Annotated in this window: 103 protein-coding genes and 2 tRNA genes (2 of these 105 running past the window's edge); 61 read left to right on the top strand and 44 right to left on the bottom strand. The window is 62.2% G+C overall.

All coding sequences use genetic code 11. From position 1 onward, the window contains the following. The 9 genes from KF794_07245 to KF794_07205 all read left to right on the top strand — a co-directional run. On the top strand, positions 1–410 hold the final stretch of the coding sequence (locus KF794_07245; GenBank protein ID QYK46457.1) for a 1-deoxy-D-xylulose-5-phosphate reductoisomerase. 772 nt of this gene lie to the left of the window's left edge; only the last 410 of its 1,182 coding nucleotides appear in the window; its start codon lies off the left edge, out of view; its stop codon occupies positions 408–410. A 31-nt stretch (positions 411–441) separates the two neighbouring features. Further along, positions 442–1,842, top strand: coding sequence for an RIP metalloprotease RseP (rseP, locus tag KF794_07240; GenBank protein ID QYK46456.1), 1,401 nt, complete (start codon positions 442–444; stop codon positions 1,840–1,842). Positions 1,843–2,154: 312 nt separating this feature from the next. After that, positions 2,155–4,647: an outer membrane protein assembly factor BamA gene (gene bamA / locus KF794_07235; GenBank protein QYK46455.1), complete on the top strand. Its 2,493-nt coding sequence runs from the start codon at positions 2,155–2,157 to the stop codon at positions 4,645–4,647. 51 nt (positions 4,648–4,698) lie between these two features. Next, a complete protein-coding gene (lpxD, locus tag KF794_07230; GenBank protein QYK46454.1) occupies positions 4,699–5,736 on the top strand; it encodes a UDP-3-O-(3-hydroxymyristoyl)glucosamine N-acyltransferase in 1,038 nt (345 codons plus the stop codon). Positions 5,737–5,789: 53 nt separating this feature from the next. Beyond that, entirely contained in the window at positions 5,790–6,248 is a 459-nt protein-coding gene (fabZ, locus tag KF794_07225) for a 3-hydroxyacyl-ACP dehydratase FabZ (protein QYK46453.1), read from the top strand. A 5-nt stretch (positions 6,249–6,253) separates the two neighbouring features. Next, positions 6,254–7,057 (top strand): acyl-ACP--UDP-N-acetylglucosamine O-acyltransferase, encoded by an 804-nt coding sequence (lpxA, locus tag KF794_07220; protein ID QYK46452.1) that lies wholly within the window; start codon positions 6,254–6,256, stop codon positions 7,055–7,057. A 2-nt stretch (positions 7,058–7,059) separates the two neighbouring features. Next, positions 7,060–7,932, top strand: coding sequence for a UDP-2,3-diacylglucosamine diphosphatase LpxI (gene lpxI / locus KF794_07215; protein QYK46451.1), 873 nt, complete (start codon positions 7,060–7,062; stop codon positions 7,930–7,932). Continuing rightward, complete coding sequence (gene lpxB / locus KF794_07210; GenBank protein QYK46630.1) at positions 7,911–9,092, top strand: lipid-A-disaccharide synthase; 1,182 nt, start codon at positions 7,911–7,913, stop codon at positions 9,090–9,092. The genes lpxI and lpxB overlap by 22 nt, the downstream gene beginning before the upstream one ends. Before the next feature lie 88 nt (positions 9,093–9,180). Next, positions 9,181–10,194: a ketoacyl-ACP synthase III gene (locus KF794_07205; protein ID QYK46450.1), complete on the top strand. Its 1,014-nt coding sequence runs from the start codon at positions 9,181–9,183 to the stop codon at positions 10,192–10,194. 33 nt (positions 10,195–10,227) lie between these two features. Here KF794_07205 and gltA read toward each other — a convergent pair whose 3' ends face one another. Both gltA and KF794_07195 read right to left on the bottom strand, forming a co-directional pair. Then, a complete protein-coding gene (gltA, locus tag KF794_07200) occupies positions 10,228–11,532 on the bottom strand; it encodes a citrate (Si)-synthase (GenBank protein QYK46449.1) in 1,305 nt (434 codons plus the stop codon). Positions 11,533–11,691: 159 nt separating this feature from the next. Further along, the gene (locus KF794_07195) at positions 11,692–13,125 is read right to left on the bottom strand and encodes a glutamate--tRNA ligase (protein ID QYK46448.1); all 1,434 of its coding nucleotides are present in this window, start codon (positions 13,123–13,125) and stop codon (positions 11,692–11,694) included. Between the two features lie 76 nt (positions 13,126–13,201). Here KF794_07195 and KF794_07190 point away from each other — a divergent pair, with 76 nt between their 5' ends. Next, positions 13,202–15,529: a ComEC family competence protein gene (locus tag KF794_07190; protein QYK46447.1), complete on the top strand. Its 2,328-nt coding sequence runs from the start codon at positions 13,202–13,204 to the stop codon at positions 15,527–15,529. On the opposite strand, the gene lexA is transcribed toward KF794_07190, so the two are convergent. Then, complete coding sequence (lexA, locus tag KF794_07185) at positions 15,523–16,242, bottom strand: transcriptional repressor LexA (protein QYK46446.1); 720 nt, start codon at positions 16,240–16,242, stop codon at positions 15,523–15,525. The genes KF794_07190 and lexA overlap by 7 nt on opposite strands. A 461-nt stretch (positions 16,243–16,703) precedes the next feature. Between lexA and KF794_07180 the strand changes: the two genes are divergently transcribed. Beyond that, positions 16,704–17,714, top strand: coding sequence for a hypothetical protein (locus KF794_07180; protein QYK46445.1), 1,011 nt, complete (start codon positions 16,704–16,706; stop codon positions 17,712–17,714). 142 nt (positions 17,715–17,856) lie between these two features. Here the strand turns inward: KF794_07180 and KF794_07175 are convergent, their stop codons facing one another. The 7 genes from KF794_07175 to KF794_07145 all read right to left on the bottom strand — a co-directional run bounded on the left by KF794_07175 (position 17,857) and on the right by KF794_07145 (position 25,499). Beyond that, entirely contained in the window at positions 17,857–19,056 is a 1,200-nt protein-coding gene (locus KF794_07175; protein QYK46629.1) for a molybdopterin molybdotransferase MoeA, read from the bottom strand. 7 nt (positions 19,057–19,063) lie between these two features. Further along, the gene (moaC, locus tag KF794_07170) at positions 19,064–19,588 is read right to left on the bottom strand and encodes a cyclic pyranopterin monophosphate synthase MoaC (protein QYK46444.1); all 525 of its coding nucleotides are present in this window, start codon (positions 19,586–19,588) and stop codon (positions 19,064–19,066) included. A 1-nt stretch (position 19,589) separates the two neighbouring features. Beyond that, positions 19,590–20,402 (bottom strand): indole-3-glycerol phosphate synthase TrpC, encoded by an 813-nt coding sequence (gene trpC / locus KF794_07165; protein QYK46443.1) that lies wholly within the window; start codon positions 20,400–20,402, stop codon positions 19,590–19,592. Beyond that, positions 20,402–21,418 (bottom strand): anthranilate phosphoribosyltransferase, encoded by a 1,017-nt coding sequence (trpD, locus tag KF794_07160; GenBank protein QYK46442.1) that lies wholly within the window; start codon positions 21,416–21,418, stop codon positions 20,402–20,404. The genes trpC and trpD overlap by 1 nt, the downstream gene beginning before the upstream one ends. A gap of 4 nt (positions 21,419–21,422) precedes the next feature. Then, entirely contained in the window at positions 21,423–22,022 is a 600-nt protein-coding gene (locus KF794_07155) for an aminodeoxychorismate/anthranilate synthase component II (GenBank protein ID QYK46441.1), read from the bottom strand. Between the two features lie 69 nt (positions 22,023–22,091). After that, positions 22,092–23,609, bottom strand: a complete 1,518-nt coding sequence (locus KF794_07150) for an anthranilate synthase component I (protein QYK46440.1) — start codon at positions 23,607–23,609, stop codon at positions 22,092–22,094. Positions 23,610–23,612: 3 nt separating this feature from the next. Further along, the gene (locus KF794_07145; GenBank protein ID QYK46439.1) at positions 23,613–25,499 is read right to left on the bottom strand and encodes a SurA N-terminal domain-containing protein; all 1,887 of its coding nucleotides are present in this window, start codon (positions 25,497–25,499) and stop codon (positions 23,613–23,615) included. Positions 25,500–25,652: 153 nt separating this feature from the next. Between KF794_07145 and tpiA the strand changes: the two genes are divergently transcribed. The 7 genes from tpiA (at position 25,653) to KF794_07110 (ending at position 32,075) form a co-directional block, all read left to right on the top strand. Beyond that, complete coding sequence (gene tpiA, locus KF794_07140; GenBank protein ID QYK46438.1) at positions 25,653–26,411, top strand: triose-phosphate isomerase; 759 nt, start codon at positions 25,653–25,655, stop codon at positions 26,409–26,411. Positions 26,412–26,570: 159 nt separating this feature from the next. Next, positions 26,571–26,933 (top strand): preprotein translocase subunit SecG, encoded by a 363-nt coding sequence (gene secG / locus KF794_07135; protein QYK46437.1) that lies wholly within the window; start codon positions 26,571–26,573, stop codon positions 26,931–26,933. Positions 26,934–27,054: 121 nt separating this feature from the next. Then, positions 27,055–28,683 carry a CTP synthase gene (locus KF794_07130; GenBank protein QYK46436.1) on the top strand — a complete coding sequence of 543 codons (1,629 nt, stop codon included), beginning with the start codon at positions 27,055–27,057 and terminating at the stop codon, positions 28,681–28,683. Positions 28,684–28,697: 14 nt separating this feature from the next. Further along, a complete protein-coding gene (locus KF794_07125; GenBank protein QYK46435.1) occupies positions 28,698–29,123 on the top strand; it encodes a hypothetical protein in 426 nt (141 codons plus the stop codon). Continuing rightward, positions 29,124–29,993: a VOC family protein gene (locus KF794_07120; GenBank protein ID QYK46434.1), complete on the top strand. Its 870-nt coding sequence runs from the start codon at positions 29,124–29,126 to the stop codon at positions 29,991–29,993. Positions 29,994–30,026: 33 nt separating this feature from the next. Then, positions 30,027–30,881 (top strand): 3-deoxy-8-phosphooctulonate synthase, encoded by an 855-nt coding sequence (gene kdsA, locus KF794_07115; protein QYK46433.1) that lies wholly within the window; start codon positions 30,027–30,029, stop codon positions 30,879–30,881. 24 nt (positions 30,882–30,905) lie between these two features. Continuing rightward, a complete protein-coding gene (locus KF794_07110; GenBank protein QYK46432.1) occupies positions 30,906–32,075 on the top strand; it encodes an MFS transporter in 1,170 nt (389 codons plus the stop codon). Here the strand turns inward: KF794_07110 and KF794_07105 are convergent. Together KF794_07105 and queF are read right to left on the bottom strand one after the other, a co-directional pair. Next, complete coding sequence (locus KF794_07105; protein ID QYK46431.1) at positions 32,072–32,998, bottom strand: DUF1835 domain-containing protein; 927 nt, start codon at positions 32,996–32,998, stop codon at positions 32,072–32,074. The two genes, KF794_07110 and KF794_07105, sit on opposite strands and share 4 nt — an antisense overlap. A gap of 13 nt (positions 32,999–33,011) precedes the next feature. Then, positions 33,012–33,464, bottom strand: coding sequence for a preQ(1) synthase (queF, locus tag KF794_07100; protein QYK46430.1), 453 nt, complete (start codon positions 33,462–33,464; stop codon positions 33,012–33,014). Positions 33,465–33,470: 6 nt separating this feature from the next. Here queF and KF794_07095 point away from each other — a divergent pair, with 6 nt between their 5' ends. The 9 genes from KF794_07095 to KF794_07055 all read left to right on the top strand — a co-directional run bounded on the left by KF794_07095 (position 33,471) and on the right by KF794_07055 (position 40,965). Then, on the top strand, positions 33,471–33,887 hold the full coding sequence (locus tag KF794_07095) for a hypothetical protein (GenBank protein ID QYK46429.1): 417 nt from the start codon (positions 33,471–33,473) through the stop codon (positions 33,885–33,887). A 51-nt stretch (positions 33,888–33,938) separates the two neighbouring features. Then, complete coding sequence (eno, locus tag KF794_07090) at positions 33,939–35,216, top strand: phosphopyruvate hydratase (protein ID QYK46428.1); 1,278 nt, start codon at positions 33,939–33,941, stop codon at positions 35,214–35,216. 64 nt (positions 35,217–35,280) lie between these two features. Continuing rightward, positions 35,281–35,856 (top strand): hypothetical protein, encoded by a 576-nt coding sequence (locus tag KF794_07085; GenBank protein ID QYK46427.1) that lies wholly within the window; start codon positions 35,281–35,283, stop codon positions 35,854–35,856. Between the two features lie 34 nt (positions 35,857–35,890). Next, positions 35,891–36,208 (top strand): septum formation initiator family protein, encoded by a 318-nt coding sequence (locus tag KF794_07080; protein QYK46426.1) that lies wholly within the window; start codon positions 35,891–35,893, stop codon positions 36,206–36,208. 149 nt (positions 36,209–36,357) lie between these two features. Then, a complete protein-coding gene (pdhA, locus tag KF794_07075) occupies positions 36,358–37,386 on the top strand; it encodes a pyruvate dehydrogenase (acetyl-transferring) E1 component subunit alpha (GenBank protein QYK46425.1) in 1,029 nt (342 codons plus the stop codon). Positions 37,387–37,394: 8 nt separating this feature from the next. Next, positions 37,395–37,685: a hypothetical protein gene (locus KF794_07070; GenBank protein QYK46424.1), complete on the top strand. Its 291-nt coding sequence runs from the start codon at positions 37,395–37,397 to the stop codon at positions 37,683–37,685. Positions 37,686–37,697: 12 nt separating this feature from the next. Next, positions 37,698–39,071: a pyruvate dehydrogenase complex E1 component subunit beta gene (locus KF794_07065; protein QYK46423.1), complete on the top strand. Its 1,374-nt coding sequence runs from the start codon at positions 37,698–37,700 to the stop codon at positions 39,069–39,071. A gap of 9 nt (positions 39,072–39,080) precedes the next feature. Further along, positions 39,081–40,415 carry a pyruvate dehydrogenase complex dihydrolipoamide acetyltransferase gene (locus tag KF794_07060; GenBank protein QYK46422.1) on the top strand — a complete coding sequence of 445 codons (1,335 nt, stop codon included), beginning with the start codon at positions 39,081–39,083 and terminating at the stop codon, positions 40,413–40,415. Between the two features lie 31 nt (positions 40,416–40,446). Then, positions 40,447–40,965, top strand: coding sequence for a hypothetical protein (locus KF794_07055; GenBank protein QYK46421.1), 519 nt, complete (start codon positions 40,447–40,449; stop codon positions 40,963–40,965). A 4-nt stretch (positions 40,966–40,969) separates the two neighbouring features. On the opposite strand, the gene KF794_07050 is transcribed toward KF794_07055, so the two are convergent. Both KF794_07050 and KF794_07045 read right to left on the bottom strand, forming a co-directional pair. Further along, complete coding sequence (locus tag KF794_07050; GenBank protein ID QYK46420.1) at positions 40,970–43,090, bottom strand: TRAP transporter fused permease subunit; 2,121 nt, start codon at positions 43,088–43,090, stop codon at positions 40,970–40,972. 55 nt (positions 43,091–43,145) lie between these two features. After that, on the bottom strand, positions 43,146–44,093 hold the full coding sequence (locus KF794_07045) for a TAXI family TRAP transporter solute-binding subunit (GenBank protein QYK46628.1): 948 nt from the start codon (positions 44,091–44,093) through the stop codon (positions 43,146–43,148). 216 nt (positions 44,094–44,309) lie between these two features. Between KF794_07045 and lpdA the strand changes: the two genes are divergently transcribed. The 5 genes from lpdA (at position 44,310) to KF794_07020 (ending at position 49,767) form a co-directional block, all read left to right on the top strand. Then, positions 44,310–45,704, top strand: coding sequence for a dihydrolipoyl dehydrogenase (lpdA, locus tag KF794_07040; GenBank protein ID QYK46419.1), 1,395 nt, complete (start codon positions 44,310–44,312; stop codon positions 45,702–45,704). Positions 45,705–45,740: 36 nt separating this feature from the next. Beyond that, entirely contained in the window at positions 45,741–46,028 is a 288-nt protein-coding gene (locus KF794_07035) for a GlsB/YeaQ/YmgE family stress response membrane protein (GenBank protein ID QYK46418.1), read from the top strand. Between the two features lie 14 nt (positions 46,029–46,042). Then, positions 46,043–47,002, top strand: coding sequence for a lipoyl synthase (gene lipA / locus KF794_07030; GenBank protein QYK46417.1), 960 nt, complete (start codon positions 46,043–46,045; stop codon positions 47,000–47,002). Between the two features lie 5 nt (positions 47,003–47,007). After that, complete coding sequence (locus KF794_07025) at positions 47,008–47,469, top strand: type II toxin-antitoxin system RatA family toxin (protein QYK46416.1); 462 nt, start codon at positions 47,008–47,010, stop codon at positions 47,467–47,469. Between the two features lie 63 nt (positions 47,470–47,532). Further along, on the top strand, positions 47,533–49,767 hold the full coding sequence (locus tag KF794_07020) for a fused MFS/spermidine synthase (GenBank protein QYK46415.1): 2,235 nt from the start codon (positions 47,533–47,535) through the stop codon (positions 49,765–49,767). On the opposite strand, the gene KF794_07015 is transcribed toward KF794_07020, so the two are convergent. Further along, a complete protein-coding gene (locus KF794_07015; GenBank protein ID QYK46414.1) occupies positions 49,764–50,270 on the bottom strand; it encodes a CinA family protein in 507 nt (168 codons plus the stop codon). The two genes, KF794_07020 and KF794_07015, sit on opposite strands and share 4 nt — an antisense overlap. Position 50,271: 1 nt before the next feature. Beyond that, positions 50,272–51,447 carry a bifunctional 2-C-methyl-D-erythritol 4-phosphate cytidylyltransferase/2-C-methyl-D-erythritol 2,4-cyclodiphosphate synthase gene (locus KF794_07010; GenBank protein ID QYK46413.1) on the bottom strand — a complete coding sequence of 392 codons (1,176 nt, stop codon included), beginning with the start codon at positions 51,445–51,447 and terminating at the stop codon, positions 50,272–50,274. Positions 51,448–51,607: 160 nt separating this feature from the next. Here KF794_07010 and dusB point away from each other — a divergent pair, with 160 nt between their 5' ends. From dusB to hflX, 8 genes are all read left to right on the top strand, one after another. Beyond that, a complete protein-coding gene (gene dusB / locus KF794_07005; GenBank protein ID QYK46412.1) occupies positions 51,608–52,636 on the top strand; it encodes a tRNA dihydrouridine synthase DusB in 1,029 nt (342 codons plus the stop codon). After that, on the top strand, positions 52,633–53,766 hold the full coding sequence (locus tag KF794_07000; GenBank protein QYK46411.1) for a nitrogen regulation protein NR(II): 1,134 nt from the start codon (positions 52,633–52,635) through the stop codon (positions 53,764–53,766). Before dusB ends, KF794_07000 begins: the two co-directional genes overlap by 4 nt. A gap of 11 nt (positions 53,767–53,777) precedes the next feature. Continuing rightward, positions 53,778–55,220 carry a nitrogen regulation protein NR(I) gene (ntrC, locus tag KF794_06995; protein ID QYK46410.1) on the top strand — a complete coding sequence of 481 codons (1,443 nt, stop codon included), beginning with the start codon at positions 53,778–53,780 and terminating at the stop codon, positions 55,218–55,220. A 116-nt stretch (positions 55,221–55,336) separates the two neighbouring features. Continuing rightward, the gene (locus KF794_06990) at positions 55,337–57,616 is read left to right on the top strand and encodes a PAS domain-containing sensor histidine kinase (protein QYK46409.1); all 2,280 of its coding nucleotides are present in this window, start codon (positions 55,337–55,339) and stop codon (positions 57,614–57,616) included. 2 nt (positions 57,617–57,618) lie between these two features. Further along, positions 57,619–58,998 carry a sigma-54-dependent Fis family transcriptional regulator gene (locus tag KF794_06985; protein ID QYK46408.1) on the top strand — a complete coding sequence of 460 codons (1,380 nt, stop codon included), beginning with the start codon at positions 57,619–57,621 and terminating at the stop codon, positions 58,996–58,998. Between the two features lie 22 nt (positions 58,999–59,020). Next, entirely contained in the window at positions 59,021–59,890 is an 870-nt protein-coding gene (locus tag KF794_06980) for a D-amino-acid transaminase (GenBank protein QYK46407.1), read from the top strand. A 164-nt stretch (positions 59,891–60,054) separates the two neighbouring features. Then, the gene (gene hfq / locus KF794_06975; protein ID QYK46406.1) at positions 60,055–60,318 is read left to right on the top strand and encodes an RNA chaperone Hfq; all 264 of its coding nucleotides are present in this window, start codon (positions 60,055–60,057) and stop codon (positions 60,316–60,318) included. A gap of 126 nt (positions 60,319–60,444) precedes the next feature. Continuing rightward, positions 60,445–61,695 carry a GTPase HflX gene (hflX, locus tag KF794_06970; protein ID QYK46405.1) on the top strand — a complete coding sequence of 417 codons (1,251 nt, stop codon included), beginning with the start codon at positions 60,445–60,447 and terminating at the stop codon, positions 61,693–61,695. Between the two features lie 2 nt (positions 61,696–61,697). Here hflX and KF794_06965 read toward each other — a convergent pair whose 3' ends face one another. Then, a complete protein-coding gene (locus KF794_06965; protein ID QYK46404.1) occupies positions 61,698–62,519 on the bottom strand; it encodes a hypothetical protein in 822 nt (273 codons plus the stop codon). Positions 62,520–62,630: 111 nt separating this feature from the next. Further along, complete coding sequence (gene mazG / locus KF794_06960; protein QYK46403.1) at positions 62,631–63,494, bottom strand: nucleoside triphosphate pyrophosphohydrolase; 864 nt, start codon at positions 63,492–63,494, stop codon at positions 62,631–62,633. Between the two features lie 139 nt (positions 63,495–63,633). Between mazG and KF794_06955 the strand changes: the two genes are divergently transcribed. Then, positions 63,634–65,301, top strand: coding sequence for a diguanylate cyclase (locus KF794_06955; GenBank protein ID QYK46402.1), 1,668 nt, complete (start codon positions 63,634–63,636; stop codon positions 65,299–65,301). A 90-nt stretch (positions 65,302–65,391) separates the two neighbouring features. Here the strand turns inward: KF794_06955 and KF794_06950 are convergent, their stop codons facing one another. The 9 genes from KF794_06950 to KF794_06910 form a co-directional block, all read right to left on the bottom strand. Then, positions 65,392–66,183 (bottom strand): MBL fold metallo-hydrolase, encoded by a 792-nt coding sequence (locus tag KF794_06950; protein QYK46401.1) that lies wholly within the window; start codon positions 66,181–66,183, stop codon positions 65,392–65,394. Between the two features lie 9 nt (positions 66,184–66,192). Then, entirely contained in the window at positions 66,193–66,975 is a 783-nt protein-coding gene (locus tag KF794_06945; protein ID QYK46400.1) for a TatD family hydrolase, read from the bottom strand. After that, positions 66,975–68,531: a methionine--tRNA ligase gene (metG, locus tag KF794_06940; GenBank protein QYK46399.1), complete on the bottom strand. Its 1,557-nt coding sequence runs from the start codon at positions 68,529–68,531 to the stop codon at positions 66,975–66,977. Before metG ends, KF794_06945 begins: the two co-directional genes overlap by 1 nt. A 29-nt stretch (positions 68,532–68,560) precedes the next feature. Then, complete coding sequence (locus KF794_06935) at positions 68,561–69,589, bottom strand: DNA polymerase III subunit delta' (protein QYK46398.1); 1,029 nt, start codon at positions 69,587–69,589, stop codon at positions 68,561–68,563. Continuing rightward, complete coding sequence (locus tag KF794_06930; GenBank protein QYK46397.1) at positions 69,586–70,248, bottom strand: dTMP kinase; 663 nt, start codon at positions 70,246–70,248, stop codon at positions 69,586–69,588. The genes KF794_06935 and KF794_06930 overlap by 4 nt, the downstream gene beginning before the upstream one ends. Beyond that, entirely contained in the window at positions 70,248–71,441 is a 1,194-nt protein-coding gene (locus KF794_06925; GenBank protein ID QYK46396.1) for a D-alanyl-D-alanine carboxypeptidase, read from the bottom strand. Before KF794_06925 ends, KF794_06930 begins: the two co-directional genes overlap by 1 nt. Positions 71,442–71,527: 86 nt before the next feature. After that, on the bottom strand, positions 71,528–72,457 hold the full coding sequence (locus KF794_06920; GenBank protein QYK46395.1) for a septal ring lytic transglycosylase RlpA family protein: 930 nt from the start codon (positions 72,455–72,457) through the stop codon (positions 71,528–71,530). 215 nt (positions 72,458–72,672) lie between these two features. After that, positions 72,673–73,476 carry a DUF4145 domain-containing protein gene (locus KF794_06915; protein ID QYK46394.1) on the bottom strand — a complete coding sequence of 268 codons (804 nt, stop codon included), beginning with the start codon at positions 73,474–73,476 and terminating at the stop codon, positions 72,673–72,675. Between the two features lie 19 nt (positions 73,477–73,495). Beyond that, entirely contained in the window at positions 73,496–73,732 is a 237-nt protein-coding gene (locus KF794_06910) for a helix-turn-helix transcriptional regulator (GenBank protein QYK46627.1), read from the bottom strand. Between the two features lie 80 nt (positions 73,733–73,812). Between KF794_06910 and KF794_06905 the strand changes: the two genes are divergently transcribed. The 3 genes from KF794_06905 to KF794_06895 all read left to right on the top strand — a co-directional run bounded on the left by KF794_06905 (position 73,813) and on the right by KF794_06895 (position 74,868). After that, on the top strand, positions 73,813–74,136 hold the full coding sequence (locus tag KF794_06905; GenBank protein QYK46393.1) for a hypothetical protein: 324 nt from the start codon (positions 73,813–73,815) through the stop codon (positions 74,134–74,136). 118 nt (positions 74,137–74,254) lie between these two features. Then, positions 74,255–74,344 (top strand) — tRNA-Ser (locus KF794_06900). Between the two features lie 38 nt (positions 74,345–74,382). Further along, positions 74,383–74,868, top strand: a complete 486-nt coding sequence (locus tag KF794_06895) for a hypothetical protein (protein QYK46392.1) — start codon at positions 74,383–74,385, stop codon at positions 74,866–74,868. Here KF794_06895 and KF794_06890 read toward each other — a convergent pair. Next, positions 74,837–76,453, bottom strand: coding sequence for an NAD(P)/FAD-dependent oxidoreductase (locus tag KF794_06890; GenBank protein ID QYK46391.1), 1,617 nt, complete (start codon positions 76,451–76,453; stop codon positions 74,837–74,839). The two genes, KF794_06895 and KF794_06890, sit on opposite strands and share 32 nt — an antisense overlap. A gap of 75 nt (positions 76,454–76,528) precedes the next feature. On the opposite strand from KF794_06890, the gene rimO reads away from it, so the two are divergent. After that, positions 76,529–77,854: a 30S ribosomal protein S12 methylthiotransferase RimO gene (rimO, locus tag KF794_06885; GenBank protein QYK46390.1), complete on the top strand. Its 1,326-nt coding sequence runs from the start codon at positions 76,529–76,531 to the stop codon at positions 77,852–77,854. On the opposite strand, the gene KF794_06880 is transcribed toward rimO, so the two are convergent. The 5 genes from KF794_06880 to KF794_06860 all read right to left on the bottom strand — a co-directional run bounded on the left by KF794_06880 (position 77,855) and on the right by KF794_06860 (position 82,994). Continuing rightward, positions 77,855–79,594, bottom strand: coding sequence for a PilZ domain-containing protein (locus KF794_06880; protein ID QYK46389.1), 1,740 nt, complete (start codon positions 79,592–79,594; stop codon positions 77,855–77,857). Positions 79,595–79,703: 109 nt separating this feature from the next. Further along, on the bottom strand, positions 79,704–80,678 hold the full coding sequence (locus tag KF794_06875) for a quinone oxidoreductase (protein QYK46388.1): 975 nt from the start codon (positions 80,676–80,678) through the stop codon (positions 79,704–79,706). 80 nt (positions 80,679–80,758) lie between these two features. Beyond that, positions 80,759–81,511: an SDR family oxidoreductase gene (locus tag KF794_06870; GenBank protein ID QYK46387.1), complete on the bottom strand. Its 753-nt coding sequence runs from the start codon at positions 81,509–81,511 to the stop codon at positions 80,759–80,761. Beyond that, a complete protein-coding gene (locus tag KF794_06865) occupies positions 81,508–82,272 on the bottom strand; it encodes a TerC family protein (protein QYK46626.1) in 765 nt (254 codons plus the stop codon). The genes KF794_06870 and KF794_06865 overlap by 4 nt, the downstream gene beginning before the upstream one ends. Positions 82,273–82,280: 8 nt before the next feature. Continuing rightward, positions 82,281–82,994, bottom strand: a complete 714-nt coding sequence (locus KF794_06860) for a phosphatidylcholine synthase (protein ID QYK46386.1) — start codon at positions 82,992–82,994, stop codon at positions 82,281–82,283. Positions 82,995–83,080: 86 nt separating this feature from the next. On the opposite strand from KF794_06860, the gene KF794_06855 reads away from it, so the two are divergent. The 3 genes from KF794_06855 to egtD all read left to right on the top strand — a co-directional run bounded on the left by KF794_06855 (position 83,081) and on the right by egtD (position 86,631). Beyond that, on the top strand, positions 83,081–84,277 hold the full coding sequence (locus KF794_06855) for a UbiH/UbiF family hydroxylase (protein QYK46385.1): 1,197 nt from the start codon (positions 83,081–83,083) through the stop codon (positions 84,275–84,277). Positions 84,278–84,416: 139 nt separating this feature from the next. Further along, complete coding sequence (gene egtB, locus KF794_06850) at positions 84,417–85,691, top strand: ergothioneine biosynthesis protein EgtB (GenBank protein QYK46384.1); 1,275 nt, start codon at positions 84,417–84,419, stop codon at positions 85,689–85,691. A 4-nt stretch (positions 85,692–85,695) separates the two neighbouring features. Further along, positions 85,696–86,631, top strand: coding sequence for an L-histidine N(alpha)-methyltransferase (egtD, locus tag KF794_06845; GenBank protein ID QYK46383.1), 936 nt, complete (start codon positions 85,696–85,698; stop codon positions 86,629–86,631). Here egtD and KF794_06840 read toward each other — a convergent pair whose 3' ends face one another. Together KF794_06840 and KF794_06835 are read right to left on the bottom strand one after the other, a co-directional pair. Next, on the bottom strand, positions 86,632–87,732 hold the full coding sequence (locus KF794_06840) for a CoA transferase (protein QYK46382.1): 1,101 nt from the start codon (positions 87,730–87,732) through the stop codon (positions 86,632–86,634). It abuts the gene before it with no gap. Positions 87,733–87,739: 7 nt separating this feature from the next. After that, positions 87,740–88,699 (bottom strand): AEC family transporter, encoded by a 960-nt coding sequence (locus tag KF794_06835; protein QYK46381.1) that lies wholly within the window; start codon positions 88,697–88,699, stop codon positions 87,740–87,742. A gap of 128 nt (positions 88,700–88,827) precedes the next feature. Between KF794_06835 and KF794_06830 the strand changes: the two genes are divergently transcribed. The 3 genes from KF794_06830 to hspQ all read left to right on the top strand — a co-directional run bounded on the left by KF794_06830 (position 88,828) and on the right by hspQ (position 91,283). Then, complete coding sequence (locus KF794_06830) at positions 88,828–89,880, top strand: CoA ester lyase (GenBank protein ID QYK46380.1); 1,053 nt, start codon at positions 88,828–88,830, stop codon at positions 89,878–89,880. Positions 89,881–89,921: 41 nt separating this feature from the next. Continuing rightward, the gene (locus KF794_06825) at positions 89,922–90,845 is read left to right on the top strand and encodes a diacylglycerol kinase family lipid kinase (GenBank protein QYK46379.1); all 924 of its coding nucleotides are present in this window, start codon (positions 89,922–89,924) and stop codon (positions 90,843–90,845) included. Between the two features lie 93 nt (positions 90,846–90,938). After that, complete coding sequence (hspQ, locus tag KF794_06820; GenBank protein QYK46378.1) at positions 90,939–91,283, top strand: heat shock protein HspQ; 345 nt, start codon at positions 90,939–90,941, stop codon at positions 91,281–91,283. Between the two features lie 72 nt (positions 91,284–91,355). Here the strand turns inward: hspQ and KF794_06815 are convergent, their stop codons facing one another. Next, positions 91,356–92,036 carry an invasion associated locus B family protein gene (locus KF794_06815; protein QYK46377.1) on the bottom strand — a complete coding sequence of 227 codons (681 nt, stop codon included), beginning with the start codon at positions 92,034–92,036 and terminating at the stop codon, positions 91,356–91,358. 329 nt (positions 92,037–92,365) lie between these two features. On the opposite strand from KF794_06815, the gene KF794_06810 reads away from it, so the two are divergent. Genes KF794_06810 through KF794_06800 form a run of 3 tightly spaced genes read left to right on the top strand, consistent with a single transcriptional unit; the run spans position 92,366 to position 96,140 of the window. Continuing rightward, complete coding sequence (locus KF794_06810; protein QYK46625.1) at positions 92,366–94,075, top strand: ABC transporter substrate-binding protein; 1,710 nt, start codon at positions 92,366–92,368, stop codon at positions 94,073–94,075. After that, positions 94,072–95,487, top strand: coding sequence for an acyl--CoA ligase (locus KF794_06805; GenBank protein ID QYK46376.1), 1,416 nt, complete (start codon positions 94,072–94,074; stop codon positions 95,485–95,487). The genes KF794_06810 and KF794_06805 overlap by 4 nt, the downstream gene beginning before the upstream one ends. A gap of 2 nt (positions 95,488–95,489) precedes the next feature. After that, on the top strand, positions 95,490–96,140 hold the full coding sequence (locus KF794_06800; protein ID QYK46375.1) for a DsbA family oxidoreductase: 651 nt from the start codon (positions 95,490–95,492) through the stop codon (positions 96,138–96,140). Here the strand turns inward: KF794_06800 and mfd are convergent, their stop codons facing one another. Together mfd and KF794_06790 are read right to left on the bottom strand one after the other, a co-directional pair. After that, positions 96,141–99,650 (bottom strand): transcription-repair coupling factor, encoded by a 3,510-nt coding sequence (mfd, locus tag KF794_06795; protein ID QYK46374.1) that lies wholly within the window; start codon positions 99,648–99,650, stop codon positions 96,141–96,143. After that, a complete protein-coding gene (locus KF794_06790; GenBank protein ID QYK46373.1) occupies positions 99,647–99,919 on the bottom strand; it encodes a succinate dehydrogenase assembly factor 2 in 273 nt (90 codons plus the stop codon). The genes mfd and KF794_06790 overlap by 4 nt, the downstream gene beginning before the upstream one ends. A 124-nt stretch (positions 99,920–100,043) precedes the next feature. Between KF794_06790 and recG the strand changes: the two genes are divergently transcribed. After that, complete coding sequence (gene recG / locus KF794_06785) at positions 100,044–102,137, top strand: ATP-dependent DNA helicase RecG (GenBank protein QYK46372.1); 2,094 nt, start codon at positions 100,044–100,046, stop codon at positions 102,135–102,137. 3 nt (positions 102,138–102,140) lie between these two features. Here recG and KF794_06780 read toward each other — a convergent pair whose 3' ends face one another. From KF794_06780 to glmU, 3 genes are all read right to left on the bottom strand, one after another. After that, positions 102,141–102,716 (bottom strand): DUF805 domain-containing protein, encoded by a 576-nt coding sequence (locus KF794_06780; protein QYK46371.1) that lies wholly within the window; start codon positions 102,714–102,716, stop codon positions 102,141–102,143. Between the two features lie 137 nt (positions 102,717–102,853). Continuing rightward, positions 102,854–104,677: a glutamine--fructose-6-phosphate transaminase (isomerizing) gene (gene glmS / locus KF794_06775; protein ID QYK46370.1), complete on the bottom strand. Its 1,824-nt coding sequence runs from the start codon at positions 104,675–104,677 to the stop codon at positions 102,854–102,856. A 114-nt stretch (positions 104,678–104,791) separates the two neighbouring features. Continuing rightward, the gene (gene glmU / locus KF794_06770; protein QYK46369.1) at positions 104,792–106,126 is read right to left on the bottom strand and encodes a bifunctional UDP-N-acetylglucosamine diphosphorylase/glucosamine-1-phosphate N-acetyltransferase GlmU; all 1,335 of its coding nucleotides are present in this window, start codon (positions 106,124–106,126) and stop codon (positions 104,792–104,794) included. Positions 106,127–106,258: 132 nt separating this feature from the next. On the opposite strand from glmU, the gene KF794_06765 reads away from it, so the two are divergent. Both KF794_06765 and KF794_06760 read left to right on the top strand, forming a co-directional pair. Continuing rightward, positions 106,259–107,107: a hypothetical protein gene (locus KF794_06765; protein QYK46368.1), complete on the top strand. Its 849-nt coding sequence runs from the start codon at positions 106,259–106,261 to the stop codon at positions 107,105–107,107. A 24-nt stretch (positions 107,108–107,131) separates the two neighbouring features. Next, on the top strand, positions 107,132–108,046 hold the full coding sequence (locus tag KF794_06760) for a DMT family transporter (GenBank protein ID QYK46367.1): 915 nt from the start codon (positions 107,132–107,134) through the stop codon (positions 108,044–108,046). Here the strand turns inward: KF794_06760 and KF794_06755 are convergent. Continuing rightward, positions 108,043–109,206 carry an amidohydrolase gene (locus tag KF794_06755; protein QYK46366.1) on the bottom strand — a complete coding sequence of 388 codons (1,164 nt, stop codon included), beginning with the start codon at positions 109,204–109,206 and terminating at the stop codon, positions 108,043–108,045. The two genes, KF794_06760 and KF794_06755, sit on opposite strands and share 4 nt — an antisense overlap. Positions 109,207–109,412: 206 nt before the next feature. Between KF794_06755 and KF794_06750 the strand changes: the two genes are divergently transcribed. After that, entirely contained in the window at positions 109,413–110,066 is a 654-nt protein-coding gene (locus KF794_06750) for an HPP family protein (GenBank protein QYK46365.1), read from the top strand. 13 nt (positions 110,067–110,079) lie between these two features. Here the strand turns inward: KF794_06750 and KF794_06745 are convergent. Continuing rightward, positions 110,080–110,154, bottom strand: a tRNA-Lys gene (locus KF794_06745). A 191-nt stretch (positions 110,155–110,345) separates the two neighbouring features. Here KF794_06745 and gmd point away from each other — a divergent pair. From gmd to KF794_06730, 3 genes are read left to right on the top strand one after another with little or no spacing between them, the layout of a single operon-like run. Continuing rightward, positions 110,346–111,404, top strand: coding sequence for a GDP-mannose 4,6-dehydratase (gene gmd, locus KF794_06740; GenBank protein QYK46364.1), 1,059 nt, complete (start codon positions 110,346–110,348; stop codon positions 111,402–111,404). Between the two features lie 17 nt (positions 111,405–111,421). Then, the gene (locus KF794_06735) at positions 111,422–112,357 is read left to right on the top strand and encodes a GDP-L-fucose synthase (GenBank protein ID QYK46624.1); all 936 of its coding nucleotides are present in this window, start codon (positions 111,422–111,424) and stop codon (positions 112,355–112,357) included. 15 nt (positions 112,358–112,372) lie between these two features. Then, positions 112,373–113,317, top strand: a complete 945-nt coding sequence (locus KF794_06730) for a hypothetical protein (GenBank protein ID QYK46363.1) — start codon at positions 112,373–112,375, stop codon at positions 113,315–113,317. Here KF794_06730 and KF794_06725 read toward each other — a convergent pair. After that, positions 113,298–113,984, bottom strand: the 3' portion of a protein-coding gene (locus tag KF794_06725; protein ID QYK46362.1) for a heme ABC transporter ATP-binding protein. It continues 102 nt past the right edge of the window; only the last 687 of its 789 coding nucleotides appear in the window; the start codon falls outside the window, past its right edge; its stop codon occupies positions 113,298–113,300. The two genes, KF794_06730 and KF794_06725, sit on opposite strands and share 20 nt — an antisense overlap.

Raw genomic sequence — 113,984 nt, 5'->3', positions numbered from 1 at the left:
AGCTTGCCGAACCGGACATGCGCATCCCGATTGCGTTCTGCCTCGACTGGCCGGAGCGGAAAGCGCGAACCGCGCCGCGCCTCGATCTGGCGAAGGCTGGCGCACTCCATTTCGAGGCACCTGACCTGCGCAGGTTTCCGGCGCTCGGACTGGCAAAAGCGGCGATGGGGACCGGCGGCGGCGCGCCCACCGTCCTTAACGCGGCGAACGAGATTGCAATCGAGGCCTTCCGCGAGGGGCGACTGTCGTTTACAGGCATCCCGGCGCTGATCGAGGCGGTGCTCGAGCGCGCGCAGCAGGATGGCCTGTTTACCGAGCCTGCTTCGGTTAACGCGGCGCTCGGCGTTGACCATACGGCGAGAAGTTTAGCCCGGACCCTCTTGCCTCAATTCGCCGCAAAGGCATCCTAACGCGATAACGGATCAGAAAGGCTCAGGCGCGATGGAACTCGTACAGGCGTTACTTGCCAAGGGCGGATGGCTGCTTGGCTACCTGCTGCCGTTTCTGTTTGCGCTGACGGTCGTCGTCTTCTTCCACGAACTCGGCCACTTCTGGGTGGCGCGCCGCTGCGGCGTGAAGATCGATGCCTTCTCGGTCGGGTTCGGCCCTGAACTGTTCGGCTTCAACGACCGCCACGGCACGCGCTGGCGCTTCGCCGCGATCCCGCTCGGCGGCTATGTGCGCTTTCACGGCGACGACTCTGCAGCGAGCACGCCGAACATCGAGGCGCTCGAAAAAATGAGCGAAGCCGACAAGAAGGTTTCGTTCTTCCATCAGCCGGTGCGTAACCGCGCGGCCATCGTCGCCGCGGGTCCGATTGCGAACTTCATCCTTGCCATCGTGATTTTCGCCGGTTCGCTCTACATCTACGGCCGCACGCTCTCGACGCCGGTCGCGGAAGTCGTCCGTGCCGACGGTGCGGCTTATGCCGCCGGTATCCGCCACGGCGACAAGTTCGTATCGGTCGATGGCAAGCGCGTTGACGGCTACGAGGACGTGATGCGCGCGGTCGTGCCGAACTCCGGCCGTCCGCTGGAATTCGTGGTCGAGCGCAAAAACCAGCTTCTCACCTTCACGGTTACGCCCGGCACGCGCGAAGTGATCGAGCGCGGCGTCGTGCACAAGCTTGGCGACATCGGCATCGTGCGCTGGCCCTCGCGGGTAGGCGACGTGATCGCCGGCGGCGCTGCCGAAAAGGCCGGCCTCAAGCGCGGCGACCGCATCGTTGCAATCGACGGCGCGCAGGTCGCAGCCTTCGACGACGTGGTGCGCGTGATTTCCGCGAATCCCGGCAAACAATTGCTGCTCACCATCGAGCGCGACGGCAAGCAACTGAAGGTCAACGCGACTCCGCAGCCGCGCAAGGAAGATCCGAAGATCGGGATGCTCGGCTTTTCGACCTATGTCGAGCCGGCCGACACGTTCCGGAAATATTACGGCCTGATTTCGCCGCTCCAGATGGGCGTGAGCGAGACCTGGTTCGTGGTCGAGCAGACCATGATCTACATCGGCAAGATTTTCGTCGGGAAGGAATCCATCGATCAGCTTGGCGGGCCGCTCCGCATCGCGCAGGTGGCAGGCGACGTCACCGCTCGCGGCGGGCTTGAGCACCTGATCCGGCTGACCGCGGTTCTTTCGGTCAGCATCGGGCTTCTGAACCTGTTCCCGATCCCGCTGCTGGACGGCGGTCACCTTTTGTTCTATCTCATCGAGGCAGTCCGGGGCCGTCCGCTGAGCGAGCGGGCGCAGGAATATGGCTTCCGGATCGGGTTTGCGATGGTCATGCTGCTGATGATCGTCGCCACCTGGAACGACATCTTCCAGATTTTCATCCGCACCTGAGATTTGCCGGCCCTTTTGGGCCGGTAATCCCCCGGTAACAGGCGCTTGCCATACTCCCGGCCATCTTGGGGGTGAAGCAGGGCGCTTGTTTCGACGGGGGATTCGTCAGTGGTATTTGAGTACGGTTCCGGTAGGGCATTGCGCCGCGTGGCATGGGCGCAACGGACCCCGGAAAAGGCCGGCAAAAACTGCCCGCTTCGTTTGCAAGCCACTGGAAAGTCTGTAAAACCGGTCGAGTTCTGAAGAGATTCCGTGCGGGTTCCCGCGCGGATGGGGGAGCGGTCTTGTCGGCCGCTTTTGGAATTGGCGGCAATGAAATTCGGCGTACGGGTAGGGGTCGTTCGTAAGCTGGGGGTAGCGTTCTCGCTCGCCCTTGCTCTCGTTTGTTGCGTTGCGGCGAGCGCGTTCGTTACCGCGACGCCGGCCGCCGCGCAGACCGTTAGTGCAGTCGTGGTCGAAGGCAACTCGCGCGTCGACGCCGACACCATCCGCAGCTACGTCAAAATCCGTCCGGGTGAGCGCGCCGATCCGGTTCGCATCGACGAAGCGCTGAAAGCGCTGTACGCCATCGGCATCTTCGAAGACGTTCAGATCCGTTATGTCGGCACGCGACTCGTCGTCAGCGTGCGCGAGGCGAAGGTCATCAATCGCGTCGTGTTCGAAGGCAATCGCCGGGTCAAGGACGACGCGCTGAACGCCGAAGTGCAGTCGAAGGCGCGCGGTTCGCTCTCTCTTCCGACCGTGCAGGCAGACGTGCAGCGCATCGTCGAAGTCTATCGCCGCGGTGGCCGCTACGCCGTCAAGGTCGAACCGCAGATCATTGATCGCGCGAACAACCGCGTCGACCTGATCTTCAAGATCGACGAAGGCAAGGTCACGAATATCTCGACGATCAACTTTGTCGGTAACAACGTATTTTCGTCGGTTCGCCTGCGCGACGTGATCAACACGACGCAGACCAACTGGCTCAGCTTCCTGCGCAACACCAACATCTATGATCCGGACCGCGTGAACGCGGATCAGGAGCTGCTGCGTCGCTGGTATCTGAAGCACGGCTATGCCGACTTCCGCGTGCTGTCGGCCAATGTCGATCTCGACCGCAATAACAACGCGTTCGTCCTCACCTTTACCGTCGACGAAGGCCAGCAGTACCGCTTCGGCGAAGTGGAAGTGATCTCGAACGTGCGCGACTTCGACGCCGCGTCGGTGCGCAGCCTCGTCCGCACGACGAGCGGCGACGTCTATAACGCCGAACTGGTCGAGAAGACGATCGAGCTGATCACCATCGAGCTTTCCAAGCGCGGTTACGCGTTCTCGCAGGTGCGCCCGCGCGGCGACCGCGACTTCCAGAACCGCCGCATCAACGTGGTTTATGTCGTCGAGGAAGGCCCGCGCGTTTACGTCGAGCGCATCAACGTACGCGGCAACACCCGTACGCGCGAACAGGTCGTTCGGCGCGAGTTCGAATTGCAGGAAGGCGATCCGTATAACCGCGTGCTGATCGACCGCGCGGAGCGCCGCCTGAAGAACCTCGGTTACTTCAAGGCCGTTCGTGTTTCCAACGAGCCGGGTTCGGCTGCGGATCGCGTCATCATCAACGTGGACGTGGAAGAACAGCTTACCGGCGAGTTCTCCATCTCCGGCGGCTATTCGACCTCGGACGGCGCACTCGGCGAGTTGACGATCGGCGAACGCAACTTCCTCGGTCGCGGCCAGTTCGTGCGCCTGACGCTGACCTACGGCCAGCGCGTGAAGGGCATCGAATTCTCGTTCACCGAGCCGTACTTCATGGACTACCGGCTCGCGGCGGGCTTCGACGTCTTCTACAAGGAAACCAAGCCGAACAATTACGTTCAGTACGGCATTGACCAGGTTGGCGGCACGCTGCGCCTCGGCATGCAACTGAACGAAGAAGTCACGCTGGCGCTGCGCTACACCGGCATGCAGCGCGAGATCAAGGTTGCCGACGGCCTGAGGGACGGTTGCGCATTCAACTACAACACCAACCTCGGCGTCAGTAACGATCCGAACTGTAACGGTCAGACGCTCGCCACGCTGCAGGCAAACGGTTTCGACTCGCGCGAAGTTTCGAACGCGATCCGCCAGGTGCTCGGTCAGGTCGTGATCTCGCAGGTCGGCTACACGCTCTCCTACAACTCGCTCGACAATAACCGCGATCCGAGCAGCGGCCTGTACGCGACCTTCGCGCAGGATTTTGCGGGCGTCGGTGGCGACGTGCAGTTCGTAAAGACGACCGGCGAAGTGCGCTATTACAGGCCGATCACGGGCGATTTCGTCGGCATGGTGCGCGCGCAAGGTGGCCACGTGTTCTCGTGGGGCAGCGATCAGCTTCGCATCCTCGACCACTTCAATAACTCACATAACCTTGTGCGCGGTTTCGCGACCCAGGGCTTCGGCCCGCGCGATCTCAACACCAACCTGTCCTATCCGGACGCGCTCGGCGGCACGACGTACTGGGGCCTGACCGGCGAAGTTCAATTCCCGCTCTGGTTCATGCCGAAGGAAGCCGGCGTGAAAACCGCGCTGTTCGTGGATGTCGGTTCGCTGTTCAACTACGACGGTGCGACTTCGGTCACGGGCGGCGTTCCTGCGATGTGCGACGGCGTGACGGTTGCAGGCGGCGTTTGCGCCTACGACTCGCGCTCGATCCGTGCATCGACCGGCGTCAGCTTCATCTGGACTTCGCCGTTCGGTCCGCTGCGTTTCGACCTGGCGGTGCCGATCCTCAAGGATCCGTACGACCGGACGCAGTTCTTCCGCTTCGGCGGCGGCACCAAGTTCTGATGGGATAACGTCCTGCGGATTTCGCGGACGGGTAAGGCCGGACGATTCCGCATGACCGAGCCATCATTCTTTCGTCCGCGCAGCCCGCTTGAACTCGGCGAAATCCTCGCATTAACCGGCATTGCCGAAGCCGAACGCGACGGCGCAATCCACATCGCTGGTGCACGTCCGCTGGACATTGCCGGTCCCGAAGACATCACCTTCTGCGATAACGCCGACTATCTCGACGATCTGCGCAACACCGATGCCGCGGCCTGCTTCGTGACCGCGAAACTCGCTTCGGAAATGCCGCCGGATGTGGTCGCGCTGATCACACCGCATCCCTACGCGGCGTTCGTGAAAGTAGCGCGCGCGCTCTATCCCGACGACCTGCGACCGCTGTCCGTGTTCGGCGTGCGCGGAATCGATCCGGGCGCTTCCGTGCATGAAGACGCCCGCCTCGAAGACGGCGTGACCGTCGATCCTTGCGCGGTGGTGGGACCGGATGCCGAGATCGGCGCGGGTACCGTGGTCTGTGCGAACGCGGTGATCGGCCCCGGCTGCCGCATTGGCCGAGATTGCAGCATCGGCCCCGGCGCCAGCATTTCGCATGCACTGATCGGAGACCGGGTGATCATTCATGCGGGGGCGCGGATCGGGCAGGACGGTTTCGGCTACATTCCGGGGCGCTCGCATTTGAAGGTGCCGCAAGTCGGCCGCGTGATCATTCAGGACGACGTCGAAATCGGCGCAGGCACGACCGTGGATCGTGGCGGCGGACGCGATACCACCATCGGCGAGGGCACCAAGATCGACAATCTAGTGCAGGTCGCGCACAACGTCGCCATCGGCCGTTATTGCCTGATCGCGGGCCATGTCGGTCTGTCCGGTAGCGTAACCATCGGCGACCGCGTGATGCTCGGCGGCAAGGTCGGCATCGCCGATCACCGGACTATCGGCGACGGCGCGCAACTGGCCGCGCTGAGCGGCGTGATGCACGATGTTCCCGCAGGGGAAAAGTGGTGCGGCGCGCCGGCCAAGCCGATCCGCGAGTTTTTCCGCGAGCAGGTCGCATTGCAGCGTCTCGCCGCGAAGAACGGCAACAAGTAAGATACCGGTACTAAGAATACGCGAAGCACCGGCAAAATGGCGACGGAATAGAGATGAGCATAATTTCCAAAGACAATACGATCGAACCCGCCGATCTGTTGCGGATTCTTCCGCACCGTTATCCGTTTCTGCTGATCGACCGCATTATCGAAGTGAACGGCGACGAGTCCTGCATCGGCATCAAGAATGTCACCTTCAACGAGCCGTTCTTTCAGGGGCATTTTCCCGGACGGCCGGTGATGCCGGGCGTACTGCTGATCGAGGCGATGGCACAGACTGCCGGTGCGATCTGCTCGCTCAGTTCAGGTTACGTCGATACGCTGCCGAACGTTTTCTTCCTCACCGTGGACAAGGCGAAGTTTCGCAAACCCGTGATTCCCGGCGACACCATCCACTTTCACATGAAGAAGAAATCGCAGCGCCGGAAGATGTGGTGGTTCAATGGCGATGCGAAAGTGCGCGGCGAAACCGTCTGCGAAGCCGAAGTCGGCGCAATGATCGTTGAGAGCTAGGTCGCGTGGCAAAGATCGATTCAAGCGCGCGTGTGGCTGACGGCGCCAGGCTCGGGGCGGATGTTGAAGTAGGACCGTACTGCGTAATCGGTCCGGACGTAACGCTTGGAGACGGATGCCGGTTGCTCTCCCATGTTTCCATCCAGGGGCATACCAGCATCGGCCCGCGCGCGAAAATCCAACCGTTCGCTTCCCTCGGAAGCCCGCCGCAATCGGTACACTATAAGGGCGAGGCCGCGCGTCTGATTGTAGGTGCGGATTGCGACATCCGCGAAGGCGTGACGATGAATATCGGTACCGCCGGCGGCCGCATGGAAACGCGGGTCGGCGACAAGGTGATGCTGATGACCGGCGCGCATGTCGGCCACGACTGTATCGTCGGCAATAATGTAATCTTCGCGAACAACGCGACGCTCGGCGGTCATGCCGAGATCGGCGACAACGTCTTCATCGGCGGCCTTGGCGCCGTGCATCAGAACACGCGCGTCGGAGAGCAGGCAATTGTCGGTGGCTGTGCCGGCGTTCGCCACGACATCATTCCGTTCGGTGCGTCCGATGCGCAGGGCGATCTGGGCGGGCTGAATCTGATCGGCCTGAAGCGCCGCGGCTTCAGCCGCGAGACGATCCATAAACTGCGTGCGGCTTACCGCGAGATATTCTTCGGTCCCGGCAGCCTGAAGGAACGCGTCGACGAGGTTGCCGCGAAATACGCGGACGTGCCGCCCATCGTTCGCATTGCCGATTTCATCCGTACCGCCGGCAAGCGGCGCATCAGTACGCCGCGCGCAGCCGCCACTGGAGAAGACTAGGCTTGGCCACACCCGAAACCGCAAGCGCGCCGCCGATCGCGATTGCCTGCGGAGGCGGCAAGTTTCCGGAAGCCGTGATCGCTTCCGTGCTGCGGCAGGGTCGCACAGTATTCCTGTTCCTGCTTGAAGGCTTCGCCGACCCCGCGCTGGAACGTTATCCGCATGTGTGGGCGAAGCTGGGTTCACTCTCGAAGCTGGCAAACGCACAACGCGAGCATGGTTTCAAGGAACTGGTGCTGATCGGCGACGTGATCCGGCCGCGCATCTCCCAGATCGGATTCGACTGGCGCTCGCTGCTGTTGTTGCCGCGCGCAGCTGGCATTTTTCTTGGCGGCGACGACAGGCTGCTCAAGGGTGCTGGCGAGATTTTCGAGTCCTATGGCGTGAAACTTCGCGGCGCGCATGAAGTCGCGCCCGATATTCTCATGCCGGAAGGCTTGCTCACGCGGACGAAGCCTTCGGCAGATGAAATGGAAGACATCCGTTTCGGTTTCCGCCTGTTGCACGCAACCGGACCTTTCGATGTCGGCCAGGCTGCGGTCATCGCCAAGCGCCGCGCAGTTGCGATTGAGGCCTCGGAAGGAACGTCGGCCATGCTGGCGCGCGTGGCGGATATGCGTGCGAACGGACGCCTGCGGCTGGGAAGCCGCGAAGGGGTGCTGGTGAAAGCGCCGAAACGCAATCAGGACCGCCGCTTCGATTTGCCTGCCATTGGCCTCAACTCCATCGCCGAGGCGAAGACGGCAGGGCTTGCCGGAATTGCGCTCGAAGCGGGAGGATCCATCGTAACAGACGTGGAGGAATTCGCCGCGGCGGCCAATCATGCAGGCTTGTTCGTGATCGCACTCCCGGCATCGGAAACGGGTGTGCCGTGAGCGACTACTTCCTGATCGCTGCGGAGATATCCGGCGATCATCTCGGCGGCAGCCTGATGCAGGCGCTGAAGAGGAAAGACCCTGAAGCGCGGTTTTTCGGTGTCGGCGGTCCTGCGATGAAAGCCGAAGGACTGGATAGCCTGTTTCCGATTTCCGATCTGGCGGTGATGGGCTTCAGCAACGTGATCCGCAACCTCTCCCGGATTCGTGCGCGTATTCGCGAAACGGCTGAAGCGATTGTCCGCAACCCGCCCGACGCAATCGTGATGATCGACAGTTACGGCTTTAGCGCGCAGGTGGGCAAGCGCGTGCGCAAGCTGCTGCCGCGCGTTCCGATCATCAAATACGTCTCACCGCAGGTCTGGGCATGGCGGCAGGGCCGCGCGAAGAAGATGCGCGGTTACTTCGATCATGTACTCACACTGTTTCCATTCGAGCCGAAGGTGTTGCGCGAGCTTGGCGGTCCGCCGAGCACGTATGTCGGCCATCCGTTGATGGAGCGCCTGCACGAATTGCGGCCCTCGGGTCAGGAACAGGCGCGGCGTGATGCGAAGCCGCCGCTTCTGCTGGTCATGCCGGGAAGCCGCCGCGCGGAAATCGCTTCCCTGAGCGATGTCTTTGGTGACGCGCTTGGCATGATCGCGAAGCAGTATGGCGAGGTCGAAGTCGTGCTGCCGACCCTGCCGCATGTACTGGGGCAGGTTGAGGCGGCAAGCGCAAACTGGCCTATTAAACCGCGTATCGTGATCATGGAAGCGGAGAAACTCGCCGCAATCCGGAACGCGCATGCGGCTATTGCCGCCTCCGGTACGGCTTCTTTGGAGCTTGCGCTTGCTCATGTCCCTCATGTCGGTGCGTACAAAGTACGTGCGTGGGAAGCGTTCATCGTCCGGCGGCTGGTGCGGGTTTCGAATGTGCTGCTGCCGAATCTGCTGCTTGGAGAAACGGTGGTGCCGGAGTTTCTTCAGGAGGATTGCACGGCCGGAAATATCGCGGACGCAGCCATTCGGCTGCTACGTGGCGGCGAGGAGCGCGAACGTCAGGCGGCTGCGTTCGGCCGCATGGATGCCATACTGGAAACGGGCACATCGCTACCGAGCGAACGGGCGGCGGCTATGGTCATGGAATTATTGGATAAATCGTCTCGTGCGGGCCGGTGAGGCGTTCGCAAGGAGGGGTTAACCATCGGTTTCTAGACTGCACTGCGGGGACTATAATTCGACTCGAACGGTGCGGGATCACTCAGCGATGACCGACGGCAAGGCCGCCATTGTAGGCGTTCACGGTTATGTGCCGCCGGACGTACTGACCAACGCCGACCTCGCGCGCATGGTCGATACCACCGACGAGTGGATCACCGAACGTACCGGCATAAAGCAACGGCACATCCTGAAAGGCGAAGGACTCGGCACGTCACACATGGGTGCTGAGGCCGTCCGTGGGTTGCTGGCAAAGACCGGTGCGAAAGCCGGTGAGATTGATCTCCTGATTTGCGCGACCACGACGCCGGACATGGTGTTTCCGTCCACCGCCAATTTGATTTGCGACATGGTCGGGATACGCGGCATTCCCAGCTTCGACGTACAGGCCGCGTGCTCCGGCTTCGTCTATGCGCTGACCGTCGCGAAACAGTTCGTCGAGAACGGCGCAGCGCGGAAAGCTATCGTGGTCGGGTCGGACAAGATGTCCGCGATCATCGACTACACCAATCGCGCGACCTGCGTGCTGTTCGGCGACGGCGCAGGGGCGGTGCTGGTAGAGCGCAGCAACAACGGAACCGGTATCGTCGATGCAATGCTCGGCTCGGACGGTGCCGGCTGGGTGCATCTGCACCAGAAGGCGGGCGGCAGCCGAATGCCGCCGACCAAGGAAACGGTCGAGAAGCGCCTGCATTACGTGCATCAGGAAGGTGCGCAGGTTTACAAGTTCGCCGTGCAGCACATGGCGGAAGTCGTGCGGCAACTGATGGAACGCAATGCGCTTACGGGCGCTGACATCGACTGGCTGGTGCCGCACCAGGCCAACCGGCGTATCATCGAGGCGACCGCCGAACGCATGCAGATGCCGATGGACCGCGTCATGATGACGATTCACAAGTTCGGCAATACCACCGCCGCAACGATTCCGCTTTCGCTCTGGGATTACGAAAGCAAACTGAAGGAAGGCGACCGGTTGATGCTGGCGGCTTTCGGTGGCGGGTTCACATGGGCAGGGGCCTATGTGAAGTGGGCCTATGACGGCGCAACAAAAAAGGCGGCGTGAACGCCGCCTTTCCTATTCGTAGAGATCGGGAAGTTATTTCCGGCGCGAGATCGGCAGATAGTCGCGGCGCGCGGCCCCCGTGTAGAGCTGGCGCGGACGGCCGATCTTCTGGCCCGGATCCTCGATCATTTCCTTCCACTGCGCGATCCAGCCGACGGTACGTGCGAGCGCGAACAGAACGGTGAACATCGCGGTCGGGAAGCCCATCGCCTTGAGCGTAATGCCCGAATAGAAGTCGATGTTCGGGTAGAGCTTCTTCTCGACGAAGTATTCGTCCTTCAGCGCGACCTTTTCCAGCTCCATCGCGACATCGAGCAGCGGATCGTCCTTGATGCCGAGTTCGGTGAGAACCTCGTGGCAAGTCTTCTGCATGATCTTCGCGCGCGGATCGTAGTTCTTGTAGACGCGATGACCGAAGCCCATCAGGCGGAATGGATCGTTCTTGTCTTTCGCCTTGCGGACATATTCCGGAATCTTGTCGACGTGACCGATCTCGGTCAGCATCTTCAGCGCGGCTTCGTTCGCGCCGCCATGTGCCGGACCCCAGAGGCAGGCGATGCCAGCGGCGATGCATGCGAACGGGTTCGCACCAGACGAGCCAGCGAGACGCACGGTCGAGGTCGAGGCGTTCTGTTCGTGATCAGCATGCAGGATGAAGATGCGGTCCATCGCGCGCGAGAGCACGCGGTTCACCTTGTACTCTTCAGCTGGCACGGCAAAGCACATGCGCAGGAAGTTCGACGACAGGTCGAGGTCGTTGCGCGGATACACGAAAGGCTGGCCGATCGAATATTTGTAGGCCATCGCGGCGAGCGTCGGCATTTTCGCGATCATGCGGATCGACGCGATCATGCGCTGCTGCGGGTCCGAGATGTCGGTGGAGTCGTGATAGAAGGCGGAGAGCGCGCCGACCGAACCGACCATTACCGCCATCGGATGCGCGTCGCGGCGGAAGCCCTGAAGGAAGCGGGCCATCTGCTCATGCACCATCGTGTGACGGTTCACGCGATAGTCGAAATCGGCTTTCTGCGCGGCGGTCGGCAGTTCGCCGTAAAGCAGCAGGTAACAGGTTTCGAGGAAGTCGCCGTGCTCGGCGATTTGTTCGATCGGGTAACCGCGATAAAGGAGAACGCCTTCGTCGCCGTCGATATAGGTGATTTTGCTTTCGCAGCTTGCGGTCGAAGTGAAGCCCGGGTCGTAGGTGAACATCCCGGTCTGGCCGTAGAGCTTGCCGATGTCGACGACCGAAGGACCGATGGTCCCGGCCTTTACCGGCATGTCGAGCTTCTTATCGCCTACGGCGAGCGCAGCGGATTTGGCCGTGTTTTTGGCGTCCATCCGTATCTCCTGATTTATTGCGGACCGGCTCTGGGCCGTTCGGCCGGAAGCCATGCCGGGAATGTGGGCGCCGGGAACAAAGGGTCCGGCAGATGGGCAAAACTAAACCCTTCGCTGCGTCGCGACAAGGTGACAAGCGCCCGTAAAAACGGTGTGACTTCAGGCCGTGGCGGTACCAGGTACCTGATCCCGGAGCCGGGCTAGACTTTCGTCTTTCCCCAGCACCGCCAGCACGTCGAAAATTCCGGGCGAGGTGGATTTTCCGGTGAGGGCGGCGCGTAGCGGCTGGGCAATCGCGCCGAGTTTCATGGAAAGCGTTTCAGCCAGTTCACGAATCGAGGCTTCAACCGCTTCCGCGGTCCACGGCTCCACTTTTTCGAGCGCCGCGACGGATTTTTTCACCGTCTCGCGGCCTTCAGGAGTCAGCAGGCTTGCAGCTTTCTCGTCCATGTGAAGTGGGCGCTCGGCAAACAGGAAGCCGGCACCCTCGATCAGTTCGATCAGAGTCTTCGCGCGCTCTTTCAGGCCGGGCATGGCGGCAATCAACTGCGTGCGGCGCGATTTCAGGAGCGCCGCGGTGCGGCCGCCGCCCGGCAGGTCCGGAAGCAGGGCTTCGATCTGGCGGACGATCTCTTCATCGGGCATCGAGCGAAGGTAGTGACCGTTGACATTCTCGAGCTTGGCGAAGTCGAACCGGGCTGCGCCGCGGCCGACCTTCGCGATGTCGAACAGGCGGATCATTTCCTCGGTCGAGAAAAATTCCTGATCACCGTGGCCCCAGCCGAGCCGTACCAGATAGTTGCGGAGCGCTTCGGGCGTATAGCCCATCGCGCGATAGGCTTCGACGCCGAGTGCGCCATGACGCTTTGAGAGTTTCGCCCCGTCCGGCCCATGGATGAGCGGGATATGACCCATGCGCGGGATTTTCCAGCCCAGCGCTTCGTAGATCTGGGACTGGCGCGCGGCATTGGTGAGGTGATCGTCGCCGCGGATGATGTGGGTGACGTTCATATCGTGGTCGTCCACCACCACGGAGAGCATGTAGGTCGGCGTGCCGTCGGAGCGGAGCAGGACAAGGTCGTCGAGATCCTTGTTCGGCCAGACCACGCGGCCCTGCACCATGTCCTCGACGACGGTTTCGCCTTCCTGCGGTGCTTTCAGACGGATGACGGGCTGTACGCCGGCGGGCGCTTCCGAGGGGTCGCGGTCGCGCCAGCGGCCATCGTAGCGCGGCGGCTTGCCTTCGCGGCGGGCCTTTTCGCGCATCTCTTCGAGTTCCTGCGGACTGGCGTAGCACTTGTACGCACGGCCCAGCGTGAGCAAGGCTTCCGCCGCCTCGCGGTGGCGCGTCGCGCGGGCGAACTGGAAAACGATGTCGCCGTCCCAGTCGAGGCCGAGCCATTTCAGTCCGGCGATGATGGCGTCGATGGCTTCCTGCGTGGAACGCTGGCGATCGGTGTCCTCGATCCGCAGCAGCATCTTGCCGCCCATGTTGCGGGCGAACAGCCAGTTGAACAGCGCGGTGCGCGCCCCGCCGATATGGAGGAAGCCGGTCGGCGAGGGAGCGAAGCGGGTAACGACGGGTTCGGTCATGATTTGCGATGCATAGCGCGGAACGGCGGCCCGTGTAGCATAGGGAATTGGCTGCGAGTAGGGCGGGGAAAGCCCGATGACGGAGCGGGAGCGGCAACGGCCGAGCGCAGGGCGGCGCGCGGCGGTGCTCGGCGGCACGGGTGCGGGCATATCGCTCGGCCTCGGCGCGCGTCTGCGCGCGGTTCCGGAAGCTTTGCGCGTGGCCATTGCCGCCGAAGCCGAAGCGGGCCGCTTCGCGCCGTGGTTGGCGGTGGCGTTCGGCTCCGGTGTCCTCCTTTATTTCACCGCTCCCGCTGAGCCGCTGTGGCAACTGGCGGCGGGGTTGGCCGTTTCGCTCGCGGCACTCGCATTTCTGATGCGGGAGAGACCGGTGCCGTTTGCGCTGGCGCTTTTGCTTGCCTTTCTGACGGCGGGGTTCGCGGTCGCTTCCGTCCGTGCGGCGATGATCCACCATTCCGTGCTTACCCGCCCGCTTGCCGCCGTCACACTGAGCGGCTTTGTCGAGTCGAAGGACTCTACCGAGCGTTCCGAACGGATCGTGTTGCGGGTCACGAAAAGCGATCCCAAGGCGAAGACGGCCATTCCGGAGCGCGTGCGTCTCGCATTCCGGAAGGGTGCGGCACCGAAGGTCGGCGAGCACATCGAACTGCGCGCGCGGTTGCGGCCGCTGCTCGGACCGGTGCGGCCCGGCGGCTACGATTTTGCGCTCGGTGCATATTTTAATGGCCTGGGCGCGACCGGGTTCATTCTCGGCAGGCATAAGACAATAGCGACCGACCGCGAGCCGCCGTTCTGGATCAGGGCGAATGCCGAAGTAGAGAAGGTGCGGCGCGGATTGACGGCGCGCATCCGGGCGTCCGTGCCGGGCGATGCAGGCGCGGTCGCGGCGGCGCTGGTGACAGGTATTCGCGACGACATTTCGCGCGAGACCAACGAAGCGCTGCGGGTCTCCGGTCTCTACCACGTCATTTCCATCTCCGGCCTGCACATGGCGCTGATCGCGGGCGCGCTATTCGCGCTGGCGCGGGGCACGCTGGCGCTGATCCCCGGGCTCGCGCTGCGGCGGCCCATCAAGAAATGGGCGGCGGTGCTGGCGCTGCTCGGCGTCACCGCGTATCTCGTTCTTTCAGGCGCGGAGGTCGCGACCCAGCGCTCTTACGTGATGATCGCGGTGGTGCTCGTCGGCGTGCTGTTCGACCGGCCCGCACTAACATTGCGCACGCTCGCCGCGGCCGTCGTGGTGACGCTGATCGTTTCGCCGGAAGCGGGGATGAATCCCGGCTTCCAGATGTCGTTCGCGGCGACGCTGGCGCTGGTCAGCTTTTACGAACGCTGGTCGCCTGCCATCGCGCAGCCGCCTGCGCCCGGTGCATCGCTGCTGCGGGAAACCGCGGGCCGTACGGGCCGCTGGATTTTGCTCGGTGCGACGACTTCGCTGGTCGCGGGACTTGCGACCGCGGTTTACGCCGCGTTTCATTTTCATCGCGCCGCGCCCTACGGCGTGCTTGCGAACGTGCTGGCGATGCCGCTGATCGCGTTCGTCATCATGCCGATGGCGCTGGCCGGAATACTGCTGCTGCCGTTCGGTTTCGACGCCTATGCATGGCAGGTCATGGGCCTCGGCATCGGGGGTATGATCCATGTTGCGAAGTGGGTCGCTGCCATCGACGGCGCGGATGGAAGGATCGGCGCGTTCGGCGCAGGCGCGGCGTTGCTCGCGACCGTTGCGTTGCTGGTGCTGGCCATTCCCGCGACACGGCTACGATTGATTGGCTTGCCGCTTGCGCTATGCGCGCTATTTCTCATCTGGAACGCGCCGCGCTACGACATTTATGTCGATGCCGAGGGCGACGCCATCGCGGTGCGCGCGGAGGACGGCAAGCTCTCCATTCACTCGCTACGACGCGATCGTCTCGCGACCGAAAGCTGGCTTGCTGCCGACGGGCAGGGCGCAATCGCCGCGAGCGAGCTGGCACGCGCGTTCACCTGCGATGCGGAAGGCTGCACCGCGAAGCTGAAAGACGGCACGCTGATCGCGCTGCCGCTGAAGCCGGAAGCGCTGGCGGATGATTGCACGCGCGCGGCACTGATCATCTCGCGCCGTGAGGTGCCGGCGAATTGCCCGCTTCCCGTCATCGACCGCAATACACTGGCGGCCACCGGCGCGCTGGCGCTCCGCAAAACGCGCGACGGCTGGGAAGTGCGTCCTGCGCGTTCGCCGTTCGCGGACCGGCCCTGGTACGGCCGCGCGAACCCGCCCGATCCTTCCGTGTTGCAGCGGCTTGCGGTGCAGGCGCAGCCGAAGCGCGAAGCATCTCCGCCGCTGGTCACGCCGGAGTCAGGCGCGGGCGATAACGCCGCGCCCGAAGTTCCGGATGAAAGCGAAACGGCGGACGATCAGTAGCGGCGATAGAGGCCGACCAGCTTGCCCTGAATCTGCACGCGGTCGGGACCGAAGATGCGGGTCTCGTAGGCCGGGTTTGCGGCTTCGAGCGCGATGGACGCGCCCTTCTTGCGCAGGCGCTTCAGCGTCGCTTCTTCCTGATCGACGAGGGCGACCACGATATCCCCGGTATCGGCGATGTCGGCTTTGCGGATGAGCGCAAGATCGCCTTCGAGGATGCCGGCTTCGATCATGGAGTCGCCCTTCACTTCGAGGGCGTAATGCTCGCCCGTGGAAAGCATTTCCGGCGGGACGTGAACGGTGTGGCTGCGGTTCTGGATCGCCTCTACCGGCGTACCGGCGGCGATGCGGCCCATGACCGGGATGGCGATGGGGCGGGTGCTGCTGCCGGCGTCCTCCTTGTCGGAGGGCGGTCGCGTGACCTTGCCGAGCGAGCCTTCGATGACGTTGGGCGAGAAGCCGCCACGGCTGCGGGGGCTGCCCATGGCGGGGGCGACCGTCTCCGGCAGGCGGACTACTTCCAGCGCGCGCGCGCGGTTCGGCAGGCGGCGGATGAAGCCACGCTCCTCAAGGGCGGTAATCAGGCGGTGGATGCCGGATTTGGAGCGCAGGTCGAGCGCATCCTTCATTTCGTCGAAGGACGGGGGCACTCCGGATTCCTTCAGGCGCTCATGGATGAAGCGGAGCAGCTCGTATTGTTTTCGGGTCAGCATCGTCGCAAAAATCCCTGATTCTGGGCCTTTTCGGGCGCCTGCGAGTCGGTACAAATCAAGAACGGTTGTATCTGTTCTAGTTGTGTTCCGCAAGCACTTAAGAACGGGTGAATGGCCCGCTGAACGCGGGTCTACGAGCCCCAATCTCAACCCTCATGGATCCCGCGGTTTACCGGACTTAGAGCAGGTGAAACTGCGCCTACAGACCCGGTGCGTTGCTCACGAAATTGAGCAGCGCTATCCGGGCTTCGAGGACGGAATGGCTCGGGGCAAGAAACGATCTCCCAAGAGAAAACGTAGCACGAGCGCGTGGCTACGGCTGAAGTCGTGGGATGGTTGGGAAATGGTGAAAGCGCTTAGTGGCGTGGCAGCTTTAGTCGTGGCAATTTTGAAGTGATGCCGGAGATTTTGATTTCCGCTTTTTCGCGGGTCCGCCTTGAGCCATTGCCGAAAGCAAACGGTTGAAACGATTTTCTACAGCGTTCTTTGCCATCGCGATTCTCGCGTCACTCTCGATTCCGACTCTATCTCAGGAGAAGCCAAACGTCCCCGAAAACGTATGGGTTTACGAAGGCCGCCATAAGCCAAGCACTTCCAACGAAACCACTGAACGACAAGGCACTGAAAAGAACCCTTTGTCTATCAAGGTAATACCAACTGAGAAAAATGAAGCAGAAACAAAGACTGAAAAAGAAGAGCGCGATAATCGTCTTAAGCTGGAAGCTGAGAAACAAGAACTTGATCGTAGAATTACCGGCGCTACCGAGTGGATAAATTATTGGACTTTTGCGCTGTTCCTTATTGCTGGCGCTCAAGCCGTTTTGTTCGGCCTTCAACTCAGCAATATGAGCAAGACGCTTGAGATTGCGAAACTCAATGCTCAGTCCGCTGCTCGTATCGAGCGGCCGTTTTTGTTTTTGAAAAGCGTTGATCTGCAAATTTTTCCAGAACCAGCCGGAAACCTCAACGCGCGAGAATATCCAAACAGACCAAACGTCCAAATTGCTTTTGAAAATGTTGGCAGAACCCCTGCAATTATCCTGAATTTCGGATGCAGAATGGCTATCTTGCCGAGTGGCATTTTGCCGACGATTTACCCAGAGCCTGATTTCCGTGGCTCTGTCGGCGGTAGAGCAATTATGGCTGCTGGCAACATCAGCAAACCTCAACGCTTCTATTTCAAGTATGACCCGCCGACTACAGACTTCGATAAATTGAAAAACAAAACTGCTTGGTTCGTTGGTTTCCCGGTCATTCGCTACGAAGATGTCGGCGGTACTGAATATATTAGATACTCTTGCTTTGCCCGCGATCCCGACACTGAAGCCGTCTTTGCCGTTGGCGGAGACTATTACAACTATGAAGAAAAGTGGGTAGACGGAAAGCTTGCAGAGTCGAGCAGACCGGAGAAGCCTGAAGCGACTGCAACGCCACAACTGTTTCAGCCGGGCGAAGGCATCACTATTCCGTAGCCAATTTGAAAACTGGCTCACTTACCGCGCTCCCGCGCGGAGTTCCGCCGATACATGGCCCAAGGGGATATATGCCCTTAAGATCGCGTGAAACCCGCCGCCTGCGAGAGAAATTGCGATCAAGCGCGAGAGAAGATCCTCGTCAGTCGAGCGGGATGACGTGCACCACGTCGCCCTTCTTCGCGGCGGGTGCGTTCGGCGCGCGGAGCAGCAGGCAATCAGCCTTCACCAGCACCGACGCAAAAGAAGAGTCCTGCGACTTCTTCAGGAACGGCATCACCACGCGGCGGCCCTGTTCGTCCCACGAACTTTTCGAGCGCACATAATCCGCGCGGTGGTCGTTCTCCCACACATCCGCGCCGAGGATCGCGGGCTGCGGCACGGGGACCGTTTCGTTCATGCCCTGCAACTTGCGCAGCAGCGGCTGGAGAAAGATCACGCCGCATACATACGTCGAGACCGGATTGCCGGGCAGGCCGAGTACGCGCGCCTTGCCCGCGCCGCCGGAGAGCGTCGGCTTGCCGGGGCGTAGCGCGATCTTGTGGAAGTCGATGGTTGCGCCGGCCGCGTTGAGCGCGGGCACGATCAGGTCGTGATCGCCAACCGAAGCGCCGCCCAGCGTCACGATGACGTCCGCAGTTTCCTTCGCACCTTCGATGGCTGCGGTGATGAGTTCGAGCCGGTCCTTCAGGACTCGCGCATCGACCACGACCGCGCCCTCGCGCTCGCAGAGTGCCGCGACCGAATAATGGTTCGACGCGACGATGCGTTCCGGCGGACCGCCAGCACCGGGCGCGACCAGTTCGTCTCCGGTCGCGAAGATCGCGACGCGCGGCCGCTTCGCGCATTCGAGCGTGGCGTAATCCATCGAGGCGGCGAGGCTGAGCGCGCGCGGCGTCAGGCGTTCGCCCTTTTTCAAGAGCGCTTCGCCTGCGCGGAAATCGACGCCGGCCGCGCGGATGTTTTTTCCGGATTCGTAGGCGGGAAGGGTGACATGATCGCCGTCGCGCTGCGCGGACTCCTGCTCGACCACGACATCCGCACCTTGCGGCACCACCGCGCCGGTGAAGATGCGCGCGGCTTCTCCCGCGCCGATTTCGTGTTTCAGCGGATGACCCGCGGCGGACTCGCCGACCAGCTTCAGCCGCGCGCCGCCTGCGAGATCCTGTGCACGCGCCGCGTAGCCGTCCATCGCGGATACGTCGAACGGCGGCTGCGTGCGTAACGACTTCACGTCGGCCGCAAGCACGCGGCCATCACCTTCGCGGAGCGGGACTTGTTCGGAAGCGAGAACTGTTGCGCCATCGACGACACGCGCGAGCGCCTGATCGACGGGGAGCAACGGTGTTTTACCCGGCAAGATAGTCCCCCGAAGCGCCGCCGGATTTGCGGACCAGGCGGATGCCTTCGATCACCATGCCGCGCTCGGCGGCTTTCACCATATCGTAGATGGTGAGGCAGGCGACGCTGACGGCCGTGAGCGCTTCCATCTCGACGCCGGTCTGGCCGGTCATCTTCACGGTGGCGCGCACCAGCAAGCCCGCCTGTGCCGGATCGACGCCGATGTCGATTTCGGTTTTCGAGAGCAACAGCGGGTGGCAGAGCGGGATCAGTTCGTGGGTGCGCTTCGCGGCCATAATGCCGGCGATGCGCGCGGCACCCAGCACGTCGCCTTTCTTGGCGTTGCCGGTCAGCACCAGTTCGAGCGTGGCGCGGCTCATGATGACGCGGCCCTCGGCGACCGCGATGCGCTCGGTGGCGGCCTTGCCGGAGACATCGACCATGCGCGCGGTGCCGTCGGCGCGGATGTGGGTCAGCGTGCCGGATTTTTTCGCGGGTTTCTTTGCGGTCTTTTTCTTTCTTGTCTTGGGCATGTCAGGCACTCGCGCGCAACGCCGTGCGGTCGAGTAGCGCGCGCGTAGCGGCCTCGACATCGTGCTGGCGCATCAGGCTTTCGCCGATGAGGAAGGTGTTGACGCCGGCGCGCGAGAGGCGCGCGAGGTCGGCGGGAGTGAACAGGCCGCTTTCGCCGACGACGACTTTGTCTTTCGGAATGCGCGGCGCGAGTTGCTCGGTGGTCTCCAGCTTCGTCTCGAAAGTACGGAGATTGCGGTTGTTGATGCCGACCAGCTTGCCGTCCAGCTTCAGCGCGCGATCGAGTTCCGGCGCGTCGTGAACTTCGATCAGCGCATCCATGTTCCAGTCATGCGCGGCAGCGAGGAGATCGCGGGCGAGGGCGTCGTCAACCGCGGCCATGATGATGAGGATGCAGTCGGCGCCGAGCGCGCGCGCTTCCGCGACCTGATAGGTGTCGTAGAAGAAGTCCTTGCGGATCGCGGGCAGCGAGATCGCGCTGCGCGCGTTGGTCAGGAATTCCGGTGCGCCCTGGAATGACGGCGTATCGGTGAGCACCGAAATGCAGGCCGCACCGCCCGCCTCGTAGGCGCGCGCGAGCGAAGGCGGATCGAAGTCGGCGCGGATCAGGCCCTTCGACGGGCTGGCCTTCTTGATCTCGGCAATCAGCGCGTAATCGCCGCGTGCGAGCTTTGCTTCCAACGCACGGATGAAGCCGCGCGGCGCGGGAGCGGATTTCGCAGCTGTCTCCACATCCGCGAACGGGCGCTCGCGTTTCGCCTTCGCGATTTCCTCGCGCTTGTACGCGCCGATTTTTTCCAGCACGTCCGCCATCACGCCACCTTCGAAACGGCGACGAGTTTGTCGAGGCGCTGCTTTGCTGCGCCGCTGTCAACCGATTTCTCCGCGACTGCGAACGCTTCCTTCAGGTTTGCGCCCTTGCCTGCGATCAGAAGGGCGGCGGCGGCGTTGAACATCGCGACGTCGCGGAACGGTCCCATCTGGCCGTCGAGCACGGCGCGGAGCGCTTCGGCGTTGAACGCCGCTTCCGCGCCTTTCAGTTCGGCCGGTTGCGCGACGCGCAGGCCGACATCGGCGGGAGAGATTTCAAAGGTGCGCACTTTTCCCTTGTCGAGTTCTGCGACATGGGTCGGGCCGGTGGTGGTGATTTCGTCGAGGCCGTCGGAGCCGTGGACGACCCACGCCTTCTCCGAACCGAGCGCCGCCAGCACGTTCGCGAGCGGTTCGATCCAGTGCTTCGCGAACACGCCGACCATCTGGCGCTTCACGCCCGCCGGGTTCGAGAGTGGACCGAGCAGATTGAAAATCGTGCGTGTGGCGAGTTCGACGCGGGTGGGACCGACGTGCTTCATCGCCGGGTGATGCATCGGCGCGAACATGAAGCCGATCCCTGCCTCGCGGATGCAGCGCGCGATGCCGTCGGGTCCGAGTTCGATATTGACGCCGAGCGCGGCCAGCACGTCCGCCGCGCCGGATTTGGAAGAGAGCGCGCGGTTGCCGTGCTTCGCGACCGGCACACCTGCGCCCGCCACGATGAACGATGCGCAGGTGGAAATGTTGTAGCTGCCCGCGGCATCGCCGCCGGTGCCGACCACGTCAATGGCGTCGGCCGGAGCCTGCACTCGGGTCATCTTCGCGCGCATGGTAGCGACTGCGCCCGCGATTTCGTCCACCGTCTCGCCGCGCACGCGCAGCGCCATGAGCAATCCGCCCATCTGCGAGGGCGTGGCTTCACCGGACATCATCTTGTCGAAGGCGTGCGCTGACTCTTCTAGCGTCATCGGCGCGCCGGTCGCGACTTTGGTGAGGAGTGCGCGGAAGCGTTCCATCGCGTCACGCCTTCTTTTTCGCCGCGTTCCACGCGGCGGCGAGATCGAGGAAGTTCTTCAGGATCACCTTGCCGTGCTCGGACGCGATGCTTTCCGGATGAAACTGCACGCCGTGCACGGGGTGTTCCTTGTGTGAAAGCGACATGACAAGACCATCATCGGTCTGTGCCGTGACGTTCAGGGCCTTCGGCATGGTCTTCTGGTCGACCACCAGCGAATGATAGCGCGTCGCATGAAACGGACCATTGATCCCGCGCATAACGCCTTCGCCGGAATGGTTCACAATGGACAGCTTGCCATGCACCGGCGTCGGCGCGCGCACCACGTCGCCGCCGTAAGCCTGACCGATCGATTGCTGGCCGAGGCAGACTCCGAAGATCGGCGTGTTAGCGCCCATCTGCTTGATCACGTCGAGGCAAATGCCGGCTTCGTTCGGGGTGCAGGGGCCGGGCGAGAGCACCACCGCGTCGGGCTTCTGCGCCTTCAGTTCGTCCACAGTGATCGCGTCGTTGCGATAGACATGCACATCCGCGCCCAGTTCGCCCAGATAGTGGACGAGATTCCAGGTGAAGCTGTCGTAGTTGTCGATCAGGACGACGTTCATAGCGTTTTTCTAGGCCATGTCTTTCTAGGTCATGTCCGGTGCGGCGGCCAGCCGCTTTCCGGATGAAGGTTATTGCCCCCGCTTTGCGGCGGAAGCGAAGCGGCGCGCTTCCTCGGCGGCGCGAAACAGGGCCTTCGCCTTGTTCTCGCACTCAAGCTGTTCGGAAGCCGGATTCGAGTCGGCGACGATGCCCGCGCCCGCCTGCACGTACATCTTTCCGTCTTTTACGATAGCGGTGCGGAGCACGATGCAGGTGTCCATCGAGCCGTCGGCGGCAAAGTAGCCGACGCAGCCCGCATAGACGCCACGCTTTTCCTTCTCCAGTTCGTCGATGATCTGCATGGCGCGCACTTTCGGCGCGCCGGAAACCGTGCCTGCGGGAAAACCCGCGACCAGGGCGGAGAGGGCGTCGTGGCTCGGGTGCATCTCGCCTTCGACGTTCGACACGATGTGCATGACGTGGCTGTAGCGCTCGATGAAGAACTGGTCCGTCACCTTGACGGTGCCGATCTTCGAGACGCGCCCGACATCGTTGCGGCCGAGGTCGAGGAGCATCAGGTGTTCTGCGCGTTCCTTCGGATCGGCGAGCAGTTCGTCTTCGAGGGCCTTGTCGTCGTGCGGAGTTGCGCCGCGCGGGCGCGTTCCGGCGATGGGGCGGATCGTGACCTTGTTGTCGCGCGCGCGCACCAGGATTTCCGGGCTGGAACCGGCGACGGAGAAATCGCCGAAGTCGAGGAAATAGAGAAACGGCGCAGGGTTCACGCGGCGCAGCGCACGATACAGCGCGAACGGCGGCAGCCTGAACTCGGATTCAAAGCGCTGCGACAGCACCACCTGAAAAATATCACCCGCGAAGATGTATTCCTTCGCCTGCGCGACCATCGCTTCGTATTCGGCAGCAGTGGTGTTCGATACCGCATTCGCGCCGATGGTTTCATCGGCGTGAGCAATGTCTTCCTTGTTCAGCGGCAGGTCGAGCGCATCGACGACAGCGGTCAGCCGCTCCACGGCCTGCGCATATTCGGACTTCGCGCTGGTGCCGCTCGCGGGACGCACCGGCGTGATCACCGTCATCGTGTCCTTCACGGCGTCGAACACGACGACGATGGTAGGGCGGATGAGCGTGGCGTCGGCGATGCCGAGCGGGTCCGGCTTCTGCGCGGGCAGCTTTTCCATCAGCCGCACCATGTCGTAGCCGAGATTGCCGAATACGCCCGCCGCCATCGGCGGCAGGCCGTCGGGCACTTCGAGTTTGCTTTCCTCGATCAGCGCGCGGATCGCTTCCAGCGGTGGCTTCGCGACGGCCTCGAACGCGGAGCCTTTGTTGCGCGCGTTGCGGTTGATCTCCGCGGATGCCCCATGCACGCGGAAGATCACGTCGGGGTCGAAGCCGATGATGGAATAGCGGCCGCGTACCGCGCCGCCTTCGACCGACTCGAACAGGAAAGAGTTCGCGCGGTTGCGCGCGAGTTTCAGATAGGCCGAGACCGGCGTTTCCAGATCCGCGACCAACGTCGTCCAGACGAGTTGCGCCTTGCCTTCGGCGTGGCGCGCGCCGAAAGCCCGTTCGTCCGGAAAAATTTCCATGCGCTAGTTTCTCGCGGTGTCGCCGGTGACCTGACGAACCGCATTCTCGTTGACCCTTACGCCCAGTTCGTCCTGCAATCGTTGGACAAACTGGTCCTGCAATTCGTTGGTGATGGCACGCTGAATCTGCTGCGTGACCTCGGCCGGCGGTTCTCCCGGCGGCACGCCGACCGTGACGACGCGGAACACGATCTTGTCGACCGTATCCGGCGGATTGCCGACGCCGCTCTTGCCCTGCGGCGTGACGAAAATCTGCGCGATCAGGTTCGCATTGACGCCCGGCACCTGCGCGTTGCGGCGGATATTGTCGAGCTTCTCGACGCGGACGCCCGGCGCCACTTCGGCAAACGGCGCGCCGGCATCGAGCTTCTTCTGCATTTCGAGCGCGGTTTCGAGCAGCTTCTTCGTGGTCTGCTCGTCCTTCCAGCGCGCTTCTACGTCGGCTTTCGCTTCCTCGAAGGTGCGTTCGCGCTCCGGCACGATGTCCGCGACTTCGTACCAGATGGTGCTGCGCGTATCGCGCTGCTCGATCGGGTCGATCTCGACGCCCTTCGGCGTCGCGAATGCGGTTTTCAGGATCGTCTCGAAGCTCGGAATGTCGATGACGGGATTGCCGTCGGGCTTGCGGCCTGATGCGTCGACCTCGACGTCGGTGAGCTTGAGCTTCAGCTTCTCGGAAATCTCCGCGAGCGTGGAGCCGCCGCCGCGTTCGTCCTCGACCTGATCGTGGATCTTGCGGGTCTGCTCATAGGCGCGCTGGAGCTTCAGGTTGTTGGCGATCTGGTCCTTGGCTTCCTCGAACGAAGGCGTGCGGATGGCCTCGATTTTCGCGACCCGCAGGATCACCGGACCAAAGCGGCTGCTCACCGGCTCGCTGGTCTGGTTCGCGCTTAGGGCGAACGCTGCATCCGCGACCGCGGGATCGAGAATTTCGGTCTTCGTCACCAGATTGAGCGAAACGATTTCCAGCTTCAGTTCCTTCGCGATTGCTTCGAGCTTCTCGCCTTTCTTGAGGCGCTCGGCGGCGGCTTTCGCGGCATCGAGCGACGGGAAGTTGACCTGCTCGATGAGACGCTTCTCCGGCTGGGTCAGGCGCTCCTTCTGGTTCTCGTATTCCTTCCTCGACTCGTCGTCGGAAATCGTGATCGCCGCGAGATACGGCGTTGGCGAAAGCTGCAATACGCGCAGCTTGCGGAACTCCTTGGTGCGGAGCGTTTTCTTGTTCGCTTCGTAATAGGTCTTGAGGTCGTCCTCGGTCGGTGCGGCGATGGTGCCGGCCTGCGCGCGGGTAAGGCGGATCATTTCGACCGTGCGCTGCTCGACATTGAAGCGCCAGATCGCGTTAACGAGCGACGCGGGCGGCGGGTTGTTCGTGCCGAGCGCGCTCAGCAGTTGCTCGCGCACGATCTCGCGGCGCTGCGCGGCGAGGAAGGTCGCTTCCGTGTAGTTGTTGTCGCGGAGCACATTGAGGTAGTGCATCGAATTGAAGTTGCCGTCCGGGCCGCGGAACGCCGGGTAGGCGCGGACGCGCTCCGCGATCATCTGGTCGGTGACGCCGAGACCGAACTGGCGCGCCTTCTCGTCGAGCGCGGCCTGCGAGACAAGTTCGCCAAGGACAAGCCGGTCGATGCCGTAGCCACGCGCGGCTTCGGCGTTCAGCGCGACGTTCAACTGGCGGCCGATCTGCTGCACGCGCTCGGTGAAGGCGCGCCGGTACAATTCGGAACTGATGTCGGTCGAGCCGACTCGCGCCACGGAGGCGGTGCCGAAATTGCGGAAAACGTCGCCGATGCCCCAGAAGGCAAAGCTGACAATAAGCAGGCCCATCAAGATGAAGAGCACAATCTTGGTAGCCAGATTGCGCGAGCCTGAACGTAAGCCTTGAAGCATCGAATTTTCCCATGAAATGCAGGGGTTAAGCCCCCGCGAAAGCGGCGGATAATAGGGATGGCGCTCCGCTGCGGCAACGGTCGCGGTTGCCGCAACGGACGGGGCCTATTAACCCGTTCGGAAAGAGAAAAACAGCGATCTGGGGGGGAGCGAATGAACCGGACACGGCGGCCGCTGGTGGCGGGCAACTGGAAGATGAACGGGCTTACGGCTTCGCTATCCGAACTGGATGCGATCTGCCGGGGCTATTCGCAGGCGCTTGCGGCCAAGACGGAGCTTCTGATCTGCCCGCCGTTCCCGCTGCTTTTCGAGGCCGTCCGCCGCGCCGGAAATAGCGGCGTCGCGATCGGCGCACAGGACTGCCACTCCAAGGCTTCCGGCGCCCACACGGGGGATGTTTCCGCCGAGATGCTGAAAGACGCCGGCGCGCGTTACGTCATCCTCGGCCATTCCGAGCGGCGGGCCGATCACGGCGAAACCGATGCCGTAGTCCGGGCCAAGACCGAAGGCGCGTGGCGGGCGGGCCTGAGTGCCATCGTGTGCGTCGGCGAAAGCAGGGCGCAGCGGGAGGCAGGAGAGGCGATTCCGGTGGTTAGCGCGCAACTGGCGGGGTCGATTCCGGACGGCGCCAGCGGTGCGCGGCTGGTGGTGGCCTATGAACCGGTCTGGGCGATCGGTACGGGGCTGACGCCGACGCCGCAGGACGTGGCTGAGGTTCATACCGCGATCCGAAAGGTACTGGAGGACCGCTTCAGCGGCGAGGCGGGGAATATCCGGGTTCTCTATGGCGGGTCGGTCAAGCCAGACAATGCAAAGACCATTCTTTTTCAGGATAATGTTGATGGTGCGCTGGTCGGTGGCGCCAGCTTAAAATCATCTGATTTTCATGGTATTTCTGGTGCTTACATATAATTTCTAGAGTTATAAATCTCCTTTAAGTCGTTGATCTGATTTCATAGAAAATCACTGTAACGGAATCCGATCAGGCGACGGTTGGACGTGGCGGCCTAATCGTGTATGCCTCGCCGCGAATTTGGCTTTTGCTGTGCCGTTCTCGGCTCCGGAATCTCCATGCAGACTGTTCTGATCGTTATTCACCTGCTGATCGTGCTCGCCCTGATCGGCGTTGTGCTTCTCCAGCGCTCCGAAGGCGGCGGACTGGGAATCGGCGGCGGCAGCGGCGGCTTCATGACCAATCGCGGCACCGCCAACATGCTGACGCGCGCCACCGCGTTGCTGGCGACCGGCTTCTTCATCACCAGTCTTTCGCTCTCGATCCTGGCTGGCTGGCGGCCCGCCGCGCCGACCGTAATCCAGCAGAACCAGCCCGGCGGTCCGGCCGCCCCGGCGCCGCTGAACCCCAATGCGCCGACAATCCTGGAGCAGCTGCAAAAGCAGACGCCGCAGGGACCGCAGGTTCCGCAATCCAAGTAAGTCGAAAGGGCCGGGAAACCGGCCCTTCTTCTTTGGTTTTCGAGGTCACCCGATTTTTCAGTGCAGGGGCGACGTTTTCGCCCTCGCAGAATCGATTCGAGGGGTTTAAGGCTTAAGTCCCATGGCGCGGTACATTTTCATCACCGGCGGCGTGGTCTCCTCCCTCGGCAAGGGTCTCGCTTCAGCAGCGCTCGGCGCGTTGTTGCAGGCGCGTGGCTACAAGGTCCGCCTTCGCAAGCTCGACCCCTATCTCAACGTCGATCCGGGCACGATGAGTCCGTATCAGCACGGCGAGGTGTTCGTAACCGACGACGGCGCGGAGACCGACCTCGACCTCGGTCACTACGAACGCTTCACGGGCGTGCCTGCGAGCAAGCGCGACAACATCACGACCGGGCGCATCTATCAGGAGATTCTCTCGAAGGAGCGCCGCGGCGATTATCTCGGCGCGACCATCCAGGTGATCCCGCACGTCACGAATTCGATCAAGGATTTCGTGCTGGAAGGCAACGATGGCTTCGACTTCGTGCTGGTCGAGATCGGCGGCACGGTCGGCGACATCGAAGGCCTGCCGTTCTTCGAGGCGATCCGGCAACTGAAGAACGAATTGCCGCGCGGTCACTGCATCTACGTCCACCTCACGCTGTTGCCCTACATTCCGAGCGCGGGCGAACTCAAGACGAAGCCGACGCAACATTCGGTGAAGGAACTGCGCTCCATCGGCATCCAGCCGGACATCCTGCTCTGCCGCACCGACCGCGAGATTCCGAAAGAGGAGCGCCGCAAGCTCGGCCTGTTCTGCAACGTGCGCGAAAGCGCGGTGATCGAGGCGCGCGACGCAGATAGTATCTACGCGGTGCCTTCGGCCTATCACGCGGCGGGCCTCGACAACGAAGTGCTCGCGGCGTTCGGCATCACCGACGCGCGCAAACCAGACCTCGCGCGCTGGCAGGTGATCGAGGATCGCGTCCGCAATCCGGAAGGCGACGTGACCATCGCCATCGTCGGCAAATATACCGGACTGAAGGATGCCTATAAGTCGCTGATCGAAGCGCTTTCCCATGGCGGCATCGCCAACAAGGTGAAGGTGAAGCTCGACTGGATCGAGTCCGAGATTTTCGAGAAGGAAGATCCGTCGCCATACCTTGAGCATGTGAACGGTATTCTTGTGCCCGGCGGGTTCGGGCATCGCGGCGCGGAAGGAAAAATCCGCGCGGTGCAATTCGCGCGCGAGCGCAACGTGCCGTATTTCGGAATCTGCTTCGGGATGCAGATGGCGGTGGTGGAAGCCGCGCGCAATCTCGCTGGCATCAACAGCGCTAACTCAACCGAGTTCGGCGCGACGCCGGAACCGGTGGTCGGCCTGCTCACCGAATGGCTACGCGGCAACGAGCGCGAGCGGCGCGAGGCGGGCGGCAATCTCGGCGGCACCATGCGTCTCGGCGCCTATCAGGCGGCGCTCGCGAAAGGCAGCCGCGTCGCGGAGATTTACGGTACCACGCAGATTTCGGAGCGGCATCGCCACCGCTACGAAGTGAATACGATCTATCGCGAGCGCCTCGAAGCGAAAGGTATGCGCTTCTCCGGCATGTCGCCGGACGGCGTGCTCCCCGAAATCATCGAATACCCGGATCACCCGTGGTTCGTCGGGGTGCAATTCCATCCCGAACTGAAGTCGCGTCCGTTCGAGCCGCACCCGTTGTTCTCGTCGTTCGTGGGTGCTGCGGTCGAGCAGAGCCGTCTCGTTTAGTTTCAGGCACGCACGTGGCCGCGCGCGAAATTAAACTCCCGAAGCCCGTCGCAAAAATCTATGAAGCGGTTGCAGAGTTAGATGCTCTTTATAACGGTTTGGGCAGGAAATTTACACCCGACGGCCATCTTGTGGGTTCAATCGGTGAGGTTATTGCTGCGGAACATTTCAATCTAAAACTGCTTCCCGGCTCCACGAGTGTTCATGATGCGGTCGATGAAGATGGATGCTTCGTCCAAATTAAGCTCACCGCAGGAAAGCGAATTGCGCTTAATGCTTGCTGTGATCGGCTGATAGTTTTACGGGTGGTGAATACTGATTTTGCTGAGGTCATTTACGATGGCCCCGGTAAGCCAATTTGGGACGCCGCGGGTGCGATGCAGAAGAATGGCCAGCGGCCAATTGGTCTTGCGACTGTAAAACGATTGGCTGGAGGTTGAATGTCCCGCGGCATCGACCACGTCATCCACCTGGTCCGCGATCTCGACGCGGCTGCTGCAACTTACGAGAAGCTGGGCTTTCTGGTCGGCACGCGGAACAAGCATCCGTTCGGCACGCATAACCGCATCGTGCAACTCGATGGCTCCTACATCGAGATTTTAGAAGTCGCGGAGCCTGAGAAGATTCAAGGCGAGGGCGGGCCGGTTTCGTTCGCGCACTTTCACCGCGACTTTCTCGCCCGGAATGGCGAAGGCCTGAGCGGGCTGGTGCTTTCAAGCGCCGATGCGAATGCCGACAAGGCCATCTTCGACAAGGCAGGCTTTGGCGGATTTCCGGTGTTCGATTTCGGACGGATGGGAAAGCGCCCTGACGGCAGCGAAGCGGAGCTTGCCTTCTCGCTCGCATTCCTGCGCGAGCCGGACTCCTCCGATGCGATGACCTTCGTCTGCCAGCACAAGCGGCCGGAGAATTTCTGGTTCAAGGAATTGCAGGCGCATCCGAACGGTGCGGCGAGCGTGTCCGCTGTGATTTTCACCGCCGACAGCCCTACCGATCAGCAATATTTCTTCCAGACCTGGACCGGCATTCGCGACCCGCGTTCGACTTCGCTCGGCGTAACTTTCGAAACACCGCTCGGCACCGTGCAAGTCACCGAACCCCGTCCGTTCGAGGATGCTTTGGGTTTCATGCCGCCGGTTGCGAAAGGCCTTCGCTTCTCCGCCGCTTGTTTCGCGGGCGATGCTGCGAAACTCCGCGCTGCGGTTGCAAAAAGCGGGCTGTCCGCACAGGAACGGAACGGCCGCCTCGCGATCCATGCCCATGGCGCAGTGCTCGCTTTCGAAGCCGGTACGGCAGGCCAGCCCGGTTGACCCGGCTGGCGGCGCGAAGCATGGTCCGCCGCGATGAATAAGCCCCTTGCCAACCCTGCGCCCAACTCCGTCGTTTCCGCGGGAAACGTGGGTTTCGGCAACGACTTGCCGCTCAGTCTGATTGCCGGTCCATGCCAGATGGAAAGCCGCGCGCACGCGCTCGAAGTCGCAGCCGCGCTCAAGGAGATCGCAGCACGGCTGAACATCGGCCTCGTCTATAAAACCTCGTTCGACAAGGCGAACCGCACCAGCGCGAAAGCCACGCGCGGCATGGGAATGGATGCGGCGCTACCGGTGTTCGCGGAAATCCGCGAGACGCTCGGCCTGCCGACGCTGACCGATGTTCATGAGATCGACCAATGCGCGCGTGCGGCGGAAGTCTGCGACGTGCTGCAAATCCCCGCGTTCCTGTGCCGCCAGACCGATCTCCTGATCGCCGCCGCAAAGACCGGCCGCGTGGTGAACGTGAAGAAGGGGCAATTCCTCGCGCCATGGGACATGAAGAATGTCGTCGAGAAGGTAACGGGTGCGGGTAATCCGAACGTGCTGGTAACGGAGCGCGGCGTTTCCTTTGGGTACAACACGCTGGTCAGCGACATGCGTGCGCTTCCCGTGCTGCGCGATACGGGCGCGCCGGTGATCTTCGATGCGACGCACTCGGTGCAGCAGCCCGGCGGACATGGCACTTCCTCTGGCGGCGAGCGCAAATATGTCGGCGTGCTGGCGCGCGCGGCCGTGGCGGTCGGAGTGGCGGGGGTCTTCATCGAGACGCATCCGGACCCGGACCATGCGCCGTCCGACGGACCGAATATGATCCACATCAAAGACCTTCCGGCGCTGCTCACTGATCTTATGGCGTTCGACAAACTCGCGAAGACGAAGCGTTAGGCGCGGTACTCCGCAGACAAAAACATGAACCGCGCGCTGATCGTCGTAGGCTTTATCGCATTCTCGACCAGCCTGTTCATGCGCGCGATCGATCCGGTCGTACCGGGAATCTCTGCCGAGTTCGGTATCCCCGCCGCCGATGTCGCGTTGCTCGCGACCGCGTTCGCGTTGCCGTTCGCCATCGTGCAACCGCTGCTTGGTCCGGTGAGCGACTTCTTCGGCAAGACGCGGCTGATGATGGCCGGCGTCGGGCTGCTGGTGATCGCAACGCTATCGGGCGCCTTCGCGCCGAACTTCACCTGGCTGCTGATCAGCCGCGCCGTATCCGGTATTGCTGCAGGCGGAATCTTCCCGGCGGGTCTCGCCTTCGTTTCGGACTCGGTCGCGGTCGAACGGCGGCAGGTCGCGCTGGGGCGCTATGTGGCCGCCGCCGTCAGCGGCAACCTGACCGGCGCGTGGGCGGGCGGCATTGTCGGCGACTTCACGAGCTGGCGCGGCGTTCTGATCGCGGCGACGATTTGTGGGCTGATCGCCTTCGCGTTGGGCCTTTGGGGTTTCCGGAACGTGAAACACGAACGCGGCCAGCGTTTCGATTTCGCGTTTGCCGTGAACAGCTATCGCACGGTGTTCTCGAATCCGCGGGCGAAGTGGACCTACCTCGGCGTGCTGTTCGAGGGGGTCGCGATCTTCGGCCTGTTTCCGTTCGTCGCCATTCTGCTGCACGAAGTAGGCGAGTATCGCGCGACGATCGCGGGCTTCGTCATCGCCAGCTTTGCTTTCGGCGGTGCGATGTTCGGACTGATCGTGCCGCAGATGGTGCGCTGGTTCGGCACGCGCGGATTGATGATCTGGGGCGCTGCGATTGCCGCCGTCATGCTTTGCGTCGCGACGCAACGGCTGAGCTGGCCGGTCGAGGCGGCCGTGTTCCTCGTGATGGGTGTCGGCTTCTACATGATGCACAACTGCTTCCAGCTTGCATCATCCGAGATTGCGCCGGCTGCGCGCGGCTCCGCGCTTTCGTTGCATTCGTCGTTCTTCTTCATCGGACACGCAATCGGCCCGGTGTTCTATTATTGGGGACTGAAGCTGCTCGGCATCGCGCCGACATTGCTGCTCGCGGCGGCGTTGATCGCCGTCACCGGATTGATGGGCGCGAAGAAGCTGTTTCCGAAGGATGCGGCTGGCGGCGTCTAGCGCCGCAATACGTCCGGGCCATTGAGATGCACGCCGCCGATCCAGCGGTCTACGCCGTTCAGCTTCACGAAGTCTGCGCGTTCTTCCAGCACAGCTTGTCCGGTCTCGGTGAGGCCGATTTCCGCGTGCGAATATTCGAGCGTCTTGCCTTCGCGGCTGGCGCGCGCGATGCCGCCTTCCGGAATTCCGTGCAGTAGCGGATGCTTGCAGAACGCCAGTGCATCGAGGCGGGAGAAGAAACCGAGATCGCCGAGGAACGGTAAAGCCTCGGTTTGCTGGTAATGGCGAAATGCAAGTGCCGGTGCAACGGCGCCGTCGCGGACAGCGAGCAGCGCTTTTCTTTCGATGCGGCCAAGGCCGTCGCGCGCTCCCGGATATTCTTCGAGCATCCTGAGGAATGCGGCGCGTGCTTCCGGCAATGCGCCGCTTTCGTTCGATAGCGCGATGACCTTGCGGGGGTCGTCTGTGCGAAATGCGGTCCAGAGTACGGAGGCTTCTTCAAGCTGCGCGTCCTGTACCGGCGCGAGCTTCTTCGCCATTTCCTCGATGTGTTTCAGGAGCGGGGGCGCATCCAGCGTCAGCGCGAGCGCGGGGCGCGCGGCTTGCGCATGAAACAGCGCGAGAATCTGGATGAGCTGCAACTGATCGTGCAGATCGGTCTCGAACCAGAGTTCGACCTGATCGGCAGGCGTGATGCGCTCGAAGGCAAGGTCGCGGCGCGTGAAATCTTCGCGCACGCCGTTCATGCCGAACGCCTGCTCGATGTAACGTGCGCGCACGTCTGCCAATGCTTCATCAGAGATGCCGCCGGGAACCGGACCCTCGATCAGCACGTCGCGCCAGATCAGGATTTCGGCGTCGGGAAAGTGGGCGGAAAGGGCGGTCGCGGCGTGGTCGCCGTTGGTGATGATGATTCTTGCCATTGGCCGCGCAGGCTCATCCGCGGCCGCGATAGGGGGCGACGCCCTGATCCGGAATCCATACCCTGGACGGAAGCCGGCCATGCTGCCAGAACACGTCGATCGGCATGCCGCCGCGCGGATACCAGTAGCCGCCGATGCGCAAGTATTTGGGAGAAAGCAATTTTACGAGCTTTTTGCCGATCGCGACGGTGCAATCTTCATGAAACGCGCCGTGATTGCGAAAGCTGGCGAAATACAATTTGAGCGATTTCGACTCCACCAGCCATTTTCGCGGCACGTAGTCGATGACAATATGTGCGAAATCCGGTTGGCCGGTGATCGGGCACAGGGCCGTAAACTCTGGAGTTACGAATCGAGCCGCATAATCCGTATCCGGATGTGGGTTGGGCACGCGGTCCAACGTCGCCTGATCCGGGGAGGAAGGAACAGGGGTAGGGACACCGAGTTTCAAGTTTTTATGGGGCATAGCCTTATGAAGCTGGAATATCGCGGCCTGTCCAGTTCGAGACGCGAGCGCCTCAAGCGCCCCGGCCTGTCTTCTTTTGGCTTTCTCGACTTCCTCGCAGCCTCGCTGCTGATCTTCGTGTTGTCCTGGTACTTCGTGGCGCCTTCGACCATCGAAAGGGTGGTCGATTGGGTCGTTTACGAACCGGCCAACAACTCCTTCGCATCGCTTCGCTGCATCGACGAGCGGACCACGCAGTACCAGTTCACGAAAAGCCGCGACGTGACGGAGTTAAAGGACTCCGTTCGGCTGGTCCGTTACGCGGACCTCGAGCGGTATGCGAGGCCTCAGCCCGACGCAGGCTGTCACGCCGTACGCGGCTTCACCGATGCGGTACCTCGCTGGGAGTTCTACTTCGGCTGGATTGCACGAAGCACCGGCTAGGCTTCGGGTCTTTGCGCGGGGCACGCAGTTCGGGTAGAAGCCCTGCCCATCATGACCGCAATCACCGACATCCTCGCCCGCGAAATTCTCGACAGCCGTGGCTTTCCCACCGTCGAGGTAGAAGTCCGCCTTGAAGACGGTGCACTCGGACGCGCTGCCGTACCGTCCGGTGCATCCACCGGCGCGCACGAAGCTGTCGAACTGCGAGACGGCGACAAGAAGCGCTACGGCGGCAAGGGCGTGCTGAACGCCGTCGCATCCGTGAACGGCGAAATCTTCGACACCGTCGGCGGGCTGGATGCCGAGGAACAGGTCAAGATCGACGAAGCGATGATCGCGCTCGACGGCACGCCGAATAAAGGCCGCCTCGGTGCGAACGCCATCCTCGGCGTGTCGCTGGCGGTCGCGAAGGCGGCGGCCGAGTCCGCCGGGATGCCGCTCTATCGCTATATCGGCGGCGTGAGCGCGCGCGTGCTTCCGGTGCCGATGATGAACATCGTCAACGGCGGCGCGCATGCCGACAATCCGATCGACTTCCAGGAATTCATGATCATGCCGGCGGGCGCGGAGACGTTCTCCGAGGCGCTGCGTATCGGCTCAGAAATCTTCCACACACTGAAGAAGGCGCTCAAGGAAGCAGGCCACAACACAAACGTCGGTGACGAAGGCGGCTTCGCGCCGAACCTGAAAGATGCCGACGCGGCGCTCGGCTTCGTGATGAAATCCATCGAAGCGGCTGGATACAAGCCGGGCAGCGATGTGTTCCTAGCGCTCGACTGCGCCTCGACCGAGTTCTTCAAGAACGGCAAGTACGAATACGAAGGCGAAGGCAAAAGCCGCACGCCGGAGCAGCAGGCGGATTATCTCGCCGATCTCTGCAAACGCTATCCCATCGTCTCCATCGAAGACGGTATGTCCGAGGACGACTGGGCTGGCTGGAAAATCCTGACCGACAAGATCGGCGCGAAGGTGCAGCTTGTCGGCGACGACCTGTTCGTCACCAACGAGAAGCGTCTGCGCGACGGCATTACCAAGGGCGTCGGCAACGCCATCCTCGTCAAGGTCAACCAGATCGGCACGCTCACCGAAACGCTGGCCGCGGTGGATACCGCGCAGCGCGCGGGCTATCGCGCGGTGATGTCCCACCGCTCCGGCGAGACCGAGGACGCGACGATTGCCGACCTCGCGGTCGCGACCAACTGCGGACAGATCAAGACCGGTTCGCTGGCGCGTTCCGACCGCACTGCAAAATACAACCAGTTGCTTCGCATTGAGCACGAACTCGGTGCGCAGGCGCGCTACGGCGGACGGGCTGCCCTGAAGTTGTGATCGCGGCGGAAGTCCGCCACGATACCGCTCCAATCTCTCCGAACATTACAAAGAGGAGGGCGGCATGGCGAAATCTTCCGGGCACTATCGCAAGATGGCCTTCGCGGCCATTTCGTTCCTTGTCTTTGCCGTGGCGCTCGTTTCCGTCGGCACGAATTACGGTCTGCCCGAAGCGCCCGAAATCGCCATTCCCGCAGCGAACCTGCTTTTGCCGGAGACCTCGCCGGAGATTCCGGGCCGGACGAGGAACGAGATTGCGCCGAATAAATACTCGCCGAGCTATTCTAATTTTTCCGGAAGCTTCTGGGAATATCCGGTCTATCGCGGCACGACATTCTACCAAGCTGCGCCGACCGGACCGAACGTGAATGTGGAAGTGCCTTCGCTCGATGTGGACTCGCTACTTCCCGGCAATCCCGTCACGGGGCTTGGCGATGCGCTGAAAAGCGCTCCGGTTACCGTGCAGGATCAGGGCCGCAAGGTTGGCGATGCGATCACGCAGTCCGGTCAGGACTTGCCGAAGCAGCTTCCGGTCACGATCCGTCCGCCGGGCGGAGATGCCACGAATGCGCTCAACCCGGCCGTGCCTGCGCTGCCGAATGTTCCCAATGCAGTGCCGGGTGGCCTGATCCGCCGTTAACGCCCGGGCAACCGCCAGCCGCCATAAAGGCGGGATGGTCACGCGCACCCGTCTCGGCCGGTTTTTTCGTGTGTTCGCGCTTTACTGCGTGGCCGCCGCGCTGATCGGCTATTTCGCGTTTCACGCCCAGCACGGCAATTACGGTATCGAGGCAGGCCGGGCGCTCAGGGAAGAGATTACGCGCCTGAAACTTGAACGTGACCGGTTGGTCACAGAGCGCACGGCGCTGGAGCGGCGCAATTCACTGTTGCGCACGGACCGTATCGATCCCGACCTGCTCGAAGAACTGGCGCGGCGTGACCTCGCTTTTGCGATGCCAAACGACCTCATCATGGTGCTGAAGCGCCAATAAACGGCGTTTCGCAATCCTGTGTCGCGCTCCGCGCGGCCCGTGAAATTTCCTTTAGTTTCAGGCGCATCGGTCATGCACCGCACGGTTCGGCGGTAGCGCGAACGCGGAATATCGGGTAAGAAATTTCATCCGCGAGAACGAGCAGGAAAATGCCCGCCGCCGCCAAAGCAGACAGCACATCGAAATCCGCGCCGCGCACCGCCAAGGCCGCGCCGGCCGCATGGGGCAAATCGGAAGAACTCGCGGCCTACCGCGAAATGCTCCTTATCCGCCGCTTTGAAGAGAAGGCGGGCCAACTCTACGGCATGGGTCTGATTGGCGGCTTCTGCCACCTCTACATCGGACAGGAAGCGGTCGTGATCGGGATGCAGATGGCCCTCAAGCAGGGCGATCAGGTCATCACCGCATACCGCGACCATGGCCACATGCTCGCCTGCGGAATGGACGCCAAAGGCGTCATGGCCGAACTCACCGGCCGCCGCGGAGGCTACTCCAAGGGCAAGGGCGGCTCGATGCACATGTTCTCGACCGAGAAGCATTTCTACGGCGGGCACGGCATCGTCGGCGCGCAGGTTTCGCTTGGGACCGGCATCGCCTTCGCGAACCGCTACCGCGAGAACGGCAATGTATGCCTGACCTATTTCGGCGACGGCGCGGCGAACCAGGGGCAGGTCTACGAGAGCTTCAACATGGCGGAGCTTTGGAAGCTCCCCGTGATCTACATCATCGAGAACAATAAATACGCGATGGGCACTGCCGTATCGCGCGCGTCGGCGCAGCAGGATTTCTCGAAGCGCGGCGTTTCCTTCAATATTCCCGGCGAACAGGTGGACGGCATGGACGTGCGGGCCGTCTATGAAGCGGGATTGCGCGCGGTCGAGTTCGCACGCGAAGGCAACGGCCCGTTCATTCTCGAAATGCAGACCTACCGCTATCGCGGCCACTCCATGTCCGATCCCGCGAAGTATCGCGCGAAGGAGGAAGTGGAGAAGGTCCGCACGCAGCAGGATCCCATCGAGAAGGTCCGCGCGCGCGTGCTGGAGAAGAAGCTCGCGACCGAGGACGAGATCAAGAAGATCGACGCGGAAATCCGCGCTATCGTCAACGACTCCGCGGAGTTCGCCACCAACGATCAGGAGCCGGATCCGTCCGAACTGATGACGGATATTCTGCGGTAGGGCGTAGCATGGCCGGTACCTCCTTCATCGTTGCCTATGTCGCCGTGATCGCGGCGTTCGTATGCTGGGGCGTCGGTATATTCTTCTATATCCGCACCCATGCGCAGCTCTCTCCGGCCGACTCCCATCTGCGCGGGTCATTGTTCTTCGCCTGGATGTTCACCTTCGGAAAACTGAGCGGCGATGCGCGCGAGAGCGCGCGCAAGGTGAACATGGCGATGATCGGATTCTTCTTCAGTCTGCTGACTGCCATCGGCGCCTGGTATGCGGCGCTATTCTTCGCCACCACGGGACGATAAGCGGGAAACGCAATGCCGATCGAAGTTCTCATGCCCGCTCTTTCTCCCACGATGGAAAAGGGCAACCTCGCGAAATGGCTGAAAGCCGAAGGCGACGACGTGAAGGCGGGCGACGTCATCGCGGAAATCGAGACCGACAAGGCGACGATGGAAGTCGAGGCAGTCGATGAGGGCAAGCTCGGAAAAATCCTGATCCCCGAAGGCACGCAGGACGTTGCCGTCAACACGCCGATTGCGCTGATCCTCGGCGAAGGCGAAAGCGCCGATGCAGCGAGCGCGCCTGCGCCGAAGAAGGCCGCCGCGCCTGCCAGGCAAGCGGAAGCGACGCTGGAGAAGCGCGAAGCTCCAGCCGAGAAGCCGGTCGAGGCAGCGCCGGTCGAAGTTGACGTGCCGGAAGGCACCGAGATGGTGAACCAGACCGTACGCGAAGCGTTGCGCGATGCGATGGCGGAAGAAATGCGCCGCGACCCCGATGTCTTCGTCATGGGCGAGGAAGTCGCGGAGTATCAGGGCGCGTACAAGGTCACGCAGGGACTGTTGCAGGAATTCGGCGCAAGGCGCGTGATCGATACGCCGATCACCGAACACGGCTTTACCGGCGTCGGCGTTGGCGCGGGCTTCGCCGGCCTCAAGCCCATCGTCGAATTCATGACCTTCAATTTCTCGATGCAGGCCATCGACCAGATCGTGAACTCGGCAGCGAAGACGCTCTACATGTCGGGCGGCCAAATCGGCTGCTCCATCGTATTCCGCGGGCCGAATGGTGCGGCCGCGCGCGTTGCCGCGCAGCACAGTCAGGACTTCGCGTCGTGGTACGCGCATGTGCCGGGGCTGAAAGTGGTTTCGCCTTACACGGCTGCGGACGCCAAGGGTCTGCTGAAAGCCGCGATCCGCGATCCGAACCCGGTGATCTTCCTTGAGAACGAAATCCTCTACGGCAAGTCGTTCCCGGTGCCGAAGCTAGACGATTACATCGTGCCCATCGGCAAGGCCAAGGTGGTGCGGCCCGGCAAGGACGTGACCATCCTGTCGTGGTCCATCGGCATGACCTACGCGCTGGAAGCGGCGGAAGAACTTGCGAAGAAGCACATCTTCGCGGAAGTGATCGACCTTCGCACCATCCGTCCGCTCGATGTCGCGACCATCGTGGAGTCGGTGAAGAAGACCGGCCGTTGCGTCACCGTGGAAGAAGGCTGGCCGCAATTCGGCGTCGGCTCGGAAATCGCGGCGCGCATCATGGACGAAGCATTCGATTATCTCGACGCTCCGGTGAAGCGCGTGACCGGCGAAGACGTGCCGATGCCTTACGCCGCCAACCTCGAAAAACTCGCGCTGCCGAGCGTGGCGAAAGTCGTCGCCGCCGCCCGCGCCGTGACCTATCGCTGAGCGCGCGCCATGCCCGTCAACATCCTCATGCCCGCGCTTTCGCCCACGATGGAGAAGGGCAATCTCGCGAAGTGGCTGAAAAAAGAGGGCGACAAGGTCAAGGCTGGCGACGTGATCGCCGAAATCGAGACCGACAAAGCGACGATGGAAGTCGAGGCGGTCGACGAAGGCACGATTGCGAAAATCATGGTCGCGGAAGGTACCGCCGATGTCCCGGTCAATCAGGTGATTGCCGTGCTGGCCGAAGAAGGCGAGGACGCGAGCGCGGCGGCGAAGTCGGCCGGTTCTGCTCCGTCGCCGAGACCGCAGGCCGCGGCAGCCGCTCCGAAAGTGCAGGCCGAGGAAAAGAAACCGGAAGCCGCGCCGCAGCCGGTGATGGCCGCGCCTGCCGTAAAGGCGAATGGCAGCGGCGGAAGAATTTTCTCCTCGCCGCTTGCGCGCCGCCTTGCAAAGGACGCAGGCGTCGATCTTTCGCAAGTGACAGGCACCGGGCCGCATGGCCGCATCATTGCGCGTGACGTCGAAGGCGCGCGCGGCAGCGGTACGGCGCAGATACGCGCGCCGCAGCCCGGCAGCGCTCCCGTGGCTCCCGGCGTCTCTACGCCAAGCGACGAGCAGATCAGGGCGCAATACGAAGCTGGTAGTTTCGAGACGATCCCACACGATTCCATGCGCAAGATCATCGCGCGGCGTCTGCTGGAATCGAAACTCACCATTCCGCATTTCTACCTGAACGCCGATGTAGAGCTGACCTCGCTGCTTCGCGTGCGCGAGGAAATCAACGCGACCGCGCCGAAGGACCAGGATGGCAAACCCGCGTTCAAGCTCTCGGTGAATGATTTCATCATCAAGGGGCTGGCACTGGCGTTGCAAAAAGTGCCCGACGCGAACGTGACGTGGACCGAGTCCGCGATGCTGAAGCACAAACATTCGGACGTTGGCGTGGCCGTCGCCATTCCGGGCGGGCTGGTGACGCCCGTTATTCGTCATGCCGAAGGCAAGTCGCTCTCTGCCATCTCCGGCGAGATGAAGGATTATGCCACGCGCGCGAAGAACAAGAAGCTGAAACCTACCGAATTCCTCGGCGGCGCCACCGCGATCTCCAACCTCGGCATGTATGGCGTCCGCGACTTTGCGGCCGTCATCAACCCGCCGCACGCGACCATCCTCGCGGTTGGCGCGGGCGAGAAACGCGCGTTGGTGCGTGACGGCGAAATCGTCGTCGCTGACGTAATGACGGTCACGCTTTCCTGCGATCACCGGGCGGTGGACGGCGCGCTCGGTGCGCAACTGCTTGCCGCCTTCAAGGCCGCGATCGAGAAGCCGCTTTCCTTGATGTTGTGATATAGATGCGAGACCTGCTGGGGTCTCGATCATGGCCGATTCCGGAAATCCGCAAGGCGGCAAAAGCAACGCGAATACGCTTGCCTATATTTCGTTCTTCGTCGCTGCGCTGTCGCTGGTGACGTCGATGTATCAGGGTTACCTGAACACGCGCTTCGTCGAGATCGTGCAGTCCAACGTGGCGCGCGGCGAGACTGCGCGCATTTGCAAGGATCTGATCGACGGCTATTTCCAGATCAAATTCAGGACGGCCGCACTGGCCGCCGCGGTGCAGCGCGACAAAGACACGAATTCGTCAGCCGTAATCTCCGCTTTGTCGGAGGCGCAGAATGCGGCCAGCCGCTTCGCAGCTTACGGCACTTACCTCGCAAACTTTTTGGGCGAGCAGAAGCGTTCGGAATACACCGCACTCTCGAACGAACTGGCGCGCATCGTCGGCGAAGCGCAACGGCCGGCAACTGCCGATGTATCGGCATTGTTCGAAAAGGCCGACGCACTTTTCGGCGTAATGAACGCCGATTGCGTAAAAAACGCGACCACGCGGTTCTAGCGGATCAGGTTTTCGCCATCGCCTCCGGCGTGCGCTTACGCTCGAACCATTGGTAGCCGAGGACTAAAGCGGCAACAACGAAACCTGCGATGTCGGTCCAGAGATAGGGCGCCACCAGCAGCAGCCCCCCGGCTGCGAGCAAGGCGCGTTGCCACATGTTGGCGCGGCTCAGGAAATAACCGTGCAACCCGCCCGCGAGTAACGCGATGCCGAGTACGGCAAGCACGAAGCGCCAGATAATCCATGTCCAGCTATCGTGGATCATCAAAAGTGCCGGCTCGTACACGAACATGAACGGTACGATGAACCCCGCAGCGCCGACCTTCACTGCGGCCCAGCCGCTTCGCCACAGGTCCGCTTTCGCGATGCCGGCCGCCGCGAATACGGCGAGCGCGACCGGAGGCGTGATCGCCGAGAGCACGGCGAAGTAGAACGCGAACATGTGCGCCGCTTCTTCGCGCACACCGAGCTTGATAATCGCGGGGATCAGCAGCGCGGTCAGGATGATGTACGCGGGTGTCGTCGGCATGCCCATGCCGAGGACGATTGCGGCAATCATGGTCGCGATCAGTGCGAGCAGCAGGTATTCTTTCGAAAGCCCGACGACAAACTGGGTGAAGTCGATGCCGACGCCGGTCAGGTTGACCACGCCGATCACGATGCCTGCGCAAGCGCATGCCATCGCGACACCGAGAGCATTCTTCGCGCCGTCTACGAATGCTTCGATAATCGCCATGCCCTGCATCGGCAGCAGAACGATGCGGTGACGTACTGCATGATGCCATGCGAGGATGATTGCTGTGAAAATCGCGGCTTCGATGAAAGGATGGAACGGTGTGTAAGCCGGCAGACCATCAAGCAGGCTCGAAATTGCAGCCCAGAAAGAGTCGGTAAAGCCGTTCTTCAGAAATGGAATGGAAGGAAGCGCCGCGATTACCGGCGGAGCGATTACCGAGAGAACCTTCAGGACCGGGTAAGCCAGCAACGCGCGCGGACCCCACCAAGCCATCGGGAAGCAGAACAACGTACCCGCCAGCGCAGCCAGCGGCGCGCTGTATCCGGAATACATCACGATAAGGATGATCAGCACAGGTATGAACAGATGCCCGCGTTCGACCATCACGCGGGGAAGGTATGGCAATTCCGAGCGCGGCACGCCGAGAATGTGGTGCCGTTTCGCTTCGAAATGAACGGCGCAAAAACAAGCGACGTAATAAAGAATGGCGGGAATAACCGCCCAGATCACGACCTGGCCGTAGCCGACCTGCAAATTCTGCGCGAGCAGGAATGCCGCGGCGCCCATGATTGGCGGCATGATTTGCCCGCCGGTTGATGCGGTCGCTTCTACGCCTGCTGCGAAGTGCGGCGGGAAGCCGGTGCGCTTCATCAGCGGAATCGAAATTGGTCCGTCAACCATCACGTTGGCGACGGCGCTGCCGGAAATCGTGCCAAACATGCTGGAACTGACGACGGAAACCTTGCCGGGACCGCCTGCGGTATGGCCGGTCAGCGACATCGCGAAGTCCATGAAAAGCTGGCCGGTGCCGGTGCGCTCCATGAAGCTGCCGAACAGCACGAAGATCAGCACGTAGGTCGCCGAAACCGCGATCGGAATTCCGAAAATGCCTTCGGTGCCCAGATACACCTGTTCGAGAATGCGGGTCGGTTCCTTGCCGAATTTGTAAAAGGCATAAGCAAGGAAAATCGCGGCAGTGATCGGCAGCGCAAGACCGATGACGCGTCTGGTCGCTTCCAGAACGGCCGCGATCATGATGACGGACATCGCGATCTCGGTCGTGGTCATCGGCTCCACGCCGAACGGAATGCGCTCGTCGATGTAGCGCTGGTTCCAGAGAATGTAGAGGACCGGAATAATTCCGATCACGGCGACGAGATAATCGACGAACTTAGGAGGCGATCCGTCCTTCTGCGCAAACGTGCCGTAAAGCAGCAACGTGAGCGTCATTGCGAACAGCACATGCATGCCGCGGAAGGTCAGCGCCTCGGCGGAACCGAGCACGATGATGCCGATATGGTAGAGGCCCATCGCCAACGAAATGGCGACAACAGCTATGCGAAACAGCCCCGCATGGCTGAAGAGCGGGTTTGCAGTCGTTATGCTCATGGGAACCGCCAGAAAAAGTGCGGCGCGGGATTTTTTGCCCGCGCCGCTTTTAAAGTTAGTTGCTGACGACGTTCAGGCCGGATTCTTTATAGAACCGGGCCGCGCCCTTATGGAAGGGAATGCCGATGTCTTCGGCCATCGCCTTCGGCGTCAATCCCGTCATCGCCTTGTTGACGGTGGCAAGCGTCGGAATGTTCGCGGCGATCGTCTTGGTCATCTGGTAGACGACTTCTTCCGGCAGGTTGCAGCTTGCGACCAGATGCGTGGCGTAGCCGATCACCTTCACGTCGCTGTCGTTCTTCGGATAGGTTTTTGCGGGCACGGTGACGAGCGTGTAGCCGGGGTTCAGCTTGCGCATGGCATCCAGGCTGCCGGAAAGATCGAGGACCTTGATGTCGCGAGCGGTGGCAAGGTCGAGTACCGAACCGGCAGGGATCGTCGTGCCGAGCGAGAACGCGACCGCGTGTCCGTCCTGCATCTGAGCGACCGAGTCCGTGTAGGACACGAAGCTCATCTTCACGTCGTTGTAGGTAAGGCCGTTCACCTGCAGCAACTGGCGGGTAATGAGTTCGCCGGTGTTACCGCGCTGCTGGGTGGTGATGCCTTTACCCTTGAGGTCGCTTACCTTGTTGATGTTCGCGTCAGCGCGCACGATCATCTGAAAGTATTGCGGATAGAGCGTCGCGATGTTGCATACGTTCTTGTGCGGCTTGTTGAACGGCTCGCGGCCTGCGAGCGCGTCGACCGTCGAGATCGAGTTGCCGAAGCCGATTTCGGCCTTGCCTTCCTCGATGCCGCGGACGTTGGCGATGCCGGCGCCGGGAAGCGACTGAATCTTGAAACCGGGGATCGCCTTTTCCCAAAGGTCCTTCAACTGGCCGCCGAGCGGAACCCAGACGCCGCCCTGCGGGCCGGTCATCAGGCGGACTTCCTGCGCCGTGGCCGGCACGGCAAGAACGGCAAGACCCAATACGAGGGCCGCCGCTGTAACGTGGCGTTTCATCATTTCCTCTCCCAGATTTACGGCGGGGTATTTCCCCCGTCCGCTTGTTGTTTTCCTTGGCGAAAGGGTACGCGCTGGGGGGTGGCAGGCACAAGGGCGAATGACCGTAAATGCCCCGTATGCAGCGCACTCAGAGCTGTAGTCCCGCATAGCGGATGACCTGAGAGCGGTTTGGCTGCTAGATGCCTCCGGTGAAGGCAATTATGGCGATGCAGCATGGCCGATTCGAGTTTTGATATTCTGGTTATTGGCGGCGGCCCCGGCGGGTACGTCGCCGCAATTCGTGCGGCGCAACTTGGTTTCAAGACCGCGGTGGTCGAGCGCGCCCATCTCGGCGGCATTTGTCTGAATTGGGGATGTATCCCGACAAAAGCGCTGCTGCGCTCGGCTGAAATCTATCACTACATGACCCACGCCAAGGATTACGGGCTGTCGGCTTCGAATGTTTCGTTCGATGCGGCGGCGGTCGTTGCGCGTTCCCGCGCCGTCTCGAAGCAACTCAATAACGGCGTCGGCTTCCTGATGAAGAAGAACAAGATCACGGTGATCGACGGCGAGGCGAAGATTGCCAAGCCCGGTACCGTGACCGTGACCGGGAAGGGTGCCGGCACCTATCAGGCCAAGCACATCATTGTCGCGACCGGCGCGCGCCCTCGCGTGCTGCCCGGCATCGAGCCGGACAAGAAACTGGTCTGGACCTATTTCGAGGCAATGGTGCCGGAAAAAATGCCGAAGTCGCTGCTCGTCATCGGCTCCGGGGCCATCGGCATCGAGTTTGCATCGTTCTACCGGACCATGGGCACGGAAGTAACGGTCGTCGAACTGTTGCCGCAGATCCTTCCGGTCGAGGACGAGGAGATTGCCGCGTTTGCGCGCAAGCGCTTCGAGAAGCAAGGCATCAAGATTCTTACCGGCGCGAAGGTGACGAAGCTGGAGAAGAAGGCCGACTCCGTGATCGCCAGCATCGACGACGGCAAGGGCAAGGTGCAAAGCGTGGAATTCGAACGCGTGATCTCCGCGGTTGGCGTAGTCGGCAACATCGAGAACCTCGGCCTCGAAGCGCTCGGCGTGAAGACGGACCGCGGCACCATCGTGATCGACGGCTACGGCAGGACCAACGTTGCCGGCATCTATGCCATCGGCGACGTCGCGGGACCGCCGATGCTCGCGCACAAGGCTGAGCATGAAGGCGTGATCTGCGTCGAGACGATCAAGGGACTGAAGACGCATCCGATGGAGAAGAACCGCATTCCGGGTTGCACCTACTGTCATCCGCAGATTGCCTCGGTCGGGCTGACCGAGAAGAAGGCGAAAGAACAGAAGCGCGAAATCCGGGTTGGGCGTTTCCCGTTCATGGGCAACGGCAAGGCCATTGCGCTCGGCGAAACCGAGGGCATGGTGAAGACGATCTTCGACAAGAAGACGGGCGAACTACTCGGCGCGCATATGATCGGCGCGGAAGTGACCGAGTTGATTCAAGGCTTCATGATCGCCATGAATTGCGAGACGACCGAGGAAGAACTGATCCACGCCATTTTCCCGCATCCGACGCTTTCGGAAATGATGCATGAGAGCGTACTTGATGCTTATGGGCGGGTTATCCATGTATAATGGTACCGCTGCCTTCTTTAACAACGGGGTGACACGATGAACGACGCACAAACACTGCTGGGAAATCCTGCGGCCGGCTTCTTTCTCACGCTTCTTATCGGCATCATCGCCGGCTGGATCGCGGAGAAGGTGACCTCGAGCAATCACGGTCTCTTCACGAACCTGATCGTGGGCGTCGCGGGCGCGTTTGTCGGCAACAAGCTCGCGGAAGTTGCGCAAATCCCGGTTTATGGCTTCTGGCGTGGACTGCTTTCCGCGAGCATCGGCGCGATCATCCTGATCTTCGTCTGGCGCGCGATCACCAACCGCCGGCAGGGCATGTGAGCTAACGGAACGTAATGGCCGTCGTCATCGATACGCTGAAGAAAACCGCCCGGCCACGCCATCCTGAAAAGGCGCACCGGGTGGATACGGCGTTTCTGCCGAAGCCCGACTGGATCCGCGTGCGCGCGCCGGGACCGGGCGCATTCGGCGAGACGGCGCGGCTGGTGCGTGGCAACGGCTTGCACACGGTCTGCGAGGAAGCCTCCTGTCCCAACATCGGTGAATGCTGGGCGCAGAAGCACGCGACTTTCCTCATCATGGGCGACACCTGCACGCGCGCGTGTTCGTTCTGCAACGTGAAGACCGGCTTGCCGGGTGCGCTCGATGGCGATGAGCCGTTGAAGGTCGCGGAAGCCACGGCGCGGCTCGGCCTCAAGCACGTGGTCGTGACTTCCGTAGACCGCGACGATCTCGCGGACGGCGGCGCGGAGCATTTCGCACGCACCATCCGCGCGATCCGCGAGCGCACGCCGGAGACCACCATCGAAGTGCTGACGCCGGATTTCCTGCGCAAGGACGGCGCGCTGGAAGTCGTGGTCGACGCTGCGCCCGATGTGTTCAACCACAATCTTGAAACCGTACCGTCGCTCTACCTGCCGGTGCGGCCGGGTGCGCGCTATTTCCATTCGCTGCGGTTGTTGCAACGGGTGAAGGAGCTAAACCCGCGCATGTTCACCAAGTCCGGCATCATGGTCGGGCTTGGCGAGGAACGGAACGAAGTCTTGCAGGTGATGGACGACCTGCGCTCGGCGGATGTCGATTTCATCACCATCGGCCAGTACCTCCAGCCAAGCCGCAAGCATCATGCGGTCGCGCGCTACGTCACGCCGGATGAATTCGAGAACTACGCTTCCATCGCGCGCGCGAAGGGCTTTCTGATGGTTTCTTCGTCGCCGCTGACGCGCTCGTCGCATCATGCGGGCGATGACTTCGAGAAGCTCCGCGCGGCGCGCGACGCCAAGACGCGCGGCTGACTTCCATGAACACCTATCGCACCACCCGCCGGGTCAAGCACTCGGCGCGCAAGATGTTCGATCTTGTCGCCGACGTCGACCGCTACCCCGAATTCGTGCCGATGTGCGAGAGCCTCTCGGTGCGCAAGCGCAGCGGCGAGCCGGACGGCGTGGAAATCCTGATCGCGGACATGGCGGTCGGCTACAAGGCGATCCGCGAGCGTTTCACCAGCAAGGTGACGCTGGACCGGCCGAAGCTGAGTATCCTGGTCGAATATCTCGACGGGCCATTCTCGCATCTGGAGAACCGCTGGCGCTTCCGGCCAGAAAGCGAAACCGCTTCGGAAGTCGATTTCTATATCGCCTACGAGTTCCGCTCGAAAATGCTCGGCATGGTGATGGGCGCGCTGTTCGACTCGGCCTTCCGGCGGTTCGCCGAGGCATTCGAGAAGCGGGCCGACCTGATCTATCGCCAGCCGGCGGAATAGGGCGCGTAAACGCAAATTAAGAGTTTGCGGGTAGGGCTTGCCGAGCGATTCCAGCGAGCCAGCATGTCCTCCATCGATCTGACGCCGATGCCTTCCAGTATCCAGACGCGGTTGTTTCGTTTTGCGCCCGCGATTTTCGCACTCACGCTGTTCGTGTCTGCGCTGCTCCTGTTCGCGGTGCAGCCGATGTTCACGAAGATGGTGCTGCCGAAGCTCGGCGGCGCACCGGCGATCTGGTCGGTCGCGATGGTGTTCTTTCAGGGCGCGCTGCTGCTCGGCTACGCCTACGCGCATGTACTCTGCCGCTTCCTCTCGCCGCGCTATGGCGCGATGGTGCATCTCGGCTTTCTCGCGGTAGCCGCGCTGTCGTTGCCGCTCGGTATCGCAGGGGGCTTCGGCAATCCGCCATTGCATAATCTGGAAATCTGGCTGCTGATGCTGTTCGCGGCTTCCATCGGCCTGCCGTTCACGGCGCTGGCGGCAAGCGCGCCGCTGTTGCAACGCTGGTTCGCGGCGAGTGGTCACCCGAAAGCAGCAAACCCTTATGTGCTCTATGCCGCGTCGAACCTTGGTTCGTTCGCCGCGCTGCTGGCCTATCCGCTGCTGATCGAGCCGTTTTTCACATTGCGAGGACAGGGCGGGGCTTGGGCAGCGGGTTTTGCATTGCTTGCGATCCTGATCGCGGTCGCGGCACTGACAGTCGCTTCCGTATCCGGCGAGAAGGTAGAAACGAAACGCTCTGCTGCGCCGGGTTGGATGGCGCTTGTATCATGGGTCCTGCTGGCTGCGATCCCCGCGGGTCTGGTCGTCGCGGTGACCGCCCATATCAGTACGGATGTCGCCGCTGCGCCGTTCCTCTGGGTCGTTCCGCTGGCGCTGTACCTGCTGACTTTCGTCGCTTCCTTCCGCGAACGGCCATGGATTTCGCGCGAGACGGTGACGATGCTTGCGCCATACCTGATCGTGCCGCTTGCGATCAGCCTGTTCGGCGGTGACCGCGCGTTCTGGCTGGTGTCGATCATCCTGCATCTGGCGGCGTTCTTCGTGCTGACGCTCGCATGCCACACCGAACTCTATGTGCGCCGTCCCGCGCCGGATCGCCTGACGGACTTCTATCTCGCGACCTCCATCGGCGGCGTGCTTGGCGGCATCTTCACCGGGCTGCTCGCACCGAACCTGTTTTCCAATACGACCGAATATCCGATCCTGATTGCCGCTGCCGTATTGGCGCTGCCGGGCGCATTCTCCGGCGGTTTCGCGAGAGCGTTGCGCGAAGCGGCCCCGATGCTCGTGGTGGCCGTGGTTCTCGTCGTTCTGCATGCCATCACGGACTGGCGGTTGCCGCAGGACTACATGATCGCGTTCCAGGCGCTGCTGATCTCGCTGGCCGCGTTCATGCTGTTCCTGAAGCGGCATCCGGCGCGGCTGTTCGGGCTGGTAGTGGTTGCGTTCACACTGTCCGCGCTGTGGCAACCGGGGCAAAGCCGCGTGGAGACTACGCGCAGCTTCTTCGGCGTGCATCGCGTGAGCGATACGGCGGACGGCGCACATCGCCTGCTGTTCCATGGCACCACGATTCACGGCGCACAGCGCCTGAACATTTCCGGTCCTGCCGAGCCGCTCGCCTATTATTACCGCGGCGGGCCAATCTCGGAGACGATCCTCGCAACCCGCGCGTTACGTGGAAAACTTTCGCGGGTCGCCGCGGTCGGTCTCGGCACCGGAAGCCTCGCCTGCTATCGCGGGCAGGGCGAGGAATGGACGTTCTTCGAAATCGACCCGGAAGTCGTGCGCTTGGCGCGCGACGCCGGGCGTTTCTCTTTCATCAAGGATTGCGCGCCGGATGTGCCGATCATACTCGGCGACGCAAGGCTTACGCTCGCTGCAAGCCAAGGTCAGTACGACCTGATCGTGCTTGACGCCTTCTCCTCGGATGCAATTCCCGCGCATCTACTCACGCGCGAAGCCGTGCGCGGCTACCTGAGTAAGCTCGCACCGGGCGGCGTGATCGTGATTCACATTTCCAACCGCCATCTTGAGCTGGCGCGCCTTGTCGCAGCGGTCGGCGAGACGGAAGGCCTCGTGACTTTCGTGAAAACCGACACGAAAGCCAACGACTTTGCCACCGACTACAAATCCAATGCGACGGTCGCCGCGCTCGCCCGCAAAGAAGTGGACCTGAAAGGCCTGGCGGGACTGTATGGCTGGCAGCGCACACGCCCGGATGGCGTTGCGCCGTGGACCGACGACTTCTCCGACCTGATCGGTTCGCTGGTACGAAAGAAGCTCGCCGACTAGGGCTTGATCGGTTTCCGCAGCAGTTCCTCGAATAGCGCCAGCGCGGCGACGACCGAGCGCTCTCGCACCTCGCTGCGCCCCAGATCGCCGAAGCGGCATTCGCGGACGTGACTCTCGCCCGTTGCCAGCGCGCCGCCGACGAATACGAGGCCGACCGGCTTCTCCGCGCTACCGCCGCCGGGGCCGGCAATGCCGGTGACGGAAATGCCCGCGGAGGCGCCTGCCGCGCGCAACACGCCTTCCGCCATTGCCTTTGCCACCTGCGCACTGACAGCGCCGTATTGTTTGAGCATCTCCTCCGGCACGCCGAGCAGCTTGTGCTTCGCTTCGTTGGAGTAGGTGACGAGGCCGCGGTCGAAGACGTCCGACGAGCCGGGAATGTCGGTCAGCGTCGCGGCAATCAGGCCGCCGGTGCAGGACTCTGCGGTCGCGAGCGTCAGTTTTCGCTCGCGGCAGAAATCGAGGATGCGGGTCGCGGCCTCGCGCGCTTCCGTCTCGATCATGTCACGCTCCGGTCCATGGCAGGCGGATGGTAGCGGTGGCCATCGCGGCGATCCCTTCGCCCCGGCCGATGAAGCCGAGTTTCTCGTTGGTCGTAGCCTGAACGCCGACGCGGCCCGGATCGATCCCGCAAACTTCCGCGATTTTCGCGCGCATGGCGTCGCGATGCGGGCCTATCTTCGGTGCCTCGCAGATCAGCGTCGCGTCGATATGCGCGATCATGCCGCCGCGTGCGCGCACGCGCTCGCAGGCGAAGGTGAGGAATACGTTCGATTCCGCGCCGCGCCAGCGCTGATCGGAAGGCGGGAAGTGCGCTCCAATGTCTCCATCTGCGATTGCGCCGAGGATTGCATCGGTGATTGCGTGCAGCAGCACGTCGGCGTCGGAATGGCCGTCGAGTTTGCGGCCGTGCGGAATACGCACGCCGCCAAGCGTTACGGCATTGCCTTCGGTGAAGGCATGGACATCGTAGCCGGTGCCGGTACGCACGTCGCCGAGGCGAGCGAACTCCGCGATGGCGAGACGGTCGAAATCGCTCTCGGTGGTGAGCTTGATGTTCTCTGCGCTGCCGGGAAAAACGCTCACGGCTTGGCCAAACCACTCCATGATCGCCGCATCGTCGGTGAAATCGTGCAGGTTTTCGCGTGCGGCCTTCTCATGCGCAGCAAGCAGCGTGTCGTAGGCGAAGGCTTGCGGGGTCTGGACCGCGCGCAGTTCTCCGCGATCAACGGTGCCGAGCACGTTTCCCGATCCGTCCACGCGCTTGATGGTGTCGGTGACGGCGAGCACAGGGATCGCCGCCTTTTTGCTCTTGAGCGAGAGCAGTGCGCTGTCGATCAAGGTACGCGGTGCAAAGGCGCGGGCAGCGTCGTGAACGAGCACCGCGTGCGGCTTATGTTTCGCAAGCGCCTTCAGGCCGGCGAAGACCGATTGCTGCCGCGTGTCGCCGCCATTCACCGGGGGCAAGCATCGGGGGAGTTCCGCTGCCGCGCCGTAGAAGAGCGCGCCGTGGTCCGGCGCGATGACGGGCTGGACCGCGGAAATAGCCGGATGATCTGTGAATAACTTCAGCGAATGCCGCAAAACCGGCTGACCGGAAACAAGGCGATATTGCTTGGGCAGGCCCGCTCCGGCCCGGCTGCCGGTCCCGGCGGCAACGACAATGACTGCAACTTCCATCCGATTTCGGGGTTTCCCGCCTCCAGTGCTTCGCTTTTAGCCGATTTTCCAGGCCAAAGTGCCCTTGGTTGCGTTGCAATATTCCGCTTGCCCTTATTTCAGCTTTGACTAAGATGTGGGCAGTTCATGGTTGGCCTATTTTGTAGGCATTAGAGGCGAAATGGCCTTTTCTACGCGCGACGCTGCGCTCTCTATCGGCCCGCACCAGATTGGCGGGCGTTGTTTCCTCGCGCCAATGGCGGGCATTACCGATCTTCCGTTCCGCAGGATGGCTTCGCGCTTCGGAGCCGGTCTTGTGGTCTCCGAGATGATCGCCTGTGAATGGCTCGCTTCGGCCAGCCCGGAAGCGCGTCTGCGCGCCGAAGGCGAGGGCGTTGGGCTGCATGTCGTGCAGCTTGCCGGATGCGAGCCGCGCTGGATCGCGGAAGGCGCCCGCGTTGCCGAGGCGGCGGGTGCGGACATCATCGACCTCAACATGGGTTGTCCCGCGAAAAGCGTCACGACGGGCGCGGCGGGAGCCGCGCTGTTGCGGGATGTCGAGAATGCAGCGCGCATCGTCGAAGCAGCAGTCGGCGCGGTGCGTGTCCCGGTCACGCTGAAAATGCGCCTCGGCTGGGATGACGACACCATCGTCGCGCCGGAGCTAGCGCGCCGCGCGGAAGCAGCGGGCGTGAAGCTCGTCACGGTGCATGGCCGCACGCGCTGTCAGTTCTACAAGGGCCGCGCCGACTGGCGCGCGATTGCTCACGTCAAGAATGCGGTTTCGATTCCGGTGGTCGCGAACGGCGATCTGGAAACCTACGAAGACGCGGCGGCGATGCTGCGCGACTCCGGTGCCGACGCCGTGATGGTCGGGCGGGCGGCGCGTGGCAAGCCATGGCTCGCCGGAAACATCGCGCGCTTCCTCGCAACCGGAGCGCGGGCCAGCGATCCCGCGCTGGAAGACCAGCGCGACACGCTGATCGAACTCTACGACGCATGGCTCGGACAATACGGCAATGCGCGCGGCTCGCGGGAAGCGCGCAAGCATATCGGCTGGGGGATGGAAGCAGCCGCGAAAGCAGCCGGCGCCACGGCTGACTGGCTCAAGGGCTGGCGCGCGCAACTGCTTGCGGAGAATGCGCCGTCGAAAGTGGTGCTCGGCATCCACGATGCCTTCGACGAACTCGGATGGCAGGCGGCGGCATGAGAAACGCGCACGCCGAGAAAAAGCCGCTGGCCGCGGGAAGTCTTGCCGAGTCCGTGCTCGACGCGCTCCCGCATCCGGTGCTGACCGTTGCGCCGAGCGGGCATGTGGCGAATGCAAACGCTGCCGCGGAGGCGTTCTTTGAAGCGGGCGCGCAGGTGTTGCGCCGCCATCGCATCCACGAAGTCGTTCCGTTCGGCAGCCCGCTGATTGCGCTGATTGATCAGGTCCGCGAACGCAATGCGGCGGTGAACGAGTATCGCGTCGATCTCGGCACGCCGCGTAACGGCGGCGAGCGCGTGGTCGATCTGCATGTCGCGCCAATCGCGGAAGAGCCGGGCCATGTCGTCGTGATCCTTCAGGAACGCACGATGGCGGACAAGATCGACCGCCAGCTGACGCATCGCGGCGCGGCGCGTTCGGTGACGGCGCTGGCTTCGATGCTCGCCCATGAAATTAAAAATCCGCTGTCCGGTATTCGCGGTGCTGCGCAACTGCTCGAACAGTCCGCTGGCGACGAAGACCGCGCGCTGACGCGCCTGATCTGCGACGAGGCCGACCGCATCGTGAAGCTGGTCGATCGCATGGAAGTTTTTTCCGACGAGCGACCGATCGAGCGCGAAGCGGTGAACATCCACGCCGTGTTGGAGCATGTGAAACGGCTAGCGCAGAGCGGTTTCGCGCGGCATATCAAGATCGTCGAGGAATACGATCCGTCGCTGCCTTCGGTTTACGCGAACCGCGACCAGCTCGTGCAGGTGTTCCTGAACCTCGTGAAAAACGCGGCGGAAGCCATCGGCGACGCCGATGACGGCGAAATTCTTCTCACCACCGCATTTCGTCCGGGCGTGCGCCTGACAGTGCCGGGTTCCTCGCATCGCGTCAGCCTGCCGCTGGAGTTCTGCGTGCGCGACAACGGTCCCGGCGTACCGGAGGATGTGCGGCCGCATCTGTTCGATCCGTTCGTCACCACCAAGCCGACAGGTAGCGGGCTTGGTCTCGCGCTGGTCGCGAAGATCGTCGGCGACCATGGCGGCATCGTCGAGTGCGACAGCCAGCCGAAGCGAACCACGTTCCGCGTTTTGATGCCGATTTATGCCGAGGGCGCGGGCGCGCCCAACGAACACCAGTGAGGATGGCGCGAATGCCAACAGGAAACATTCTGGTAGCAGACGACGACGCCGCGATCCGCACGGTGCTCAGCCAGGCCTTGTCGCGGGCTGGCTATGAAGTGCGCTCTTGCGGCAACGCGGCGACGCTGTGGCGCTGGGTCAGCCAGGGCGACGGCGACCTCGTGATTACCGACGTGGTGATGCCCGACGAAGACGCATTCGGTTTGCTGCCGCGTCTGAAGAAGATGCGGCCCGACCTGCCGGTGATCGTCATGAGCGCGCAGAATACGTTCATGACCGCGATCAAGGCCTCCGAGCACGGCGCTTACGAATATCTCCCCAAACCTTTCGACTTGAAGGAATTGATCGCGATTGTCGGCCGCGCGCTGGCTGAGCCGAAGCGCAACGGCGCTGCGCCGGAGAAGCCCGAAGATATCGAAGCGATTCCGCTAGTCGGCCGCTCGCCGGCGATGCAGGAAATCTACCGGCTGCTCGCGCGCCTGATGCAAACCGATCTCACCGTGATGATTAACGGCGAGTCTGGTACCGGCAAGGAACTGGTCGCGCGCGCGCTGCATGATTACGGCAAGCGCCGCACCGGCCCGTTCGTGCCGATCAACATGGCCGCGATTCCGCGCGATCTGATCGAAGCCGAACTGTTCGGCCACGAGAAGGGCGCGTTCACCGGCGCGAATACGAAAAACATCGGCCGCTTCGAGCAGGCCGAAGGCGGCACGCTGTTCCTCGACGAAATCGGCGACATGCCGATGGAAGCGCAGACACGATTGCTGCGCGTGTTGCAACAGGGCGAATACACGACCGTCGGCGGGCGCACGCCGATCAAGAGCGACGTGCGCATCATCGCGGCCACCAACAAGGACCTGCGCATCCTCATCCAGCAGGGCCTGTTCCGCGAAGATTTGTTCTTCCGTCTCAATGTCGTGCCGCTGCGCCTGCCGCCGCTGCGCGAGCGCACCGAAGACGTGCCGGATCTCATCCGGCATTTCTTCGCGCAGGCGGAGCGGGAAGGGCTGCCGCAAAAGCAGATCGAGTCCGCTGCGATGGACCGGCTGCGTAGATACCGCTGGCCGGGCAACGTGCGCGAACTGGAGAATCTGGTTCGCCGTCTTGCAGCGCTTTACCCTCAGGAAGTCATCAGTTCGCAAATCATCGAGGCGGAGCTGTCGCAACCGGCAAGCGAGATGCCGTCCGACGATTCACGGCAGGAAGAGACGCTGCTCAACTCGGCGGAGCGCTATCTGTCGCGGTATTTCGGCACCTTCGGCGATGGCCTGCCGCCGCCGGGGCTTTACCACCGGGTGTTACGCGAGGTGGAAACGCCGCTGATCTCGGCCGCGCTGGCTGCGACCCGTGGCAACCAGATCAAGGCCGCGGAATTGCTGGGCGTGAACCGCAATACGCTCCGCAAGAAGATCCGGGACCTCGATATTCAGGTGATCCGCTCGACCCGCTGATCCCCGCGAAATAAGGCATTTCCGCTCTTTCAGGAGCTGGAAATGTCACATTTTTGCACCAGTGTTGTCGCTATGCATCATCGCGCGGGGCAGTTCCCGCGCTCCTATGGCATTGCATGGCCGAATCCCTGACCACGCCTGAACAACCAGCCGCACCGGCCTCGGCACCGTTCGCGAAGCCGCCGCGAAGGATCGCATCCTATTTCCCGCCCATCGCGGTCTTTCTGGCGCTGCTCTCTGCGCTCGCCACCTTCCTTGTCCTGACCGGCCTCACGCCATACGTGCCCACGCGGCGCGTCGTGACAAGCGTGCTGCTCGTCAACGGCGCGATGGTGCTGATCCTGCTCGCGGTCGTGGCGTGGGAAGTGTTCGGTGTGATCCGTGCACAGCGGCGAGGGCGCGCGGGCGCAAGGCTGCACAGTCGCGTCATGCTTTTGTTCGGCATCGTTGCGACTGTACCGGCGGTGCTGGTCGCGGTGGTCGCCAGCATCACGCTCGATCAGGGATTGGATCGCTGGTTCTCGGAACGCACGCGCGCGATCATCGGCAATTCGATCGTGGTTGCGGAAACCTATGTCCGCGAGCATGGCTTCAACATCCGCGCCGATCTGGTCGCGATGGCGGCAGACCTCTCGAACCTGAAGGAAGCCTACGACAACAATCGCGACCGCTTCCGCCAGATCCTCACGGCACAGGCGCAACTCCGCGGCGTGCCGAGCGCGATGCTGATCCGCGCCGACCTCACCGTGCTGGATCGCGCCGACATCAACATCGGTCGCGAATTCATTATCCCGCAGAATATCGTGGTGAAAGAGTCCACGCTGGAGCGGCCGATCATCTACGTACCACCGGCTGCGGACTACGTGGCGGCGATCATGCCGCTGCGCGGGTTCGAGGACACCTACCTCTACATCGCGCGGCCGATCGACCCGCGCGTGATCCAGTATCTCCGGCAAACGGAAGCCAATATCGCCGAATATCGCGGCATGGACGAGCGGCGTTTCGGCGTGCAGGTGGCGTTCGCGCTGATGTACGCGGTGATCGCCTTGATCCTTTTGCTGTCGTCGGTGTGGCTGGGGCTTAACTTTGCGAACCGTCTGGTCGCGCCGATCCGGCGTCTGATCACGGCGGCCGACCTTGTCGCCTCCGGCAATCTCTATGTGCAGGTGCCGGTGCGCTCCTCCGAAGGCGATCTTGGCAGCCTCGGGGAGAGCTTCAACAAGATGACTTCCGAGTTGCGCTCGCAGAACATGGACCTCGTTCGCGCGCGTGACCAGATCGACCAGCGCCGCCGCTTTTCCGAGGCCGTGCTTGCGGGCGTCGGCGCGGGCGTCGTCGGCATGAACGAGGACGGCAAGATCACCATCGTCAACCGTTCGGCACAACGGCTGCTCGGCGAAACGGAAGCCAATCTGATCGGCAAGTCCGCAGCGGACGTGGTGCCCGAACTGAAAAAACTCGTCGGCGAAGCGCTGGCCGACGCGCAGCGCGTACAGGGCACGGTCACCATCGTTCGCGAAGGGCGCGAGCGCACCATCAATGTCCGCGTGACGTCCGAGCAGTCCGACGAGTCCGAGCACGGCTATGTCATTACACTCGACGACATCACCGAACTGGTTGCCGCGCAGCGCACCTCCGCGTGGGCGGATATCGCGCGGCGCATCGCGCATGAGATCAAGAATCCGCTGACGCCGATCCAGCTTTCCGCCGAACGCCTCCGGCGCAAATACGGCAAGACGCCGATGCAGGATCGCGAAGTCTTTGAACAGTGCACCGAGACGATCATCCGGCAGGTCGGCGACATTGGCCGCATGGTGGACGAGTTTTCCTCCTTCGCGCGCATGCCGAAGCCGGTCGTCGAGGCGCAGGACCTCGCCGAGACCATCCGGCAGTCGGTGTTCCTCCAGCGCGTCGGTAAACCGGAGATCACCTACGACATCGAGCTGCCCGAAGGCGCCATGACGGCGCGCTTCGACCGGCGGCTGATCTCGCAGGCGCTGACCAACATTCTCAAGAACGCCGGCGAGGCGGTCGAAGCGGTACCGCAGCAGGAGCGTGGCAAGGGCCGCATTCTCGTTCGCGCCAAGCGCGAAAGTGACAGGATCGTTATCGATATTTTCGACAACGGCACGGGCCTGCCCAAGGAAAACCGCGAGCGCCTGCTCGAACCCTATGTGACCACGCGCGAGAAGGGCACCGGCCTCGGTCTCGCGATCGTCGGCAAGATTTTCGAGGAACACGGCGGCGGCATCGAACTCAACGATGCACCGGCGGACATATCCGGCGGACGCGGTGCATGGGTGCGCCTCACGTTCGCCGCGGAAGGCGTCAAAACCGCGGGTAACGCGGCCGAGCAATCGTCAAATAAATCAAATCAGGAAGCCGCAAGGAAATAGTCATGGCAACCGATATTCTGGTGGTCGACGACGAAGAGGATATCCGCGAGTTGGTTGCGGGCATCCTGCAGGACGAAGGCTATGTCGTGCGCACGGCAAAGGATGCCGACGAGGCGCTGACGACAATCGAGCAGCGGCGGCCGCAGCTTGTATTGCTAGACATCTGGCTCGAGGGTAGCCGGCTCGACGGGCTGGCGCTGCTCGACAACATCAAGGCGATGCATCCCGATCTGCCGGTCGTGATGATTTCCGGCCACGGCAATATCGAGACGGCAGTCGCGGCCATCAAGCAGGGCGCCTACGACTTCATCGAAAAACCATTCAATGCCGACCGCCTCGTTGTGATCGCAAGCCGCGCGATTGAAACGCTGCGCCTGCGCCGCGAAGTGAATTCGCTCAAACATTTTTCCGCGCACCCGCAGAAGATGATCGGCGGCTCGGCGGCGATGAACACGCTGCGCCAGACCATCGAGCGGGTCGCCCCGACCAACAGCCGGATCATGATCGTAGGACCGTCCGGCTCCGGCAAGGAACTGACTGCGCGCATGCTGCACGCGGCATCGGCGCGCGCGCGCGGACCATTCGTCGTCATCAATGCCGCTGCGATCACGCCGGAGCGCATGGAGGCCGAACTGTTCGGCGTCGAGGCGAATGGCGAGACCGCGCGCAAGGTCGGCGCACTGGAGGAGGCGGACGGCGGCACGTTGTTCATCGACGAAATCGCGGACATGCCGCGCGAAACGCAGAATCGTATCCTGCGCGTGCTGACCGAACAGAACTTCCAGCGCGTGAATGGCACGACCAAGGTACAGGTAGACGTGCGGATCATTTCCTCGACCGCACGCGACATCGAAAGCGAGATCGCGGAAGGCCGCTTCCGCGAAGACCTGTTTCATCGTCTCAGCGTGGTGCCGATCCGTGTTCCGCCGCTGGCAGAGCGCCGCGAGGACATTCCCGAACTCGTGCAACATTTCATCGAACAGATTTCGGTGACGACCGGCTTGCCGAACCGCGTGATTGGCGAGGACGCGCTCGCGGTGCTGCAATCCCACGACTGGCCAGGCAATGTGCGCCAGCTTCGCAACAACGTCGAACGCCTTCTCATTCTGGCCGGGGGCGGACCGCAGGCTACGATTACCGCGAACCTTCTGCCGCCGGACGTCGGCTCGCTGGTGCCGAGCATGCCACATGGCAACGGCGGCGAGCAGTTGATGAGCCTGCCGCTGCGTGATGCCCGCGAAGTGTTCGAGCGCGAATATCTGGTGGCGCAGATCAACCGCTTCAGCGGCAACATCTCGCGCACGGCGGAGTTCGTCGGCATGGAGCGTTCAGCCTTGCACCGCAAGCTGAAGGCGCTAGGCATCGACGAGCGTCCGCGCTGATCTCAGCCAAAGGCAGGTTAGCATGTCGCGCATCGCGTATGTGAACGGACGCTACGTGCCGTTTAGCGAAGCGTCGGTTCATATCGAGGACCGGGGCTATCAACTCGGCGACGGTGTATACGAGGTCTGCGAAATCAGGGCGGGCGCGCTAGTTGACGAGCGCCGGCATATGGCCCGGCTCGCGCGCTCGCTGCATGAGCTTCGCATCGAGGCGCCACTCGGCGATGCAGCGCTCGCGTTCGTACTGCGCGAAACGCTGCGCCGTAATCGTGTTCGCGACGGGATTCTCTACATTCAGGTTACGCGCGGCGTTGCACGGCGCGATCATGCGTTCCCGTCACCGGCGGTTCGTCCGTCAATCGTGGTAACGGCCCGCGCGCTGGACCAGCGTAAGACCGAAGCCTTCGCGGCGGAAGGCATTTCGGTCATCACATTGCCTGACAATCGCTGGGGCCGCGTCGATATCAAGACTATCGGCCTGCTTCCTAACGTGTTGGCGAAGCAGGCTGCGCGCGATGCGGGTGTGCGCGATGCGTGGTTTGTCGATGATGAAGGCTATGTCACCGAAGGTGCGTCGTCGAATGCGTGGATTGTCGATGAAAACGGCGTACTGATTACGCGGCCGCGTTCCAACCGGATACTTGCCGGGATTACGATGGCGGTGGTGAACGACCTCGCCGCGCACGAAGGCATGCGTTTCGAGCAGCGTCCTTTTACCGTGAGCGAAGCCAAACGGGCGAGGGAGGCTTTCCTGACCTCAGCCACGCAAACGGTCATGCCGGTTGTGCGGATAGACGGTGCGCCGGTAGGTACCGGCAAGCCGGGTCCGGTCACGGCGCGACTGCGGCAGAAGTTCCACAGCATCGCCGAAATCGGCGCTCCGGTCCGCTAAGCACCTGCTATTTCTAGATAATTTACTTGCTCTGTAAGCGTCACAAATCTTGCGCGGCGGCGGGAACGCGCTTCTAATGGAGTGGATGCGGATTGTGCATCCCGATGCGGCCGAGGAAGGAGCCGCTGCTACATCGCTCGCCCGAACCAAGAAGGAAAATCCCCATGGCGGCGGACCGAAATCAGAATCTTCAGGACACTTTTCTCAATTACGTTCGCAAGCATAAAACCCCGCTCACGATTTTTCTCGTGAACGGCGTGAAATTGCAGGGCGTGGTCACCTGGTTCGACAATTTCTGCGTCTTATTGCGCAGGGACGGTCACGGCCAGCTCGTTTACAAGCACGCCATCTCCACCGTAATGCCGGGCGGTCCCATTTCACTGTTCGAGGGAACGGATGACAGCGCGGCCGCCGGAGACAAGCCGTAGTTGAAGCCTCGTCAGCAGCGCGACGGTAGGCGATCCGGTACGGAGGACGAAGCGCCGCGCGACGCGACACGCGTCGCTGTGATTGTCCCCGTGCTTACGCGCGGTTCTGCCGGAACCGGAAATGCGATGCGCGATCCGCAGGCTCGGCTGGAGGAGGCGGTTGGTCTTGCCGCGGCCATCCAGTTGCACGTGGTGAATGCAGGCATCGTCTCGCTTGGCACCATTCGTCCTGCTACTTATCTCGGCTCCGGTAAGGTCGAGGAGATCGCAGGCATCGTACGTGCGGAGAACGCAGGTGTGGTGTTCGTCGATTGCGCGCTCTCGCCGGTGCAGCAGCGCAACCTTGAGAAGGCGTGGAACGCGAAGGTCGTCGACCGCACCGGGCTGATCCTCGAAATCTTCGGCGCGCGCGCGCGCACGAAGGAGGGCGTGTTGCAGGTTGAGCTTGCGCATCTTCAGTACCAGCGCAGCCGTCTTGTGCGGTCATGGACTCACCTTGAGCGGCAACGCGGCGGTTTCGGTTTTCTCGGCGGTCCTGGCGAAACGCAGATCGAGGCGGACCGGCGGCAGATCGACGAACGGATTCTCCGCATCGAGCGCGATCTGGAGTCGGTCAAGCGTACGCGCGGTTTGCACCGGCTGAACCGCAAGCGTGTGCCGTATCCTATCGTTGCGCTGGTCGGTTACACCAACGCCGGAAAATCGACGCTCTTCAACCGGCTCACGGCCGCGAACGTGCGTGCCGAAGATTTGCTGTTTGCGACGCTCGATCCGACATTCCGCGCGCTCAACCTGCCGGGCGGAACGAAGGCCATTCTGTCGGACACGGTCGGGTTTCTCGCCGAATTGCCGACACTGCTCGTCGCTGCGTTCCGCGCCACGCTGGAAGAAGTGCTGGAGGCAGACATCATCCTGCATGTTCGCGACATCTCACATCCCGATACGGAAGCACAGGCGGCAGACGTGCAGGGCGTGCTGAAAGAACTCGGTATTGATATTCAAACCAGCGGCCATGCCATCGAAGTCTGGAACAAGGCTGACCGGCTCGATGCGGAGCGGCTGGAAACGCTGCGCAATCTTGCGCGGCGCGCGCCTGTCGCCGAACAGCCGGTTTTGCTTTCGGCGTTGACCGGCGAGGGCACCGATATCTTGCTGCGCCGGATCGCCGACAAGGTCGTGGCGAACTGGCCGCAACTGACGCTGCAACTCGATCCTGCCGACGGCGCCACGCTAAGCTGGCTGCACCGGCATGGCGAGGTGCTTTCCAGCGATCTTACGAAACAGGGAAAACTGAAGGTAGAAGTCCGGCTTGCGCCAGAGCGTGCGGAGGAGTTCAACCGCCGCCGCGCGAAAGCGCAGGCGGCGGGCAGTCACTGAAATCAGGCCTCGACTTGCCGGAACAGGCTGGTTCCGAATGCCGCGGAAACGGCGATCTGCAACAGATAGATCACCAGACGGATCAGGTTGGTCACAACGATAACGGCAATCGAATAACCGCTATCGAAGTTCGCGCTCGAAGTCATTTCCGGATCGATGCCGGTTGCAAGCTTGACGATTTGCGTCAGTCCGAAATCGGCGATGAAGAAGAGCAGCGAGAAAGCCAGGATCGCAAGCAGAATGCGGAAGGTGGCGCCGGAAGTTGAACCCCAAGCTTGCCCCATCGTTTGCGGTTTGCCGACAGCCGCGGACGCAACGTAGGTCGCGAGCTTGGCTGAAAAGAATAAAATCAGTGCAATCCAAACGATGAAGATGATGGCGCTCACGATCCAGACCGAACTTTCGGTTGTCAGTGAACCGGAAAGTGCAAGGTAGACCACGATGCCATAGGCGAGCAGGAACGGGATGCTGATGCCGATGATGATGAGCATGACCAGCAGCATTCGCCCCAAAGACGGCCAGTAGGTAGGGCCGATGGGCGATGGATCGCCGTAGTAGTAATCGCGCGCATAGGAAATGTAGGCAGCGACGAAAATCAGAATGACGGCAAGACCAAGCAAAATCCCGATCACATAGATCGGGGCAACCGCTGTCAGCAGGCCGCCGTAAATCAAACCGAACAAGACTGCGAAGTAAGCTGCAATCGCAAGAATGGTGAGGCCTGCATAAGGCGCACCGATAGCGGCGACGCGGCCCATAGCGCCGAACGTGTAGCCGAGGCTTTCCGAAAGCGCCCGATAGGCGGAAATGTTCTCACCGGTCATGTCAGGTTTCCTTGCAAGGGCGACGAGGCTGGAATCCGACTCGAGTGTTGAAGCGAAAGGCTAGCGGGCGTCCTTCGCGCTTGCAATCGCGTTCCAATAACAAGGCTGCGACTAGCTGCGGGTTTTATCCGGTTGCTTGTCCTGTGTTTTCGCCTGCTGCCAGAATGTTTCGAGTTCTTCTAGTGTGAACTGGTCCGGTTTCCTGTTCCGCTCCCGGCAAGCCTGTTCGACCGCACGGAACCGCCGTTCGAACTTGATCGTCGCAGCGCGAAGCGCGGTTTCCGGGTCGTGTCCGTACTTACGGGCGACGTTGACCGCCGCGAACAGCAGATCGCCGATTTCTTCTTCGCGCGCTTTATCCGATGCGGCCGTTCGCACCTCTGCGATTTCTTCGTGAAGTTTTTGCATGGCACCTTCCACATCAGGCCAATCGAAACCGATGCGCGCTACCCGCTTCTGGATTTTCTCGGCGCGGGTCAACGCGGGAAGGGCGACCGGTACCGCATCCAGCGCGCTCTCTAGGGCGCCGGAATTGCCGCGCGCCTTGCGCTCGGCGGCCTTGATCGTGTCCCAGAGCTTTTTGACATCATCAGGGGAAAGTCCGCGCAAATCGCCGAAGACATGCGGATGCCGGCGGATCAGCTTGTCGGTGATAGCGCGAACCACATCGCCGAAATCGAACGCGCCTTGTTCCTCGGCCATGCGCGCATGAAACACGACCTGCAGCAACAGATCGCCCAGTTCATCCTTGAGGTCCGTGAGATCGCCGCGCGCAATCGCATCCGCCACCTCGTAGGCTTCCTCGATGGTGTACGGCGCGATCGTCGCGAAGGTCTGCCGGAGGTCCCACGGACAACCGCTTTCGGGTGTGCGGAGCCGGGCCATCAGATCGAGCAGTGCCGCAATCTCGCGGAATGGACGGACTTTGTTTCCGGCCTGTTCCAAGGGCTTTTGGCCTTGATTCGCAGAAGACATATTATGGAATATCCGCAGATGGGGCGATCGGGAATTGGCTCAAATTTGAATCGTTTCCGGCCGGGCTTCTTAAGCCGAGCCTGTCACATTGATCTCCGGGAAGCGAAATTATCGCCGGGCTGCGGACGACTATCGGGCTATGAACATCACGGGACAAAACGGCGGCGCGGCGCGGCTGCGCTGGTTGTTGATCGCAATCATTACGATTGCGGTCTTGCCGGTATTCGGCCTGTATCTCTTGCGGCTTCAACACAACAGCGATCGCGCACTTTCGGAAGCGCGCGAACTCGCAGTGACGCTGGCGCAGCGCGGCGCGGATGCGCAGCTCGCGGTTGTCAGTCATGCGCGCACGCTTGCGGAATCCATCCGCTTCATTCCGGCGGTCAAGAACCAGACCGGCGACTGCCCCGAAACCCTGCGTCGGATCAACGAGGAAGCGCCGTGGGCGGCGTCGTTGTTCTTGCTCGATCTCAGCGGCCATGTGGTGTGCAGCAGCCACCCGATGGCTTTTGCCATTAGTTTTGGCGACCGTCAGTATTTCAAGGATGCCCTTCGAACCGGCGCTTTCGTGACCAGCGAAGCCATCATCGGCCGCATTACCAAGTTTCCTGTCGTCGCCGGAGCGCTGCCGATCCGCGCTGAAGGTGGTGCGATTACCGGCGTGCTCGTGCTCGGCATCGAATTGTCCTGGCTTCCGGCGATTGCCGAACAGGCGCGCATGAAACACGACGGGATCGTGCTCGCGATGAACAGCGATGGCGGCCTCGTCTCCCGGCTGCAGCGCGACGGCACGTCGATGCATATTTTTGAAACCAGCGACGCCGCGCGCGGGTTGATCCAACAACTTCTGCAAAGCAAACCGGGATCCGCCGATCTTGAAGTCGGGGAAAACGGCGCGGGGCATATTTTCGGCATCGCGCGCGTTGAAGATATGGGCCTGACGGTTGCCGTCGGGTTCGACCGCCTGACGGTTCTCGATCCGATTAACCGGCAATTCCGCTCGGATTTCATCTGGCTGCTTGGCATCGCTGCCGCATCCATCCTGCTTGCGATGCTGCTGACCGAAATCAGCGTGCTGCGCGGCGTGGGTGCGCTCAATCGCGCGGCGCGGCAACTCAAGGCCGGCAAGATCGGCGTGCGCGTAAATCTTCCGCGCCGTGTTGCAACCGAATTGCACGACCTCTCCGCCAGCTTCAATTCGATGATCGCGGAGTTCGAACGGCTGGCCTATCTCGACCGCCTCACCGGCTTGCCCAACCGGCGCTATCTCGACCGGCACATGCTTGCACCGCGCACGGACGCGCCGGGCAAGGTCGACGCCCTGCTTGCCATCGACCTCGATGGATTCAAGCCTGTGAACGATACCTACGGTCATGCGATGGGCGACCGCGTGCTGATCGCCGTGGCGCGCCGCATCGCGCTGGCCGCGGACGGCAAGGCGAAGATTGCCCGTCTCGGCGGCGATGAGTTCGTTGCGCTGCTGGAGATGAAGAACCCGGTGGATCCGCGTGGCGAAGCGCGGGCTTTCGCGGAAGCGCTGCGCGCTACGCTCGATGAGCCGGTGGAAATCGACGGAATGGCTTTCCCGGTTGGTGCGAGCATCGGGATCGCGCTGGTGCCGCAGGATGCCGAGACGTTGCCGGAAGCGCTGATTGCCGCCGACGCGGCCCTTTACGAAGCCAAGCGGGCTGGCCGTAACCGCGTCATCAACCAATCGCCTTCCATCGCCGCCAGCGAAATTGACGGGCTGCTGGAAGGCCACTGGATGAGCTTCGAGTTCATCGATGCAAAAGAAAATACTTTATAATCAACCGTTTGACTGAATGTTCGATACGCGAATATCTACCTTATTCCGCAAGTCCATACCGCTGATATAGTCTATTATATCCATTTGATATTATTGGATTTTCATTCCATCAAAAGCAGGTTCAATTCCCTTCCCAAGCTCGCCTCGTAGCGTCTCGTAATCCAGATCGTTGTGCATGTTGGTGAGCACCGCCCGCTTCGGCCTCATCCGCGCGATCCACTGCAGGGCGTCGGTCAGCGAGAAGTGGCTTGGATGGGGGCGGCGGCGCAGGGCGTCGATAATCCAGACATCCAGCCCTTCAAGCTGGCCCAGGCTTTCCGGCGGCACGTCGCTGACATCCGGGCAATAGGCAAAACCGCCAAAGCGCAAGCCGAGCGCATGCGTTTCGCCGTGGATCAGGTCGAAGGGCACGAACTCGATTGCACCGCCCTCTCCTTCGATCCGCAGCGGTTTCCCGGCGGCGATGCGATGCTCGGTCAGGATCGGCGGATAGTCGCTGCCTTTCGGAGTCGCGAAGCAGTAGCCGAAGCGCGTGTGCAGCGAACGTGAAGTGGTCTCGTCAACATAAACGTCCGTTCGCTTTTGCGCTTGTAGCGAAAGCGGGCGGAGATCGTCGATGCCGTGGGTGTGGTCGGCGTGATCGTGCGTGTAGATCACGCCGTCGAGATGCGTGACGTTTGCGGAGAGCAACTGGTCGCGAAGATCCGGAGAGGTATCGACCAGCACGGAAGTTTTCTTCCCCGCGTTTTCGCGCTCGACAAGGATCGAACAGCGGCGGCGGCGGTTCTTCGGGTTGGCAGGATCGCACGCGCCCCAGCCCTGCGCGATCCGCGGCACGCCACCGGAGGAGCCGCAGCCGAGAATCGTGACCGTCAAACCCATGCGCTGATGTTACGTTGCCGCCGGGACCTTGGAAAAGAGGCGGTGGAAATTGGCCGTGGTCTGCGCCGAGATCGTCGCAAAATCCACGTTTCGTGCAGCAGCCAGCGCCTTCGCGGTGTAGCTTACGTAAGCGGGTTCGTTGCGTTTGCCGCGATAAGGCTCAGGCGCGAGATACGGCGCATCGGTTTCGACCAGAATCCGATCCGCCGGCAGGCTAGCTGCGAGCGTGCGCAAGGCTTCGTTCTTCTTGAAGGTAATCACGCCGGAAAACGAAACATAGCCGCCGAGTGCGACGCCGCGATTGGCGAGGTCTGGGCCGCCGGTGAAGCAGTGCAGGACGAAAGGAAAGGCACCTTTCACGAACTCGTCTTCCAGAATGTTCGCCATGTCGGCGTCGGCTTCGCGGGAATGGATCACCAGCGGCAGGCCGGTTTCGCGCGCGGCAGCAATATGACGGCGGAAGCTCCGCTCCTGTCCTTCCGGCGAGGAGTTATTGCGGAAATAATCCAGACCCGCTTCGCCGATGGCGACGACCTTCGGATGCACTGCCGCTTTCACCAGATCGGCGGTCGTGACAGCCGGCTCCTTGTCAGCGTAATGCGGATGGGTGCCGACGGAGCAGAAAACGTCATCGTAATGTTCAGCGATAGCACGAATGTCCGCAAACTTGTGGACCTTGGTGCTGATCGTCACCATGCGCGCAACGCCATCGGCCCGCGCACGTTCGACGATTGCATCGCGCTCGGCAGCGAAATCCGGAAAGTCGAGATGGCAGTGGCTGTCGACCAGCATCACGCCTTGCCTTCTTCCGCTTCGACGTAGCGCGGAAAAATACCGGACGGTGCAGGCAATGGCGTGCCGGGCTTGAGACGGCCCTTCTCGCCGAGATGCGCGAAGTCACGCGCATCCTGTGCGATGGCGAGCAGGTCGAGCAGCTTCGCGGCACCCGCGGGAACGATGGGCTGCGCAAGGATTGCAACCTGCCGCACGACTTCCGCCGTGGTCCAGAGCACGGTCGCCATCTTGGCCGGATCGCTCTTGCGCAATTCCCACGGCGCGCTTGCCGCGAAATACTGGTTCGCGTCGGCCACGACCGACCAGATTGCTTGCAGGACGATGTGAAGCTGTTGCGTCTGCATTGCTTCGCGGGCCTGCTCCAGCAGCGTATCGGTCGAGGCGAGGATCGCCTTATCGGCTTCGCCAAGCGTGCCGGTCTCCGGCACCCGCGCATCGCAGTTCTTCGCGATCATCGAAAGCGATCGCTGCGCGAGGTTGCCGAGATTATTTGCGAGATCGGCATTGGTGCGATTCACGATCGCTTCGTGGCTATAGCTGCCGTCCTGTCCGAACGGCACTTCGCGCAGGAAGAAATAGCGAAGCTGATCGACGCCGTACTCGTCCGCCATCTGTGAAGGATCGACTACGTTGCCGAGCGTCTTCGACATCTTCTCGCCGCGGTTCAGCAGAAAGCCGTGGCCGTGAACGCTTTTCGGAAGTTCGATTCCGGCGGACATGAGAAACGCAGGCCAGTAGACCGCGTGGAAGCGCACAATGTCCTTGCCGATGATGTGGATGTCGGCGGGCCAGTATTTCCTGAACGTCTCGCTGTTCGTGTCCGGATAGCCGACGCCCGTGATGTAGTTGGTCAGCGCATCGACCCAGACATACATCACATGACCTTCCGCGCCCGGCACCGGCACGCCCCAGGTCAGTGTGGTGCGCGAGATCGAAAGGTCCTGTAGTCCCGCCTTCACGAAGCTCTCGACCTCGTTGCGGCGCGTCTCTGGCATGATGAAGCCGGGATTGTCCCGGTAATGCTTTAGCAGCCTGTCGCCATAAGCGGACAGCTTGAAGAAATACGTTTTCTCCTCGGTCCATTCGACTGGCGTGCCCTGCGGGCCGCGGCGCACCTTGTCCTCGCCGACAACGGTTTCGGACTCGGCATAGAACGCCTCGTCGCGCACCGAATACCAGCCGGCATAGGTGCCGAGATAAATATCGCCCGCCTCCTCCATCTTCTTCCAGATGGCCTTGCTCGCCTCGTGGTGCGCGGGTTCGCTGGTGCGGATGAAACGGCTGTAAGAGACGTTGAGCTTGTCGCACATCGCCTTGAACAGCGGCGCATTGCGGTCGGCAAGTTCGTTTGGTTGCAGCCCCTGCGCGGCGGCGGTCTGCGTCATCTTCAGGCCATGCTCATCGACGCCGGTCAGGAAGAAAACGTCATAGCCATCAAGGCGCTTGAAGCGCGCGATGGCGTCGGTCGCGATTGCCTCGTAGGCGTGGCCGATATGCGGCGCGCCGTTCGGGTAGGAGATCGCGGTGGTGATGTAAAACTTCTGTTTCGCCATCGAACGGAATTCCTTCAGCCCGCGCCTAGTCAGTCGCGGGTCGCCTCGGCCAGAACGGCAAAGACCTGAAACACCAGAGGCTTGCGGTCCAAGTTGAAGATATCCGCGGTGGCCGTGGCGCGGCGCACGTTTTCCCACGCCTCGGCATAGCGTGCAAGACGCGCGGGCGGCGCGTCTCCGGTCGCGGCGGCGGCGAGCCAGTCCTCGACCGTATCGGCGAAGACGTTGAGCTGGTCGCCGCGCAGTTTGTCGCCAAGCGCGGCAATGGAGCCGGACTCGACCTCCGGCAGTTGCGCGAGCAGGCGCTGCGTCATGTGCAGCACTTCGAGGCCGTCTTCGCCGGTGAGCAGCAGCGAGAGCGCACGGCCTACGCTGCCCCTTCCCGCCTCTGCTGCTGCGCCGAGGTTTGTGGGGTCGATGTCTTCCATATCCGCCGTGACGCTTTGCAAGGCGCGCAGCACTTCGCCATCGGTCAGCGGCTTCATGTCGACGCGGCGGCAGCGCGAGCGGATGGTCGGCAGCAAACGTCCCGGCGCATGCGAAACCAGAATGAGCATCGCGTTTGCCGGAGGCTCCTCGAGCAGCTTGAGCATGGCATTGGCGCTGGCTGCGTTCATGTCGTCGACCGAGTCGATAATGCAGACGCGCCAGCCGCCATAAGCGGCGGTGGAGCCAAAGAACTGCACCAGCCTGCGCGTATCCTCTACGCGGATGAATTCGGAAAGCGCCTTGCCGTCGTCGCGCGGCAGGCGGCGTAGCGTCAGCAAATCCGGATGCGACAGTGCCGCGACTTGCCGCGACACTGGATGGTCGGAGACGATGTCCAGCGACTTTGCACTTCTATCTGCGCCTGCAAGCAGGAAGCGCGCGAGGCGATAGGCAAGCGTCGCCTTGCCGATGCCTTGCGGCCCCGCGAGCAGAATGGCATGCGGAATTCTTCCGCTGCGGAGCGCAGTCAGCAACTCGGTTTCGACTTCGTGATGTCCGAAGAAATCGAAGCGCTCACGCGGATGCGGGCTGCCCGCGAGCCGGTCGCCTTCTTCGGTGTCGGGCGTCAACCTGCCGCCCTCGGTGCGATAGCAGGTGCGCGGCCTTTCAACAGGCGATCGACGACCGTCATCCAGATGCGCACCGCAACTACGTCAGGGCTTTGCGATGCATCGACCAGCACGCAGCGCTCCTTCTCGTTCTGCGCGAGCGCGCGGAAGCCTTCGCGAATCTGAAGATGGAATTCGAGGTCTTCCGCCTCAAAGCGATCCTGTTGTCCGCTGCGCCCCTTGACGCGAGCAGCGCCGACCTCCACCGGCACGTCGAGCACGAACGTAAGATCGGGCAAAACATCGCCGACAGTGACGCGCTCCAGCGCGCGGATCACCTTCGGGTCCACTTGACCGAGTACGCCCTGATACACGCGGGTTGAATCCAGAAAGCGGTCACAGATCACCCACGCGCCACGTTCCAGTGCCGGAAGGATGGTGCTCTGGATATGATCGTCGCGCGCTGCCGCGAACAGCATGGTTTCGGCGGTCGGGCCAAGCGGCTTTGCGACGCCGTTCAGGAGAAGAATACGGATCGCTTCCGCGCCCGCCGAGCCGCCCGGCTCACGCGTAGTTACGACGTCAATGCCGCGCAGCTTGAGGCGCTCCGCGAGCCGCGTGGCCTGCGTGGATTTTCCGGAACCTTCGCCGCCTTCGAGCGTGATGAATTTCCCGCGCATCACGATCTCCGGCTGAACAGTTTGCCGAACGCGCCGCGCACCAGGCCTGCGGTCAGTTCATACGCGCCATCCCACGCGCGGCTCCATGTACTGCCGACGCCGACATCTTCGGCGGCATAAAGCGGAGCTTCGAGGACGAGTTGCTGCGCGCGGAATACGCGCACTTTCGCGACTTCAGCACCACGCCGTATCGGCGCCTGCAACGGTCCCTCATAGACCACGCGGACGTTCAGACGTTCGGTCGCGCCGCGCTGGCTGCGCAGATTTACGTCGGTGCGGCTCACGACCGCAACCGAGCCTTTCTCTCCGCCGAACACGCGCACGTTCGCGACAACGCGGTTGCCGCTGAAAATGCGTTTCGGCTCGAAGGATTTGAAACCCCAATCGAGCAGCCGCCGCGCATCGTCGATGCGTTCACGCTCGCTGCGTGAACCGGCGACCACGACCACCAGCCGTTCACCGTTCTGCTCTGCCGAGCCGACGAGGCTGTAGCCGCCATCCTTTACCTGCCCGATCATCATGCCGTCGGCGCCGAGCGAGAGCGGCAGCAGCGGATTGCGGTTGCCCTGCTTGATCTTGCTCCAGGTAAATTCCTGAATCGCAAAATATTTATAATATTGCGGGTACTCTCGAATGATGTGCGCGCTAAGGAATGCGAGATCGCGCGGCGATATTTTCTGCGTGTCGTCCTCGCGTCCGGTCGGATTGCGAAATACGGCGCTGGTCAGGCCCAGTTCCTTCGCGCGCGCGTTCATGCGCTTCACGAACTCTGCTTCGCTACCCGAAGTTCCTTCGGCAAGCACGATCGCCGCATCGTTGCCATTCAGTACGACGAGGCCGGTCACGAGGTCCTCGATACGAATGTTGCTGCGGAGTGCTGCGAACATCTTGGAACCGGTGGAAGGCGCGCCGCCGGTACGCCACGCATGCAGGCTGACCTGAAACGTGGTGTCGAGCGTCGTCTTGTTCGCTTTCAGGTCCTGAAAAACCAGCGCCGCGGTCATCAGCTTCGCGAGATTGCCGGGCTGGACCGTTTCGTTCGCGCGCCGCTCATAGAGCACAGTGCGCGTCGTGAGATCGAGCAGCACCGCGTGCGGCGACGTCACCGTTACCGGCGTCTGCGCACGCGCAGGCAGCGCCGCGAATGCGGCGGACAGGAACAGCCAGAAAGCGAAGCGGAGAGACGAAAACATGCCGGCCTTACATCCCGCACCGGGGCGGCCATCTCAAGGGTGGCGAACAGGCCGGGCTGGCGGGGGCATACCAGAACTTGTGGCGGTCAATAAAGCCCGCGGCCGGAAAGCGAAGCAGGCGAGAAACCGGCAGCCGGAACCGTCTGGTTGCTGCTGAATCCGGTGCCCTGCTGGGGTTGCGGATTGCCGGGGCCGCGTGGCTGGAAGGTATTTACCGGCTGCTGCGGACCGTTCTGCCGGAACGACCAGGCATCGTCGCCGGCGGAAGCGACCTGATTCTGCTTCCGCTTGCGGATCACGGGTGTTGGTTCGTCGTCGTCCTCGTCGTCGTTCTGGGCCACGAAGGGCTTCTGCTTGTCGCGATTGGCTACGCGGATCTGATTGGGCGGCGGCGCCGGGCTGTTATGGCGGAGCGTGGCCGCCAGTTGCACATCGTCGGAGCCTTTGACGTTGGCCGGCGCGACGTATTCCACCTTCACGCGCGCAGTGCCGTGGTGCTTGAAGCCTAACAGGTCTGCAGCGCGCGAGGAGACGTCGATCACGCGGTTCGCATGGAAAGGGCCGCGGTCGTTCACGCGGACCACCAGCGAGCGGCCGTTGGAGAGGTTGGTCACGCGCACGTAGCTCGGCAACGGCAGGGTCGGATGCGCGGCCGTAATCGAACGCATGTCGAAGATTTCGCCGTTGGCGGTCAGGCGGCCGTGGAAAGCGTCGCCGTACCAGGACGCAACGCCCTCGGCACGATACTGAGGGTCTTCCCGCGGCACATAGCGCACGCCAGCAACGACATAAGGATTGCCGACCCGGTAGCGGCCATTGCCCTTCGGGATTTCGTCGCCATCGTTCAGCAGGCGCGGACTGGCGGTGACGCCGTATTTCGGATCGACGGCGGAGTTGGTGGTGCAGTTGGCGACCAGCAGCGCGATGCCCGCGACAAGCAAGGCACGGCTTCCGCCCAAAGCTATCCGGCTGAAAACGCTACGCCCCACCCTGAACCGCCCTCGTAAACTCGGCATTTCCGGCGCGGCCGCGCCGTTTGCCGAAGAACAGTGCCCAAAAAAGCCTACCAAAGCGGGCAGAACTGGGGCCGACCTGACGGATTGGTTAAGACTTTCCAGTACTTACTCGGATTTTACGGCTTCCGGCTTGCCGATGATGCGCCAATCGCGCATTTCGTGGGCCACGGAGAGGTGGCCGAGTGGTTTAAGGCAGCGGTCTTGAAACCGGCGCCCTAACTACCTCCGCCCTCGTCCTTCTTGTCCCGCCGCTTAATTCCCTCCAGCGCACCGGTCGGCAGGTTTTCATAGAGGTCATCCAACTGCTTTTTGTTGGAGATCATGCTGACGACGATGAGGTCAACGAGAGCGAACAATTTTAGCGCAGTGGCCTTGTCGTCATCCAAAACGATCTGACCGGGGTGTACCGCGTTGTTGCCGATCACTCGAAGAACATCCAGCGCCTTCTGAATTTTAGAATCCAGTCCGCGCTTAACAAGCGCACCTATAGCTTTGTTTAGATCGTCTTCTTCTACCTCCAGCACCGGCATGAGCTTTTGAATCAAGAGGCGAAGAATTGCAGCGGCGCCGCGTGGGGAAAGGTCAACAATCGAGGCTGCCTCCTCATAGTCGCGAACCAAATCAGCAGGCAGGTCGTCTGGTTTCCTGATCTCGGATGCGGTTACTGGATAGATTAATCTATCTTCAACCCAAATTGCGAAGCCCTTGCACGAGAAGCACTCTGATAGAAAGACATTTAACACTTCGGAGTAGAGGTACTCTGCTGTTTTGCGCGCATCGTAAGTTACGATGTTCTTTTCGAGCCGGTCCTTTAGTTTTCTGAATCGCTCTCTCAGTTCTTCCGAAAGGTCTTCGCTCTCAAGATTGTTTATGTCGCCAGCGGTCCAAGTGACGGGCTTTTGGTCCTTGCCAACATATTTCAGAAATGAGGTGTACCACGTCTGGTGAGCGAATGCTCCGCAGTGCGGGCATGAGAATGACTCGGCGCCAAGTTGTGGCGGGATAAATCTGTTCGACATTTTCTGGTTCCGACAGGGCTTACTTTGCCCTTTCCAATTTTGCGACGATGCTCGACGCGCGCACCTTCAGCGCCCGCGCGATACCAATAAACTCAATAATATCGAGGCGGCGCTCGCCGCTTTCGTATTTAGCGACATAGGACTGTGGACGAGCCAAAGCGTCCGCAAGCGCCTGCTGGGTTAGCCCCGCCTTTACGCGAGCTTCCCGCAACAAGCCTACAGCGAGCCTATAATCCTTCGAATGGAATGACTTTATTGCCAACGGCCAGTCCTATTGAATGGCCTTTGGTAATCCTATATTCGGATTATCCCAGATGAGGATAATGGAGTTGGCCGATGCTGGACGAGAAGACTTCCCAAACACTGGATCAAGCCTTCGGCGATAAGCTGCTTATTTCATTGTCACGGTTCTCGGATTTAACGAGAATTTCGCGTGAGAGATTGGTTGAGTTCATTGCGGTCGGCACTTTGAAGGCGATCACCAGCGGCTCCCACATTTACGTCACCCGGCCAATGGCGGTGGACTTTCTAATCAATGGCGGCGGCGTGGACTTGCCGCCAGCGAAACTACTTTCGCCGCCACCCACGTTGTCGCGCTTAAAGCGCGCTGCGATGGCTTACGCTGAGAAGCACCGCAAGCGCCGTCGAAACAAACTGTAGTTCCGCGCTAAATTTAGTGGCATGTCGGGAAATCCCTCGAAAGATCGGGGGTAAAATCGGGGGTAAATTGAATTTTCTGATTTGTAAAACGACATAAGTGCTTGATAAATAACAGTTCGGAGAGGTGGCCGAGTGGTTTAAGGCAGCGGTCTTGAAAACCGCCGTGCCTGCAAGGGCACCGTGGGTTCGAATCCCACCCTCTCCGCCAAAGTTTGCCTGCACCATGCACCGAGAGCCTGAGCGCGAATGCTCCACGTCCTGTTCCGCCTGTTCATGATCATCATCGGCCTCGTGGCCGGAGCGCTGGCCGCGGGCGTCGCGCTGATGCTGATCGAGGTCTGGGGAATGCCGGTGCCTTCCGATATTCCGGTTGCGGAAGCACGCTTCGCGCTCGTCATCAACGCGCTGATCGTTTCCGGCCTTGCGCTGTTCTACGCTTGCTTGCCGGGCGGATTGTTCGGCTTTGCCGCCGAGATTTTCAGGCTACGTTCGATCCTGTGGTTCGCGGCAACCGGCGGCCTGATCGGACTGCTACCCGCCTACGGCTACCTGCCTTCGTGGGTGGACGTGAACTTCTCCGGCCCGCCGCTCACGAACATGCCGCTCAAGGCCTACCCGGCGGTCGGCATCATCGGCGGCTGCATGTACTGGCTGCTCACCGGCTGCAAGGCCGGTTTCCTCCCGGATGATGGCTCTGCCGTTAACGCCGCGCGCGGCGAAGATCGCGGATGATTTCCTGCGCCGCATTGTGACCCGGCGCGCCGGTGACACCGCCGCCGGGATGCGTGCCGGAGCCGCACATATAAAGTCCGGGTACCGGCGCGCGATAATCGGCATGGCCGAGCGCGGGACGCGCGGAGAAAATCTGTCCGAGGTCCAGCGAGCCATGGAAGATATCGCCGCCGACAAGGCCGAAGGTGCGCTCCAGATCGAGCGGCGCCATGACCTGCCTGCCGAGGACCGAGGCCTTGAAGTTCGGTGCGTAGCTGTTGACGGTATCGATCATCAGGTCCGCGACCTCGTCGCGATGATCGTCCCACGATTTTCTATCCGGCAGTTCTGGCGCGACATGCTGGCAGAACAGGCTCGCGACATGCTGTCCTTTCGGCGAGAGCGTGTCGTCCAGCGTTGACGAGATCACGACTTCGACGATCGGCCGCTTCGACCAGCCATGTGTGCGCGCGTCGAAGTACGCCTGCTCCATGTAGCGAAGCGACGGCGCGAGGATGATGCCCGCGGTGTGATGTTCGGCAAGCTGCTTTCCCGGTAGCGATGTGAAGTCCGGCAGTTCGGACAGCGCGACGTTCATGCGGAACGTGCCGGAGCGGCAGCGCCAGTTCTCCATGTGCGTGCGAAACGCCGCCGGCAAGGCCGCCGGATCGACCAGCTTCAGGTAGAGCAGCTTGGGATTCAGGTTGGAGACGACTGCGCGTCCGCGGAATACTTCGCCCTGCTCCGTTACCGCGCCGACCGCCTTGCCTTTCTCGATCAGGATTTCCTTCACCGGCGCATCGGTACGAATGTCCGCGCCCGCTGCGCGTGCGGCCTTGGCCATCGCCTGCGTGATCGCGCCCATGCCACCGATGGCGTGACCCCAGACGCCTTTCTTGCCGTTCACTTCGCCAAAGCAGTGATGCAGCAGCACGTAGGCGCTGCCCGGCGTGTACGGGCTGGCATAGTTGCCGACGATGCCGTCGAAGCCATAGACCGCCTTGATCGGATCGCTTTCGAACCAGCCGTCGAGAAAATCTCCGGCGGATGCGGTGAACAGTTCGAGCAGCGCGCGCTGGTTGTCGATGCCGAGCTTGCGGAGCCGGTTTGCCAGCGCGCCGGTTTTGACAAGCTGCGAGATCATCGCGAGCGGGCTGCCGGTCTCCACGTTCGGCGGTGTTTGCAGCACGAGGTCGCGCAGCACGTCGGCGATGACGTCGAGCTGGGCCGAATAGGCGTCGAGGCGCTCGGCGTCGCGCGGGGAAAATTTCGCAACTTCCGCGGCGGTTCTCCCGCCGCCGGTTTTGAGATAGCGGCCGTCAGGCAGCGGCAGAAAGTTCGACACTTTCCGCTCCACGATCTTCAGTCCGTGCGCGGCGAGATCGAGGTCGTGGATCACCTTCGGGTTCAGCAGCGAGACCGTGTAGGCCGCGACCGAATTGCGGAAGCCGGGGTGGAACTCCTCGGTGACGGCGGCCCCGCCGACCACGCCGCGGCGCTCCAGCACCACGGTCTTCAGGCCCGCCTTGGCCAGATAGAAGGCGCAGACGATGCCGTTATGGCCTCCGCCGACGATTACCGCGTCATACGCCGATTCAGTTTGCATCCCGTGGCCTGAATAGGCCACAAAGCGCCCGCATGGAACCGGCCGGCCACGGCCCTTCCCTCAAACCGGCCTCTCATGAACGAACGTCCCAATCCCCGCATCAGCTTTGTCTCGCTGGGCTGCCCGAAAGCGCTGGTCGACTCCGAGCGCATCGTGACGCGCCTGCGTGCCGAGGGCTACGAGTTGTCGCGCGAGCACACGGGCGCGGACGTGGTGCTGGTCAATACTTGCGGCTTCCTAGACAGCGCGAAGGCGGAAAGCCTCGCCGCCATCGGTGATGCGCTGGCCACGAACGGCCGCGTGATCGTGACCGGGTGCATGGGCGCGGAGCCGGATTCGATCACGGCGGTGCATCCTTCGGTGCTGGCCGTTACCGGGCCGCAGCAATACGAGGCTGTGGTCAATGCCGTGCACAAGGCGGTGCCCCCGAAGCACGATCCGTTTCTCGACCTGGTGCCGGAGCAAGGCATCAAGCTGACGCCGCGCCACTACGCCTACCTGAAGATTTCCGAAGGCTGCAACAACCGCTGCACCTTCTGCATCATTCCGCGCCTGCGCGGTGATCTCGTTTCGCGTCCTGCCGCGGACGTGCTGCGAGAAGCCGAGCGTCTGGTGAAAGCCGGCGTGAAGGAACTGCTCGTCATCTCGCAGGATACGTCGGCCTATGGTGTCGACGTGAAATACGAGGCGAGCAAATGGCGCGACAAGGAAGTGCGCGCGAAGTTTCTCGATCTCGCGCGCGAACTCGGCTCGCTCGGCGCATGGGTGCGGCTGCACTACGTCTACCCCTACCCCCATGTCGACGAGATCATGCCGCTGATGGCGGATGGCGTGGTGCTGCCCTATCTCGATATTCCGATGCAGCATGGCAGCCCTTCGGTGCTGAAACGCATGAAGCGCCCTGCCTCGCAGGAAAAGCAGCTTGCCCGCATCCAGAAATGGCGGAGCGAAGTGCCGAACCTGGCGTTGCGCTCGACTTTCATCGTCGGCTTTCCCGGCGAGACGGAAGAAGAGTTCGACGAACTGCTCGCTTTCCTTGACGAAGCACAACTGGACCGCGTCGGTTGTTTCAAGTTCGAGCCTGTGCGCGGCGCACCCGCCAACGATCTCGAGAATGCCGTGCCCGACGAAGTGAAGGCGCAGCGTTATGCGCGGTTCATGGAAACGCAGCAGAAAATCAGTGCGCGGCGGCTGAAGCAGAAGGTCGGCAACCGTGAGCCGGTCATTATCGACCGTATCGAGAACGGCATGGCGGTCGGACGTACGCGCGGCGATGCGCCGGAGATCGACGGCGTCGTGCATATCGCGAGCCGCCGCCCGCTCAAGGTCGGCGAGATCGCAACCGTGAAGATCGAGCGCGCGGACGCCTACGATCTGCACGGCACCGTCGCCGGATTCTGATCAGGTTCTGTAGGCGACCCGGAAGCCGCCCCAGTGGCGACCGAGCACGCGGATCGGCGCAACGATTTCCCACATCATGACGATATGCCCGCCGCCCATATCGCGCGGGTAATACTGGATCATGTACGGCCGCGTGTTGCGCGCGGCGGAAAGTCCGGCGCGGTCGTCGAAAACGCGCTTGTTGCGCGCGTTCGCCGTGTTCCACTCCGGATCGTTCGGGCGCTGCGGATGCGAATATTTCTTGTTGTGTACCGGCAAGTAGGCGTTGCGATCGACCGCCGCGCAAAAAACCATGCGCTCGTCGGAAGCGAGCAGCGGTTCCTGGATCGGCCAAAGCTCCTGTTCGAGCGCTTCGACATAGGGCGTGGAATACTGCGGCGGGTTGGTGCCTTCGATGGGTTGATATTTGTTGTCGAACATCACCGCTTCGCTGACCTTGCCGCTCGCGATCAGGCGCTCGATGGCCGCGCCGATTTTATCCGCATTGGCGACGGCGATCTGGATGAACTCGCGGTTTTCGTTGCGGATTACGTCGAGCTTGGTTTTTAGTGCTGCGAGGCTCTCCGGAGAAAGGTCGAAGAAGCTGCAATGAATGCCGAGCGGCGATACGTTCACGACGCGGGCCGGTACGTTGCCGACACCTGCAATATCGACGTGAATATGCTCGCCGATCCGCAAGGAAAGGTCTTTCGTCGTTTTCAGCAGTACGCCACCTTCGCTGAGATCGACCGTCATGGTTCCCGCTTGCACTCCGGCGGCGGTGACGGTTACGCCCCAGTCGCAAGGCAGACGATCGAACCGGCGGCGGTCGCCAATCTCGGTTGCGCGCAGAAAAATGCTGAGGCGTTTGCGTAATGTCTCGGCGAGATCGGCCGCCTGATGGGCGGAGACGTCGATACGGCGGCTTTCGTCGTTAGCGTGAGATGCCGCTTCGTTGATGCTTTTTGCGCGATCCGCGACGGTGCCGATGAAGGTAGAGTTATCGGCGGCGTTGATCGACAGTTCGGTCGTGGTCGCAACCTGTTGCTCAACAGAAGCCGATACCGTCGCGAACAGCGGACGAATCTCGCCGATGAAACCGGCGATCCGGCCCAGCATGTCCATCGATTCCTGCGCGTCCTTGCGCAGGGTTTCGATCTTGCCCGTGATCTCGGCGATGGCCTTCTGGGTTTCAGAAGAAAGCGCCTTCACTTCGTTCGCAACCACCGCGAAGCCGCGCCCGGCGTCTCCTGCGCGCGCTGCTTCGATCGAGGCGTTCAGCGCTAAAAGATGTGTCTGCTTGGCGATTGTTGAAATGATGGTGACGACTTTGCCAATGTCGCCGGACGAAGCCTGCAAACGCGCTATCTGCTTGCCGGTGGTACCCGCCGCCTCCGCCGCTTCGCTCGCAAGGCTGTTGGCGCGATGAATCTGCGTGCTGATTTGCGTTGAGGATTGCGCGAGCTGTTCGGTCGCGGTGGCAAAAGCCGTAACATTCGACTCGGCGGTATCAACTTGTGCGCTAAGGTCAACGGTAGAGCCGAGGATTGACTCCAGCGACCTGCCCGCGCCGCCGACGCTTTCGTGCACGCGCTGCGCTGCTTCGCGTACGTTCCCGATCAGTACGGCAAGATCGGCTTCGAGCAGATCGAGAGATTCACGCGCGCGCTCAAGGGCGGTATCCCCCGAAGACAATACTTCGTCGGCCGTGCGCGGCATGCTGCCGTCACGAAGCGCGCCATCGCTTTGCGGTTTTCTCAAAAGCTCCGCCACGGGCCGAATCGTTTCCTATCCCCGCGAGAGGATAAAACGATTCTGGCCTGGCACATCGGTCTTTCGTCGAAAGTGCAGCGCGAAAAAACCACTGCTGTCAGGGCAATAATACCGTTTGCCCGGTCGTATTCCGGCTTTCGAGGTCGCGATGCGCTTTCGCAACCTCTTTCAGCGGGTAGGTCTGGTTGATCTGAACCTTGACCTTGCCCTTTTCGACGACCTTGAACAGATCCTTCGCGCCCTTCTCAAGCTCTTTCCGAGTGGCGAAGTAATGCACCATGGTCGGCCGCGTGACGATCAGCGAACCCTTTGTGGCAAGGATGCCAAGGTTGACACCATCGACCGGACCCGAGGCGTTGCCATAGGTGGCGAGCATGCCGCGCGGCTTCAAGCTGTCGAGCGAAGCCATGAAGGTGGACTTGCCGACGCCGTCGTAGACGACATCGCACTTCTTGCCCTTGGTGATTTCGGCAACGCGTTTTGCCACGTCCTCGTCGCGATAGAGAATGACATGGTGCGCGCCGTTCTTTTTCGCGATGGCGGCCTTTTCCTTCGAGCCGACCGTCGCGATGACCGTCGCGCCGAGCGCCCGCGCCCATTGCGTGAGAATTTGTCCAACGCCGCCGGCCGCGGCGTGAATCAGAACGATGTGTCCCTTCTTTACCTTGAAAAGCTGGCGAAGCAGATACTGCGCGGTCAGGCCCTTGAGCATCATCGCTGCTGCGGTTTTATCGCTGATTTTCTTCGGCAGCTTGATTGCTTTGTCGGCAGGCATATTCCGCTCGGTGGCATAAGAACCTTGCACGGTGCCATAGGCGACGCGGTCGCCCTTCTTGAAGCCCTTCACGCCCTTGCCGATGGCGGTCACGACGCCTGCGCCTTCGTTGCCCGGCACGAACGGATAGGCCGCAGGCTTGTAGAGGCCGGTGCGGAAATATGTGTCGATGAAATTGAGGCCGACTGCGGTCTGCTTGATACGGATTTCGCCCGGACCGGGATCCGGCAAATTAACTTCCTCGTATTTCAAAACTTCCGGACCGCCGTGCTCATAAACCCGAACTGCGAATGCCATCATTTCCTCCACTGACCGCTTTTCAAGCGGATGTTGTTCTATTCGTTTTTGTTGCCACAAACGAGTGCGGCGGCGCAAAGTCAGCGGCCGCCGGACACACGCAAAATCGTTCCCGTACTGTAGGATGCCTGATCGGACAGAAGATAGAGGATCGCTTCCGCGACTTCTTCCGCACTGCCCTCGCGGCCCATCGGCACCATGGATTTCAGACGCGCGATGCGATCCGGCTGGCCGCCTGCGGCATGGATTTCCGTGTCGATCAGGCCCGGCGCGACGGCGTTGACGCGCACGCCTTCCGTGGCCGCTTCTTTCGACAAGCCTATGGTCAGGGTGTCGATTGCTCCCTTGGATGCCGCATACCAGACATATTCGCCGGGCGCGCCGAGGGTAGACGCCATCGAGCCGACGTTCACGATCGCGCCGCCGTTCCCACCGCGCGCGGTAGACATCCGCCGCACGCCCTCGCGTGCCACCAGAATGGCGCCGGTCGTGTTCACGCCAATCACTTCCGCGATCATCTCCGGGTCCGCGTCCGCGAGCTTGCTGGCAAGGCCGATGATGCCGGCATTGTTCACGAGCGCAGAAAGTTTACCGAGCTTTTGTTCCGTCTCGTCAAATACGCGCCCGATCTCGGCATGCTTTGCCATGTCGCCGCGCAGCGCGATCCCACGCGCGCCTGCCTTCTCGATGTCCGCGATAACCTGTTTCGCGGCAGCTTCGTTCGAGGTGAAATTAACGGCGACGTCATAGCCCCGTTTTGCGGCAAGACGCGCGGTCGCCGCGCCGATGCCCCGGCTGCCGCCGGTAACTAGCATGACTCTTCTGGCGCTCATTTTTTCGTTTTCTTCCTTCTGCGCCGGGTCGTTGCCGCCGCTGTTGCTTCAAGCTCGTTCTTGCGCATTGCGATATTGATGCCTTCCACCAGGCCGGCAAAGGCCATCGAGAAGTAGATGTAACCACGCGGGATCTTGAAGCCCAATCCATCCGCGACCAGCGCAATGCCGATCATCAGCAGGAAGGCGAGCGCGAGAACTTTCGTGGTCGGATGCTTCGAGATGAAATCGGAAATCCAGCCCGATGCCGCGTACATGATCACGATTGCGATGAGCACCGCGATCACCATGATCTCGATGTCGTCGGCCAATCCGATCGCAGTGATGATCGAGTCGAGCGAGAATACGATGTCGATCAGGATGATCTGGAAGATGATGGTCCAGAATGCGGCAGCAGCAACGCCGCGCTTCTTTTCTTCGCGATCGCCTTCCACCGCATGATGCAGTTCCTGCACTGCCTTGACGATCAGGAACACGCCGCCCGCAAACAGCACGATATCGCGCCACGAAAAGCCATGACCCCACAGCGTGAATACCGGGTGCTTGAGCGCGATGATCCACGACAGCAGGAAGAGCAGCGCGATGCGGAAGACCAGCGCAAGGCTCAGCCCGATCTGGCGTGCGCGTTTTGCAGCCTGTTTGCCGAGGCGCTGCACCAGCAACGAGATGAAGATGACGTTGTCAATGCCGAGCACGATCTCGAGCACAATCAGGGTCGCCAGCGCGACCCAGGAAGACGGATCGAAAATCCAGTCGAACATGGGGAAAGTCATGGCTTCGGCGACCGCGCAAATCCTGCGAGAAGAAAATACAGCCCTGTGGCCAGAAATGCGATGGCTACCGGCACCGGCGGCATGAGATCAAAATACAGCACCGCCGCCGACAGTGCGACCCAGATCGCAAGCATCGCGAAGTTCAGCGCGCGTAATCGTCTGACCCGGATAGGATGCAGGAACAGGACCGGCACGAAGGTCAATGCGGAGAACAGCGCGACGATGGCCAGCGAAATCGAGCCTTCGGGCCGGAATACCAGGAGATAGAACACGATGACATTCCAGACCGCGGGAAACCCGCGAAAATAGGCGTCCTCGGTCTTCATGCGGGTATCGGCGAAGTAAAGCACGCCGGTCACCGTAATCAGTGCGCCGGCGATATAGGATTGTGTCGGCGTCAGCAGTCCGCTGCTGACGAGCGCATAGGCGGGTACCAGCACATAGGTCAGGTAATCCACCACCAGATCGAGAATGTCGCCGGACCAGCGCGGCAGACGCTCCTTTACGCGCATGCGGCGTGCGAGCGGGCCGTCGATGCCGTCGATCGCAAGCGCAAGCCCTAGCCAGAGAAACATCTCGGTCCAGCGCTGGCTTGCCGCGGCAACCAGCGCAAGCAAGCCGAACGCGGCGCCGGATGCTGTCAGGATGTGAACGAGAAAGGCGCTGGCAGCCGCTGCGGACGACCGGCTTACCTCAGGATTCTGCGGCATCATTCCTTCTAGCGGATCGGCGGCGAAACCGCACATGGCGCTTCGCATGGTGGGTATGTGCCGGGAACTGTTATAGAACTGGCCACATGCGTGAAGCGGAACGGCAGGCGGAGATTGCGGTAGTCGGCGGCGGCCCGGCCGGCCTTGTGGCTGCGTTGTCGCTGGCACGCGCGGGCTTCGAAACGCTTTTGTTCGCGCCTCCCCCGCCACACCCAGACCGTCGCACCACTGCGCTGCTTGGCGCGTCGGTCGATACGCTTCGCGATCTCGGCGTGTGGGACAACATAGCGGCGAACACCGCACCATTACGCAAGCTGCGTCTGGTCGATGGCACGCGGCGGCTGGTGCGCACGCCGGAAGTGTTGTTCGACTCGGCGGAGCTTGGGCTGGAAGCGTTCGGTTATAATATCGAGAACGAAGTGCTGCTTGCGGCCCTGCGCGAAACTATTGCGCACGAAGCGCATATCAAGACATTCACGTTGCCCGCCGCGCATATCACCCCACGCGACAACGACGTGACGATTGCACTTGCCGATGGCACGGCATTTTCCGTACGCCTTGTCGCCGCCGCGGACGGACGCAATTCGGTGTCTCGCGCTGCCGCCGGGATTAGCACGACGAAGCGGCCGCTGCCGCAATCCGCGATTGCGCTCAACTTCTCCCATTCGCGTCCGCACCACGACATCTCGACCGAGTTTCATCTGGAGTCCGGGCCGTTCACGCTTGTTCCCTTGCCGGGCAACCGCTCGTCGCTGGTCTGGGTCTGCACCCCCGACGAAGCCGAGCGTATCCGCGCTGTAAACGACATCGAGCTTTCTGCGGAGATCGAATGCCGTTCGGCTTCCATCGTGGGCGAAGTGAAGGTGAATGGCGCGCGCGGGATTTTTCCGCTGCATGTCGAGATTGCGGAGCGCTTCGCCGCCAGCCGGGTCGCCTTGATTGGGGAAGCGGGGCATGTGCTTCCGCCCATCGGGGCGCAGGGATTGAACCTCGGTATCCGCGATGCCGTAGCCATCGCAGAAATCGCGGCCCGCAATGCCGCCGATCCGGGAAGCGAGATCGCGATGGCCGCCTTCGACTCGTCACGCAGAACGGATGTCCGCTCACGAGCGATAGCCGTGGAATGGCTCGGCCGCTCGCTGCTGAGCGGGTTTCTGCCTGTTCACATGGCCCGCGGCCTGGGTCTCGAATTTGCTTCGCGGATAGGCCCCCTGCGCCGCCTGATGATGCGGGCGGGGCTTGGCGAGAGCGTTTTTCGTACCCATTTGCGGAACGCTAACTAGGCCAGCGCGTTTTATACTGTTTGGCTGCTCCGGTTTTCATCACCCGACGGACCGCGACTTCCGGAATTTGTGATTCCACCCGCAGCTGGAATACGGCAACAATACAGGCGTAGTCCTCCAGGACCCCGAAGGAGATCGCATGACGGCAGCGGCAGCCTCAGCGCAACAGCACCTTCTTGGCGAGTACCGCCGCGTCAGGGGCGATACCGAGAAACTTGCAGCGCCGCTCTCGCCGGAAGACCAGATCCTGCAATCCATGCCCGATGCCAGTCCCGTAAAATGGCATCGCGCGCACACGACCTGGTTCTTCGAAGCGTTCCTTTTGCAGAAGTTCGAGCCGGACTATCGCCCGTTCGATGAGCGCTTCAACTTTCTCTACAACTCCTATTACGAAGCGATGGGGGCGCGGCATCCGCGGCCGCAACGCGGGCTGCTGAGCCGTCCCTCGGTGGAGGAAGTCGGCCGCTACCGGCGGCATGTCGATCAGGCGATGGAAAAACTGATCGCGCGCGCGGACGGCAATACGAAAAGCGAACTGGAGACGCTAATCGTGCTCGGCTGCCACCATGAGCAGCAGCATCAGGAATTGCTGCTCACCGACATGCTGCACCACCTCTCCTGCAATCCGATCAAGCCCGCTTACATTGAACGCAAGGTGGATGCGGCGGGCACGGCAGCGCCTGCGAAGTTCGTGGAGTTCGCTGGCGGGCTGGTCGAGGTCGGTTACGAAGGCGACGGATTCTTCTACGACAACGAAGGACCGCGTCACAAAACATGGCTGCAACCATTCGCCATCGCCGACCGCGCAGTGACCAACGGCGAATGGCTCGAGTTCATGCGCGACGGTGGCTACGGCAATGTCACGTTGTGGCTGTCCGACGGCTGGTACAAGGCTGGCGAAGAAAACTGGCGCGCGCCGCTTTATTGGGAAGAACGCGACGGCCAGTGGCATTCGATGACGCTGGGCGGTCTGCATCCGGTCAATCCCGCCGCCCCCGTTACGCACATCAGCTATTACGAGGCGGATGCATTCGCGCGCTGGGCCGGAAAACGCTTGCCCCTCGAATCCGAATGGGAAATCGCGAGCGCAGGATTACCGGTAAAGGGCAACACGGTCGGCAGCGGCGAGTTGCGCCCGCTACCTGCGAAGCCGAACGGCGTCGCGCTTCACCAGATGTTCGGCGACGTATGGGAATGGACCGCCAGTCCGTACCAGCCCTATCCGGGTTTTCGCACGGTGCCGGGCGCAGTCGGCGAATACAACGGCAAGTTCATGGTCAACCAGTTCGTGCTGCGCGGCGGTTCATGCGCGACGCCGGAAGGCCATATTCGTCCGACGTATCGCAATTTCTTCTATCCGCACCAGCGCTGGCAGTTCACTGGCCTGCGCCTCGCCCACGATCTTGCGGAGTAAGCGAATGCTCGACAAACCGAAAAGCGAATTCTACGCCGATGTAGTTGCCGGGCTTTCGCGGGAACAGAAATCGATTCCGCCGAAATATTTCTACGACGAGCGCGGCTCGGAATTGTTCGACGCGATTTGCGACCTGCCGGAATATTACCCGACGCGCACCGAAGCCGCACTCCTGATCCGGATCGCCCCGGAATTGGCGGAGCGGCTTAGCAATCATCCGCACATGATCGAATACGGTAGCGGCGCGAGCCGAAAGACGCGGATCGTGCTGGATGCGCTATCTTCCCTGCAAACTTACGTTCCGCTCGACGTTAGCGAGGAATTCCTGCTCGCGACCGCGGATAAGCTCGCCGCCGATTATCCCGATCTTACCGTGCTGCCGGTGGTGGCGGACTTCACTGCTTCCTTCAAATTGCCGAAGGAAGTCTCGGAGGGCGCGAAGACTGGTTTCTTCCCCGGCTCGACCATCGGCAACCTCGGCCCTGAAGGCGCGCGGGAATTCCTCGGCAATGCGCGCAAGCTGCTCGGCAATGACGCAGCGTTCCTGCTCGGCGCGGACCTCGTGAAGAACGAAGACGTATTGCGCGCGGCCTACAATGACGGCGCGGGCGTGACTGCCGAATTCAACCTCAATCTGCTGTCGCGCATGAACCGCGAGCTGGGTGCCGATTTCGACGCCGGCGCCTTTCATCACGATGCCATCTGGAACGGCGACGAGAGCCGCATCGAAATGCATCTGGTCAGCGATGCGGCGCAGACGGTCGCCATCAACGGCCATCGCTTCCGTTTCCGTCCCGGCGAAACCATCCACACGGAGAACTCCTACAAATTCACGCCGGATGCACTCACGAAGCTTGCCAGCGAAACCGGCTGGCGCTCTGAAAAGATATGGGCCGACGAACAATTTCCGTTCGCGGTCGCGCTGTTCTCCGCGGTCTGATTACTTGATCTTCGGGTAGCTTGCATTCGTGCCGCGTGCACGAAACGCCGGGGCGATCGGCACCGGCAGCGCGGGAATGCTTTTCCCCGCGGTCGCGCCCGCGACTGTCTCCGTGAAAAGTCCGCGCTTCACGAAGTGCTCGTCGGCGAGCGCCTCTTCAAGCGTCGCGACAATGGTCACGCAGCAATCCGCGGCTGCGAGTTTCGGCCGCCAGTAGTCTGCCGTCTCGCGTGCGACGATGGCACGCACTGCATCCTTGGTTGCCTGCGGATTTTTGAAGTCGTTGACGAGATCCTGCGGCAGTCCGATCACCGCGCAGAATGCCATCCAGAATTTCTGCTCCAGCGCGCCGCAGGCGACGAACTTGCCGTCGCGCGTCGGATAAATCTGGTAGCGCGGCGAACCGCCCGCGATGATGAGCGAGCCGGGACCGGCGGCCTTGCCGGTGCCGTGCAACGTCGCCAGCCCCATCCACGCGAAGGTGAACATTGCGTCCGCCATTGCGATGTCGAGGTGCGCGCCCTGCCCGGTTTTCTCGCGCGCGATCAGCGCGAGCAGAATGTTGATGACCGCCGGAAACGTGCCGCCGCCGATGTCCGCGACCAGCGCGGGCGGCACCACGGGTGTTTCCTTCGGGCCGGGCGCAAGGGAAAGCAGGCCGGTTGCGCTGATGTAGTTGAGGTCGTGCCCCGCTTCGCCACTGCGCGGGCCGGTCTGCCCGTAGCCGGTGATCGAACAGTAAACGAGTTTCGGGTTGATCTTGCGCAGGTCTTCGTAGCCGAGGCCATGCTTTGCCATGACGCCCGGACGAAACTGCTCGACCAGCACGTCGGCGCGCGCGGCGAGTTCGCGCGCAGCCTTGCGGCCATCTTCGCTGCGCAGATCGCAGATCAGCGATTTCTTGCCGCGATTGAGCATCGCGAACGCCGCGGAGATACCGTCCCATTGCGGCGGATAGGCACGCATATCCTCGCCGCCGGGCTTCTCCACCTTGATCACTTCCGCGCCCGCTTCCGCGAGCATCAGGGTCGCGACCGGTCCGGGCAGCAGCGTCGTGAAGTCGGCGACCACGATGCCACTCAGCGGCTGCTTATTTTGCATTGCAATCTCAGAACAAACTGATGGGCAACTGCTTGCTCGCAATCAGATAGAGCATGGCGGTAACCGTCAATACCGACGCGATGGTTCCGATCAGCACTGCGTTCGACGACTGCTCGATGTAGACATTGTACTGCCGCGCCATCACGAAGGCATTCAGTGCGGGCGGCAGCGAAGCCATTAGCACCGCCGTATAGACCCATACCGGGTTGAAGCCGCCGAGCATTGCCAGCAACAGCCAGATCAGCAGCGGGTGCACCAGCAGCTTGATCGCGATCAGGAGCGGCACTTCGCGCGGTGTTTCGGTGAACGGCCGCAGCGCGACGGTGACGCCGAGTGCAAACAGCGCGCAGGGCGCGGCGGCGTTTTTTAGAAACTCCAGCGTACGGTCGATGGCCGCCGGTGCAGTCCAGTGCGCCCATGCAGCCACGACACCGAGCAGCGTTGCAATGATGAACGGATGCGTGAAGACACGGTGGACGATGAACAGCGTGGTGCCAAGCGCGCCTTTCTTGTCGTTGCCGGTCGCCGCCATCATGATCGGAACCAGCGCGAAGAACAGCGTTGAGTCGAATACGAAGATCAACGCAGTCGGGACGGTCGCCTGCGTGCCAAGCGCGGCCAGCGTCAGGCCCGGACCCATGTAGCCGACATTCGCATAGCCGCCGACGACGCCTGCAATCGTGGCTTCGCGCCAGTCGCCTTTGCGCAGCCACAGCCCGACCAGCAATGCCAGAATGAAAGCCAGCAACGTGCAGAACGACGTGGCGGCCACGAAACGCCAGTTGGCCAGTTCTTCGACCGGTGTTCGTGAGACGGTCTGAAAAAACAGCGCGGGCAGCGCCATGTAGAGCACGAGGAAATTCAGCCAGGCCATCCCGTCTTCGGGAATGCGCGCCAGCTTGCCGCTCGCAAAACCGAGGGCGATCAATCCAAAGAACGGCAGCGCTAGGCTGAGAATGTCGGCCATCGAGAAAGTCCGGAAATACGGCACGGCTCTATCAAGGGTTCGTGCGGCCCGGTCAACCTCATGTTGCAGCGCACTAGCCCTGCGCGCGGCGCTCGGCTACATATTCAGCGAGCAAAACGGGGGCTTTAATGAGCGTTTCGAAACTGCCGCGTAATTTCTACAAGGCGCTCGCCATGGGCGCGCCGGAGCCGCTCCGTGAGCTGCCGGTCCGGCTGGAGCGCGTGATCCAGTTCGTGCCGGGGCACAACGAAAAGGTTCTCTCGAAGGTCCCCGACCTCGCGAAGCAGGTGGATGTCGTCCTCGTCAATCTGGAAGACGCGATCCCCGCCGACGCTAAGGATGCCGCGCGGCAGGGCGTGATCAATGTCGGCCGGAAGGTCGATTTCGGTTCGACCGGATTCTGGATTCGTTGCAACGCCCTCGCCTCGCCATGGGCGTTCGACGATCTGGTCGAGATCGTCGGCGCGGTCGGCAACAAGCTCGATGTGGTGATGCTGCCGAAAGTCGACGGGCCGTGGGACATCCACTATCTCGATCAACTTCTGGCACAACTTGAAGCAAAGAACGGCGTGAAGAGGCCTATCCTTATTCATGCAATTCTTGAGACTGCCGAAGGCGTGAAGAACGTGGACAAGATCGCAAGCGCGTCTCCCCGCATGCACGGCATGAGCTTCGGCCCGGCCGACCTCGCTGCATCGCGTGGCATGAAGACCACGCGCGTCGGCGGCGGTCATCCCGGCTATCAGGTCGTGGCGGATGCCGAGGAAGGCAAAACCGACCGCGTTCGCCATCAGCAGGACCTCTGGCACTACTCCATCGGGAAAATGGTGGATGCCTGCGCGGCGAACGGCATCAAGCCGTTTTACGGCCCGTTCGGCGACTTCGCCGACCCCGAAGCCTGCGAAGCGCAGTTCCGCAACGCCTTCCTGCAAGGTTGTCTCGGTGCTTGGTCGTTGCATCCTTCGCAGATCGAAATCGCCAAGAAGGTGTTCAGTCCCGACCCGCAGGAAGTCGCCTTCGCGAAGAAGGCCATCGACGCCATGCCGGACGGCATGGGTGTAGCGCTCGTTGACGGCAAGATGCTCGACGACGCTACCTGGAAACAGGCCAAGGTGATGGTCGATCTGGCGAAACTGGTCGCCGAGAAAGATCCCTCGCGCGCCAGTCTCTACGCGCTCTAGAGGTTCTGCTAGACTTCTGGCGGGGAGCAAACAGCCGCCGGATGAATACCTTTGTCGCCGTCAACCCGGCGTCCGGAAACGGACGCACGGGAAAGCAATGGCCGCGTATCGCACGATCGCTGCGCGAGGCTATCGGCCCATTCGAGGCAAAGCTCACAAAGACACCGCAGGAAGCTACCCATCTGGTCCGCGGTGCGGTGGCAAACGGTGCCACTCTCGTCATCGCGGTCGGTGGAGACGGCACGATCAACGAGGCAATCAACGGCCTGTGCAACGGCAGCGATAGCGCGCCGCAGAACGTCGTATTCGGTGCCGTGACCAACGGAACCGGCGGCGATTTCCGCCGCACGTTCGAAATTACCGGCGGCGTTGCCGCGTCGATCGAGAGGCTGAAGAACGGAACGGTGCGCAACATCGACCTCGGAGTCGTTACGTTTACCCGTCACGACGGCACCGAGAGCAGGCGCTGGTCGAACAATGTCGCAAGTTTCGGATTTTCCGGAGAGGTCGTGCGCGCCGTCAACGAAGCGCGGTTCAGCAAGTTGCTTGGTGGAAAGATAGCCTTTCTCTGGAACAGTTACAGGGAGCTGCGCCGCTATGACGGTTTTCGCGCGACGCTCGACATCGACGGGCATGTCATCGAGGATGAGTTCTGCATCGTCGCAATCTGCAACGGGCGCTACTTCGGCGGCGGCATGATGGTTGCGCCTGAGGCCGATCCGGCTGACGGCATGTTCGACGTCGTCATTGTCCGGCAAAATCCGAAACTTTCGGTCTTCGATATGCGCCTGCTCTATTCGGGCGCGCACCTTTCGCACCCGAATGTCTCGGTGATCCGCGCGAAGCAGCTTGTGGCGCGCAGCCTTTCCAACCATCCGGTGTTGCTCGACATCGAAGGCGAAGCACCAGGCCGGCTGCCGGCCAGCTTCCGGATTGTCCCTTCGGCGCTCCGCATCCGCTGCTAACGCGAGTTCCCACAATTGTTACCGGAAAAGCGCGGCTTCCTTACCCGGCGCCGAAGTTTGGCCCGATTAGGCGGTTTGCACTATGATCGGACTATGAGCCCCGATTTTATGAAACCGCGTGAAGCGAAATACCGGATCGGCCAGATCGTCCGGCACAAATTTTATCCGTTCCGCGGTATCGTGTTCGACGTCGATCCGACGTTCAACAACACCGAGGAATGGTGGCTGTCTATCCCTGAGGCGATGCGCCCGTCGAAAGACCAGCCGTTCTATCATCTGCTCGCGGAGAATTCGGACACGGAATACGTCGCTTACGTCTCCGAACAGAATCTGGAGCCGGATACTTCCGGCGAGCCGCTGCGTCATCCGGAATTGAACGAGCGTTTCGCAACCGATGCCGACGGTAACTACCGCTCGCGGGACCACAAGGCGCACTAGGCAAACGCTTTAGCCAAAAGAAAAACGGCGCGTCCGAGACGCGCCGTTTTCGTATTCATGTGTGCGAAGCGCTTACTGCTTCTTCTGCTCGAGAAGCTTCTTGGCTTCCTTGTTCATCGACTCTTCGAGCTTCTGGCGCTGCGCCTGGATTTCCTTCGGGTCGACCGGCGGGCCATCATAGGACTTGGCGAAGTCCGTCAGCGGGAAGGTGATGTTCACGGTGCGGCCGACGTGGTTGATGGTCTGCACGATCAGCGCCTTGCCCTTCTTCAGGCCGGCGACGAAATCATCGTTGACCTGGAGGTCGGCGAAGCATCCGTCCGGAACGCAGATCGCGTACTTGGCTTCGATCGGCTGGTTCTGATCGACCACGACGCGAAGGCCCGGCTCGAGCAGCATGCCGAGCGGCACGGCGATGCGGAACAGCTTCTGCGCGCCCTTCTCCTCGATCACGGTGACTGCGGCGAGCATCTGGCCGGTTTCGGCGTGGAGATTCTGGGTAACGACGCAGGTCTCTTTCTTGGTCTGGTCGTTGTTCTGGCAGATCTTGGTCCACTTGGTCGCGAGCACGTTCTGCTGCTGCGGCTGCTTGGCGTCCTTCTGGTTCGGATCGGCCTTCTGCTTGGTCTCTTTCTTCTTCTCGGTCTTCTTCTCCTGCGCGAAGCCGGGCACGGTGCCGCTCAGCACCGTCGCGGCGGCAAAGCCGGCGATAAGAAACGCGCAAACGGGCGCGGTCAGCGAACGAAACTTCATCGACTATCCCCTGTGGTCTTTGCCTCGAGCGGCGACGGAAGAACGCGAATAAACGCAGATGCCGGCGGGCGGTTCTGATTTGTTCGCGCACCGTGTCGGGGCCAAATGAGGCAAGACAGTGGCACGCACCCCGGAAATACGGGGTCACATGATATGGTTTCGGGCGCTTGCCGACGATTCGGAACGCCCATCGGAGAGCATCCCAAGCCGTGCCCGATCCCGCCAATAAACATTCGTTGCATTTGCGGTACCGGGTTCATGCCGCCGCGCTGCTCTTTGCCTGCTTCGCGGGCAGCGGCGCTTTTGCCGCTCCCCGGCATGCGCTCGCCATGCACGGAGAGCCGCTCTACGGGCCGGACTTCACCCATTTTCGCTATGCGAATCCGGAGGCGCCCAAGGGCGGCCGGTTGACCATCGCCGCGGTCGGGACCTTCGACAGCATCAATCCCTTCGTGATCCGCGGTAACCCGTTCCAGAAGGTCCGCAACTATGTGGTCGAAGGATTGATGGCCAGGGGTCAGGACGAGCCGTTCACGGTCTACCCGCTGATCGCGAAAACCATCGAGACGGACGACGAGCGCCGCTTCGTCGCGTTCACGCTGGACGAACGCGCACGGTTCTCCGACGGACAGCCGGTTACCGCCGAGGACGTGCTATTCTCATGGCAACTGTTGCGCGACAAGGGACGGCCGAACCACCGGCTTTATTATTCGAAAGTCGTGAAGGCGGAAAAGACCGGCCCGCACGCGGTGCGCTTCGACTTCGCCGACGACGGCGACCGCGAGCTTCCGCTCATCATGGCGATGATGCCGGTGCTGCCGAAGCATGCGACCGATGCCGAGAAGTTCGGCGAGCCTTCGCTCGCTCCGATGCTGGGAAGCGGGCCTTATACGATCGAGGAGATTCGTTCCGGCGAGCATGTGCTGTTACGGCGCAACGCGGCTTACTGGGGCCGCGACCTGCCCGCGAACCGCGGCCATTATAATTTCGACGAGCTTCGCTTCGAGTTTTATCGCGAGGCGGTGACATGGCTGGAGGCTTTCCGCCGCAAGCAGTTCGACTTCCTGATCGAAGACGATCCGTCACGCTGGGCGCTCGAATACGATTTTCCCGCCGCGAAAAGCGATGGTCTGATCCGCGAGGAGATCGGCAGCGAAGCCCCGAAGCCAATCCCTGCCCTCGTGTTCAATACGCGCCGCGCGATCTTTGTGGATGCGCGCGTGCGCGAGGCGCTGATCGAACTGTTCGATTTCGAGTGGGTGAATGCAAAACTGTTTCACTCCGCATTTCGGCGGAGCGGCAGCTTCTTCGACGATTCGAAGCTCTCGGCTCGCGGCGAGCCGCCCAACGAGAAAGAGCGCGAACTGCTCGCGCCGTTCCTCTCCGAACTGCGTCCGGACGTGCTCGAAGGAAAGTACGAGCCGCCCGTTTCCGACGGTTCGGGACGCGACCTCCAGCGGCTGCGCCGTGCGCTACAGTTACTGCGGCAGGCAGGATGGACCACGAAGGACAACCGCCTTGTTCATCGCGCTACCGGCGCGCCGTTCCGTTTTGAAATTCTCGTCACGGGCCGCGAGGACGAGCGCCTCGTGAATGTCTACGCCAGCATGCTGGCGCGCGCGGGCATTACCGCCGATGTGCGGCGCGTGGACGGATCGCAGTTCGAACAGCGCCGCACGCAATTCGATTTCGACATGGCACCCGCGGTATGGAGTCAGTCGCTCTCGCCGGGTAACGAGCAGTTCTTCTATTTCGGCTCCGCGAGCGCGGACCAGCCGGGCACGCGCAATTACATGGGCATGAAAAGCAAGGCCGCGGATGCCATGATCGAGGCGACATTGCGCGCACGCACGCCGCAAGAGTTGCGCGATGCGGCGCGCGCGCTCGACCGCGTGCTGATGTCCGGGAATTATTTTGTGCCGCTTTACTACCTGCCGAAAACGCGGATTGCGCGTTGGCCGCACATCGAACGGCCGGACACTACTTCGCTCTACGGCGTGCTGCCCGATACGTGGTGGCGGAAGGCAGGCGTGCGATGAGTGGCGCCGGCACATTCGCCCCGCAGATCACGCTGGACGCGCTATTCCAGCGCAACGCGCAGGCCGGACCGGAGGCGACCGCGATTACCGAGCACGGCAGCGTGGGACTGCGTGAGCTGAGCTACGCCGCGCTGAACGACGACGTGAACGCGGTCGCGGCACAGATCGAAGGTTTCAAGTTCGACACGCCGCGCAATATCGCACTGCTTTTGCCGAACGGAGCCGAACTCGCCATCGCCCTGCTCGCGGTCATGCGCGCGGGGCATTGCGCCGTACCGATGCCGGTGGCGTGGCGAAAGTCCGATCTGGTTCGCGCGTTGCGGACCTGCGAGGCGGCTGCACTCATCACCACGGCGAATTTTGCGCATGAAGCATTGCCGGCGCTTGCCGCTTCCGCCGCAAGCGAAGTGTTCGAACTGAGCTTTCCTTGCGCTTTCGGCGACGGATTGCCGGACGGAATAATTCCGCTCTCGCTCGACAGGACGAAGCAGGAAATTAAAGCCGTTGCGCTCGCTCCAGAACAGTCCACGATTGCGACATTTGGCGCGAACGCGAACGGCGTCGACCTGTTCCCGCGCACGAATGCGCAATGGCTTGCGGCGGGCTTGAGTCCGCTGCTCGCGGCGGACATCCGGCAAGGCGACACCATCGTCAGCGCCGTGCCTCCCGCGTCGCTTGCGGGCGTCGCCGGTGCGTTCATCCCCTGGCTGCTGACCGGCGGCACGCTGGAACTGCATGCAGACATGCCGCGCGAAGCGATGTTCGCCGAGGGCAAGCGTGTTCATCTGCTCGCACCCGCGCGGTTGCTTCCTGCCGTTGCGCGCGTGCTCGGCGCACCGCTCGCATCTTCGACCGGCGTGCATACCGGCGGCACGGCAGATACCGACTTCAGCGCGATCAACAGCGAACGGCTTTGCGACCTCTATGCGCTCGGCGAACATGCGGCGTTCGCGTTGCGGCGCACGTTGCCTTCGCAATCTCCGGCAGTACCCGCTGGTGAAGTCCCCGCTGGCGCAACAGGAGGGCCGGTGACGGTCGAGACGTCGCGAAGCAGCGACGGCGAAATCCTCGTGCGCGGCGCATTACTCGCTACAAGCGCAAAAGCCGGCGAATTGGCGCAAACCGGATTCAGTTCCTATGCCGTCGATGGCGGAGGCTTCCTCCCCGTCGCGCCGCCCGGCCTGCTTTCCATCGGCGGATTGCAATTTGGCGCGAACGATCTGGAGCGGCGAATTCTCAAGGCCGTGCCGGACGCGAAAGTCGCACAGACCGCCGATCCATTACTCGGTACGCGCATCGTCATCTGGTCGGCGCAGCCCGACCATGCGGTTGATGCGTTGCTGGAGGCCGGATTGCCGCGCATCATCGCGCATTCGGTCATCATGGCCGAACAGGCACGCAAGGCAGGATGAGCATGGCGACACCGATCACCATCGACGTGGTTTCCGACGTGGTGTGTCCATGGTGCTATGTGGGCAAACGCCGCCTCGAAATGACGCTTGCTTCGCGAAAGGACATTGCTGCCGAAATCCGCTGGCGGCCGTTCTTCCTCGATCCGACCGTGCCGCGCGAAGGCAAGCCGCGCATCGACTACATCACCGGGAAGTTCGGCGGCACGGAGAAACTCACCGCCGCGCATAAACGGCTGACCGGAATCGGCGCGGAAGCAGGTATCGACTTTCACTTCGAAGACATCGAAGTACAGCCGAATACGCTGGACGCGCATCGCGTGATCGGATGGGCGATGGTGGAAGGCAAGGCCGATGCTGTCGTGGACAATCTGTTTCGCGATTTCTTCGTGAATGGCGCGAACCTCGCCGACCCGGAAACGCTCGCGGCGGCCGGCGCGCGCGGCGGCATGGACATCGCGAAACTTCGCGCAGACCTCGCGAGCGATAAGGATAGCGAACTTGTCCGCAAGCAAGCACAGGCCGCATCTGCCAGCGGTATCGGCGGCGTGCCGTTCTTCGTCTTCAACAGCAAGATCGCGCTCGCGGGCGCGCAGGAAGCGGAAGTGATTTCTTCCGCCATCGACCAGTCGCTCGCGGCGGCGACGGGCGGCTAACTACGCCGCCTTCGCGCGCTTCGCGATTGCAGCCAACGTCTCCAGCAATTTCTTCGTGCCCTTCAGACGTGCGTCCAACTTGTCCCAGCCGCGCAGCACGACCACGGTCATGTCGGGGCGCACGCGAGCGTTCGGTCCTTCCTTGCCGATCCACTGGATCAGGCCTTCCGGATTGTCGAAGCGCCCGTCACGGAACGCGATGGTCGCGCCCTTCGCGCCCGCTTCGATCTTCGCGACATTGGCCGCGCGGCACAGGGCCTTGATCTCGACGATCTGGAGCAGCGTTTTCATCTCGTCCGGCATGGCGCCGAAACGATCCACGATTTCGGCGGCGATGGAATCGATCTCCGCGTTCGTTTCCAGTTCGGCGAGGCGGCGATAGAGGCCGAGGCGCACGGCGAGATCGGGAACATATTCTTCCGGGATCATCACGGGCGTACCGACATTGATTTGCGGCGACCACTTGTCGGCGGCAGGCATGTCCGCGCCTGCTTTCAGCATCATCACCGCTTCTTCGAGCATTTCCTGATACAGTTCGTAACCGACTTCGCGGATATGGCCGGACTGTTCCTCGCCGAGCAGGTTGCCAGCACCGCGGATGTCGAGATCGTGCGAGGCAAGCTCGAAGCCCGCGCCGAGTTGATCGAGCGATTGCAGTACTTTCAGCCGCCGCTCCGCCTGCGCGGTCACCGGCTTGTCGGCGGGAATGGTGAGCAGCGCATAGGCGCGCGTCTTCGAGCGGCCGACACGGCCGCGCAACTGGTAGAGCTGCGCGAGGCCGAAGCGATCGGCGCGATGAACGATCAGCGTGTTCGCGGTCGGTATGTCGAGACCGGATTCGACGATGGTGGTCGAGAGCAGCACGTCGAACTTTCCGTCGTAGAAATCCGACATGATGCCTTCGAGCGTGGACGGCGGCATCTGGCCGTGTGCAACAGCGGCGCGGATTTCCGGCACATGCTCGTCGAGGAATTGCTTGCGGCCGTCGAGGTCCTCGATGCGCGGGCAGACATAGAACGCCTGCCCGCCGCGATATTTCTCGCGCAACAGCGCTTCGCGAACCGTCAGCGGATCGAACGGCGATACGAAGGTCCGCACGGCAAGGCGGTCCACCGGAGGCGACGCGATCAGCGAAAGCTCGCGCACGCCGGTCAATGCCAGTTGCAGCGTGCGCGGGATCGGGGTCGCGGTCAGCGTCAGCACATGGACTTCCGTGCGCAACTGCTTGAGCCGCTCTTTATGCGCAACGCCGAAGTGCTGCTCCTCGTCCACGATGACAAGGCCGAGGTTCTTGAACTCGACGCTCTTTGCGAGCAGCGCGTGCGTGCCGATCACGATGTCCACCGTGCCGTCGGCAAGGCCCGCGCGCGTTGCCGCAATGTCCGATGCTGAAACCAGCCGGCTTGCCTGTCCGATCCTGAACGGAAAACCGCGGAAGCGCTCCGAGAACGTGCGGAAATGCTGGCGTGCGAGCAGCGTGGTCGGCACCACCACCGCCACTTGCGTGCCGTTGCTTGCCGCGACGAATGCCGCGCGCAAGGCAACTTCCGTTTTTCCGAACCCCACGTCGCCGCAGATCAGGCGATCCATCGGGCGGCCCGCGCCGAGGTCGTGAATGGTGGCGTCGATGGCGGCGCGCTGGTCGTCGGTTTCGTCGTAGGGAAAGCGTGCGGCGAATTCCTCGTACTGACCTTCGATCACGCCCATCTTCGGTGCGTCGTGCAGGCTGCGCGCAGCCGCAATCTTCACCAGCGCTTCCGCCATTTCCTTGATGCGTTGCTTGAGGCGTGCCTTGCGGTTCTGCCAGCCCGCGCCGCCGAGCCGGTCGAGTTCGACGCCGGTATCTTCGGAGCCGTAACGCGAAAGCAATTCGATGTTCTCGACGGGCAGAAACAGGCGGTTGTTATCGGCGTAATGGATTTCGAGGCAGTCGTGCGGCACGCCGAGCGCCTCGATGGTTTTCAGCCCGACGAAGCGTCCGATGCCGTGATCGACATGCACGACGAGGTCGCCCGCGTTCAGGCTGGTCAGTTCGGAAATGAAATCCTGCGGGCGCTTGTGCTTGCGCTGCGGGCGCGCGAGGCGCTCGCCGAGAATGTCCTGCTCGCTGACGATGACGGCGTCGGTGGTCTCGAAACCGGATTCAAGACCGAGCAGCGCGAAGCCCGTAGTACCCTGCTTCAGTCCGGTGAGGCCGCCCCAGTCTTGCACCACCACTGTCGCGGTCAGGCCGTGATCGGCGAAAACCTGCATCAGGCGCTCGCGCGAGCCTTCGCTCCATGAGGCGACGAGAACTTTCTTGCCTTCACTTTGCTTCGCACGGATATGCGCCGAAGCTGCTTCAAAAACATTGCCGCTGGGCGCCGCGCGTTCCGGCGCGAAGCTACGCCCCTGACGGAGTGCCGGATCGACCACACGTCCACCACTTTCGGGGGCAGCGAACGGTGATATGCGCGCGACCGAAGTCTGCTTCAGGCGCAGTTCCCATTCGTTGCCCGTGAGATAAAGCCGCTCCGCGGGTAGCGGCTTGTAGAGCGGCATCTGCCCCGCATCGAACGCTTCCTTGCGGGCCGCGTAATAATCCGCGATCTGATCGATGCGCTCGCGCGAGGCTTCCTCGACCAGCGGTTCGAGCACGGCCGGTGTCGCGGGAAGATAATCGAAAATCGTTTCCAGCTTTTCATGGAACATCGGCAGCCAGTGCTCCATGCCCGGATGGCGGCGGCCTTCGCTCACCGCTTCGTAGAGCGCGTCATCGCGCGTATTGCCGCCGAATTGCGCGATATAGCCTTGCCGGAAGCGCGCGATGGATTCCGGATCGAGACGGAATTCGCTGGTCGCAAGCAGTTCCAGTTCGTCGAGCGTGGAAGCGCTGCGCTGTGTTTCCGGGTCGAACGCGCGGATCGTTTCCAGCGTCTCGCCGAAGAAGTCGAGCCGCACTGCGCCGATGCCACCCGGTGCGTACAGGTCGATGATGCCGCCGCGCACCGCATATTCGGCGGCGTCGCGCACGGTCGAGGCGCGCGAAAAGCCGTTTTGCTCCAGCCACTGCACCACGCCATTAAAATCGACGCGCTGCCCCGGCTTCATCCGAAGCGAGGATGCTTTCACGAAATCGCGTGGCGGCACTCGCTGCAATACGCCATTCACGGTTGCGAGCACGATGGCCGGCTCGCTGCCGCCATGCGCGATGCGCGCGAGCGCGGTCATGCGGCGCGCGACCACTTCGGGGATCGGAGAAACGCGGTCGAACGGCAGGCAGTCCCACGCGGGAAATGTCCATACCGGAAGATCGGATGCGAAGAATTGCAACGCGCCTGCCAGCGCGGCCATGCGCTCGGCGTCGCGGCACACGACCATAAAATGCTTGCTCGCGGCGTCGCTGCGCGCGAAATGCGCGCGCGCCAGATCGGCCACCACGAGCGCCGAAGCGCCGTCGGGCACGTTCGCAATGGTGAGTGGCGCGCCGGGCCTGAGCGCGGCGCCTCGCAACGCCTGCGGTACGTTCACGGCTGGCCGTCCCGGTAATAGTCCACGATCTTACGAAAGATGCCGCTGTCGAAATTCGCGGGCACCGGCGCTGTCCCCGCGATCCATAGATAGAGTTCGGGGTCCGGCGCTTCCATCAGCGCTTCCAGTTCGTCGATCTCGGTATCGCTCAGCGTGGCGACCTTCGCATCGACGAAACGGCCGAGCACGAGGTCCATCTCGCGCGTGCCGCGATGCCAGGCGCGGAAGCGCAACCGCTTGCGCCGCTCGTTCAGGGGTTCCGTCTGCATCGCCAGCTCCAACGCCAAAAGCCCGGACGTGCCGGGCGGGTCTCTATAGCCGCGCGGGAAACGCGGCGACAAGGCCCTCCTGCGCATGGTTGCGCCGCGCGAGACGTTCGGCCAATTTGCCGCCATGCGCCCGGCCGTTCTGAACGCTCTTTTCGCGCCGCTCGGCGCGCTCCCCGGTATCGGACCGAAATTCGCGGCGCTGTTCGGGCGGCTATTCGGCCGCGACGAGCCGCGAGTGATCGACGCGCTGTTTCATCTTCCGGTTTCGGCCATCGATCGCCGCGCGCAGCCGAAGCTGAAGGATGTCGTGGCGGACCAGATCGTCACGCTGAAAGTAATGGTCGAGAAGCACACGCCTGCGCCGCCGCGCGGACGCGCGCCGCATCGCGTGCAGGCTTCCGACGACACCGGCACGCTAGAACTGGTTTATTTCGGAATCCCGCGCGAGCGTATCGAGAAGCTGCTGCCCGTTGGCGAGACGCGCTACGTTTCCGGCAAGGCGGCGCTTTATGACGGCCGTTGGCAGATGACACATCCCGACCGCGTCGTCGATGAAAAGGGATTGGAAAAGCTGGCAGGCGTCGAGCCGGTTTATCCGCTGACACAGGGCCTCTCGAATACCATCGTACGCCGCGCGGCGGGAGGCGCACTGTCGCGAACCGTTGAACTGGCCGAGTGGCAGGACGCGGCATTCGTTACGTCGAGGCGCTTTCCCTCCTTCCGGGAAGCGCTCGCGCGGCAACATGAACCGAAAGAACCTGGCGACGCGGACCCATCTTCCGTTTTCCGCGCCCGCCTTGCCTACGACGAACTGCTTGCGCAACAGCTCGCCCTCGCGCTGGTGCGCAGCGACATGCGGCGCGAGCCGGGACGCGAGAATTTCGCGGAAGGAAAATTGCGCGCGAAGATCGAAGCGGCGTTGCCGTTCTCGCTCACGCCGTCGCAGCGCCGCGCCAGCGAAGAGATTGCGGCCGATCTCCGCGCACCGCACCGGATGCTGCGGCTGCTACAGGGCGATGTCGGCTCCGGCAAGACGCTGGTCGCGTTGCTCGCAAGCGCGCATGTAATCGAGGCTGGGCGGCAAGCGGCCATCATGGCACCGACCGAAATTCTCGCGCGGCAACATGCCGACCGCATCGCGCCGCTGGCGGATGCCGCGGGAATTCGCGTAGCGCTGCTTACGGGACGCGAGCGCGGCAAGCCGCGCGAAGAAATGCTGAAGCGCCTCGCATCCGGCGAACTCGATCTCCTGATCGGCACCCATGCGATTTTTCAGGAGGATGTTGCCTTCCACGACCTCGCGTTTGCCGTCGTGGACGAGCAGCACCGCTTCGGCGTTCACCAGCGGCTTGCGCTAACCGACAAGGGCAACGCTCCTGACGTGCTGGTGATGACCGCGACGCCGATCCCGCGCACGCTGGTCCTCACCTATTTCGGCGACATGGAGATTTCGGAGTTACGCGAGAAGCCGGCGGGGCGCTTCCCCATCGACACCCGCACCGTTTCGCTGGAGCGGCTCGAGGAAGTCGTCGCCGGAGTGAAACGCGCGGTCGAGAACGGCGCGCGCGTCTACTGGATTTGCCCGCTGGTGGAAGAATCGGAAGACAGCGATCTCGCCGCCGCCGAGATGCGCTTCACGGAGCTTCAGAACGTTTTCGGCGCGAACGTAGGTCTCGTCCACGGCCGCCTCAAGGCGGCGGAGAAGGACGAAGCGATGGCGAAGTTCGCGCGCGGCGAAACGCAGGTGCTGGTTGCCACCACCGTGGTCGAGGTTGGCGTCGATGTACCGGAAGCAACCGTCATGGTGATCGAGCAGGCAGAGCGCTTCGGGCTTGCGCAGCTGCATCAACTTCGCGGGCGCGTCGGGCGTGGCAGCGCTCCGTCGACCTGCCTGCTTCTGTTCAGGGAGCCGCTCGGCGAAACCGCGAAGCGGCGTCTCTCCATACTTCGCGAAACCGAGGATGGTTTTCGCATCGCGGAGGAAGACCTTGCGTTGCGCGGCGAAGGCGAAGTGCTGGGCACGCGCCAGAGCGGTTTGCCGGGCTTCAAGATCGCACTGCCCGAATTACATCGCGACCTGATCGAAACCGCGCGCAGGGAAGCCGCGCTGATCGTGTCGCGAGATCCGTCGCTGACCGGCACTCGCGGGGAAGCGTTGCGGACGCTGCTCTATCTGTTCGAGCGCGAGGAAGCGGTTCGGTTGCTGGAGGCCGGCTGACGCCTAGACGGCGCCGTAGCGGTCCGGGCCAGCGCCGGCGTAACGGTTCGGACCGTACTTGTTGTTGCCGGGGTTGCCGGGCAGCAGCATGAACACCAGCAGGATGATGAAGAAAATCAACATCAGGATGCCAACCGCCAGAAACAGGTTGGCGCTGACGCCAAGCGAGAACGCAGTTGCGTTGTTCACCGCCCTGCCGCCGACCGTCGCGGTGGTCGCAAGGATCGATTGGTGGATCAGATTGAATGCAAGAATGAAAAAGATGAACATCGTGCCGTAGGGGAACAGCAGCCACCAGCCGGACTTGTTGGTGTCGTGCAGGCGGCGGACGGTGACGGAGAGCGTCGGCAGGAACAGCGCAAGGGCGACGACGATATAGAACGGGCCGCCGACGACGTACCAGAACTGAGGACCATTCCATCCCGCGAAAATCAGCGAGTCGAGGACGATGGCGCCAAAGGTGCAAATGATCGAGAACAGAACCCACCACCAGTATTCGGCGCGGGCAGCCCGCTGACCGAAATACGAGTAGTTGAAGATGCCTTCGCCGACCGCATCGCCGAACGTCATTGCTGCCATTGCCAGCCCCCGGAACCCTTGGAATTGCGGCAAGATTAGCCGGGCTGCCGGAAAATGGAAGATGGGTCCGCGTGCGGACGGTTCACATCGCCGGGAGCGGCGCTGACAGGCCGGAAACGGGGCGGTTCGCCCACCCGTCACTCCACCGTCACCGATTTCGCAAGATTGCGCGGCTGGTCCACGTCCGTGCCGCGCAGCACGGCGACATGGTACGCGAGTAGCTGTACCGGAATCGAGAAGACCAGCGGGGAAACCGTCGCCGGCATGTCCGGCAGCGTGAGGACCGTCGCGGCATTGATGCCGGCCGCGGCTGCTCCCTTGCGGTCGGTCAGCAGGATGATCCTGCCGCCGCGCGCCAGCACTTCCTGCATGTTGGAAGCGGTCTTCTCGAACACGAAGTCATGCGGCGCGATGACGACGACCGGCATGTGCTCGTCGATCAGCGCGATCGGGCCATGTTTGAGTTCGCCGGCGGCATAGCCTTCGGCGTGGATGTAGGAGATTTCTTTCAGCTTCAGCGCACCTTCGAGGGCGAGCGGATAGTTCGTGCCGCGGCCAAGATAAAGCACGTCCTGCGCGTTCATCAGCTCCTTGGCGAGGCGCTCGATGTCGCTCTCAAGTTTCAGCGCTTCCGCCATGTGGCGGGGGACTTCGATCAGCGCATGAACCAGCTTGCGCTCGTCGTCCCGCGAGAGATGCCCGCGCGCCCTGCCCGCCGCAATCGCCAGCGCGGCAAGCGCGGCAAGCTGGCAGGTGAAAGCCTTGGTGGAAGCAACGCCGATTTCCGGCCCTGCAAGCGTGGGCAGGATCGCATCGCTTTCGCGCGCGATGGTGGAAGTCGAGACATTGACCACCGAGAGAATGTGCTGGCCGTTCTCCTTCGCGAAACGGAGCGAAGCGAGCGTGTCGGCGGTCTCGCCGGACTGCGACACGAAAATTGCAAGACCGTTCTTCGCGAGCGGCGCATCGCGATAGCGGAACTCGGAGGCGATATCGACATCAACCGCGATCCGCGCGAAGCGCTCGAACCAGTATTTCGCGACCTGCCCGGCATAGAACGCCGTGCCGCAAGCGGAGATGGTGATGCGCTCCAGCTTCCTGAAATCGAACGGCAGTTCGGGAAGACGCACTTCCTCTTTCGCCATGTCGATGTAATTCGCGAGCGTGTGGCCGACCACTTCCGGCTGCTCGTGGATTTCCTTCGCCATGAAGTGGCGGTGATTGCCCTTGTCCACGATGAAGGAACCGGCGGCGACTTTCTGCACCGGACGCTCGACCTTGCGGCCCTGCTCGTCGCGGATTTCGGCGCTGGTGCGGGTTAGCACCACCACGTCGCCTTCTTCGAGGTACGCGATGGTGTCGGTCAGCGGCGCGAGCGCAATCGCGTCGGAGCCGAGATACATCTCGCCGTTGCCGTAACCGACCGCGAGCGGGCTGCCCTTGCGCGCGCCGATCATCAGGTTTTCGTCGCCGTCGAACAGGAACGCGAGCGCAAACGCGCCGCGCAATTTCGGGAGCGACTCCTTCACCGCTTCGGCAGCGCTCAAGCCGCGCTTCATCGCGTCGGTGACGAGATGCGCGATCACTTCCGTGTCGGTTTCGGTAACGAAGTTCGCGCCGCGCGCGGTCAGTTCGTCGCGCAGCTCGCGAAAATTCTCGATGATGCCATTATGGACGACGGCCAGCTTCTCGGTCGCGTGCGGATGGGCGTTGATTTCGTTCGGCGCGCCGTGGGTCGCCCAGCGCGTATGGCCGATGCCGATTTTCCCGGCGAGCGGCTCCTTGTCGAGGCGCGTTTCGAGATTTTTCAGCTTGCCGCTGGCGCGGCGGCGCGTCAGCGCGCCATGCTCCAGCGTCGCGACGCCTGCGGAATCATATCCGCGATATTCGAGCCGCTTCAGCGCGCCGACGAGTTGCGGCGCGACCGGCGTGGTTCCGAGAATACCGACAATGCCGCACATACGATCAATCCACCCGTATCTTTCGCGGGAATCTACCCGCATCCGGTTTAAATCGCGTTCAAAGGCGCAACGAAATCACATCCGGTTTCGCCCGGTTGCTACGAAGCGTTAAGCCTATTTCTTGGCTTTCCCGCGGGCTTTGCGCGTTACCGTGGCCCAATCCGGCTTGTTCGCTTGCCGTCCGCGCGCAACCGCCAGCGCGCCCGCGGGGACGTCTTCGGTAATCACCGAGCCGGTGCCGACATAGGCACCCTCGCCGATCGTCACCGGCGCGACCAGCGCGGTATCCGAACCAATAAACGCGCCCTTGCCGATGACGGTTTTATGCTTGTCAAAGCCATCGTAGTTACAGGTGATGGTGCCGGCGCCGATGTTCGCTTCCGCGCCGACTTCGGCGTCGCCGACATAGGAAAGATGGTTCGCCTTCGCGCCGTCGCCGAAGCTCGCCGCTTTCACTTCGACAAAATTGCCGATCCTGGTTTTCGCACCGAGCTTCGTGCCAGGACGCAGCCGCGCAAACGGACCCACCACCGCGCCTTCGCCGATCTCCGCGCCTTCGACGTGCGAGAAGGCGCGCACCGTCGCGCCATCCTTCACGGTGACGCCCGCGCCGAAAAATACGTTCGGCTCGATGGTGACGTCTTTTCCGAATTTCGTATCGGCAGAGAGGAACACCGTCTCCGGCGCGATCATGGTCACGCCCGCTTCGAGCGCGGCCTTGCGCAGCCGCTTTTGCAACTGGCCTTCCGCTTCCGCAAGCTGCGACTTGTCGTTGATGCCCATGACTTCCTCCTCCGGCGCTTCGCGCACGGTGACGTTCAGGCCGTGTGCGCGCGCGATCGCGACCGCATCGGTCAGGTAGAATTCCTTTTTCGCATTCTCGTTCGTGATGGCGTCCAATAACGCAAGCGCGTGCTTGCCCTGTAGCGCCATGATGCCCGCGTTGCAGAGCGTGATCTTCTTCTCCGCTTCGCTTGCTTCCTTTTCCTCGACGATCTTAGCGAGGCCGTTTCCGTCGATTACCAGCCGGCCATAGCCGTGCGGATCGGCGGGACGAAAACCGAGCACCGCGACCGCGGCATCCTGCAACGCATCCGCCAGCGCGGAGAAGGTTTCGGCGCGCAGCAGCGGCGTATCGCCGAAGGCGATCACCACGTTTTGCCCGCGCAGCGCTTCGCGCGCAGCGAGCACGGCGTGGGCCGTGCCGAGGCGTTCGCGCTGGACGAAGATACCCGCATCTTTCGCATGACGGCGGACCTCGGCCGCGACGTCTTCACGGTCCGGGCCGATCACCGCATCGAGCCTTCCCGCGCCGCTGCGGGAGGCAGCCTGCAAGACGCGCCCGATCAGCGTGGTCCCGCCCACCCGGTGCAGCACTTTCGGGAGTGTGGAACGCATCCGTGTGCCTTCGCCGGCGGCGAGTACGAGGACTGAGAAATCGGTGGCCAAATCGCGTTCCGGGCTGCTTCTGTGGAGGATTGGCGGGCGGTGTAGCCGAACCGGGCGGCAGGAGGAAGCGCGCAGGGGTTAACGCCCGACTCTGGTAGATTCCGCCAAACGATTCGGCGGCATCGGGCATTCATGGCGACACCCAAAATCGACCCCCGCAAGGACGGTCCGCGCAAGGCGCCTCCCGCGACGCCGCTGCGGGCCTATGCGGCGTGGGGGCTGTTCGCGGCCATTGCCCTTGTCGCGGCGGGAGGCGTTTTCGTCTGGCGCGACGGCAAGGCTCCCATCGCGCAGGTTCAGGCCCCGCCGCCCCAGCCGCAGGTCGTAGTCAATCCGAACCCCGAACGCGAAATCAATCGCCTCAACGAAGCGGTCCGCGTGCTGGCCGCCGAGCGCGACCGCCTCGCCAACCGGCTCGACGAGCTTGAGCGCTCGGTCACCGACATCACCGCCTCCATCCCGCAGAAGAAAAAGCTGCCGGCGATGAAGGAGGACGTGCCGCCTGCACCCCCCACTGCTCCGCCGCTGGAAGTGGTGACGCCGCCCAACCCGCAGCCCCGGCCGCAGCAGAACGGGAACAACCAGTTCCAGACAGATCCGCAGAACCCTGCGCCGCAGGTGTTCGCGCCTCCGCCGCAGCAACCCGTGCCCCCACAACAACAGCAGCCGCAGCAGCCTGCGCCGGAAGTCACCAACACCATCAAGACCGAGTTCGCCGTCGATCTCGGCGGCGACCGCAACGTCGCCGCGTTGCGCCGTCGCTGGACCAGCTTGCGCGACAATCACGGTGCGATTGTCGAGAACCTGCGGCCGCTGATCCAGGTCAAGGAAGGCACGAAACAGGGGACGGTCGAGTTACGGCTCGTCGCCGGGCCGATTGCGAATGCCGCCGATGCCGCGCGCGTCTGTGCGCGATTGCAGATCAGCAACGTACCCTGCGTGCCCACCGTATTCGACGGACAGAGGCTTTCCATTCGCTGACGGCTGCCGTAAGCCGTCCGCGCAATGAAAATACCTAACCGCGCCGGCATCTACGCGCTCCTGTTCGTGATGCCGCTGTTCTTCGTCTCCAACCTCATCATCGGACGCGCCGTGACCGACGCGGTCGCGCCCGCGACGCTCGCATTCTGGCGCTGGTTTCTGGCCGCAATGATGCTGTTGCCGTTCGCATGGCGCGGATTGATCGCACATGCCGGGACATTCAAATCGCTATGGCGCGAGTTGTTGTGGCTTGGCGTGCTCGGCATGGTGTTCTGCGGCGCAGGTGTCTATCTCTCTCTCCGCTACACCACCGCGAGCAACGCGGCGCTGATCTATACCTCGTCGAGCATCTCGATCGTGGTGATGGAAGCGCTGTTCTTCCGCGAGAAACTGGCGGGCGCAAAACTGCTCGGCACGCTGATCGGGTTTCTCGGCGTCGCGGTGATCATCCTGCACGGCGAACTGAGCCGTCTGTTGAGTTTCCAGTTCAACATCGGCGACATCGGAATCGCGCTGGCGGCATTTTCATGGGCGATCTATTCGGTGGTGTTGAAGCGGAAGGAACTTCGCGCACTGCCCACGCTGCCGTTGTTCGCCGCGATCACGATTGCAGGTTCGTTGACGCTTTTGCCGCTCGCGCTTTATGAAGCGACGCAGCACGGCCTGCTTCCACACGGGCGAAACGAATGGATCGCTATATTAGCGCTCGCGATCTTTCCGTCGGTGCTGGCGTTCGGCCTGTATCAGATCCTCGTGAAATACGCCGGTCCGTCGCTGACCGGGATGTCACTGTATCTGCTGCCGGTATACGGCGTCGCGCTCGCCGTGCTCACACTAGGCGAGCGGCTTTATCCCTATCACATCGCAGGACTGGCGCTGGTGCTTGGTGGCATCGCGCTTGCGACCAATCCTTTCGCGCGCAAACCGGACGCGGCCTAGGCGGGCATGCTCTTTTCGACCAGGCGCACCCAATACGAAGCGCCGAACGGAATTGCGCTGTCGTTGAAGTCGTAGGCCGGGTGATGAAGGTTGGCGCTGTTGCCGTTGCCCATGAAGATGAAGGCGCCGGGGCGCTCCTCCAGCATGAAAGCGAAGTCTTCGCCGCCCATAACGGGTGGCGTCTTGGTATCGACGCTCGCCTCTCCCGCGATCTCGCGTGCAATCGAGGATGCGAAATCAACCGCCTGTTCGTTGTTCACGACGACCGGATAGTCGCGGGAATATTTCGCCTTCACCTTCGCGCCGTACGTCTTGCCGATGCCCTCCGCGATTTCGACGATGCGCTTTTCGAGCAGGTCGCGCACGCTCGCCCGTAGGCTGCGCGCAGTACCACGCAACAAAGCGGTCTGCGGAATGACGTTATCGGCGTGCCCGGCCTGAAACAGCGTGATCGAGACGACCGCGCTTTCCAGCGGATCGACGTTGCGCGACACGATGCTTTGCAGTGCGTTCACGATCTGCGTGCCAACGAGCACGGTGTCCACCGCGAAGTGCGGACGCGCGGCGTGACCGCCCACTCCTTCGATCTCGATGGAAAGCCGGTCGGCCGCCGCCATGATGGGGCCGGAGCGCATCGCGAACTTGCCGACCGGAAGGCCCGGCATGTTGTGCATGCCGTACACTTCGCGAATGTCAAAGCGCGTCATCAGCCCGTCGTCGATCATCGCCTTCGCGCCCGCGCCACCTTCTTCGGCGGGCTGGAAAATCACGACCGCAGTGCCTGCAAAATTCCGCGTCTCGCAGAGATGGCGCGCAGCGCCGAGCAGCATCGCGGTATGGCCGTCGTGGCCGCAGGCGTGCATTTTGCCCGGCACCTTCGAGGCGTAAGGCAGGCCGGTGATTTCATCGAGTGGTAACGCGTCCATGTCGGCACGCAGGCCAACCACCTTGTCACCGGGTTTGCGGCCCTTTATGACGCCGACGACTCCAGTGCGGCCGATGCCCGGCACCACTTCATCGCAGCCGAATGACTTGAGTTTTTCCGTGACCGTCTGCGCGGTGCGATGCACCTCGTACATCAGCTCAGGGTACTGGTGTAGTTCGCGACGCCATTCGGCGACCTCGCCGGCTTGGTCGGCGATTCGATTGAGAACGGGCATGGATTGGAGAACTCCGTAAAAGGCGATTCAATCGAAGCGGCGCAGAGGGGTCAACCTTGCACGAAAAACGCAAATTCAGCCTCCGGATTTCACAAAATCGGGTTTTCCGGTGCGGAAATACGCGAATTTGACTGGAATATCCGCCAATTTGCGGTTTTATCCTCCTCCTGCGAGATCGCCTCAATTTTAGGCAGGACATTCAATTCATGGGCCCGAAGACACGCATCCGCGTCTGGACCAAATCCAAGGTCAATTACCGCGACTATCGCATTCATATTCGCGCTTCGATTGGCGCGCTCGTCGGGATTCTCATCACCGGTTACGTGACGAAGATTGCACTCGGCATCGACAGCATGAGCGCAATGGACAAAATGGACGCGGTGGCGTTGCCGCTCCTGATCGCGCCGATGGGCGCTTCCGCGGTCTTGCTGTTTGCCGCATCCCATAGTCCGCTGGCGCAGCCTTGGTCGATCATAGGCGGCAACACCATTGCCGCGTTCGTAGGTGTGTTCACCTGGATGTGGTTGAAAGACCCGATCGCCGCATCCGGAATCGCGGTCGGCGCATCCATCGGCATCATGTCGCTGCTCGGCTGCCTGCATCCACCGAGCGGCGCTGTTGCATTGACTGCCGTGCTCGGCGGCCCCGCCGTTCACAACCTCGGCTATACGTTCGTGTTGTGGCCGGTAGGTCTGAACTCGTTGCTACTGCTCATCGCTGCGCTGATCTTCAACAACGCAACCGGCTTACGCTATCCGCCGAAGAAAATGCCGGCCGCGGCCGCTCCGGTCAGCGTGCCGGTACCGGTGCAACAGCCGGCGGAATTGCTTCCGCATGCGCAGAAGGAAAGAGCAGGGTAGTTTTTTCGAGACTTGGTGAGCCCGGATGGGATCGAACCATCGACACCCTGATTAAAAGTCAGGTGCTCTACCACTGAGCTACGGGCCCGCCGGGCGGGACTGGTACGGACCCCTGCCGGGCGCGTCAAGCCGCGCGGGCGCGTTTATTCCCCGAAAACGGCCGCTCCCTACCAGCTTGACTTTCCTTGCTGATCGCCTCCTTTGAGCCTCCGGAACCGGACGCGGGGCAAATCGACGAAACCTTTCCGTTCGCCAGCCGGTCTGACCAAGGAAGGCGCTATGAAATCCGCACTCATTTCCGGCGTCACCGGCCAGGACGGCGCGTATCTCGCGCGGCTCTTGCTCGACAAGGGCTACCGGGTGTTCGGCATCAAGCGCCGCTCGTCGAGCTTCAACACGGGCCGCATCGACGACATCTACGAAGAGCCGCATGTAGAGCACGCGCGCTTCACGCTGTTCTACGGCGACATGACGGATTCGACCAACCTGATCCGCATCGTGCAGGAAACGCAGCCGGACGAGATCTATAATCTCGCCGCGCAGAGCCACGTCCACGTCAGCTTCGAGACGCCGGAATATACGGCGAACGCCGACGCGATCGGAACATTGCGCATGCTCGAGGCGATCCGGATTCTCGGCCTTGGCGAGAAGACGCGCTTCTATCAGGCGTCGACTTCCGAACTTTACGGCGACGCGAAGGAGTTTCCGCAATCGGAGACTACGCCGTTTCGTCCGCGCAGTCCCTACGCCGCTGCGAAGCTCTATGCCTACTGGATCACGGTAAACTATCGCGAGGCCTACGGCTTCCACGCCTCCAACGGCATCCTGTTCAACCACGAAAGCCCGATGCGTGGCGAGACGTTCGTTACGCGCAAGATCACGCGTGCGGCCGCTGCCATCCATCTTGGAGTTCAGGACAAGTTGTGGCTCGGCAATCTCGACGCGAAGCGAGACTGGGGTCATGCGCGCGACTATGCCGAAGGCATGTGGCGGATTTTGCAGCAGGATAAAGCGGACGACTATGTGCTCGCGACCGGCGAGTCCCGCTCGGTGCGCGAATTTACGGAGCGAACCTTCGCGCATCTCGGCTACGAGATCGAATGGAAAGGTAGAGACGCCGAGGAAAAAGGTTTCGACCGCAAAAGCGGCCGTGTACTGGTCGAAGTCGATCCGCGTTATTTCCGCCCCACGGAAGTCGAGCATCTGCTCGGCAACGCCGACAAGGCACGCAAGAAACTCGGCTGGCAGCACAAGGTCGGCTTCGAGGAACTGGTGCGCGAGATGGTGAGCGCAGATCTCGAACTCATGAAACAGCAGAAGAACCAGACGCGCTCATGAACGCGCTGCCGTATTCGCTGAAGGGAAAGCGCGTCTGGGTCGCGGGCCACAAGGGAATGGTCGGCTCCGCCATCGTGCGTCGATTGGAGCGCGAAGATTGTGAGGTCATTGTCTCCGAACGCACGCAAGTGGATCTGCGGCGGCAGGAGCAAGTCGAGCGCTTCGTAAAGGAGCGACGCCCACATCTGATTTTTCTCGCCGCGGCGAAGGTAGGCGGCATTCTTGCAAACGCAAGCTATCCGGCCGATTTCCTGTTCGACAATCTCGCGATCCAGAACAACGTGATCGACGCCGCTTATCGCAACGAAACGGAAAAACTGGTTTTTCTCGGCTCGTCCTGCATCTATCCGAAACTCGCGCCGCAACCGATCAAGGAAGACGCGCTGCTCACCGGCCCGCTGGAGCCGACCAACGAGTGGTACGCAATCGCGAAGATCGCAGGCATCAAGCTATGCCAAGCGTATCGCAGGCAATATGGCTGCGACTTCGTTTCCGCGATGCCGACAAACCTTTATGGCCCCGGCGATAACTTCAATCTTGAAACCTCGCATGTCGCGGCGGCGCTAATGGTGAAGGCCGTGCGCGCAAAGGAGGCCGGGACGCAAACGCTGGAAGTCTGGGGCAGCGGTAAACCTTTGCGGGAATTCCTGCATGTGGACGACTGTGCGGATGCGTTGGTCTTCATCGCGCAGCATTACAGCGCCGACGAGCACATTAATGTCGGCTTCGGCAGGGACCTGTCGATTGCCGAACTCGCACAGATCATTCTCGATGCCGTGGGCACGAAAGCCTCGCTCGCCTTCGACCCTTCGAAGCCCGATGGCACTCCGCGCAAGCTGATGGACTCTTCGCGCCTCGCCGCGCTCGGATGGAAACCGAAGATCGGCCTGCGCGAAGGCATGCAGCAGACGCTGGCCTGGTATCTCGCCAACGCCGCGAAAGCGCGCGCCTGAGAGTTACGAAAATTCATGCCGCGCATTTTTACTTCAAATTTTTCCGGCCTCGCCAACCGGCTCGAAGGGCTGACGCTGAGCTTCGCGATTCAGAAGGCATATGGCCACGACATCTACCTCGACTGGCCGGAGCTTGATGCGTTCGACGTGACCGGATCATCACGCCGCAAGATGCGGCCGTGGAACCGCATCGGCAGCATGAAGCTATCGACCTGCGACGACGCGCAGTTTCAAACGCTTGGCCGCTACCGGACGATCTTGCAGCGCGTGATCTACACGCCGCCGGTCACGCAACCGTTTTATCTCGAAACGGCGCGCCGCATCCGTCCGCACGAGCCTTACATAAAGACACTGGAGCAGACGTTTGCGCCGTTTCGCGGGCGCCCTGTTGTTGGCGTGCATATCCGCGGCGGAGATTTCGCGCTGGTGGACGAACAAACCTACGACATCACGCGCGCACGGCATCAGGCGGTACCGATGTGGTGGTACGAGCATGTGATGCGCCAGTATCGCAGCGCATTTCCCGATGTAGCTTTTCTCTTGTGCCATTCCGGCGACCCGGCGCGGTTCGCGGCGTGGCGGCAGGAATTCGATACATTCGAACTGCCCGTAGATTCCAGCTTTCAAGTGCGTTCCGAGCATCAGTCAGCAAGCCATCCGATCGCGGACTTGTTTGCGCTGGCGTGCTGCAACGTCATCATCGCGACGCCCAATTCCAGCTTTTCGCATTTTGCCGCGAACGCGCTCGGCCACCCGGCGATCTCGATACTTCCGCCGCCGCAGATGTCCGCTTTGCAGCCGCGCTTCGGCATGGTGCAGCTTTATGGCCAGCGTCTTCGGAAGTGGGTCGGCGCGGTATCCAACGGCGAAGTTTTCCGATTAGCGGCGAACAATGATCTGCCCGTGCCGCAGCCTGCGCACACAGAGTGGCTGCGCGATCCTACTTTCCTGCCCGCATGATTTCGCTGACCGTCTGCGGCAGCAAGAACGGGCCATCTGGCACGCCGCGCACGCTGGCGCTCACGTCGTAGAGGTCGCGGATCAGCGTGTCGGTGACGATCTCCGAAGGCTTGCCGGCGGCAAGTACGCGACCATCTTTGATTGCGACCAGCCAGTCCGCGGTCATCAGCGCGAGATTGATGTCGTGCAGCACAGCGAGAACGCCGCCACCTTCGTCCGCATGTACGCGTGCGATCTTCAACGCGGCAAGCTGGTGCGAAAGATCGAGGCTGGCCGTAGGCTCGTCGAGCAGCAGGTACCCCTTCGATCCGTACGACCATAGCTGTACAAGAACGCGCGCTAACTGTACGCGCTGGCGCTCGCCGCCCGAAAGCGTGTCGTAAACTTGGCCGGAAGCACGCGCCATATCCACCACGCTCAATGCACGGCCGATCAACTGCGTGCCGTCCACGTGCGTTACGTTCTGCGGCAATCCAAGTTCGACGATCTCGCGGGCGAGGAACGGAAACGCGACATTGACGGCCTGCGGCAGCACGGCACGGCGCGTGGAAAGAGTCGCCGCATTCAGGCGAGCCAGCGGTTCGCCGTCGATGCTCACAACGCCCTGTTGGGGGCGATGCTCTCCGGCCAGAACCTTCAACAGCGTGGACTTGCCCGCGCCGTTCGG

Source organism: Xanthobacteraceae bacterium, from assembly GCA_019454205.1.
Lineage (GTDB): Bacteria > Pseudomonadota > Alphaproteobacteria > Rhizobiales > Xanthobacteraceae.
Note: the sequence above shows the minus strand (reverse complement) of the source record. Positions and strands in the feature narration are given on the sequence as shown.

What these genes read in the sequence shown, in the direction of transcription:
- mazG (QYK46403.1), bottom strand. Translation starts at nt 63,494, where the DNA reads ATGTCTTCTGCGAATCAAGGCCAAAAGCCCTTGGAACAGGCCGGAAAC.
- lpxD (QYK46454.1), top strand. Translation starts at nt 4,699, where the DNA reads ATGACCGAGCCATCATTCTTTCGTCCGCGCAGCCCGCTTGAACTCGGC.
- bamA (QYK46455.1), top strand. Translation starts at nt 2,155, where the DNA reads ATGAAATTCGGCGTACGGGTAGGGGTCGTTCGTAAGCTGGGGGTAGCG.
- KF794_07095 (QYK46429.1), top strand. Translation starts at nt 33,471, where the DNA reads ATGAAGCTGGAATATCGCGGCCTGTCCAGTTCGAGACGCGAGCGCCTC.
- KF794_07060 (QYK46422.1), top strand. Translation starts at nt 39,081, where the DNA reads ATGCCCGTCAACATCCTCATGCCCGCGCTTTCGCCCACGATGGAGAAG.
- KF794_06895 (QYK46392.1), top strand. Translation starts at nt 74,383, where the DNA reads ATGCTCCACGTCCTGTTCCGCCTGTTCATGATCATCATCGGCCTCGTG.
- rimO (QYK46390.1), top strand. Translation starts at nt 76,529, where the DNA reads ATGAACGAACGTCCCAATCCCCGCATCAGCTTTGTCTCGCTGGGCTGC.
- KF794_06825 (QYK46379.1), top strand. Translation starts at nt 89,922, where the DNA reads ATGAATACCTTTGTCGCCGTCAACCCGGCGTCCGGAAACGGACGCACG.
- lexA (QYK46446.1), bottom strand. Translation starts at nt 16,242, where the DNA reads ATGCTGACCCGAAAACAATACGAGCTGCTCCGCTTCATCCATGAGCGC.
- KF794_06990 (QYK46409.1), top strand. Translation starts at nt 55,337, where the DNA reads ATGGCCGAATCCCTGACCACGCCTGAACAACCAGCCGCACCGGCCTCG.
- dusB (QYK46412.1), top strand. Translation starts at nt 51,608, where the DNA reads ATGGCCTTTTCTACGCGCGACGCTGCGCTCTCTATCGGCCCGCACCAG.
- trpC (QYK46443.1), bottom strand. Translation starts at nt 20,402, where the DNA reads ATGGCGGACGTGCTGGAAAAAATCGGCGCGTACAAGCGCGAGGAAATC.
- KF794_06930 (QYK46397.1), bottom strand. Translation starts at nt 70,248, where the DNA reads ATGCGCGGGAAATTCATCACGCTCGAAGGCGGCGAAGGTTCCGGAAAA.
- KF794_06965 (QYK46404.1), bottom strand. Translation starts at nt 62,519, where the DNA reads ATGACCGGTGAGAACATTTCCGCCTATCGGGCGCTTTCGGAAAGCCTC.
- metG (QYK46399.1), bottom strand. Translation starts at nt 68,531, where the DNA reads ATGGCGAAACAGAAGTTTTACATCACCACCGCGATCTCCTACCCGAAC.
- KF794_06920 (QYK46395.1), bottom strand. Translation starts at nt 72,457, where the DNA reads ATGCCGAGTTTACGAGGGCGGTTCAGGGTGGGGCGTAGCGTTTTCAGC.
- KF794_06955 (QYK46402.1), top strand. Translation starts at nt 63,634, where the DNA reads ATGAACATCACGGGACAAAACGGCGGCGCGGCGCGGCTGCGCTGGTTG.
- KF794_06780 (QYK46371.1), bottom strand. Translation starts at nt 102,716, where the DNA reads ATGGCAGCAATGACGTTCGGCGATGCGGTCGGCGAAGGCATCTTCAAC.
- KF794_06925 (QYK46396.1), bottom strand. Translation starts at nt 71,441, where the DNA reads ATGTTTTCGTCTCTCCGCTTCGCTTTCTGGCTGTTCCTGTCCGCCGCA.
- KF794_07085 (QYK46427.1), top strand. Translation starts at nt 35,281, where the DNA reads ATGGCGAAATCTTCCGGGCACTATCGCAAGATGGCCTTCGCGGCCATT.
- egtB (QYK46384.1), top strand. Translation starts at nt 84,417, where the DNA reads ATGACGGCAGCGGCAGCCTCAGCGCAACAGCACCTTCTTGGCGAGTAC.
- kdsA (QYK46433.1), top strand. Translation starts at nt 30,027, where the DNA reads ATGAATAAGCCCCTTGCCAACCCTGCGCCCAACTCCGTCGTTTCCGCG.
- KF794_06980 (QYK46407.1), top strand. Translation starts at nt 59,021, where the DNA reads ATGTCGCGCATCGCGTATGTGAACGGACGCTACGTGCCGTTTAGCGAA.
- KF794_06815 (QYK46377.1), bottom strand. Translation starts at nt 92,036, where the DNA reads ATGAAGTTTCGTTCGCTGACCGCGCCCGTTTGCGCGTTTCTTATCGCC.
- KF794_07130 (QYK46436.1), top strand. Translation starts at nt 27,055, where the DNA reads ATGGCGCGGTACATTTTCATCACCGGCGGCGTGGTCTCCTCCCTCGGC.
- tpiA (QYK46438.1), top strand. Translation starts at nt 25,653, where the DNA reads ATGAACCGGACACGGCGGCCGCTGGTGGCGGGCAACTGGAAGATGAAC.
- KF794_06860 (QYK46386.1), bottom strand. Translation starts at nt 82,994, where the DNA reads ATGCCGCAGAATCCTGAGGTAAGCCGGTCGTCCGCAGCGGCTGCCAGC.
- KF794_06835 (QYK46381.1), bottom strand. Translation starts at nt 88,699, where the DNA reads ATGGCCGACATTCTCAGCCTAGCGCTGCCGTTCTTTGGATTGATCGCC.
- KF794_07155 (QYK46441.1), bottom strand. Translation starts at nt 22,022, where the DNA reads ATGAACGTCGTCCTGATCGACAACTACGACAGCTTCACCTGGAATCTC.
- rseP (QYK46456.1), top strand. Translation starts at nt 442, where the DNA reads ATGGAACTCGTACAGGCGTTACTTGCCAAGGGCGGATGGCTGCTTGGC.
- KF794_07000 (QYK46411.1), top strand. Translation starts at nt 52,633, where the DNA reads ATGAGAAACGCGCACGCCGAGAAAAAGCCGCTGGCCGCGGGAAGTCTT.
- KF794_06915 (QYK46394.1), bottom strand. Translation starts at nt 73,476, where the DNA reads ATGTCGAACAGATTTATCCCGCCACAACTTGGCGCCGAGTCATTCTCA.
- trpD (QYK46442.1), bottom strand. Translation starts at nt 21,418, where the DNA reads ATGGAACGCTTCCGCGCACTCCTCACCAAAGTCGCGACCGGCGCGCCG.
- KF794_06905 (QYK46393.1), top strand. Translation starts at nt 73,813, where the DNA reads ATGCTGGACGAGAAGACTTCCCAAACACTGGATCAAGCCTTCGGCGAT.
- lipA (QYK46417.1), top strand. Translation starts at nt 46,043, where the DNA reads ATGGCCGTCGTCATCGATACGCTGAAGAAAACCGCCCGGCCACGCCAT.
- KF794_07150 (QYK46440.1), bottom strand. Translation starts at nt 23,609, where the DNA reads ATGGAAATTTTTCCGGACGAACGGGCTTTCGGCGCGCGCCACGCCGAA.
- KF794_06985 (QYK46408.1), top strand. Translation starts at nt 57,619, where the DNA reads ATGGCAACCGATATTCTGGTGGTCGACGACGAAGAGGATATCCGCGAG.
- lpdA (QYK46419.1), top strand. Translation starts at nt 44,310, where the DNA reads ATGGCCGATTCGAGTTTTGATATTCTGGTTATTGGCGGCGGCCCCGGC.
- KF794_07070 (QYK46424.1), top strand. Translation starts at nt 37,395, where the DNA reads ATGGCCGGTACCTCCTTCATCGTTGCCTATGTCGCCGTGATCGCGGCG.
- KF794_06760 (QYK46367.1), top strand. Translation starts at nt 107,132, where the DNA reads ATGAAAATACCTAACCGCGCCGGCATCTACGCGCTCCTGTTCGTGATG.
- KF794_07080 (QYK46426.1), top strand. Translation starts at nt 35,891, where the DNA reads ATGGTCACGCGCACCCGTCTCGGCCGGTTTTTTCGTGTGTTCGCGCTT.
- KF794_07045 (QYK46628.1), bottom strand. Translation starts at nt 44,093, where the DNA reads ATGAAACGCCACGTTACAGCGGCGGCCCTCGTATTGGGTCTTGCCGTT.
- egtD (QYK46383.1), top strand. Translation starts at nt 85,696, where the DNA reads ATGCTCGACAAACCGAAAAGCGAATTCTACGCCGATGTAGTTGCCGGG.
- KF794_07010 (QYK46413.1), bottom strand. Translation starts at nt 51,447, where the DNA reads ATGGAAGTTGCAGTCATTGTCGTTGCCGCCGGGACCGGCAGCCGGGCC.
- KF794_06865 (QYK46626.1), bottom strand. Translation starts at nt 82,272, where the DNA reads ATGTTCGACTGGATTTTCGATCCGTCTTCCTGGGTCGCGCTGGCGACC.
- KF794_07065 (QYK46423.1), top strand. Translation starts at nt 37,698, where the DNA reads ATGCCGATCGAAGTTCTCATGCCCGCTCTTTCTCCCACGATGGAAAAG.
- KF794_07195 (QYK46448.1), bottom strand. Translation starts at nt 13,125, where the DNA reads ATGACCGAACCCGTCGTTACCCGCTTCGCTCCCTCGCCGACCGGCTTC.
- moaC (QYK46444.1), bottom strand. Translation starts at nt 19,588, where the DNA reads ATGCCCAAGACAAGAAAGAAAAAGACCGCAAAGAAACCCGCGAAAAAA.
- KF794_06730 (QYK46363.1), top strand. Translation starts at nt 112,373, where the DNA reads ATGCCGCGCATTTTTACTTCAAATTTTTCCGGCCTCGCCAACCGGCTC.
- KF794_07120 (QYK46434.1), top strand. Translation starts at nt 29,124, where the DNA reads ATGTCCCGCGGCATCGACCACGTCATCCACCTGGTCCGCGATCTCGAC.
- KF794_07145 (QYK46439.1), bottom strand. Translation starts at nt 25,499, where the DNA reads ATGCTTCAAGGCTTACGTTCAGGCTCGCGCAATCTGGCTACCAAGATT.
- KF794_06790 (QYK46373.1), bottom strand. Translation starts at nt 99,919, where the DNA reads ATGCAGACGGAACCCCTGAACGAGCGGCGCAAGCGGTTGCGCTTCCGC.
- fabZ (QYK46453.1), top strand. Translation starts at nt 5,790, where the DNA reads ATGAGCATAATTTCCAAAGACAATACGATCGAACCCGCCGATCTGTTG.
- KF794_07110 (QYK46432.1), top strand. Translation starts at nt 30,906, where the DNA reads ATGAACCGCGCGCTGATCGTCGTAGGCTTTATCGCATTCTCGACCAGC.
- KF794_06810 (QYK46625.1), top strand. Translation starts at nt 92,366, where the DNA reads ATGCACGGAGAGCCGCTCTACGGGCCGGACTTCACCCATTTTCGCTAT.
- hspQ (QYK46378.1), top strand. Translation starts at nt 90,939, where the DNA reads ATGAGCCCCGATTTTATGAAACCGCGTGAAGCGAAATACCGGATCGGC.
- KF794_06945 (QYK46400.1), bottom strand. Translation starts at nt 66,975, where the DNA reads ATGCTGGTCGACAGCCACTGCCATCTCGACTTTCCGGATTTCGCTGCC.
- pdhA (QYK46425.1), top strand. Translation starts at nt 36,358, where the DNA reads ATGCCCGCCGCCGCCAAAGCAGACAGCACATCGAAATCCGCGCCGCGC.
- hfq (QYK46406.1), top strand. Translation starts at nt 60,055, where the DNA reads ATGGCGGCGGACCGAAATCAGAATCTTCAGGACACTTTTCTCAATTAC.
- KF794_06890 (QYK46391.1), bottom strand. Translation starts at nt 76,453, where the DNA reads ATGCAAACTGAATCGGCGTATGACGCGGTAATCGTCGGCGGAGGCCAT.
- KF794_07050 (QYK46420.1), bottom strand. Translation starts at nt 43,090, where the DNA reads ATGAGCATAACGACTGCAAACCCGCTCTTCAGCCATGCGGGGCTGTTT.
- KF794_07015 (QYK46414.1), bottom strand. Translation starts at nt 50,270, where the DNA reads ATGATCGAGACGGAAGCGCGCGAGGCCGCGACCCGCATCCTCGATTTC.
- KF794_07025 (QYK46416.1), top strand. Translation starts at nt 47,008, where the DNA reads ATGAACACCTATCGCACCACCCGCCGGGTCAAGCACTCGGCGCGCAAG.
- KF794_07105 (QYK46431.1), bottom strand. Translation starts at nt 32,998, where the DNA reads ATGGCAAGAATCATCATCACCAACGGCGACCACGCCGCGACCGCCCTT.
- recG (QYK46372.1), top strand. Translation starts at nt 100,044, where the DNA reads ATGCGCCCGGCCGTTCTGAACGCTCTTTTCGCGCCGCTCGGCGCGCTC.
- KF794_06755 (QYK46366.1), bottom strand. Translation starts at nt 109,206, where the DNA reads ATGCCCGTTCTCAATCGAATCGCCGACCAAGCCGGCGAGGTCGCCGAA.
- KF794_06870 (QYK46387.1), bottom strand. Translation starts at nt 81,511, where the DNA reads ATGAGCGCCAGAAGAGTCATGCTAGTTACCGGCGGCAGCCGGGGCATC.
- queF (QYK46430.1), bottom strand. Translation starts at nt 33,464, where the DNA reads ATGCCCCATAAAAACTTGAAACTCGGTGTCCCTACCCCTGTTCCTTCC.
- eno (QYK46428.1), top strand. Translation starts at nt 33,939, where the DNA reads ATGACCGCAATCACCGACATCCTCGCCCGCGAAATTCTCGACAGCCGT.
- KF794_07055 (QYK46421.1), top strand. Translation starts at nt 40,447, where the DNA reads ATGGCCGATTCCGGAAATCCGCAAGGCGGCAAAAGCAACGCGAATACG.
- KF794_07035 (QYK46418.1), top strand. Translation starts at nt 45,741, where the DNA reads ATGAACGACGCACAAACACTGCTGGGAAATCCTGCGGCCGGCTTCTTT.
- KF794_06840 (QYK46382.1), bottom strand. Translation starts at nt 87,732, where the DNA reads ATGCAAAATAAGCAGCCGCTGAGTGGCATCGTGGTCGCCGACTTCACG.
- KF794_07190 (QYK46447.1), top strand. Translation starts at nt 13,202, where the DNA reads ATGACGGAGCGGGAGCGGCAACGGCCGAGCGCAGGGCGGCGCGCGGCG.
- secG (QYK46437.1), top strand. Translation starts at nt 26,571, where the DNA reads ATGCAGACTGTTCTGATCGTTATTCACCTGCTGATCGTGCTCGCCCTG.
- KF794_06830 (QYK46380.1), top strand. Translation starts at nt 88,828, where the DNA reads ATGAGCGTTTCGAAACTGCCGCGTAATTTCTACAAGGCGCTCGCCATG.
- KF794_06855 (QYK46385.1), top strand. Translation starts at nt 83,081, where the DNA reads ATGCGTGAAGCGGAACGGCAGGCGGAGATTGCGGTAGTCGGCGGCGGC.
- KF794_06800 (QYK46375.1), top strand. Translation starts at nt 95,490, where the DNA reads ATGGCGACACCGATCACCATCGACGTGGTTTCCGACGTGGTGTGTCCA.
- KF794_06950 (QYK46401.1), bottom strand. Translation starts at nt 66,183, where the DNA reads ATGGGTTTGACGGTCACGATTCTCGGCTGCGGCTCCTCCGGTGGCGTG.
- KF794_06875 (QYK46388.1), bottom strand. Translation starts at nt 80,678, where the DNA reads ATGGCATTCGCAGTTCGGGTTTATGAGCACGGCGGTCCGGAAGTTTTG.
- KF794_07020 (QYK46415.1), top strand. Translation starts at nt 47,533, where the DNA reads ATGTCCTCCATCGATCTGACGCCGATGCCTTCCAGTATCCAGACGCGG.
- glmS (QYK46370.1), bottom strand. Translation starts at nt 104,677, where the DNA reads ATGTGCGGCATTGTCGGTATTCTCGGAACCACGCCGGTCGCGCCGCAA.
- KF794_06750 (QYK46365.1), top strand. Translation starts at nt 109,413, where the DNA reads ATGGGCCCGAAGACACGCATCCGCGTCTGGACCAAATCCAAGGTCAAT.
- ntrC (QYK46410.1), top strand. Translation starts at nt 53,778, where the DNA reads ATGCCAACAGGAAACATTCTGGTAGCAGACGACGACGCCGCGATCCGC.
- gmd (QYK46364.1), top strand. Translation starts at nt 110,346, where the DNA reads ATGAAATCCGCACTCATTTCCGGCGTCACCGGCCAGGACGGCGCGTAT.
- gltA (QYK46449.1), bottom strand. Translation starts at nt 11,532, where the DNA reads ATGGACGCCAAAAACACGGCCAAATCCGCTGCGCTCGCCGTAGGCGAT.
- KF794_06805 (QYK46376.1), top strand. Translation starts at nt 94,072, where the DNA reads ATGAGTGGCGCCGGCACATTCGCCCCGCAGATCACGCTGGACGCGCTA.
- KF794_06765 (QYK46368.1), top strand. Translation starts at nt 106,259, where the DNA reads ATGGCGACACCCAAAATCGACCCCCGCAAGGACGGTCCGCGCAAGGCG.
- hflX (QYK46405.1), top strand. Translation starts at nt 60,445, where the DNA reads ATGCGCGATCCGCAGGCTCGGCTGGAGGAGGCGGTTGGTCTTGCCGCG.
- KF794_07205 (QYK46450.1), top strand. Translation starts at nt 9,181, where the DNA reads ATGACCGACGGCAAGGCCGCCATTGTAGGCGTTCACGGTTATGTGCCG.